This window comes from Planococcus sp. ISL-110, assembly GCF_018613575.1.
Classification (GTDB): domain Bacteria; phylum Bacillota; class Bacilli; order Bacillales_A; family Planococcaceae; genus Planococcus.
In genome coordinates this window covers 1-89,960 of sequence record NZ_JAGGPX010000037.1, presented here as the reverse complement: position 1 = coordinate 89,960, position 89,960 = coordinate 1, and the positions used below count along the sequence as shown (strand labels likewise).

Annotated in this window: 86 protein-coding genes, 2 pseudogenes and 2 riboswitches; of the genes and pseudogenes, 22 read left to right on the top strand and 66 right to left on the bottom strand. The window is 46.1% G+C overall.

The window, feature by feature from the left end; translation table 11 throughout:
- Window positions 1-587: 587 nt before the first annotated feature.
- Window positions 588-1,454 (bottom strand): nucleotidyltransferase-like protein, encoded by an 867-nt coding sequence (locus tag J7I83_RS17410; protein WP_215102838.1) that lies wholly within the window; start codon window positions 1,452-1,454, stop codon window positions 588-590.
- A 264-nt stretch (window positions 1,455-1,718) separates the two neighbouring features.
- Here J7I83_RS17410 and J7I83_RS17405 point away from each other — a divergent pair, with 264 nt between their 5' ends.
- Window positions 1,719-2,072: a YgzB family protein gene (locus tag J7I83_RS17405; RefSeq protein WP_215102836.1), complete on the top strand. Its 354-nt coding sequence runs from the start codon at window positions 1,719-1,721 to the stop codon at window positions 2,070-2,072.
- A 99-nt stretch (window positions 2,073-2,171) separates the two neighbouring features.
- Here the strand turns inward: J7I83_RS17405 and perR are convergent, their stop codons facing one another.
- From perR to bcp, 4 genes are all read right to left on the bottom strand, one after another.
- A complete protein-coding gene (gene perR, locus J7I83_RS17400; protein ID WP_215102833.1) occupies window positions 2,172-2,615 on the bottom strand; it encodes a peroxide-responsive transcriptional repressor PerR in 444 nt (147 codons plus the stop codon).
- Window positions 2,616-2,736: 121 nt separating this feature from the next.
- Complete coding sequence (locus J7I83_RS17395) at window positions 2,737-3,288, bottom strand: cob(I)yrinic acid a,c-diamide adenosyltransferase (protein ID WP_215102831.1); 552 nt, start codon at window positions 3,286-3,288, stop codon at window positions 2,737-2,739.
- A 2-nt stretch (window positions 3,289-3,290) separates the two neighbouring features.
- Window positions 3,291-4,232: a D-2-hydroxyacid dehydrogenase gene (locus J7I83_RS17390; RefSeq protein ID WP_215102829.1), complete on the bottom strand. Its 942-nt coding sequence runs from the start codon at window positions 4,230-4,232 to the stop codon at window positions 3,291-3,293.
- Window positions 4,233-4,246: 14 nt separating this feature from the next.
- Window positions 4,247-4,723, bottom strand: coding sequence for a thioredoxin-dependent thiol peroxidase (bcp, locus tag J7I83_RS17385; RefSeq protein WP_215102827.1), 477 nt, complete (start codon window positions 4,721-4,723; stop codon window positions 4,247-4,249).
- Window positions 4,724-4,847: 124 nt separating this feature from the next.
- On the opposite strand from bcp, the gene J7I83_RS17380 reads away from it, so the two are divergent.
- Window positions 4,848-6,134, top strand: a complete 1,287-nt coding sequence (locus J7I83_RS17380) for a glutamate-1-semialdehyde 2,1-aminomutase (protein WP_215102825.1) — start codon at window positions 4,848-4,850, stop codon at window positions 6,132-6,134.
- A gap of 40 nt (window positions 6,135-6,174) precedes the next feature.
- Entirely contained in the window at window positions 6,175-7,260 is a 1,086-nt protein-coding gene (locus J7I83_RS17375) for an FUSC family protein (protein WP_215102823.1), read from the top strand.
- Between the two features lie 34 nt (window positions 7,261-7,294).
- On the opposite strand, the gene nikC is transcribed toward J7I83_RS17375, so the two are convergent.
- From nikC to mutY, 9 genes are all read right to left on the bottom strand, one after another.
- Entirely contained in the window at window positions 7,295-8,146 is an 852-nt protein-coding gene (gene nikC / locus J7I83_RS17370) for a nickel transporter permease (RefSeq protein WP_215102848.1), read from the bottom strand.
- A gap of 53 nt (window positions 8,147-8,199) precedes the next feature.
- A complete protein-coding gene (locus tag J7I83_RS17365) occupies window positions 8,200-9,204 on the bottom strand; it encodes an ABC transporter permease (RefSeq protein WP_215102846.1) in 1,005 nt (334 codons plus the stop codon).
- Window positions 9,205-9,288: 84 nt separating this feature from the next.
- Window positions 9,289-10,905 carry an ABC transporter substrate-binding protein gene (locus tag J7I83_RS17360; protein WP_215102821.1) on the bottom strand — a complete coding sequence of 539 codons (1,617 nt, stop codon included), beginning with the start codon at window positions 10,903-10,905 and terminating at the stop codon, window positions 9,289-9,291.
- Window positions 10,906-10,934: 29 nt separating this feature from the next.
- Window positions 10,935-11,918, bottom strand: a complete 984-nt coding sequence (locus J7I83_RS17355) for an ABC transporter ATP-binding protein (protein WP_215102819.1) — start codon at window positions 11,916-11,918, stop codon at window positions 10,935-10,937.
- On the bottom strand, window positions 11,893-12,912 hold the full coding sequence (locus J7I83_RS17350) for an ABC transporter ATP-binding protein (protein WP_215102817.1): 1,020 nt from the start codon (window positions 12,910-12,912) through the stop codon (window positions 11,893-11,895). Before J7I83_RS17350 ends, J7I83_RS17355 begins: the two co-directional genes overlap by 26 nt.
- A 152-nt stretch (window positions 12,913-13,064) precedes the next feature.
- A complete protein-coding gene (locus tag J7I83_RS17345) occupies window positions 13,065-14,810 on the bottom strand; it encodes an ABC transporter ATP-binding protein (RefSeq protein WP_285228715.1) in 1,746 nt (581 codons plus the stop codon).
- A gap of 59 nt (window positions 14,811-14,869) precedes the next feature.
- Window positions 14,870-15,415 carry a nucleoside tri-diphosphate phosphatase gene (ntdP, locus tag J7I83_RS17340; protein WP_215102815.1) on the bottom strand — a complete coding sequence of 182 codons (546 nt, stop codon included), beginning with the start codon at window positions 15,413-15,415 and terminating at the stop codon, window positions 14,870-14,872.
- A 103-nt stretch (window positions 15,416-15,518) separates the two neighbouring features.
- Window positions 15,519-16,265 carry an enoyl-[acyl-carrier-protein] reductase FabL gene (gene fabL, locus J7I83_RS17335; protein WP_215102813.1) on the bottom strand — a complete coding sequence of 249 codons (747 nt, stop codon included), beginning with the start codon at window positions 16,263-16,265 and terminating at the stop codon, window positions 15,519-15,521.
- Between the two features lie 2 nt (window positions 16,266-16,267).
- Window positions 16,268-17,326 (bottom strand): A/G-specific adenine glycosylase, encoded by a 1,059-nt coding sequence (mutY, locus tag J7I83_RS17330; RefSeq protein ID WP_215102842.1) that lies wholly within the window; start codon window positions 17,324-17,326, stop codon window positions 16,268-16,270.
- A 207-nt stretch (window positions 17,327-17,533) separates the two neighbouring features.
- On the opposite strand from mutY, the gene J7I83_RS17325 reads away from it, so the two are divergent.
- Complete coding sequence (locus tag J7I83_RS17325) at window positions 17,534-18,514, top strand: metal-dependent hydrolase (RefSeq protein WP_215102811.1); 981 nt, start codon at window positions 17,534-17,536, stop codon at window positions 18,512-18,514.
- Window positions 18,515-18,709: 195 nt separating this feature from the next.
- Here the strand turns inward: J7I83_RS17325 and J7I83_RS17320 are convergent, their stop codons facing one another.
- Genes J7I83_RS17320 through recX form a run of 3 tightly spaced genes read right to left on the bottom strand, consistent with a single transcriptional unit; the run spans window position 18,710 to window position 20,097 of the window.
- A complete protein-coding gene (locus J7I83_RS17320) occupies window positions 18,710-18,961 on the bottom strand; it encodes a YfhJ family protein (RefSeq protein WP_142829804.1) in 252 nt (83 codons plus the stop codon).
- A gap of 4 nt (window positions 18,962-18,965) precedes the next feature.
- Window positions 18,966-19,298 carry a YfhH family protein gene (locus J7I83_RS17315; protein ID WP_215102809.1) on the bottom strand — a complete coding sequence of 111 codons (333 nt, stop codon included), beginning with the start codon at window positions 19,296-19,298 and terminating at the stop codon, window positions 18,966-18,968.
- Window positions 19,291-20,097: a recombination regulator RecX gene (recX, locus tag J7I83_RS17310; protein WP_215102807.1), complete on the bottom strand. Its 807-nt coding sequence runs from the start codon at window positions 20,095-20,097 to the stop codon at window positions 19,291-19,293. Before recX ends, J7I83_RS17315 begins: the two co-directional genes overlap by 8 nt.
- Before the next feature lie 240 nt (window positions 20,098-20,337).
- Between recX and J7I83_RS17305 the strand changes: the two genes are divergently transcribed.
- Both J7I83_RS17305 and rlmD (J7I83_RS17300) read left to right on the top strand, forming a co-directional pair.
- Window positions 20,338-21,237, top strand: a complete 900-nt coding sequence (locus J7I83_RS17305; protein WP_215102805.1) for a TIGR01777 family oxidoreductase — start codon at window positions 20,338-20,340, stop codon at window positions 21,235-21,237.
- 41 nt (window positions 21,238-21,278) lie between these two features.
- Window positions 21,279-22,643 (top strand): 23S rRNA (uracil(1939)-C(5))-methyltransferase RlmD, encoded by a 1,365-nt coding sequence (gene rlmD, locus J7I83_RS17300; RefSeq protein WP_215102803.1) that lies wholly within the window; start codon window positions 21,279-21,281, stop codon window positions 22,641-22,643.
- A 163-nt stretch (window positions 22,644-22,806) separates the two neighbouring features.
- On the opposite strand, the gene J7I83_RS17295 is transcribed toward rlmD (J7I83_RS17300), so the two are convergent.
- The gene (locus J7I83_RS17295) at window positions 22,807-23,985 is read right to left on the bottom strand and encodes an MFS transporter (protein ID WP_215102801.1); all 1,179 of its coding nucleotides are present in this window, start codon (window positions 23,983-23,985) and stop codon (window positions 22,807-22,809) included.
- Between the two features lie 78 nt (window positions 23,986-24,063).
- Between J7I83_RS17295 and J7I83_RS17290 the strand changes: the two genes are divergently transcribed.
- The 3 genes from J7I83_RS17290 (at window position 24,064) to J7I83_RS17280 (ending at window position 27,046) form a co-directional block, all read left to right on the top strand.
- Window positions 24,064-24,444 (top strand): OsmC family protein, encoded by a 381-nt coding sequence (locus tag J7I83_RS17290; RefSeq protein ID WP_215102799.1) that lies wholly within the window; start codon window positions 24,064-24,066, stop codon window positions 24,442-24,444.
- Between the two features lie 334 nt (window positions 24,445-24,778).
- Window positions 24,779-24,973 (top strand): SE1561 family protein, encoded by a 195-nt coding sequence (locus tag J7I83_RS17285; protein ID WP_215102797.1) that lies wholly within the window; start codon window positions 24,779-24,781, stop codon window positions 24,971-24,973.
- Window positions 24,974-25,177: 204 nt separating this feature from the next.
- Window positions 25,178-27,046, top strand: coding sequence for a heavy metal translocating P-type ATPase (locus J7I83_RS17280; protein WP_215102795.1), 1,869 nt, complete (start codon window positions 25,178-25,180; stop codon window positions 27,044-27,046).
- A 16-nt stretch (window positions 27,047-27,062) separates the two neighbouring features.
- Here J7I83_RS17280 and J7I83_RS17275 read toward each other — a convergent pair whose 3' ends face one another.
- Both J7I83_RS17275 and J7I83_RS17270 read right to left on the bottom strand, forming a co-directional pair.
- The gene (locus tag J7I83_RS17275; protein WP_353048305.1) at window positions 27,063-27,953 is read right to left on the bottom strand and encodes a YihY/virulence factor BrkB family protein; all 891 of its coding nucleotides are present in this window, start codon (window positions 27,951-27,953) and stop codon (window positions 27,063-27,065) included.
- A 34-nt stretch (window positions 27,954-27,987) separates the two neighbouring features.
- A complete protein-coding gene (locus J7I83_RS17270) occupies window positions 27,988-28,494 on the bottom strand; it encodes a YtxH domain-containing protein (RefSeq protein ID WP_215102791.1) in 507 nt (168 codons plus the stop codon).
- 188 nt (window positions 28,495-28,682) lie between these two features.
- Here J7I83_RS17270 and J7I83_RS17265 point away from each other — a divergent pair, with 188 nt between their 5' ends.
- Together J7I83_RS17265 and J7I83_RS17260 are read left to right on the top strand one after the other, a co-directional pair.
- Window positions 28,683-30,044, top strand: coding sequence for an alanine/glycine:cation symporter family protein (locus tag J7I83_RS17265; protein ID WP_215102789.1), 1,362 nt, complete (start codon window positions 28,683-28,685; stop codon window positions 30,042-30,044).
- A gap of 58 nt (window positions 30,045-30,102) precedes the next feature.
- On the top strand, window positions 30,103-30,324 hold the full coding sequence (locus J7I83_RS17260; RefSeq protein WP_215102787.1) for a DUF1128 domain-containing protein: 222 nt from the start codon (window positions 30,103-30,105) through the stop codon (window positions 30,322-30,324).
- A 531-nt stretch (window positions 30,325-30,855) separates the two neighbouring features.
- Here J7I83_RS17260 and J7I83_RS17255 read toward each other — a convergent pair.
- From J7I83_RS17255 to J7I83_RS17240, 4 genes are all read right to left on the bottom strand, one after another.
- Window positions 30,856-31,842 carry a class I SAM-dependent methyltransferase gene (locus J7I83_RS17255; protein ID WP_215102785.1) on the bottom strand — a complete coding sequence of 329 codons (987 nt, stop codon included), beginning with the start codon at window positions 31,840-31,842 and terminating at the stop codon, window positions 30,856-30,858.
- Window positions 31,839-33,146 (bottom strand): FAD-dependent oxidoreductase, encoded by a 1,308-nt coding sequence (locus tag J7I83_RS17250; protein WP_215102783.1) that lies wholly within the window; start codon window positions 33,144-33,146, stop codon window positions 31,839-31,841. The genes J7I83_RS17255 and J7I83_RS17250 overlap by 4 nt, the downstream gene beginning before the upstream one ends.
- Before the next feature lie 112 nt (window positions 33,147-33,258).
- On the bottom strand, window positions 33,259-34,170 hold the full coding sequence (locus J7I83_RS17245) for a pseudouridine-5'-phosphate glycosidase (protein WP_215102781.1): 912 nt from the start codon (window positions 34,168-34,170) through the stop codon (window positions 33,259-33,261).
- The gene (locus J7I83_RS17240) at window positions 34,167-35,261 is read right to left on the bottom strand and encodes a carbohydrate kinase (RefSeq protein ID WP_215102779.1); all 1,095 of its coding nucleotides are present in this window, start codon (window positions 35,259-35,261) and stop codon (window positions 34,167-34,169) included. Before J7I83_RS17240 ends, J7I83_RS17245 begins: the two co-directional genes overlap by 4 nt.
- 146 nt (window positions 35,262-35,407) lie before the next feature.
- Here J7I83_RS17240 and J7I83_RS17235 point away from each other — a divergent pair, with 146 nt between their 5' ends.
- The 4 genes from J7I83_RS17235 to J7I83_RS17220 all read left to right on the top strand — a co-directional run bounded on the left by J7I83_RS17235 (window position 35,408) and on the right by J7I83_RS17220 (window position 39,276).
- Window positions 35,408-36,640, top strand: a complete 1,233-nt coding sequence (locus tag J7I83_RS17235) for an aminopeptidase (RefSeq protein WP_215102778.1) — start codon at window positions 35,408-35,410, stop codon at window positions 36,638-36,640.
- An 85-nt stretch (window positions 36,641-36,725) separates the two neighbouring features.
- On the top strand, window positions 36,726-36,866 hold the full coding sequence (locus tag J7I83_RS17230; protein WP_215102776.1) for a hypothetical protein: 141 nt from the start codon (window positions 36,726-36,728) through the stop codon (window positions 36,864-36,866).
- A gap of 183 nt (window positions 36,867-37,049) precedes the next feature.
- Entirely contained in the window at window positions 37,050-38,057 is a 1,008-nt protein-coding gene (gene mreBH, locus J7I83_RS17225) for a rod-share determining protein MreBH (RefSeq protein ID WP_215102775.1), read from the top strand.
- Window positions 38,058-38,709: 652 nt separating this feature from the next.
- Window positions 38,710-39,276, top strand: coding sequence for a beta-class carbonic anhydrase (locus tag J7I83_RS17220; protein ID WP_215102772.1), 567 nt, complete (start codon window positions 38,710-38,712; stop codon window positions 39,274-39,276).
- A 7-nt stretch (window positions 39,277-39,283) separates the two neighbouring features.
- On the opposite strand, the gene J7I83_RS17215 is transcribed toward J7I83_RS17220, so the two are convergent.
- The 3 genes from J7I83_RS17215 to J7I83_RS17205 all read right to left on the bottom strand — a co-directional run bounded on the left by J7I83_RS17215 (window position 39,284) and on the right by J7I83_RS17205 (window position 42,203).
- Window positions 39,284-39,766 (bottom strand): DinB family protein, encoded by a 483-nt coding sequence (locus J7I83_RS17215; RefSeq protein ID WP_215102770.1) that lies wholly within the window; start codon window positions 39,764-39,766, stop codon window positions 39,284-39,286.
- A gap of 87 nt (window positions 39,767-39,853) precedes the next feature.
- A complete protein-coding gene (locus tag J7I83_RS17210; RefSeq protein WP_215102768.1) occupies window positions 39,854-40,402 on the bottom strand; it encodes a GNAT family N-acetyltransferase in 549 nt (182 codons plus the stop codon).
- Window position 40,403: 1 nt separating this feature from the next.
- Complete coding sequence (locus tag J7I83_RS17205) at window positions 40,404-42,203, bottom strand: M3 family oligoendopeptidase (RefSeq protein WP_215102766.1); 1,800 nt, start codon at window positions 42,201-42,203, stop codon at window positions 40,404-40,406.
- 194 nt (window positions 42,204-42,397) lie between these two features.
- Between J7I83_RS17205 and J7I83_RS17200 the strand changes: the two genes are divergently transcribed.
- Complete coding sequence (locus J7I83_RS17200) at window positions 42,398-43,132, top strand: TspO/MBR family protein (RefSeq protein WP_215102764.1); 735 nt, start codon at window positions 42,398-42,400, stop codon at window positions 43,130-43,132.
- A 113-nt stretch (window positions 43,133-43,245) separates the two neighbouring features.
- Here J7I83_RS17200 and map read toward each other — a convergent pair whose 3' ends face one another.
- Window positions 43,246-43,998 carry a type I methionyl aminopeptidase gene (gene map / locus J7I83_RS17195; RefSeq protein ID WP_215102762.1) on the bottom strand — a complete coding sequence of 251 codons (753 nt, stop codon included), beginning with the start codon at window positions 43,996-43,998 and terminating at the stop codon, window positions 43,246-43,248.
- A gap of 133 nt (window positions 43,999-44,131) precedes the next feature.
- Window positions 44,132-44,707: an energy-coupled thiamine transporter ThiT gene (gene thiT / locus J7I83_RS17190; RefSeq protein WP_215102760.1), complete on the bottom strand. Its 576-nt coding sequence runs from the start codon at window positions 44,705-44,707 to the stop codon at window positions 44,132-44,134.
- Between the two features lie 97 nt (window positions 44,708-44,804).
- Window positions 44,805-44,903, bottom strand: a riboswitch (TPP riboswitch).
- A 147-nt stretch (window positions 44,904-45,050) separates the two neighbouring features.
- On the opposite strand from thiT, the gene J7I83_RS17185 reads away from it, so the two are divergent.
- Window positions 45,051-46,124 (top strand): M20 family metallopeptidase, encoded by a 1,074-nt coding sequence (locus tag J7I83_RS17185; RefSeq protein WP_215102758.1) that lies wholly within the window; start codon window positions 45,051-45,053, stop codon window positions 46,122-46,124.
- Between the two features lie 65 nt (window positions 46,125-46,189).
- Window positions 46,190-46,336 carry a hypothetical protein gene (locus tag J7I83_RS17180; RefSeq protein WP_215102756.1) on the top strand — a complete coding sequence of 49 codons (147 nt, stop codon included), beginning with the start codon at window positions 46,190-46,192 and terminating at the stop codon, window positions 46,334-46,336.
- Window positions 46,337-46,509: 173 nt separating this feature from the next.
- On the opposite strand, the gene J7I83_RS17175 is transcribed toward J7I83_RS17180, so the two are convergent.
- The 4 genes and pseudogenes from J7I83_RS17175 to J7I83_RS17160 form a co-directional block, all read right to left on the bottom strand.
- Window positions 46,510-47,430 carry an SGNH/GDSL hydrolase family protein gene (locus J7I83_RS17175; RefSeq protein WP_353048304.1) on the bottom strand — a complete coding sequence of 307 codons (921 nt, stop codon included), beginning with the start codon at window positions 47,428-47,430 and terminating at the stop codon, window positions 46,510-46,512.
- A gap of 9 nt (window positions 47,431-47,439) precedes the next feature.
- Window positions 47,440-48,669: an aminopeptidase gene (locus J7I83_RS17170; protein ID WP_215102752.1), complete on the bottom strand. Its 1,230-nt coding sequence runs from the start codon at window positions 48,667-48,669 to the stop codon at window positions 47,440-47,442.
- Window positions 48,666-49,826, bottom strand: a complete 1,161-nt coding sequence (locus J7I83_RS17165; RefSeq protein ID WP_215102750.1) for a DEAD/DEAH box helicase — start codon at window positions 49,824-49,826, stop codon at window positions 48,666-48,668. Before J7I83_RS17165 ends, J7I83_RS17170 begins: the two co-directional genes overlap by 4 nt.
- A 106-nt stretch (window positions 49,827-49,932) precedes the next feature.
- Window positions 49,933-51,403: pseudogene (locus J7I83_RS17160) on the bottom strand (MDR family MFS transporter).
- Window positions 51,404-51,622: 219 nt separating this feature from the next.
- Here J7I83_RS17160 and J7I83_RS18170 point away from each other — a divergent pair.
- A pseudogene (locus J7I83_RS18170) lies at window positions 51,623-51,673 on the top strand (hypothetical protein); the annotation flags it as partial.
- A gap of 54 nt (window positions 51,674-51,727) precedes the next feature.
- Window positions 51,728-52,435: a TetR/AcrR family transcriptional regulator gene (locus J7I83_RS17155; protein WP_251047707.1), complete on the top strand. Its 708-nt coding sequence runs from the start codon at window positions 51,728-51,730 to the stop codon at window positions 52,433-52,435.
- A gap of 17 nt (window positions 52,436-52,452) precedes the next feature.
- Here J7I83_RS17155 and J7I83_RS17150 read toward each other — a convergent pair whose 3' ends face one another.
- The 6 genes from J7I83_RS17150 to J7I83_RS17130 all read right to left on the bottom strand — a co-directional run bounded on the left by J7I83_RS17150 (window position 52,453) and on the right by J7I83_RS17130 (window position 58,178).
- A complete protein-coding gene (locus tag J7I83_RS17150) occupies window positions 52,453-53,922 on the bottom strand; it encodes an amidase family protein (RefSeq protein WP_215102748.1) in 1,470 nt (489 codons plus the stop codon).
- Window positions 53,923-53,966: 44 nt separating this feature from the next.
- Window positions 53,967-54,125 (bottom strand): Fur-regulated basic protein FbpA, encoded by a 159-nt coding sequence (fbpA, locus tag J7I83_RS17145; RefSeq protein ID WP_215102746.1) that lies wholly within the window; start codon window positions 54,123-54,125, stop codon window positions 53,967-53,969.
- Between the two features lie 146 nt (window positions 54,126-54,271).
- Window positions 54,272-55,633: a 23S rRNA (uracil(1939)-C(5))-methyltransferase RlmD gene (gene rlmD / locus J7I83_RS17140; RefSeq protein ID WP_215102744.1), complete on the bottom strand. Its 1,362-nt coding sequence runs from the start codon at window positions 55,631-55,633 to the stop codon at window positions 54,272-54,274.
- 72 nt (window positions 55,634-55,705) lie between these two features.
- Window positions 55,706-55,816 (bottom strand): cytochrome bd oxidase small subunit CydS family protein, encoded by a 111-nt coding sequence (gene cydS / locus J7I83_RS18220; protein WP_483313468.1) that lies wholly within the window; start codon window positions 55,814-55,816, stop codon window positions 55,706-55,708.
- A 14-nt stretch (window positions 55,817-55,830) separates the two neighbouring features.
- Window positions 55,831-56,859 (bottom strand): cytochrome d ubiquinol oxidase subunit II, encoded by a 1,029-nt coding sequence (locus tag J7I83_RS17135; protein ID WP_215102742.1) that lies wholly within the window; start codon window positions 56,857-56,859, stop codon window positions 55,831-55,833.
- Window positions 56,856-58,178 (bottom strand): cytochrome ubiquinol oxidase subunit I, encoded by a 1,323-nt coding sequence (locus J7I83_RS17130; protein WP_215102840.1) that lies wholly within the window; start codon window positions 58,176-58,178, stop codon window positions 56,856-56,858. Before J7I83_RS17130 ends, J7I83_RS17135 begins: the two co-directional genes overlap by 4 nt.
- A gap of 228 nt (window positions 58,179-58,406) precedes the next feature.
- Between J7I83_RS17130 and J7I83_RS17125 the strand changes: the two genes are divergently transcribed.
- The gene (locus tag J7I83_RS17125) at window positions 58,407-58,835 is read left to right on the top strand and encodes an NUDIX hydrolase (RefSeq protein ID WP_215102740.1); all 429 of its coding nucleotides are present in this window, start codon (window positions 58,407-58,409) and stop codon (window positions 58,833-58,835) included.
- A 65-nt stretch (window positions 58,836-58,900) separates the two neighbouring features.
- Here the strand turns inward: J7I83_RS17125 and J7I83_RS17120 are convergent, their stop codons facing one another.
- The 27 genes from J7I83_RS17120 to J7I83_RS16990 all read right to left on the bottom strand — a co-directional run bounded on the left by J7I83_RS17120 (window position 58,901) and on the right by J7I83_RS16990 (window position 88,180).
- Window positions 58,901-59,815 carry a diacylglycerol kinase gene (locus J7I83_RS17120; protein WP_215102839.1) on the bottom strand — a complete coding sequence of 305 codons (915 nt, stop codon included), beginning with the start codon at window positions 59,813-59,815 and terminating at the stop codon, window positions 58,901-58,903.
- A gap of 109 nt (window positions 59,816-59,924) precedes the next feature.
- Window positions 59,925-60,485, bottom strand: a complete 561-nt coding sequence (locus J7I83_RS17115) for a thioredoxin family protein (protein ID WP_215102738.1) — start codon at window positions 60,483-60,485, stop codon at window positions 59,925-59,927.
- A gap of 456 nt (window positions 60,486-60,941) precedes the next feature.
- A complete protein-coding gene (gene gatB, locus J7I83_RS17110) occupies window positions 60,942-62,372 on the bottom strand; it encodes an Asp-tRNA(Asn)/Glu-tRNA(Gln) amidotransferase subunit GatB (RefSeq protein WP_215102736.1) in 1,431 nt (476 codons plus the stop codon).
- Entirely contained in the window at window positions 62,369-63,838 is a 1,470-nt protein-coding gene (gatA, locus tag J7I83_RS17105) for an Asp-tRNA(Asn)/Glu-tRNA(Gln) amidotransferase subunit GatA (protein ID WP_215102734.1), read from the bottom strand. Before gatA ends, gatB begins: the two co-directional genes overlap by 4 nt.
- A gap of 19 nt (window positions 63,839-63,857) precedes the next feature.
- Window positions 63,858-64,148 carry an Asp-tRNA(Asn)/Glu-tRNA(Gln) amidotransferase subunit GatC gene (gatC, locus tag J7I83_RS17100; RefSeq protein ID WP_215102732.1) on the bottom strand — a complete coding sequence of 97 codons (291 nt, stop codon included), beginning with the start codon at window positions 64,146-64,148 and terminating at the stop codon, window positions 63,858-63,860.
- Window positions 64,149-64,249: 101 nt separating this feature from the next.
- The gene (locus J7I83_RS17095; protein ID WP_215102730.1) at window positions 64,250-65,380 is read right to left on the bottom strand and encodes a CamS family sex pheromone protein; all 1,131 of its coding nucleotides are present in this window, start codon (window positions 65,378-65,380) and stop codon (window positions 64,250-64,252) included.
- Between the two features lie 12 nt (window positions 65,381-65,392).
- Window positions 65,393-67,399 carry an NAD-dependent DNA ligase LigA gene (gene ligA, locus J7I83_RS17090; RefSeq protein WP_215102728.1) on the bottom strand — a complete coding sequence of 669 codons (2,007 nt, stop codon included), beginning with the start codon at window positions 67,397-67,399 and terminating at the stop codon, window positions 65,393-65,395.
- 15 nt (window positions 67,400-67,414) lie between these two features.
- Window positions 67,415-69,628: a DNA helicase PcrA gene (pcrA, locus tag J7I83_RS17085; RefSeq protein ID WP_215102726.1), complete on the bottom strand. Its 2,214-nt coding sequence runs from the start codon at window positions 69,626-69,628 to the stop codon at window positions 67,415-67,417.
- A 40-nt stretch (window positions 69,629-69,668) separates the two neighbouring features.
- Entirely contained in the window at window positions 69,669-70,361 is a 693-nt protein-coding gene (gene pcrB, locus J7I83_RS17080; RefSeq protein ID WP_215102724.1) for a heptaprenylglyceryl phosphate synthase, read from the bottom strand.
- A 75-nt stretch (window positions 70,362-70,436) separates the two neighbouring features.
- Window positions 70,437-70,757, bottom strand: a complete 321-nt coding sequence (locus tag J7I83_RS17075) for a YerC/YecD family TrpR-related protein (RefSeq protein WP_215102722.1) — start codon at window positions 70,755-70,757, stop codon at window positions 70,437-70,439.
- A gap of 32 nt (window positions 70,758-70,789) precedes the next feature.
- Entirely contained in the window at window positions 70,790-71,809 is a 1,020-nt protein-coding gene (locus tag J7I83_RS17070; RefSeq protein WP_215102720.1) for a DUF3048 domain-containing protein, read from the bottom strand.
- Between the two features lie 6 nt (window positions 71,810-71,815).
- Window positions 71,816-73,546: an adenine deaminase C-terminal domain-containing protein gene (locus J7I83_RS17065; RefSeq protein ID WP_215102718.1), complete on the bottom strand. Its 1,731-nt coding sequence runs from the start codon at window positions 73,544-73,546 to the stop codon at window positions 71,816-71,818.
- A 143-nt stretch (window positions 73,547-73,689) separates the two neighbouring features.
- Window positions 73,690-74,280 (bottom strand): N-acetyltransferase, encoded by a 591-nt coding sequence (locus J7I83_RS17060; RefSeq protein ID WP_215102716.1) that lies wholly within the window; start codon window positions 74,278-74,280, stop codon window positions 73,690-73,692.
- Between the two features lie 194 nt (window positions 74,281-74,474).
- Entirely contained in the window at window positions 74,475-75,737 is a 1,263-nt protein-coding gene (gene purD / locus J7I83_RS17055) for a phosphoribosylamine--glycine ligase (RefSeq protein WP_215102714.1), read from the bottom strand.
- A 15-nt stretch (window positions 75,738-75,752) separates the two neighbouring features.
- Window positions 75,753-77,288 carry a bifunctional phosphoribosylaminoimidazolecarboxamide formyltransferase/IMP cyclohydrolase gene (purH, locus tag J7I83_RS17050; protein ID WP_215102712.1) on the bottom strand — a complete coding sequence of 512 codons (1,536 nt, stop codon included), beginning with the start codon at window positions 77,286-77,288 and terminating at the stop codon, window positions 75,753-75,755.
- Between the two features lie 33 nt (window positions 77,289-77,321).
- Entirely contained in the window at window positions 77,322-77,894 is a 573-nt protein-coding gene (gene purN / locus J7I83_RS17045; protein WP_215102710.1) for a phosphoribosylglycinamide formyltransferase, read from the bottom strand.
- A complete protein-coding gene (gene purM / locus J7I83_RS17040; RefSeq protein WP_215102708.1) occupies window positions 77,884-78,945 on the bottom strand; it encodes a phosphoribosylformylglycinamidine cyclo-ligase in 1,062 nt (353 codons plus the stop codon). Before purM ends, purN begins: the two co-directional genes overlap by 11 nt.
- 12 nt (window positions 78,946-78,957) lie before the next feature.
- A complete protein-coding gene (purF, locus tag J7I83_RS17035; protein WP_215102706.1) occupies window positions 78,958-80,379 on the bottom strand; it encodes an amidophosphoribosyltransferase in 1,422 nt (473 codons plus the stop codon).
- Window positions 80,355-82,580 (bottom strand): phosphoribosylformylglycinamidine synthase subunit PurL, encoded by a 2,226-nt coding sequence (gene purL, locus J7I83_RS17030; protein WP_215102704.1) that lies wholly within the window; start codon window positions 82,578-82,580, stop codon window positions 80,355-80,357. The genes purF and purL overlap by 25 nt, the downstream gene beginning before the upstream one ends.
- Window positions 82,564-83,247, bottom strand: a complete 684-nt coding sequence (gene purQ, locus J7I83_RS17025; protein ID WP_215102702.1) for a phosphoribosylformylglycinamidine synthase subunit PurQ — start codon at window positions 83,245-83,247, stop codon at window positions 82,564-82,566. Before purQ ends, purL begins: the two co-directional genes overlap by 17 nt.
- Window positions 83,244-83,498: a phosphoribosylformylglycinamidine synthase subunit PurS gene (gene purS, locus J7I83_RS17020; protein ID WP_215102700.1), complete on the bottom strand. Its 255-nt coding sequence runs from the start codon at window positions 83,496-83,498 to the stop codon at window positions 83,244-83,246. The genes purQ and purS overlap by 4 nt, the downstream gene beginning before the upstream one ends.
- Complete coding sequence (gene purC / locus J7I83_RS17015) at window positions 83,495-84,211, bottom strand: phosphoribosylaminoimidazolesuccinocarboxamide synthase (RefSeq protein ID WP_215102698.1); 717 nt, start codon at window positions 84,209-84,211, stop codon at window positions 83,495-83,497. Before purC ends, purS begins: the two co-directional genes overlap by 4 nt.
- A gap of 16 nt (window positions 84,212-84,227) precedes the next feature.
- Window positions 84,228-85,523, bottom strand: coding sequence for an adenylosuccinate lyase (gene purB, locus J7I83_RS17010; protein WP_215102696.1), 1,296 nt, complete (start codon window positions 85,521-85,523; stop codon window positions 84,228-84,230).
- Between the two features lie 16 nt (window positions 85,524-85,539).
- The gene (purK, locus tag J7I83_RS17005; RefSeq protein ID WP_215102694.1) at window positions 85,540-86,664 is read right to left on the bottom strand and encodes a 5-(carboxyamino)imidazole ribonucleotide synthase; all 1,125 of its coding nucleotides are present in this window, start codon (window positions 86,662-86,664) and stop codon (window positions 85,540-85,542) included.
- Window positions 86,661-87,149 (bottom strand): 5-(carboxyamino)imidazole ribonucleotide mutase, encoded by a 489-nt coding sequence (purE, locus tag J7I83_RS17000; protein ID WP_215102692.1) that lies wholly within the window; start codon window positions 87,147-87,149, stop codon window positions 86,661-86,663. The genes purK and purE overlap by 4 nt, the downstream gene beginning before the upstream one ends.
- 139 nt (window positions 87,150-87,288) lie before the next feature.
- A riboswitch (purine riboswitch) is annotated at window positions 87,289-87,388 on the bottom strand.
- 88 nt (window positions 87,389-87,476) lie between these two features.
- Window positions 87,477-87,662, bottom strand: coding sequence for an NETI motif-containing protein (locus J7I83_RS16995; RefSeq protein ID WP_215102690.1), 186 nt, complete (start codon window positions 87,660-87,662; stop codon window positions 87,477-87,479).
- Window positions 87,659-88,180: a DUF2179 domain-containing protein gene (locus tag J7I83_RS16990; protein ID WP_483313469.1), complete on the bottom strand. Its 522-nt coding sequence runs from the start codon at window positions 88,178-88,180 to the stop codon at window positions 87,659-87,661. The genes J7I83_RS16995 and J7I83_RS16990 overlap by 4 nt, the downstream gene beginning before the upstream one ends.
- Window positions 88,181-88,664: 484 nt before the next feature.
- Between J7I83_RS16990 and J7I83_RS16985 the strand changes: the two genes are divergently transcribed.
- Window positions 88,665-89,704, top strand: a protein-coding gene (locus J7I83_RS16985) for an IS630 family transposase (RefSeq protein ID WP_251047706.1) whose coding sequence is annotated in 2 segments (ribosomal slippage) — window positions 88,665-89,162 and window positions 89,165-89,704 — 1,038 coding nt in all. Because the reading frame shifts where the segments join, the coding sequence is not laid out codon by codon here.
- Window positions 89,705-89,960: the final 256 nt, after the last annotated feature.

Below are 89,960 nucleotides of genomic sequence, written 5' to 3'. Positions count from 1 at the left end.
AGTTTTCAAGGTTCAGTTTGTCCGTCCTGTAAAAGCAACTTCTCTAAGTTATCACCGTTAAGCGAAAGAGTCAAGCCTTTTTATTATTGCGAAAAACTTAATTTCCCTTAGCGACGTGTATTATCATAATACATTTCCTGTGGAATTGTCAATGATTAAAGCAAAAAAAGTTTCAAAAACGTATAAACTTTAATTATTAGGGCAATAAAACATTATTCTCTAGCTTCTTTCACCGTGATTTTCATAGAAAAAAAGCTATTGCCAAAGTCCGAAAAAACGGATTTCACCAACAGCTTTTCTTTTCCCTTCATATTTCTTTGTTGCTGAGCATCCAGGCAGCTTAGTCAAAATTCAAAAGTGGTGGCCGTTCCACCCGCTTTTAAACCTCCACATCGCAAAACAAAAAAACTCATTTCTATCCAGCTTGCATTGAAATGGTGCAGAAGCAGTATTTCGCGATGCTCGTTTTTGGGGCTTTTTAATATTCAAACCCTACCCTTATCATTAAGAAAGACCGACGCCGCTCTGGACTTCCTCAAGTATAGCCAGAACGAAAAGACAGCAGTCTTTCCCTTCAATGTTCCAAGTTAGTTTTTCACATAATAATAACGGTGGAAGATTCCTTCGCTTTTTGTCATAACACCGTTAATGAAAATAAGTTCCTTATCTATAAGATATTCAATGAAAACCTCTAGATCAGAGGAATAGTTTTTCAATTCTTCCTGTTCGTGCAATTCCTGGATTGTCCAGCTGCTCTGCTTTTCCATGACTTCCCTTATATGAAGAGCACCGTCCTGTGTCCGTGAATGGATGTAGAACTCACTTGCCAAGAATAACAGCTCCAGCCGCTTATCGATCGGTTCATCGCTCGATATCAATTCTTCGTACAGCTTATAGATTGCTGGCTCCATCTGTTTTACCTGTGACCAGACAGTCACTTCTGGAGGCAAACCGTTCTCGAGTACCGCCAATCGCGCCAAATGATGCAACGACTCTACCATATGATGGTAGGCATCCATATAATTCTTCTCTTCAAAAAACACTTTCCCTTCCATATAACGGCGAATCAGTTTGGCGAATTCCATACCCATCTTGATTTTCCGTCCATAGAAAGGATAGTCCTTCAACTCTGTTTTTAACTTCTCCATGAACTCGTTGCGATCATAAATGACACGGCCATAGAAAAGCCAGTCGACAATTTTACGATTTGTTCCAAGCAGCAGCCATTTATGTAATTGCCTTTCGGTAATGATGTGCATTGCAGCCTTTTTATCTAAATACGTGTAATGTTTAGTGAACACCGGTGTCTCATTTTCCTTGGTGATGATCAGCAGAATCGAATCAAAGGTATCCGTAATCTGACTGACCTTTTCTCTTTTCTCCACTAAGATTACCCCCAGCGTACTTTCCTGGCTGGCGCGCTCCTGATAAATCGGTCGTAGGATTTGTTCCATCAACTCTCACTCCTTGCTGTCTCTATCGCATTCCGTCATGAAACTGAACGGAGCGGCTAGTAATGAACTGCAGCGTAATTCCATTTTCCCTATAGTCTGTCGGACTTTGCCGTTCTCTTTTTATCAGACGATGAAACCAAACGCATTGGCTTCCGCTTTTCTTTATTTCGACATATTTATTGTCGATTCCTTCATTTGAAAACCGATATCACTTTTTAAGGGCATTTATGATATAGTATGATGGATGCAAGGAGGAAATAAACCATGAAACCTTATAAAAATAAAATTAATCGCATTCGGACGTTTGCGTTAGCGTTGATTTTCATCGGAATCGTCATTATGTACGTCGGTATTTATTTCAGAAATCATCCCGTTGTTATGGTGATTTTCATGCTGCTGGGTGTTATCGCGATTATCGGAAGTACGGCTGTCTATGGTTGGATTGGTTTGCTTTCTATGAAAACCGTACCAGTTGAATGTCCTAGTTGTGGAAAACACACAAAAATGCTGGGCCGTGTAGATATCTGTATGCATTGCAATGAGCCCTTGACGATGGATCGTTCTCTCGAAGGAAAAGAGTTTGACCAGGACTATAATAAGAAAAGCTCGCAACAATGAAAACATCCAGCGAATCAAAACTTCGCTGGATGTTTTTTCGTCTCCTAAAAAAGAAGCTTACCGCGATTGCGCAGTAAGCTTCTTTTGCTGACGAAAGATTTATTGGGCCTTTGCCGTTTTGCCTAAGCATCCCTGGCATGTTCCGTAAATTTCAAGGCGGTGATAATCCACTTGGAATCCAGTGACATGGGAAGCTAAATGCTCGACTTCATCAAGTCCCGGATAATGAAAATCGACTATTTTTCCGCAATCGTTGCAGATAATATGATAATGGTCATTTGTAACAAAATCGAAACGGCTTGAAGAATCTCCGTAAGTCAATTCTTTTACCAGCCCCGCTTTTCTAAACACCCGTAAATTATTATAAACAGTTGCAACACTCATATTAGGAAATGTTTTTTCGAGCGCGCGATAAATGTCATCCGCTGTTGGGTGCGTTGTTGAATGAATCATGTACTCCAATATCGCGTGGCGTTGGGGTGTGATTCTTACACCTGTTGACTTCAAAGCATCAAGCGCGTCTTTTAATTTCACTTCAGACATCGCCGTGCACCTCACTTCATAGATATTCTTACATTGTAATCGTTACAAACAGTGTACCTAATGGAAGTGGTGGATGTCAAGAAATCACTATACTGACGCCAGTTGCCACGCGAGTTCCGCCTTATTTTTCGTGCAGCCCTTTTTCTTTCCGTCCAAGCCGCTGGTTGACCAAACGCGCTGCGACAAATAAAAAGTCGGACAAGCGATTTAAATAGGCCAGAACATTCGGAGGGACGTCGGTTCCGATTGACAAAACCGTCCGTTCAGCTCTTCTGACGACAGTCCGGGCTACATGAAGAGCCGCTCCGGACGGATGTCCTCCTGGCAAAATGAAGTTGCTGAGCGGCGGAATTTCAGCATCATACTGATCAATCCACTGCTCCAGCTTAAAGACATCTTGTTCCTCCAATTTCCATTTAACTTCTTTTCCTTTCGGCGTAGCCAGTTCGGCACCAACATGGAATAAAGTCGTCTGGATTTCGTGGAACACCTCACAAAGCGCTTCTTTTTCTTCAAAAAACTCGGTATTCATGTGCCCAATTGCCAAGCCGATCAACGAATTCGCTTCGTCACACGTTCCATAGGCCTCAACCACTGCATCGTTTTTCGCGATCCGTGTTCCGTAAACCAATGAAGTGATGCCTTTATCGCCAGTTTTCGTATAAATCTTCATACTCAATACCCCTTTTCCATATTGACCAGATTTGCCGGGACGGTTTGGCCAGCAAGCCATTCTTTGAGATTTGGAATAAAGATATCCAAAGCACGCTCCACGTACTTGCCCGAGTGGCTGGAGACATGAGGTGACACGACAACATTGTCCATCGTCCAATAGGGATGATCCTGTGGAAGCGGCTCCTGTTCAAAAACGTCCAGAACAGCATAGGCAATCTCATCAGCCTGCAGCGCATCCAACAGAACCACATCCGTAACCAGGTCTCCCCTTCCAAAGTTCATGAAGATGGCCGTTTTTTTCATTGCTTTGAAATGTACTTCTTTCAACAGGTGTTTGGTTTCGTCGGTGCTCGGCAAAATCGAAAGGACATAATCCGCTTGTGGAAGTTTTTGAAGAATGTCTTCAAAAGAGACCATTTCATCCATATGCGGAGCCTGCGCTCCAGAGCGGTTGCAGCCGATAGTGTGGACACCGAATGCCTGCAGTAAGCGTCCGATTTCTGAACCAATGGCCCCCGGCCCCAGAATGAGTGCTGAAGAGCCATGCAATTCTGAAGAACGGACCTTTCTGTTCCATTCCTGGCTGCGCTGATTTTCATAAATGGCCGGAAGTGAGCGTTTTAATGACAATAGATGAGCCAAAGCAGATTCAGCCATCGGTATTTTATGGATGCCTTTGACATTGGATACGATTATGCCTCGTTCTGCAATTGGCTGGTGAGGAAGCTTTTCAATGCCGGCACTGGCCACCATGATCCATTGCACTTTTTCAGCGGTTGCAATATCCTCCGCTGTCAGGTCTTCCCCGTATGTGACGATGATGTCAGCAGAGGGCAAACGCGTCTTGTTTTTATAGAGGAAATGGAAATCGACTTGTGGAAACTCAGTTTCCAGCCTCTGCTGCTGATCTTCTTTTGGAATGAATGTAAACAGGATTTCCATGAATGTCTCCCTTCTTACTGATCGCTGAGTGTCTTTAAAGTTTCCAGGACGTCCTGGATATGATTCGGAACTTTCACTTTGTGCCATTCTTTTACGATCGTTCCAGTCGGGTCGATCAGATAAGTCGCACGTTCGATGCCCATGAATTTTTTGCCATACATATTCTTTTCTACCCAGACTCCGTATGCTTCTGAAACCTGATGGTCTTCGTCCACCAGCAACGAAAACGGCAAGCCGTGTTTTTCACTGAATTTATTGTGCTGATCTTCTGAATCAGCGCTGACGCCAAGAATTACTGCGTTGAGTGCAGAAAAATCCGCCTGGGCATCACGAAAATCACAGGCCTGTGTCGTACAGCCTGGTGTCATATCTTTTGGATAAAAATAAAGAACCACGTATTTACTACCGGAAAAATCCTTCAGGGAAACCGTTTCCCCCGCTTCGTTTTTCAATGAAAATTCAGGTGCTCGTGTACCTACCAATACCGCCATCTCCATCACTCCTTTTCTTATCTCTATCGTACCGAACACCGGCGCCAGTTTCAATTTCTTTGGCGTTTCGCAATGAGATTGTCTACAATAAGGAATAGATTAATCTTTAGGAGGCATTCATTCAATGAATCATTCAACATCAGAAAAGCTTCACGAAGAAGCATTAGAACATATCGTAGGCGGCGTCAACAGTCCATCCAGATCCTTTAAAGCGGTAGGCGGCGGGTCTCCCATTGCCATGGAACGTGGACAAGGCGCTTACTTCTGGGATGTTGACGGCAACAAATACATAGACTATCTGGCAGCTTACGGGCCCATCATCACCGGCCATGCGCATCCCCATATTACACAGGCAATTACACGCGCGGCGGAAACCGGCCTGCTCTATGGCACTCCAACCCGCCATGAGATCACTTTTGCTAAAATGCTGAAACAAGCGATGCCGAACATGGATAGAGTCCGTTTCGTCAACAGCGGTACAGAAGCGGTCATGACGACGATCCGCGTGGCGCGTGCTTACACGGGACGGACAAAAATCATGAAATTCGCCGGCTGCTATCACGGCCATTCCGACTTGGTCCTGGTTGCTGCCGGATCTGGCCCTGCCACACTTGGAACGCCCGATTCAGCCGGCGTGCCCAAATCAATCGCTGAAGAAGTGATCACCATCCCGTTCAATGACCCACAGGCTTTTTCAGAAGCTATGGACCGTTGGGGTGAAGAGATCGCCTGCTTGCTGGTCGAACCGATTGTCGGCAACTTCGGAATCGTCGAACCAAGAGAAGGCTACCTTGAAGAAGTTCATCGCATTGCTCATGAAAAAGGGGCTTTGATTGTCTATGACGAAGTGATTACGGCTTTCCGTTTCCATTACGGTGGTGCTCAGGATATGCTTGGTTTAGTGCCGGATTTGACAGCACTCGGGAAAATCATTGGCGGCGGTTTGCCGATTGGCGCTTATGGCGGAAAAAAAGAGATCATGGAAACCGTAGCTCCTCTCGGGCCCGCTTACCAAGCGGGTACTATGGCTGGAAACCCGGCCTCTATCCAAGCCGGTATTGCCTGTTTGGAAGTGCTCAGTGAAGATGGAATCTACGAAAAGCTGGATAAACTTGGTGCTCAGCTTGAAAAGGGCATTTTAGCCGCGGCAAAAGAATTTGGCGTGACCATTACCGTTAACCGGCTGAAAGGCGCACTGACCATCTACTTTACCGATGTAACAGTCGAAAACTACAAACAAGCAGAAGCGACTGACGGAGAAATCTTTGGCCGATTCTTTAAACTCATGCTGGAGCAAGGAATCAATTTAGCTCCATCAAAATATGAAGCCTGGTTTTTAACAACTGAACATACCGAAGAAGATGTAGAAGTTTCCATTCAAGCGGTCCGTGAAGCGTTTAAACAGTTATAATTAGTAAAAACCATATTTAGCGGAAGGAGTCCTTGAGTCAATGAGATTAGGTGCACGTATTTTAAAAACCGGCGTGGCCATTTCTATGGCCTTGTTTCTGGCCAACTTACTTGGATTGCCTTCCCCTGTATTTGCGGGAGTTGCGGCTATTTTCGCTATTCAACCCTCTATTTATCGATCATACCTAACCTTGCTTGATCAAATTTACGGCAACTTGATCGGTGCAGCCATTGCCATCATTTTCGTACTGATGCTCGGCAGCAATTATTTGACGATTGGTGCTGCCGCGATCTTAGCCATTGCGCTGATGCTGAAGCTGAAACTGGAAAATACCGTGCCGTTGACTTTAGTGACCATGATTATCATCATGGATTCCCATTCCGATAACTTTCTAACCTTTGCTTTCTTGAGAATTGGTACTGTCATGCTTGGTATTTTATCTGCCTTTGCTGTGAACATGATTTTTTTGCCACCGAAATACGAAACACGGCTTTTCACTTCAATCCATGAAGTCAGCGAAGAAGTGATTCGCTGGATCCGGGTCTCTATTCGCCATGCATCCGATCACGCGTCGGTTAAAGAAGACATCGATAAATTGACGGAAAAGCTGCTGAAAGTCGACCAGTGGTATTCGTTTTACAAAGAAGAACGCAGCTACACAAAAAAACACCAATATGCGAAGGCACGTAAATTGGTGCTTTACCGACAGATGATTGCCACCTCCAAGAAAAGCCTTGAAGTTTTAAGGCGCCTGAACCGTTTCGAAAACGAACTGATGGAGCTTCCTGAACACTTTCATATGATGGTCCAGGAAAGGCTGGAAAGTTTAGCCAGCTACCACGAGCAGCTTTATATGAAATACGTCGGCAAATTGCGGCCGGAACATAGTGAAGGTTCTGGGGCAGATGCCATTATGAAACGCAACGAAGTAATGACAATTTTTGTAAAAGAAATTAATTTAGCACATGAGGAAAATGAGGATGAGTTTTCGGTCTATCATTTGATGCATGTCTTATCGGCAATATTGGATTATGAAGAGCAGCTGGAACACTTGGACTTGCTGATCATCGCTTACTTGAACTATCATTCAGAAGAAGTCGACCAAGACCTTGAAAATGCCATATAAAAAAACGTGTGGGGCAATTGCCCCACACGTTTTTTTATGATTTCATTCGCGGATCCAAAGCATCACGCAAGCCGTCACCCATCAAGTTAAAGCCAAGGACCGTCAACATGATGGCAACCCCTGGAAAAATCATCGTCCAAGGTGCATTCGTCAAGTACGAGCGCGAATCTGCCAGCATCTTTCCCCATTCCGGTGACGGAGCCTGTGCCCCCAGCCCAAGAAATCCAAGAGCAGCCGCTTCGATGATGGCAGTCGCAATGGCAAGTGTCCCTTGTACAATCACCGGTGCCATCGAATTCGGCAGGATATGCGACACCAAAATTCGATTGTCCTTCATACCGATTGCTTTCGCGGACATGATATATTCGTCTTCTTTGATGCTCAAAACTTTGGAACGGATCAAGCGGCCGAAGTTTGGCACGTTGATGATCGCAATAGCGATCAATGCATTGCGCAGAGATGGCCCAAGAACCGATACGACCGCAATTGCCAATAAAATACTTGGAAATGCCAGCATGATATCGAAGATGCGGGAAATAATCGTATCTACCCAGCGTCCATAATAGCCGGCTAAAATCCCTAAAATACTCCCTACTACAACCGATCCAATGACCGCTAAAAAGCCGACCCATAACGAAATTCGGGCTCCGTACACAACCCGAGATAAGATATCTCGGCCAAAGTCATCTGTTCCCATCCAATGTGTGGAAGAAGGAGGCATAAGCCGTTGAGACAGGTTTTGTTCATTGATGCCTTGCGGCGTAAAAAGCGGACCAAAAATTGCGAGCAGAATAAAGAATATGACAATCCCCATTCCGACAACCGCTACTTTACTTTTGCGGAAACCGCGCCAAGCCTCTTTCCAGGGGCCTGCGACTTTCTGCATTTCCGCTTCGTCTTGTTTGATAACTGTTTCAGCCAATGTACGTCTCCTCCTTCCTAATCATATTTGATACGCGGATCGACCAAGCCGTACAGAAGATCCACAAACAGATTAATCATAACAAAAATAAACGCAACAATGAGAATTCCCGACTGAATGACTGGATAATCCCGGAAGCCAATCGCTTCATAAATATACCGTCCGATTCCCGGCCAGCCGAAAATAGTTTCCGTCAAAATAGCGCCGCCAAGCAGCAGCCCCATCTGAAGTCCAATAATCGTCAACACCGGAATAATGGCGTTTTTAAGCGCGTGTTTGTATACTACCCAAAACATCGACAAGCCTTTCGAGCGAGCTGTTCGGACATAATCCGAACGCATCACTTCCAACATGCTTGAACGCGTCATTCTGGCAATAATCGCCATCGGTATCGTCGCTAAAGCTGTCCCCGGCAATACAAGGTGTTTCAAAACAGTAGCCAGTTGATCAAAATCTCCAGCAATCAAGGTATCGATCACATAGAAACCGGTGATGACATCGACAGGATCACGGACATTTTCACGGCCCGTTGTCGGGAGGATTCCCAATTCGATCGAGAAAATCCATTGGTTCATTAATCCCAACCAGAAGATTGGCATAGATACACCGATCAATGCAATAATCATTGCCGTGTAATCAAACCATGAATTCTGAAACCAGGCTGAAATGATGCCAGCATTGATTCCGATGATGACTGCAATAATAATAGCGAATAAAGAAAGCTCGATTGTTGCAGCCAAGTATGGCCAAACTTCATCCACCACTGGAGTTCGCGTACGAAGTGACTCTCCCAGATCTCCTGTCACCAGCCCTTTTAAATAATCAAAGTACTGGATATACCAGGGATTATCCAACCCCAAATTTGTTCGCAATGCTTTTATCGCTTCTTCGGATGCTTGTTGACCAAGGATGACTTGTGCAGGATCACCAGGAATTGCGCGGATGATCATAAATACGATAAATGTCATACCGAGTAAAACCGGGATTAGCTGTAGAAGCCGCCTTCCGATATAGTGAAGCATCTTCTTCACCTCTCCATCTCTTGCAATATGTATAACAGGAAGAAAAAAGGGAGGAAATCATCCGACTTCCTCCCTGGGAATTGCCTACTCTAGATCTACTGAAGCCAATTTGTCAGAACCTGTTGGATGTGCTTTGAAATTGATTACGTTATTCCCACCAGCCAATAGCGGTGTAGAATGCGCAAGCGGAACCCAAGGAGCATCTTCATGTATGATTTCCTGAGCTTCCATATACAACTCATTTCTCAAATCTTCATCCACTTCTGATTGTGCCTGGATCAGGATATCGTGCAATTCCTGATTTTCATAATACGTGTAGTTGTTTGTGCCGACATTATCTTGGTCTAGCAACGCATAAAGGAAATTATCGGCATCGCCGTTATCGCCAGTCCATCCCAACAGGAATGCATCAGCTTCTCCGTTTGCAGCTTTTTCAAGGTAAGTCGCCCACTCGAATGACACGATTTCAGCAGTTACGCCGACATCAGCCAAGTTCTTTTGAATGGCTTCTGCCACTTTTTGGCCATCCGGCATATACGGGCGTGGAACCGGCATTGCATAAAGTTCCATTTCAAATCCGTCTTCAAGACCTGCTTCAGCCAATAATTCTTTTGCACGTTCAGGATTGTAATCATAACCTTCGATGCTATCGTTATATCCACTGATTACCGGCGGAATCGGATTTTTCGCCACTTCTGCACGGCCTTCGTAAAATGCATCTACAAGCGCCTGCTTGTCGATAGCATGGTTAATCGCCTGGCGTACTTTAGGATCGTCAAATGGCTCACGTGTAACGGTCATCCCAAGGTAGCCAACGTTCATCGATGGACGTTCAAACAACTGAAGATTCTCATCTCCTTCAATTGTCGAGGCATCAGAAGGTGTGATTCCGTCTGCCAAATCAATTTCTCCTGATAATAAAGCGTTTAAACGAGCTGAGTTATCTGGAATCGCGCGGAATACCACTTGATCCAATTTCGGTTCGCCTTCCACCCAATAATCATCGAACTTTTCGATTGTAATAGTATCGTTGCGTTTCCATTCAACAAATTCGAATGGGCCTGTTCCAACAGGATTGTCACCGAAAGTATCGCCTGCTGCTTCAAATGCAGTTGGCGAGGCAATCGCAAACGGGCTCATTGCCAGGTTTTTAAGGAATGGTGCCTGTGGGCGATTCAAAGTGAACGTAACTTCATAATCGCCTGTTGCTTCAACAGAGTCGATAACATGCCCTTCTTCATCACCATATCCACCGAACATGGAACCGTAATAAGGGAATTGCTCTCCGTCACCAGCTGCCCAACGCTCAAAGTTCTGGACTACTGCTTCTGCGTTGAAATCTGTGTCGTCATGGAACTTAACGCCTTCTTCCAATGTGAGGGTGTACGTCAATCCATCTTCAGAAGCTTCCCAATCTGAAGCTAGTCCAGGTTCAATTTCTGTATCCTGTTCACCAAAGTTCACTAGCGTATCAAAAATGTTTTTCGTTACTTTAAAAGATTCGCCATCTGTGACTGTAATCGGATCAAGAGAAACTGAATCGCCTCCGCGTCCAAAGATCAACACTTTGTCTTCTGTTGATTCGCCTTCGCTTCCACCTTCGCCTTCTTCTGATGCATTATCAGAACTACAGCCATAAAGCGCTGTCGATACTAATAAAAGCAGCAGGAATGCCCACGATAAGAATTTTTTCTTCCCCAAATTAACCCCTCCATTTTTTCTATTTATTATCATTGCGGCCTGGACTCTTCGTAAAGATGACAGGCAACAGAATGACCTTTCTCAACCTCCGCAAAAATCGGTACAACTTTGGAGCAAATGTCCATTTTAAATGGACAGCGCGTATGGAACCTGCAGCCACTTGGTGGATTTGCCGGACTTGGAACATCTCCGGTAATGGCAACTTCTTCCCGGACAAATTCCGGATCCGGCACCGGTACCGCAGCCAACAAGGCCTGCGTATATGGGTGCAGCGGTTTTTCATACAAATCTTCAGTATTGGCAAGTTCTGCCATTTTACCGAGATACATGACACCCACGCGGTCGCTGATGTGGCGAACCACCCCTAAATCATGGGCAATGAAAATATAAGTCAGCTTCAGCTCTTTTTGAAGATCCTGCATCAGGTTCAGTACCTGTGCCTGAATCGAGACATCAAGCGCTGAGACGGGTTCATCTGCAATAATCAATTTCGGATTCGTCATTAATGCGCGCGCAATACCGATACGTTGCCTTTGGCCGCCACTGAATTGGTGTGGATAGCGCTTCGCATGGTAACTGCTCAAGCCAACAATCTCCAAAAACTCATGCACTTTCTTTTTACGCTCTTTCGGATCGCCTATGTCATGGACATTAAGCGGTTCCATCAGAATTTTTTCGATTGTATGGCGCGGGTTCAATGAAGCATAAGGATCCTGGAAAACCATTTGTATATCACGCCGTGCTTTGCGCATATCGTTGTTCGACAAACTGGTCAATTCCTGGCCATCGAATGTCACGGTGCCTTCCGTCGGTTCCAGTAAGCGCATCAGCATGCGCCCAGTTGTGGATTTCCCGCAACCGGATTCACCGACGATCCCTAAGGTCTCGCCTTCCTGTACAGTGAAGGATACATCATCCACCGCTTTGACATGGTTGCTGACCCTCCCTAAAATACCGGACTTGATCGGGAAATATTTTTTCAGCCCTTCAACTTTTAACAACGGTTCTGTCATGAGACTGTACCTCCTTTGGATCGAATAGGAAACAGCGTGTCTGGTGATTTTCCGCCGTTTGGTACAGCTCCGGGTTTTCATCTATGCAGCGGTCGAAAGCAAATTCACAGCGTTCTGCGAACTTGCAGCCTGTTTTGATTGTGCCCGGCTTTGGAACATTCCCCGGAATAGAATACAGGCGCTCTTTCTTGAAGCGCATATCCGGAACCGACTCCAGTAAGCCTCTCGTGTAAGGATGCTGCGGATCATTGAAAATGATCTGGACCGGGCCTTCTTCGACCACTTTTCCCGCATACATGACGACTACCCGTTCACAGGTTTCAGCCACAACCCCTAAATCGTGGGTAATCAATAGCACAGCTGTATTCAATCGCTCATTCAGGTTTTTGATAAGTTTCAGAATTTGAGCCTGAATGGTTACGTCAAGTGCAGTCGTTGGTTCATCGGCAATCAATACTTTCGGATCGCATAATAATGCCATAGCAATCATGACGCGCTGGCGCATGCCGCCTGACAGCTGGTGAGGATATTCCTTCATCAAGCCCTCCGGACGTGGCAAGCCCACCAGTTTCATCATTTCAATCGCGCGTTCTTGGACCTGTTTTTTTGACCAATCCCGTTTATGGATCTTGATCGCTTCGCGAAGCTGGTCTCCGATTGTAAATAATGGATTCAGCGAAGTCATCGGTTCCTGGAAAATCATCGCAATGTCATTGCCCCTGATTCCCCTCATTTCTTTCTCGGAAAATTTCGTCAAATCTTTATCTTGAAATAAAATTTCGCCTCCGGTGATTTTTCCTGGAGGACTTGGAACCAAGCCCATTATGGACAGCGAGGTGACACTTTTTCCGCATCCGGATTCACCAACAATACCGAGCACTTCGCCTTCTCGTATGTGAAAATCTACATTATCTACCGCTGGTATCTCTCCATCATCTGTAAAAAAGGACGTTTTCAAACCTTTGACGTCTAAGATGGTTTTGCGTTCATTCATGATGCTCCCCCTTTTGCACAAAAATGATTCAGAACATTCTCCTTCTTCCAATTATACGTAACATTATTATTAATGCAATATCTCTTTTTGAATTTGCTGGAAGTTTCAAGCACAGAAAAAGAGCCTCCAAGTTTTGGAGGCTCTTCAAAAGATCAATTAAAATGCTGAACTTGAAACAGGTTGTAATAAACACCCTGCTTATTCATCAGTTCAGTGTGTGTCCCGCTTTCGGCAAGTTTACCGTGGTCAATCACGAGAATTTGGTCTGCATGGGTGATGGTTGAAAGACGGTGTGCAACGATTAAAGTCGTCCGGTCATGCGCCAGACGTTCTAATGAATCCTGGATCAGCGCTTCGCTTTCAAGATCAAGTGCAGAAGTGGCCTCATCCAGAATCAGAATCGGCGGATTTTTCAGGAACACACGTGCAATCGCTACACGCTGTTTCTGTCCACCGGATAATTTCACTCCGCGTTCCCCTACTTTCGTATCATAACCTTCCGGAAGCTGTGAAATGAATTCGTCAGCATTTGCAGCTTTAGCTGCAGCAATCACTTCTTCATCCGTTGCTCCCGGTTTCCCCATCAGAATGTTCGCTTTTACGGAATCGCTGAAAAGAATGGAGTCCTGCAAAACTAAACCGATCTGGTCGCGCAATGTATGGGTCGTCACATCTCTAAGGTCGTGATCATCCATATAAATGCCACCACTTGTCACATCGTAAAAACGGGGGATCAGGGAAATGATGGTCGATTTCCCGCCACCGCTCATTCCAACAAAAGCTACAGTCTCTCCCGGTTTTACAGTAAAGTTCAAATCCGACAACACTTCTGTTCCTCCATCATTATAGTGGAAGGAGACATCGCGGAACTCCAGTTTGCCGTCGACTACTTTCAAGTCGTGTGCTTTTTCCTTGTCTGTCACATCGTAGTCTTCATCGATCAATTCAAAAACACGATCCATGGAAGCCAGTGACTGCACCAAAGTCGTCGAAGAGTTGACTAAACGGCGCAGCGGATTGTACAAACGTTCGATATACGCAATGAATGCCACCATGGTACCAAGTGTCAAATCCCCTTGGATGACCTGGTAACCAGCATATCCGATGACCAATAACGGCGCGACATCCGTAATGGTATTCACGACAGCGAACGCTTTGGCATTCCATTTAGTATGGTCGATCGCCTTTTCCAGAAACTGATCGTTGGTATCGTTGAAAATTTTCTGCTCATGCTTTTCGAGTGCAAAACTTTTGATGATGCTCATTCCCTGCACACGCTCATGCAGATAGCTTTGGACATTAGCCAAAGCCTGAGAGCGTTCACGTGTCAGGTCGCGCAGCCGGCCAAAGAAATACTTGACGCTGAATGCGTAAAATGGAAACGCCAGCAATGCAACGATAGTCAAGGACACGTCCATCGTCAGCATGATAATGATTGCGATGAGGATCGTCGCCAGATCCAGCCAGACGTTCATCAAGCCGATCATAACAAAGTTTTTAGTCTGTTCAACGTCATTGATAATCCGCGAAATGATTTCACCGGCACGCGTGTTGGCGTAATAGCGCAAACTCAGACGCTGCAAATGACCGTAAAGAAAGCCACGGATATCATAAAGGATTTTATTGCTGACATACTGTGCATAATATTGGCGGTAATATTCAATCGGCGGCCGCAGCAGGAAAAAGACAATCGCGGTTCCACCAAGCCATAGATACAGCTGCTCCAACTTTTCTGCATTTGACAATGCATCCGCTCCGATAATATCATCGATGACGATTTTAATCAGCAACGGAATAAAAAGCGGAATCGCAAATTTGAATATCCCGATAAAGATCGTCAGCGCAATTTGCCAATAATACGGTTTGACAAATTGCATATAGCGTTTCATACTACTCAAAACTTTCACTCCATTCTATTCAAAACGAAAAACCTGTTGGCAGGCAACAGGTTTTCATCTTAATCACGAATCCGGTTCAGTCTATGAAATTCATAGCGATCCGTCCATACTTCGATAAAGTCCTGGGCAAATGGCCCTCTGCGCTGTTTGATCCAGCCAATCAGCTTCTCCACATTTCGGTGAAGAATCTGATCAATCACTTCAGGATAACCCATTTGCCGCTTATGGTCTTCATATTCGTCTTCATCCAACAGCGTGTATGACATGTCTGGAAACACTTTTACATCCAAGTCATAATCGATGTATTTCAACGAGCCATTATTATAAACGAATGGAGAACTGACATTGCAATAATAATAAACACCGTCGTCTCGGAGCATACAGATGATGTTGAACCAATGTTCTGCGTGAAAATAACAGATTGACGGTTCGCGCGTCAACCAGGTTCGGCCATCGGATTCTGTCACCAGCGTCCGTTCATTTGCACCAATTACAATATTATTCGTACCTTTCAGTACAGTTGTTTCCTGCCAGACACGGTGGATTCGGCCGTTGTGTTTATAACTGTGGATTTGGATTGTTTCACCCTCCGCAGGAATCGCCATGTACCATCCCACCTTCTTGTCTAAGCCTTAGTTTATCTGCTATTTCAGTATTATATCAATCAATTCTGAAAACATACAGCAATAAGGCGGAAGGACCAAAGGATTACATGACGACTGATCGGCCACCATCAACAATAATCGTCTGGCCGCGGATCATATCCGAGTCAGAAGAAATCAGGAACAATGCTGCTTTGACCATGTCCTCAATTTCAACCATTCGGCCTGCCGGCGTGTTGACACGGGCATCGTTCAATAAGTCTTCTCGGTTCGGAAAATGTTTTAATGCTTCCGTGTCAAGCGCTCCGCCGGATACCGTATTGACGGCAATTCCGAGTGGTGCCAGCTCAACTGCCAAATACCGCGTAATGGATTCCACCGCCGCTTTTGAAACTCCTATCGTCGTATAATTTTCCAAGTAACGAATCGAACCCAGTGAACTGATGCCGATAATTTTGCCGCCTTTGTCCATCAGTCTTGCCGCTTCCTGAGCCCCAAATAGCATCGCTTTTGCATTGATATTCATCGTCCAGTCCCAATGGGATTCTTCCAATTCCATGATTGGGCGCAAAACACCTGATGCAGCATTGGATACGAAAACATCCAGGCGTCCAAATTCTTCTCGAATGGTCTCGAACATGCCGCGAAGCTTCTCGACATCCCCTACATTGGCACGGACCAACAGGGCTCTTTGTCCTCTTGCTTCAACTTCCTTTACGGTATCAAGTGCAGCAGTTTTACTGCGCGCGTAATTGACGACGATATCGTATCCCTGTTCTGCGAGAGCGATTGCCATCGCTTTGCCCAGGCCTCTGCTGCTGCCTGTCACCAATGCCACTTTTTGTTCTGCCATAATCATACATCTCCTCTTTGCTGTAAAGCTGTTTTCATTTTTTGGACCGGTCCTGCAATAGGCAATAAATCCAGTTCTTCTGAAGTCACCCATTTCATATGGCCGGGTGCAACTATATTTTCACTGTCGGCGATAAAGCCATCCACGTTCCATGTTAAATGAGAAAAGACATGTTTGAAAGAAGTAATTTTCTCAGCTTTGTCTACACTGCCTTTCAAGCTTTCCGACAGCTGTTCTTCAATTTCGAGCGGCAGTACATCTGCTGCCGTTTCGAGCATCGGAAATTGCCACATATTCGCAAGCAGTCCAGTTGCCGGACGCTGTTCCAACAGCAGCCTATTGTTGTTGCGGATAGCCACCATTGCGTATTGCAATGACTTTGTTTTTTTCGCTTTTGTTTTGATCGGCAGTTCGTGCTGCTTTCCTTCGTGAAATGCGGCGCAATGCTCACGCACAGGGCACAACAGGCATTTCGGGGAAGTTGGGGTGCAGATCAAAGCACCCAATTCCATCAATCCTTGATTAAATGAAGAAGGATCTTCATGGCTGATGATTTCTGTGACTGCTTCTTCGAAGATTTTACGGGTTTTCGGCTTTGCAATATCTTCTTCAATCAGTAGGATACGGGACAATACACGCATGACGTTACCGTCTACTGCATGTTCTGGAACGCCGTAAGCTATGCTCAGTACTGCTCCAGCTGTATAAGGTCCGACCCCTTTTAAAGATGAAATCTCTTTGCGGTTATCAGGGACGATCCCACCATAATTTTCAGCCACTTCTTTGACCCCCGCCTGAAGATTGCGTGCCCGGGAGTAATAACCCAGTCCTTCCCACTGCTTCAATAGGATTTGTTCATCAGCTTCCGCCAAGTCCTTCAAAGTGGGAAATTTTTCGATAAAGCGTTTATAATAAGGAATAACCGTATCCACTCGGGTTTGCTGCAGCATGATTTCTGAAATCCAGATTTGATAAGGGTCTGCCGTACGCCTCCAAGGCAAATCTCTTTTCTCTGCTGCAAACCAGTTGATCAAGTCATCTTGAAATTGTGTTTTTTCTATTTTAATGGGGTTTTCCTCCGTTCAGCTTGATTATTCCAGTCGAATTTCGGGTATATACGAAAATGAGGAACAAGTTTATTTTAACAAAACTTTTCAGTTTTTTATAAAGAGAAACCTCAATCAGCGGAGCTCCCACTTGCAAAAGTGGGAGCTTGACCTGCCGTTAAAGCGGGATAAAATTAACTTCTTTAGAGAGGGGATGAGGCAATGGATACAGGTACTCATATTGTAATGGGCATTGCCCTGGGCGGCCTTGCAATGGCCGACCCGGCCGTCGCCAGCCACCCTGCCACCATGACTGCTGTTATTTCTGGCGTCATCATCGGTTCTTTGGCGCCAGATGTCGACACTGTTTTGAAGCTTCGCGACAACGCCGTTTATATCCGGCATCATCGGGGTGCTACCCATTCGATTCCCGCGGTGCTGCTATGGCCCCTGTTGATAGCAGGTGCATTATCTCTTATTTTTCCCGAAGCCAACCTGCTCCATTTATGGCTCTGGACTTTCCTGGCAGTTTTCTTTCATGTGTTTGTTGATATCTTTAATTCGTATGGGACTCAAGCGCTCAGGCCGATTTCCAATCGCTGGGTTGCACTTGGCGTCATTAATACGTTCGACCCCATCATTTTCGGGGCGCATGTGCTGGCGCTGACGATTTGGGCATTTGGTGCCAACCCCGTTTGGACCATAAGCATTCTGTATGTCACCATGTTTTTCTATTATATTGCAAGATTCGCCTTACAGGCAGCGATCAAGCAGGCTGTACGGAATACCATTCCTGGTGCTACTGAAGTTTTTGTAGCACCGACGATGCGCTTTTTCCACTGGCGTGTTGCTGCCAATACAGACCGTCACCACTACGTCGGCCGTGCTTATGGCCGGACCATCAACATCTATGATAAATTCATGAAAAAAGAGTTACCTGAAAACAAATTGATTCAAACAGCACTAAAGGACAAGAACATCGCTGCGTTCATTTCCTTCTCGCCATTATACCGTTGGGAAATCAACGAGTATGGAGAAGTCTATGAAGTACGGCTGATCGATTTGCGTTACCGAAGCAATGATTATTATCCCTTTGTGGCTGTAGCCCATTTAGACAAGGAATACAAAATCATCAATTCCTATACCGGCTGGATTTTCAGTGAAGACAAGTTAAGAAAAAAACTGGACTTCAGCCATAATTAGAAAACGCACACCCCAGGGTGCGCGTTTTCTTTTTTGAAGTTAAAGAAAGTGTAGGGTTTTAGTTCTGTATTTAGTGTCCAGACTGCAGCGCCCAGCTCTTTGGGTCATAAGTCATTCCAGCTGTGCGGCAAAGAGCGCCACTTCGCTGATCTGCTTTATGCCCGTCAGAGCTATACGGGCGCTTCCGCTTTTCTTTTAGTCCTTCAGTAAATGTGCGTATTTTGGATTGGTGCTGGCAAATTCGTGGATTTTATCGCCATAGCTGTCAATCCATTGGCGCATCACTTTCTCGACGACCGCTGTGCCCTGATAATCGTATCCTGCTTTCGCATAGGACGATTCAAAATCAGAAGCGAGCAATTCGATCCATATGCGTGCTTTTTCTTCCGTTAAATTCGGATTCTTTTCCAGTAACTCGATTGTCAGTTGTTCAATAATCTCTTTCATCCGTTTACTTCCCTTCCTTCAACGGGCGCAGCATGGAAATCGGCAGCGCCTCCGTATGTTTTTTTCCACCCATCCGGTATCCCCATGCAAACAGGCCTTTTAAGTAATCGATTTGAAAATAAACATTGGGGTCTCCCTCGATCCGGTACACTTCGCCTTTTTTAAAATCAGCAGGGTCAATTAGATAAGCTGCAGCCATCATGGCTTTTCGTTCCAGCACTGCAAACTCATTGACGATGCCCAATTGTTCAGCTTTTCTGGCTTTTTCTTTCAGACGCGCAATTTCTCCGCGAAGTTCATGTTCAGTCATATCACTGTAACGCTTTTCTTCAGTCATCTTCAAGCTCCTTTTTATCCAGGTATTCATTGATCACTTCACCAGGAAAACCTTTTTGGTATAGTCCTTGTTTAACTTTTGATTTCAAATCATAGCCTGTCAGCTTTGAACTGTGCTTACGCCACAATTTGTCTCCCTGTTCCGTGACAATCTCCAACCATTGATCGTCGTCTTTTTCAAGGTCCAGTTCTTCAATCGCCAGTTTGATCAGCGAATAATTATAGCCTTTTCTAAGTAAAGTATCGCTGATTTTCTGATGGATTTGGCTTGGTGTTTTCATCTTTTCTTTGATGGCAATTTTTTCTGCAAGGCCTTTGGCAATTTCCAATTGCTCTTCTTCGGAATAGGAATCCAGAACGTCTTTTTGCATCTGCTTGTCAATCCCTCTCTTTTGCATATCCTGCTGGATTGCACGCGGGCCTTTTTTGCCTGAGTTGATTTGTGTCCGCATCAGCGCCTCAGAAAATTGCTGGTCATCCAGAAAGTTATGGGTATACAATTTCTTGATGGCTTCATCTATTACGGCATCACCGTATTCTTTTTCTTTCAGCTTTTGGCGTACTTCCCCTTCACTTCTCATACGGAATCCAAGGTAAAATAAAGCTTTGTTATAAGCTTTTCGGACTTCATCTTCAAAATTGATTTCTTCGATGGTCCATTGGTCCAGCTCTTTCCCTTTTGTGAGCTGATGCCTGACAAGCACCGCTTCATCCACGCTAAAAGCATACTTATCTTCAAAGAAGATATTATACCTTTCAGGGTTTTTCTTTCCCTGTGTGATTTTTGAAATAATCGGCATTTACTGGCACCTCTCTTCTTCTCGTATTATACACCTTTAAAGCAAACAATGGCATAGCCTGACGCTTAAAAGGGTATGCTGTATATATATTTGCCTTTTACACACCGCCTTGAACCGTCTCTTCCCGAAAGAGTTGGTGCAGCGGGGCAAGAGCATTGCATGTTAAAGAGCTGATTGGCGGGAAATCGATAGTTAAAGTCCATTTGCTCAACTTACATAATAAAACTGGAGGCGTTGAAGATGAAAATAGCAATTACTGGCGGAACTGGATTTGTAGGCAGAGAATTGACCCGCTTGCTGCTGGATAGAGGCGATGAAGTCTATATTTTAACAAGGAATCCAAAAACCACTGCCGATAAAGTTACATATGTCAAATGGCTGACTAAAGATGCCACACCTGAAAGACAACTGGAAGGCGTAGATGCCTTTGTCAATTTAGCTGGTGCTTCCATAAACGATGGCCGCTGGAGCGAAGAACAGAAAAAACTGATTTACACAAGCCGTATGGGCGCCACCAACGAATTGCTGCGGATCATCCACAACCTGGAGCAGAAACCGAAAGTCCTTGTGAACGCCAGCGCCATCGGAATTTATCCGCCCTCTGAAACCGTTACGTATACAGAAGCTTCCGCCGATCGGGGCTCTGATTTTCTGGCACAAACTGTACGCGATTGGGAAATTTTAGCCGCCAGAGCGGAAGAAGAAGGCTTGCGGGTAGCGTTCGGCCGATTTGGCATCATTCTTGGAAAAGATGAAGGCGCTCTGCCGCTGATGGCATTGCCATACAAACTTTTTGCTGGCGGCACAGTCGGTTCCGGCAAACAATGGCTGTCATGGATCCATGTGAAAGACACGGCACGGGCTTTGATTTTTGCGATCGATAACAATCAGTTGAGTGGTGCATTTAATGTTGCAGCTCCACAGCCAAAGCAAATGAAGGATTTCGGCAAAGAAATTGCGCACGCGCTCGGCCGGCCCCACTGGATCCCGGTTCCTTCATTCGCATTGAAAACGGCACTCGGCGATAAAAGCCAGTTGGTTCTTGAGGGACAACGGGTCCTGCCCACGGTCCTTGAACAGCATGGTTTTCAATTCAAGTTTCCCAATTTGCGATCGGCACTGGCTGATATCTATAAATAGGGCTATAATGGGGGGATGATTAACTGAAGGACGTGATATCCATGAACGATAAACCCATTATTGAAGAAGGCCAAAAGTTTCCGATGACCATCAAACGGCTCGGTATCAACGGCGAAGGCATTGGCTATTTCAAACGCAATGTGGTATTTGTACCGGGAGCTTTACCTGGCGAGGAAATTACTGCGCAAGTGACGGTAGTCAAGCGCAATTTTGCAGAAGCCCGCATCGTCAAAATGCGTACCGCTTCTCCTCACCGCCAGACACCGCCCTGCCCGATCTACGAAGCATGCGGTGGCTGCCAATTGCAGCATATGACCTATGACCAGCAACTGGTTGAAAAACGGGATCTCATCATGCAGGCATTGGAACGGTACTTGAAAGGTACAAAAGTCCAAGTCGAGAAAACCATCGGTATGGAAGATCCATGGCATTACCGCAATAAAAGCCAATTCCAGACACGCCTGAAAGGCACGAAAGTCATCGCTGGCTTGTTCGCGGAAGGCTCCCATCAACTTTTGGATATTGAACAATGCATCGTGCAGCATCCGGATACCACAGTGATTACGAATGCGGTCAAACGTATTCTGGAAGAATTGAAAATGCCGATCTACGATGGCAAGACGATGAAGGGCATCATCCGTACCATCGTTGTCCGCACCGGCGTAAAGACCGGTGAAATTCAATTGGTTTTGGTGACAACGCGCTCAAAGATTCCGCAAAAAGAATTATTGCTTGAACGCCTGAAGAAAATTGACACCAACTTGGTATCCATCGTCCAGAATATCAACAAAGAAAAAACTTCCCTGATTTTTGGCGAAGAAACCGTTACCTTATTCGGTAAAGATACCATCCGTGAAGAGCTGGGTGAATTGGCATTCGATTTGTCGGCACGTGCCTTTTTCCAGCTCAACCCGACACAGACCGTTCATTTGTACAATGAAATCAAACGCGCCGCTGAGCTGACAGGCCAGGAAAAAGTCGTCGATGCCTATTGCGGCGTCGGTACCATCGGACTATGGCTGGCAGACAGTGCCAAGGAAATCCGGGGAATGGACGTTATCCATGAAAGTGTGGTCGATGCAAAAGCCAATGCCAAAAAACAGGGCTATGACGCGAAGTATGTGACTGGTACAGCTGAAAAATGGCTGGAGCTCTGGAGCAATGAAGGATTTGTTCCTGACGTGCTGACGGTTGATCCACCACGCACAGGCCTAGCTGATTCACTGTTGGAAACCATCTTGAAAGTAAAGCCGAAACGCTTTGTCTATACGTCTTGCAACCCTTCCACACTGGCAAAGGATTTGCAGCAATTGACCAAAATCTACCGGATCGAATATATCCAACCGGTCGATATGTTCCCGCAGACCGCGCAAGTGGAATCGGTAACGAAGTTAGTATTAAAATGAGAAAAGCGGAAGCGACCGTTTAGCGCTGGAAGCCTTACCGGTAATGGTGGGCTTTGCCATTGCTGGTAAGACTGAAGCGACTTGAGGTGCTGGAGTTTGGACACTAAAAAAAAGCTGGACCAGAGACTGCTAGTCTCTGGTCCAGCTTTTTTATCGGCTTGCTTTATACTGCATGTGCTTTTTTCACATTGCCTTTCAGCGCAATCAGCATCAAAATCAGCATTAAAATTCCGGAGATCAGCAGCAGGAAGCTGAGTCCCCCCGAGTATTCAATAAACAATCCACCCAGCGATGGTCCCGCCAGGCTTCCTATACTAAAGGCGATACCACACAACAAATTGCCCGTTGGCAATAAATCTTTCGGCATCAAATCCGCCATGTAAGAAATGCCCAGCGAAAACGTGGAACCGACAAACATGCCGGCCAGTGCAAAGAATCCTACGGTTAGCCAGGCATTTGATTCGTAAAAGCTCGCAATTGCAAATACAGCCGATCCACCTGCCAGAATCAGCAACAACACTTTCCTTCTGCCAATCCGATCACTTAAATTTCCGAGCGGCAGTTGTGTCGCAATCGCTCCTAGTGAAAAAGCAGCCAACATGATGGAGACCATTCCTACTTCCAGCGATTGCCGCAAGGCGTAAACTGGATAGATGGCATGGAGTGAGGCTTCCAGAAAGCCATAGCCCAACGGTGGCAGAAATGCGACCCAAGCAATGATCAGTGCAGCTTTAAAACGCCCCAACGTTCCTTTTGCAGTCATGGACGCTCCCGAAAATTCCGGAAAGTCGTTCTTCAACAGAAAGACCAATGACCAGGCCACCAGACACAGCAGCCCTGAGACGATAAACGGCAACGATTCAAATACTTCAACCAGCGGCACAAAAAGCGGGCCTGCTCCAAAACCGATGCTGAACGACATTCCATAAATAGCAATATTGCGCCCCAGCCGGTGCTGTGGCGACGTGCTGGTGATCCAGGTTTGCGTTGAAAAATGAAGGGCCTGATCGCCGATCCCGATTAAAATGCGGAGCACGAACCAGAACAAGACCGATTTCCACAACGGAAAAAGCAGAAGGGACAGGATAACCAATCCCCCTCCCACTAGAATTAAAGGCTTATAGCCGAACTTTCGCAGCTGGGGTTCCATGAATGGTGCGATCACTAACGTTCCCACATATAAACCGGTGGCGCTCAAACCATTCAACGTAGACGAAACGCCATCCTGCTCAAAAATAACCGCTATCAGCGGCAGCAGCATCCCTTGAGAAAAACCGGATATGGAGACAATGGCCACCAAAACCCAAAACCGGCCACGGTCACTTTTCAAAAAACTTTTCATGATGCCTCCCCGAACAAGCACGTTCTTTTGTATTTAATAAGAATTCAGATACAATTCTAACATAGGAGGCGTTAACAGATGAATTATTCAATGAACAAAGACGGCTTTACCGGGCATTTGCCTTTTGGTGAGCTCGAAATTTCGAGCAATGAAGAGTACGGCTTCCGTCCGTATCAATTACTGGTTTCATCACTGGCAGTGTGCAGCGGTGGAGTCATGAGAAAAGTGCTTGATAAAATGAGAATGCCTGCTGAAGATATTCAAATCGAGGTTAAAGAGATTGTGCGCAATGAAGAAGAAGCTGATCGGGTTGAAAAAGTTCATTTTCACTTTATCGTCACTGGGGAAATCAATGAAGAAAAAATGCCCCGCATCTTGGAATTGACCCGAAAAAACTGTTCGATGGTGCAGTCGGTCCAGGATTCTATTGAAATCATTGAAACCTTCGAAATCCGTTAATCATCATAAAAGGCTCATACCGTATCTGATGTCAGATTGCGGATGAGCCTTTTACATTTTATATACAGTTAAGTTATTTTTCATAGTCCCATTTCCGGCTAAGACACCGATGAAATGTGCGAACCCCCTCCTTTTGAATTTCCTGATGTTGTGGTTTGGTTTCGCTGATTCCCTTCGGCCTCCCTTCTCTTTTGATTAAGCTTAATTTAACACAAACTTTATATTAAGTAAATATTCAAAATAGACTAACTAGTAAAATAATTAGTTCTACCTATAGTTATTGAAATCGTCTCCATTATCCGTTACGATTAACATGCGAAATGAGGTGTACCAATTGGGAAAATCCATTACCAACAAAGAACAGCAGGTTTCTTATATGAAACAGCGCTTGAATATGTTTTTGGAAGTATTAGATGCTATTGAACCTGAAAACACAGAACTTGAAGATATTGATCGCTTAATCGCGATGGTTGATGACTTGGACGACAAGATGAAACAGTTCCAGGGCCGTCCAACTGAAGAAGAGTAAGCAAAAATCCGTTGCCGGTCCAGCAGCGGATTTTTCTTTTGTCCTTCAATATAGGATTTCCAGCTCTTTGATCTGAAGAAAGCATGGTAAAATACAGGATAAACAGACTCCTAACGTTTTGCTCCAGAAGTCAGGGCCTTTACAGAAAGCTTTATTCCGGATTTGTCCGGCTGAAACAAATTTCAGGGAGGACAGGTGGCATTTATGACATTTTTTAAAACACATATCGAATTGATTGCTTCGATTATTTCAGGGATTTTAATTGTCATCGCCTTCACGTTGGAAACCCAACAATATCTCACCTATTCGGTCATTACCTATTTGTTGGCATTTGGAATTGGCGGCTATGCCAAAGCCAAATACGGCATAATGAAAACACTTGAAGATGGGCAGCTGAACGTTGAAATCCTGATGATTTTAGCAGCGGTAGGCTCTTCCATCATTGGCTACTGGACAGAAGGGGCCATCCTAATTTTCATCTTCTCCTTAAGTGGAGCACTGGAAACTTATACGATGAACAAAAGCCGGAAAGAAATCACTTCCTTAATGGAAATGCAGCCCGAAGCCGCTTGGCTGATTAAAGAAGGGCAAACCGTGCGGGTCCCTCTCGAAGAACTGGCTACAGGCGACCTTATTGTGGTAAAGCCCGGCGAACGGATACCAGTGGATGGGGTTTTGTCCATTGGCCAAACCGCCGTAGACGAGTCCGCAATCAGCGGCGAAGCCCTTCCTGTTTCAAAATATGAAAAGGATGAAATGTATGCAGGAACGGTCAATCTGTCTGGCGCCATCACTATGGAAATGACCAAGCCCAGCTCTGAAACCATGTTCCAGAAAATTATCGATCTGGTTCAATCGGCACAAAGTGAGAAATCCCCTTCCCAGCAATTTATTGAACGCTTCGAAGGCCGCTACGTAAAAGTTGTACTCATCACTTTCGTGCTCATGTTGTTTGTGCCCCATTATCTTTTCGGTTGGGATTGGAATACGACATTTTATCGCGCCATGGTCCTGCTGGTCGTAGCTTCTCCTTGTGCTCTTGTCGCCTCTATCATGCCTGCCACACTTGCTGCCATTTCCAACGGAGCTAAAAGCGGCATTATTTTCAAGGGCGGCATGCATCTCGAGAATTTAAGTGTGGTTCAAGCCATTGCTTTTGATAAAACCGGCACATTGACACGCGGCCAGCCCGAAGTCACTGATTTTGTCATTCGAAAAGGAGCGGATCCTCAACTCGCGATGGCCAGAATCGCTGGAATCGAGTCTCAATCCAATCATCCGCTAGCCAAAGCCATCAATGATTTTATCGTGTCAAAAGGGATTGTTCCGTTGGCGAACCTTTCCATTGAAGATGTCCCGGGCAATGGCTTAAAAGCCACCATCGACCAGGAAGAATTCCTGGTCGGTAAACCTAAGTTTGTAGATGAACAACTGGCAGAGGCTTTTGAAAATGGACTATTGACGAAACTGGCCAACCAAGGAAAAACAGTCACGTTCGTTCGGGACAGTCAAGGAATCCTTGCCGCTATGGCATTGAAGGATACAGTCCGTGATATCACCAAATCGACAATTGAAGAATTACAAAAAGCAGGTATCTACTGCATCATGCTGACAGGTGATAACCGCAAAACGGCAGCTGTTATTGCCAAAGAAACAGGGGTCGATGATTACATCGCTGAATGCCTGCCCGCCGATAAAGTACAAGAGCTGAAAAAGCTGATGGAAAAGTATAAATATGTGGCAATGACGGGTGACGGCATAAATGATGCTCCTGCTCTGGCGACGGCGACAACAGGCATCGCTATGGGCGCTGGAACTGATATTGCTTTGGAGACTGCTGATGTTATCCTGATGAAAAACGACTTATCGCGCATTGCCTATTCGATCCGCCTTTCCCGCAAAATGCAGCGCGTCGTTAAACAAAATATCTTCTTTTCAGTTGCTGTCATCATTCTTTTGATCATTTCAAACTTTTTCCAAACCATCACGCTGCCAATTGGCGTAATCGGCCATGAAGGCAGCACAATTCTGGTCATTCTAAATGGCTTGCGCATGCTCAATCGCAATATATAGCAAAAGGCACCCTGAATTATTGATCATTCAGGATGCCTTTTTTTTTATTAAAATGCCGTCGTTCTTTCATTACTGCGTTGATTTGGCCGCCAATTATCAATACCATGGCTGAAATATAAAGCCACAGCATCAGGATGATAACTCCACCGATACTGCCATAGGTAGCTGAAAAGTTGCCGAAATTGCTGATGTAAATCGAAAACAAATAAGAAGTCAACAACCAGCCAATTGCCGCAAATGCGGCGCCTGCCAAAACACTCATAATGTTCATCTTTACATTAGGTGCCAACCAATAGATGATGGCACAAGCAATAAATGTAATAATCACCGGGATTGTGAAACGGATTGCATTCCATAGAGCCAGAAATCCTTCTTCCAAGCCCAAAAATGAAAATATCAATAATCCAAGCTGCTCACCAAAAACAGGCAATGCCAAGGCAACTATTAAAATAAATATCAATAAGATCGTCATAATAATCGACATTCCCCGTGCAATGAGAAGCGGACGATTTTCTGTTACGTTATAGGAAAGATTCAAAGACTTGATCAAAGCATCCATGCCAAGACTTGCCGACCAGACAGTTGCAAATATACCGAATGACAATAATCCGCTGTTTTGGTTCGTCAAAATTTCTTCGAGGGTGCTCTCGATCAATACATAAACCTCTCCTGGCACTACTTCTTCCATGAAGCTAAAAACCTCATCTTGCGATAAAGACATATATGGCAATAGGGTAACCAGGAAAATCAGCAAAGGAAAAATTGACAAGAGGAAAAAAAACGCCAACTGTGCTCCAAGTCCTGGCACGTCGACGCCTTTAATCCGCTTCAGCAATTCTTTTAGAAAACCTTTTCCCGTGGTCACATCATAAGTGACCGAATATACACGGACTTGGCCTTTGTCCACTTGCTGTCCTGCAGGTTTGCTGGGAGTAATCGGCTTATGACCGATTCCCAGAATTTGAGTTCGTGCCGGATTGATTGCTTTTCCCAGAATTATTATTTGATGTTGATGAATTATCGTTTGATTTTGAAGAAGAATTTTCATCATCCGTCAAAGAAGAAGTTGGAGATGGATTGTCTTCTTTAACAGCTGAAATTACATCGTCCTTCGTTTCAACAACTGCATTTTTCGTATCCATAAATGCCTCTTTTGTTTCCAACGCCATTTCCTTCACTTGCGGAGACATATCTTTCAACTCATTTACTTTGCTGCCTACATAAGAAGCATCTTCAGAAATGCGTGAATACAAATTTTGCGCTCTTTCAGCTTGGTGCTGGAAAGCCTGTACCAGTTCATCTTTATTTGAAGCATAATATTTAGCATTGTTAGTTGCTTTTTTTGATTTTTGTACAACATCATTTCTCGTGTTTTTGTCAAGTAGTGAGATAATAACCCCCACTGCTGCTCCTACTAATAAACCTGTCATCAATTTGTTTTGGCTCATCCTAAATTCCTCCCAATATAAAATATAATTTTCACATCTCTTAGGAATTTTCCCTAATCTTTGAAAATCTAAACACTTATGCATAAGTTATTTTTAAAAAATAACTTGACTATATTGAAAAAATTTCGGAATATTATGTTTATAGGAGGTTTTAAGAAAGAAAAGGATATTGAAAAGGGGGAAAAATAATGGAACAGATCCAAGAATTATTGGGCACTATCAGCGGTTATGTTTGGGGACCGCCTTTATTGATTTTATTAGTAGGAACTGGAATTTTCTTGACTGTCCGCCTCGGAGTTCTGCAAATCCGTCTTTTGCCTTATGCATTGAAATTGGTCTTCACCAAAAATACGGACACGACCTCCAAAGGGGACATCAGCCATTTCCAGGCACTGTCAACCGCGATGGCAGCGACTGTCGGTACCGGTAATATTGTCGGAGTCGCGACAGCAGTCATTCTCGGCGGACCGGGTGCTATCTTCTGGATGTGGTTTTCTGCATTTTTCGGTATGGCCACCAAATACGGTGAAGCTATTCTGGCAGTCAAATACCGTGTAGTTGATGCCAAAGGCCAAATGGCCGGTGGACCCATGTATTACCTTGAGCATGGATTAAAACAAAAATGGCTGGCAGTCCTATTTGCTATCTTCGGCGCCATTGCTGCTTTTGGAATCGGAAACGGTACACAATCAAACTCTGTTGCTTCTGTTGTTCGTGATACATTCAGTGTTCCAACATGGATTACAGGAATCATTCTAACTATTTTCACTGCTTTGGTGTTGCTAGGCGGCATTAAGAGTATCGGCCGCGTGACTTCATTCTTTGTTCCTTTTATGGCATTGTTCTATATAATTGCAGGAATAATTATTATGATTTTCAATATGGAACTGATTCCAGCTGCTTTTGGCACGATTTTCAGTGCAGCATTCACAGGTGAAGCTGCAGTCGGTGGTGCAATTGGTGCCGCCATTCGCTATGGTGTAGCTCGAGGCGTCTTCTCTAACGAAGCAGGACTTGGTTCTGCTCCAATTGCAGCTGCTGCTGCAATCACAGATCTTCCAGGACGCCAGGCACTAGTTTCCATGACACAGGTGTTTTTCGATACAATCATCATTTGTTCGATCACAGGGGTCACAATCGTTATGTCTGGTCTTTATACTGATGAATCACTCGAAGGGGCTGCATTGACGACGGCTGCCTTTGAACAGTTCTTAGGAGGTGCAGGCCCGATCATTGTAGCGGTTGGTTTGATATTCTTTGCTTCTTCCACTATTATCGGCTGGTCTTATTACGGGGAGAAATGCTTCCAGTATTTGTTCAAGAATCCGGCATTGCTGATCGTTTATCGCGTCGCTTTCGTGCTGATGGTTTTCGTCGGGGCAACAGTTTCACTAGATGTTATCTGGACATTCTCTGATGTCATGAACGGTTTGATGGCGTTTCCGAACTTGATTGGACTTCTTGGTTTGTCCGGTGTTATTGTCTATGAGACAAAACGCATCATCGCCAAGATCAAAGAAGAAAAAGAAGCGGAACGGGCTGGCAATTGACATTACATTTGAATAGTGAAATGATAAAGCATACCCACCTGAAAGGCAGGAACTTATCATGGACTTATCAAAACAATCTCCAGAAAACGTCAGTTATATGATTGAAGAAATAAAAACGAAATTGCGCATGGTCAATGTGGATGCAATGAAAGCTGAACATTTCAACGCTTCACAATACGAAGACTTGCATGAACTGTATGAAATGGTTTCAACCCGAGACAAATTCAGTACAAGTGAAATGCAGGCCATTGCAACAGAACTTGGTTCATTGCGCAAATAAGGCAAACTGAAATCCCCTGAAGGATAATACTCCTTCAGGGGATTTTTTTGAATCGAGTCGCTTCGGAAGCCAGGTTCTCGGGTCATAAGCCAACCCGGCTGGCCAGTTGCAAGTGCCTAACTCTTCTGGTCATAAACCATTTCAGCTGCGTGGCAAAGTGCGCCACACTTCTGATCTGTCTTATGCCTGTCAGAGCTGACCAGGCACTTTCACTTTTCTTTCTGTGCGACTTAAACACGCCGCTTCGCCAGTCTGTCTTATGCCTGTCGAACCTTAACGGCTTCCTCAGCTTTTCTCTGTCCAGCTTCGGAAGCCAGGTTCTCGGGTCATAAGCCAACCCGGCTGTGCCAGTTGCAAGTGCCTAGCTCTTCTGGTCATAAACCATTTCAGCTGCGTGGCAAAGTGCGCCACACTTCTGATCTGGCTTATGCCTGTCAGAGCTGACCAGGCACTTTCACTTTTCTTTCTGTGCGACTTAAAACACGCCGCTTCGCCAGTCTGTCTTATGCCTGTCGAACCTTAACGGCTTCCTCAGCTTTTCTTTTCATACTGTACAATGTACCAGCCGCCTTCTTTTATGACGGTTTGGATGCTTAGCAATTCGAGACCTGCATTTTCTCCCCACTCGGCCAATTCTTCACGGGTCGGCAGGCGGTAGAGGTTATCAAACGATGAGAAAAAGCTGTTGAAGACATTGGCGAATGGTGGACTGTCGCTGTCTCCAGCAATTGGTGTCACTACTGACAATATGCCTCCCTCTTTTACCCAGCTGGCCAGTTCGGTAAAGAGGTTCTGGCGTTTTTCGAGGTCGATATAGTGGATAACGTTGTTCATCATGACCATTCCTTGTGGTTCGGCAGGTTTGTATTGCCAAAGATTGGCATTTTCAATGGAAATGTTCTTATTTTCCTTTGTCAGGTTCTTCGCGACTTCCGTAACAGCGGAGCTGATCTCGATTCCGGTAAAATGTGTATTAGGAAAACGTTCAGCCAGTTTTTTGATATAGCCGCCTTCTCCACAGCCGATATCCAAAACAGTATCGACATCTTTTCCTTTCAGTCGTTTTGACATCTTCGGCAAAGCCAGCACTTCCAGCAAACGGCTTGATTCGGCAACGGTTGGTGCATGCTTTTCTTCATCGAAATGCAGACGTTCCTGTTTGCGCATCATCTCCGGATAATTCAGCAATGTCGGAATATGCAGCTCCATCATTTCCTTCAGCAGCACACCCGAGGAGTTATTTCCTTTTGGTTTCGGCAGTTTCCAAGCATTCCATGTTTTGTAACGATCTCTCCCTGCTTCTTTCAGATGGCCGATTGATACTCCAACGTTCACCCACTGGTTCAGCAGATCTTCGTCCAATTGCAGGGCATCTGCTACATCAAATTTGGTTACCGGACGTTCGAAGGCTTTAAATAAATCCAATTCGTAGCCTACGTATGCATGCCAGCTGTATAAAAAAGGTTCATTGCGTTTCATGTACATTCTTGCTTTAAACATCTTCATGACATCTATCATCTGAGTCCCTCCGCTTTCCATGGATAGTCTTCTTCCGGTGTATAATATTTCATTTCTTTCGTGTTATCCGTCAAATCTGTCATGCGGACAGGCATAATGCCTCCTTGGATAAAGCGGTCATGGAAGTTTTCTTTCCACATGCCAAGCCCCGAAACATTCAGCATCTGCTTAAAATGGAGAATTGGATCCTCTTCCATACGTTCAAATGTACGCTGGCGTATATAGCTCACCGGTTTGAATGGAAATGAATAGGCAAGTGCCGCTAAATGGCTCAGTTGGATAACATGGTCGGCACGTTTGTAGCGGACAGTTTCATACCATTGTAAATTGCTTTCATCCATTTTCCCATCCTCAAACATGTCGGCCGTCAATTCTCCTAGAATATCGGCATCCTGAATCGCCATATTCATGCCTTCCCCTGCCATGGGATGGACAGCGTGGCTGGCATCGCCAATAATGGCCTTGTTGCCACGTACGTAGGAATTAGCATGATACATGACAGGTATCATCAACTGGATTTTTTTCCAATCCGTCAATCGCTGTACGTAGCCGTCTACTACAGGTGCCAGATCGGTATAGAGTTTATGAAAATGGCTGATCGGCTTTTCTTTCAACTTTTTATAATCCCCTGGGGGAATCAAATAAACACTTCGAACCTGATCATCAGGCAACGGAAAAAGACCCAGGAAGCGATTGTATGTGGAAATGATTTTTCCATCCGTAAAACTTTCGGCACGCGGAAAAGTGACTGTCAGAAAATGGTGGTTATAAGTGGTTTGCTTAACTTCGATTTCCATCGCTTTGCGTGTAACTGAAGAGCGACCTTCGGCACCAAAGAAAAACTGCGCCTCCACCTCGAATTTCTCCGTACCTTTTTGAAGCAAAGCCGTTTTTTCTCCGTAGCCTTTGCAGGCAGTGCCTTTCATGTAATGAAAGTTTTCGTATTCACATGCTGCTTTTAAAATCACTGATTTCAGTTCTTCGTGGTGCATCATGTATGCTGCATTATACTTGCCAGGCAACACGGTATAATCCATGAACGCTTGATCTTTCACTTGCAGAGAGCTCGAAAGTTCAAGCATATCCAATATTTTAATTTCATTTGAACGATCACATATTTTTTTATATAATCCTAGACCATCAAATACCTGCATACTTTTCGGCTGAAGAAGTTCTCCTTTATAAGTGGGCGCCTTAACAGCCATCCGTTCGGCGAGAACCACATCGATTCCGCGCTGCACCAACTTCAATGCAAGCGTCAATCCACCGATTCCACCTCCGCCGATGAACACGTCAGTTTTCATCTACCTCATCCCCTTCTTCCTCCTTACCCTTACTTTAGGATAGAGAAAACCCATTAAACCTCTCCGCCAAAAAAAAGAACCCCACGGATGGAATTCTCTTCACAATTTATCCTTAAAGTTGGTTATATGCTGCAGCTAGCTCCGCTCCAACTTTCGCATTATGTTTGACCAGTTCGATATTGGCAACCAAACTCTTTCCTTCTGTCAATTCCTTGACTTTTCCTAGTAGAAAAGGCGTGACTTCTTTACCAGAAATACCGTTTTCAGTAGCTTCAGCCATCGCCTGGGCAATGATGCCGTTGATGAATGATTCTTCCAATGCATGTTCTGCAGGAATCGGGTTGGCGATGACTGCTCCGCCTTTAATTCCCAGATCCCATTTTGCTTTTAGTACCTGAGCCAACTGTGTCGCATCATCGCTGCGGAAAGTCAGGGAAAAGCCGCTTGAACGGGTATAGAATGCCGGCATCTCATCGGTTTGGAAGCCGATTACAGGAACGCCTTTTGTCTCCAGGTATTCCAATGTCAAGCCGATATCCAAAATTGATTTTGCACCTGCACATACGACTGCGACTCCTGTATTCGACAATTCTTCTAAATCTGCTGAGATATCCATCGTCGTTTCAGCGCCTCGGTGCACCCCACCAATACCTCCAGTAGCGAAAACCCGTATGCCCGCAAGTTCTGCACAGATCATCGTTGCTGCTACGGTTGTAGCCCCGATTTTTTTCGTAGCGACCAATTGGCCAATGTCTCTTCTTGATACTTTTGAAACGCCTGGGCTTTTGCCGAGCAACTCCAATTCATCCTCAGACAAACCGATCTTGATCTTGCCGTCCATTATCGCGATGGTTGCAGGAACTGCTCCGTTATCACGGATAATCTGCTCCACCATGCGTGCCGTTTCAACATTCTGCGGATAGGGCATACCGTGTGAGATAATGGTCGATTCAAGTGCCACGATTGGTTTTTTGCCCTCTATTGCCTGCTGTACTTCAGTTGAATATGAAATCATTGATGTCATTGTAATTCCTCCAATTCTTTTTGTAGTTGTGCAGCTGTCAATTCATGACGTACGGTCGCATTGCTTTCCAATGTTTTGGCCCCATTGACCATAGCAGCACGAATGGTGGACCCGAATTCCTGGCCATCAATCACACTGTGGACAATGGCACTGGAAAATGCGTCGCCTGCACCGGTTACATCAGCAACCTGTTCGACTTTAATGGACTGATAATGGTGGATGCCAGTAGAATTTCCGGCTATCGCTCCATCTTTTCCACCTGTAATAACCACTGCTTCAGCTCCCCGCTCCAAAAGCTGGACAACAGCCTGATGCCAATCATCCATCGAATCAATGGGCAGCTTCAGAAATTTGCCCGCTTCGTCACGGTTCAGGATCAGCCAGCTGATTCCTGTCAGATTATTGCTCAGACGTTCCATTTTGGGCGCAGACACCGGAATAACAGCCAACGGAATGTTATTGATTAAAGCCAGCTGCCGAACATACTCCACCGTTTCCAGCGGACAGTTTAAGTCGATTACGAGAAAAGCGGCTGACAATAAAACACTGTCATTTTTAGCGATGTATTCCGGTGTTAAGGAATCATAGATCTTCATGTCAGCCATGGCCAGCAGCATTTCGCCATCCGGCTCTAAAATCGCTGTATACGTCCCTGTCGAAAGCCCATCAAAGGCCTTTGTCAATTCAGTCGACATAAAAGAGCTCGAAGCAGCCTCTATTAAACTCCATTCCGGGTCATTGCCTACAATGGACAGGAGCTTGACGGATCGACCAAGCCGCCCCAGATTCTCTGCAACGTTTCTTGCCACACCGCCGACACTGCCGGAAACCGATGCAGGATTCGAGGTTCCCATCTGTGCAGGACGGTCCATCAGGAATTTTCTATCGACGTTGGCGCCGCCGATGCAAACCACTGTTTTTTCTTCAGGCAATACGTACGCACGTCCCAGAATCTTGCCTTGGCGCATCAAATTCGAGATCAAGTTGGCAAGCGAGGGCCTGGACATATTCAAGTGTTCCGCCATTTCCTGCTGGGATAAGTACGGGTTGCGGCGGATCATTTCCAGCACTTCCACTTCTTTCTGATTCATTTCAACACCTCCGTTCAAACATTTGTTTAAACAATAAACTTTTATAATGAAAAAGGCAAGAAAAATAATATTTCGAATATCGTTCAAATCATTGCAGGCTGTGACTGAAAATTGCTACTATAGAAAAGATGAGAGGAGAGATTTAGTTGACATCTTTTAATGAAAAATTAGCCCGCTATGCTGAATTGGCTGTAAAAGTGGGGGTAAATATCCAACCTGGACAGCAACTTTACATTGCTGCCGCCATCGAAGCTGCACCACTGGTTCGTTTGATTACACAAAAGGCTTACGAAACAGGGGCCAAGCAAGTTTACGTCGATTGGAATGATGATGCCGTTTCGCGTCTGCGCTTTGAATTGGCGCCGGAAGACTCGTTCACTGACTATCCTGCCTGGAAAGTACAGGAACGCGAGCAATTAGCCGAACAAGGCGCAGCTTTTATCAGCGTAGTTTCACAAAGCCCGGACCTATTGTCGGGAATCGACTCGAAACGCATTGCCGCTTTCCAAAAAGCAACTGGACAGGCGCTCAGCAAATATCGCCAATACGTCCAATCGGATAAAATCAGCTGGACGGTCATCGCAGCGCCTTCCCAAAAATGGGCAGCTAAAGTATTTCCGGATGTACCTGCAGACCAGCAAATCGACACATTATGGGATGCAATTTTCAAAGCAGTGCGTGCAGACCTTGACCAGCCGATTGAAGCATGGGCTGAGCATGACCGATTGCTGCATACAAAGGTCGATTATCTGAACGGCAAGAAATACGCAAAACTTCATTACACTTCACCAAAAACTGATTTGGAAGTCGCACTTCCTGATGGACATTTATGGTGTGGAGCTGGATCGATCAATGAAAAAGGGGATACTTTCATGGCAAATATGCCAACTGAAGAAGTGTTCACAGTCCCGCATAAAACAGGCGTAAACGGCTATGTGTCCAGTACGAAACCGTTGAGCTATGGCGGCAACATCATCGATGATTTCAAAGTGACATTCAAGGATGGCAGAATTGTTGATGTCACAGCTGCGCAAGGCGAAGACGTTCTGAAGCAATTGGTCGCGACCGATGAAGGTTCGCATTTTCTTGGTGAAGTGGCTTTAGTCCCTCATCAGTCACCGATTTCCGATTCGGATATTTTATTCTACAACACCTTATTCGACGAAAACGCTTCAAACCATTTTGCCATCGGAAGCGCTTACGCATTCTGTATTGAAGGCGGAAAGACGATGTCTCAGGAAGAACTTCTGAAAAATGGCTTAAACCAAAGCATCACACATGTTGATTTCATGGTCGGCTCTTCAGAAATGGATATTGACGGTATCTTGGAAGACGGCTCACGCGAAGCGATTTTCCGCGGTGGCAACTGGGCATTCTAAGTATCGATAATTCGACACTTATTTTTTCCGCTAAAGTCATGTATACTAAACATTGATAATTACAATTTAGAGAGGAGTTATCATTATGTTTTATGGCATTACTGTAACACTCGGCTTCATGGTCGTAATTTTCATATTTTTCTTTACGCTTCTTCACTTTGTTGGAAAAGAACTGAATTCGCACGATGCGGAGCATGTAGATCCGATTCCTGAAAAAAAATACTAAGTGATGAAAACCGGCTTCTTCATTAGAAGCCGGTTTTTACGTTCTCTGCTCCAGACGCCATGTAAAACCTGAATATTTTATCCATTTCTCTGTCCTTTAGGTCCCTTGGGCTCTTTCGCTCACTCTTGCATAATGGTAAAGTTCTTAATAATCAGCGTCTTTATTCATAGGAGGAATTCATGTATGTTTTCTGCAACAGATATCGGTATCGATTTAGGCACCGCGAATATATTGGTTTATACAAAAGCGAAAGGCATCATCATCAATGAACCTTCCGTGGTTGCATTGGATGCGAAAACCCGGGCTGTCTTGGCCATCGGCAATGAAGCAAAAGCAATGCTAGGCAAAGCTCCAGATTCCATTTTAGTCATCCGCCCCTTAAAAGACGGCGTCATTGCAGATTTCGATGTAACAAGGGACCTTTTGAAAATCATTATGCAAAGAGCGGCAAAGCAACTGGGAAGCGCTTTCCGGAAACCCAATGTCATGGTTTGTACACCTTCTGGTGCCACGACAGTCGAGCGCCGGGCCATTCACGATGCAGTAAAGCAAAGCGGCGCTAAGACCGTCCACTTGATCGAAGAAACCGTAGCGGCGGCTATAGGTGCAGATCTGCCCATCAGTGAACCGGTTGCGAGCGTTATCGTGGATATTGGCGGCGGCACTACAGAAGTCGGCATCATTTCCTTTGGTGGAGTGGTTTCTTCTAACACGGTCAAAATAGCAGGCGATCGCATGGATGAAGACATCATTCACTTCGTTCGCAAACATTATAATGTCCTGATCGGCGAACGCACTGCCGAAAACATCAAAAAGGAAATTGGCTACGCGCCCGTTCCCCATGAAGTTGTGAAGATGGAAATCCGCGGCCGTGACATCATGACCGGACTGCCGAAAACCATCTCTTTGAGTTCTTTTGAAACACAGGAAGCGCTGAAGGAATCGTTGTCCGCTATTCTGGAATGTATTCGCGCAACCTTGGAAAATTGCCCGGCTGAACTGTCGGGCGACATGGTCGATCAAGGAGTTGTCATTTCAGGAGGCGGCGCATTGCTGAAAGGCATGCAGGAATGGCTGTCGAAAGAAATTTCGGTCCCTGTCCATATCGCTCCGCAGCCTTTAGAGTCTGTTGCTATTGGAACAGGACTATCGCTTGGCATGATCAAACAGCTGGAGAAAATGTCGCGTTAAAACCGAAAAGCGCAAGAAGCCCTTTAGTACCGACAAGCACTGGAAGCCTTACATGTAATGGCGTTCGTTGCCATTACATGTAAGACTGAAGCGACTCGAGGGGCTGGCTGCTCGAGTCTGGACAAAGAAAAGTGTAAGCGCCCGTGTAGGTTCGATGGGCATAAGACGGTCTGGCGAAGCGGCGTTCTTTGCCGCACTGCCAGAGTGGCTTATGACCCTAGAATCTGGGCGCTGGAGTCTGGACAACAAAGATAGGCTGAACGCAAACCAAACGGGCTGTCCTAAGTTTTTGCTTTACCGGAAAGCCTGTTGTGATGGAAAGGTCTTTCAAGAACCAGCTTCTGCAAATGTACAGCGCTAGTCATAAAAGTTGATGCTATATTAGTTGAACTACTAATCTTTAACTGATAATATTTTGCAGCCGTCTTTGCCGTTGCGCTCATCTCTTCCAATGTGAGAACGGAACACATAAGCTCTCTTTTTGCTAAGTAACTAACTTAGCTCTGGCGCCGTATACAAAATGATCATTCTTAAATTCAACTGATATAAATGACCTTTTTCCTGTTTTTATTAAAAGTAACGATTTCAATTCGTCTTTTTCAGAAATTTGGATTAAACTGAAAAGGTACAAGTCGATAAAGGGGGGAATATAATGGCTTTATTAGATGAAATCCTAGAGTATAACGAAGATTTTGTGAAGGAAAAGCGTTATGAAGAGTTTATAACCACCAAGTTTCCTGATAAGAAAGTTGTCATTTTGACATGCATGGATACGCGCCTTTTTGAAATGCTGCCAAAAGCGATGAATTTTAAAAATGGCGATGTGAAAATCGTCAAAAGTGCCGGGGCTGTCATCAACCACCCGTTCGGTGGAATTATGCGCAGCCTGCTTGTAGCCGTGTACGAATTGAATGCAGATGAAATCTATATTATCGGACACCACGACTGTGGCATGTCTTCCATTAAACCCGAAGAAATGCTTGAGAAGATGAAAAAACGCGGCGTAGACGAAAAGACCATAGACATGATGGAGTATTCCGGAGTTGACTTGAAAGGCTGGCTCCGTGGATTTGATGATGTGACAGAAAGTGTCGCTTACAGTGTCAACATGGTCCGAAACCATCCTTTGCTGGACAGCACAGTTCCCGTCCATGGCCTGGTCATTGATCCAACCACAGGTAAACTGGATGTTGTCGTCAATGGAAACGAAAACCGCTGAGAAATTCTCAGCGGTTTTGTTTTTGGTAATAAATATAATCGAGCGTTGTTCCCTCTTTGCCGAACTGCCGAAGAAAAGAAGTGATCTGGCCTCTATGATAGCTGGCATGATTGACAACGGTAAACAGCATCTCTTCCCTTGTCGTGGAAAAATCATCTCCACGCATATTCTGGTAATCGAGCGTTTCCTGCCACTGCTGCTCTGATAAAGAAGCAAAAAACAATTCCATTTCCGCATGCAGCAGCATAAAGGCTTCAATTGCTTTTTCAGTGGTTTCCACATCAAAATGCTCGAATGCCGCCTTGGATACACCGGCCATCCGAAGCAGCCACAGTTTTTCCACTCCAATCACATGCTCCACTGTCGCTTGTATCGAAGCAAAAGAATTCACTCCTTCTTTCCGGTAAATGTCCTCGCCAAAAGTTTGAACGTGCTCCAAGCAAGCCAGTGTCGCCCATTTATGATAAGAGAACAGTTTTTCTTTATTCATCCATTAAGCACCTTCCTCCACTTTTATTCAAGATTCAAACCAGCGCTGCATCTCTTTCCACCATTTTTTATAGGTGGCCTTGCCCTTTCAAAACTCTTGCTCAACCATCGCATAATAATAATGGTCTTTCCATTCGCCATTTATATAAAGAAACTCCTTCAACAAACCTTCCTGACGAAAACCGGTCTTCTCCAATACCCGGATTGAGCCGACATTCTCCGGAGAAACATAGGCCTCGATCCGGTGAAGGCGAAGCTGTTCAAAACCGAAGACAGTCATCAACTTCACCGCTTCCGTCGCAATCCCCTTGCCGACATAAACTTCATCGATGGAATAGCCGACCAAAGCACTTAAAAAAGGCATACGTTTCACGCTGTAAACAGAAATGTGGCCAATCAGCTTATTGGTATCATGCTCATAAATCCCCACGCTATATTCCCGGTTTTCTCTCGCCTGGTAGATCGATTCCCGTATTTTTTCCCGCTGAACGGCTGCTGAAAAATAACTGTCCCGGTGACGCGGTTCATACACAGACCAATAATCCCGGTTTCGCAGCAGCAATTGCACCATCTCTTCTGCATCTTCCACTGTTAAACTGCGCAGGTAACAAGTCTGTCCCTCGAAAAGCAAGTTCATACTAGGCCTCAGTAGATGTCAGCGAAATGAATTCCTCGGCATCCTGGACACATAAAGCGATTCCTTTTTCCCAGAAAGCCTGTTGAGTGATATCCTCGCCCAAATGCTTCATGGCCAGGTCTTCTGCTGACATCACCGCTGTATCACGAAGCAAAGCCAAATATTTCTCTTCAAAGCCGCTCCCCACTTCTAAGGCTTTTGCATAAACACTCAACGAGAATAAATAGCCGAAGGTATAAGGGAAATTGTAAAATGGTACATAAGTAATATAGAAATGGAGCTTGGATGCCCAGAAATGCGGATGTGTTGATGCCAAACCACCGGAAAACCCTTCTGTTTGCGCCTGCTCCATCAATTCATTTAACCTGGCTGCAGGAACGACACCTTTTTTGCGCTCTTCATAGAAACGAGTTTCAAAAAGGAAACGCGAGTGGATATTCATGAAGAAGGCTACACTGCGCTGGACTTTGTCTTCCAGCAAAGCGATTTTCTCTTCCTTGGACTGCGCATTTTTCACCGCCGCATCTGCCACAATCATTTCAGCGAATGTAGATGCCGTTTCGGCAACATTCATCGCGTACGACCGGTTCAGAGCATGGACTGGTTGCAGCGCATAGGTATGAAACGCGTGCCCGAGTTCATGGGCCAATGTCGCTACGTTGGACATCGATCCACTGTAAGTCATGAAAATCCGTGATTCCTCACTTAACGGCAATCCGGTGCAAAATCCGCCCGGTCGTTTGTTCGGACGATCTTCTGCTTCAATCCAGCCTTTTTCGAATGCCTGCTGTGCAAATTGCTCCAGTTCAGGCCCGAACTTACCAAACTGCTTAAGGATAAACTCGGCCCCTTCCTGATAGGAAAACCGCTGTGTGCTTTCGGTCACTGGTGCATCAACATCGTACCAGTCCAGTCCATCTTTTCCGAGAAGTTTGCCTTTTTGGTTTAAATAGTTGACGAAAGGCTGCTTGTTATTGCTGATAGCTCCCCACATGGCATCGAGTGTTTCCTGTTTCATACGGTTGATGTGCAATGGCTCTTTGAGGGGATTGTCCCACCCACGCTTTTTATAGGTTTCCAGACGGAAGCCAGCGATGGAATTCAGCGTTTTTGCGAAAAATTCCTCTTTATCCGTCCAGGCCTCTTCCAGTTTTTCGTAGGCTTCCTGACGGACCGCAGCATCTTTGTGTGAGCTTAAGTTATTCGCCTGCCCCACTGATAACGATTTTGATTCACCATCCACAGTAACGGTCACGGAGATCTCTCCGACCAGCATGTCGTATAACTGGCTCCAGCCATGGTAACCGTCAACGCTTAAAGCTGTGATCACGCTTTCTTCTTTTTCAGACAGCATCATCTTTGCTTCGTCGCGCCATTCGTTCAAGATAAAGCTGAAGTCACGCAAAGAGTCATCAGTCAACAACTCTGTCCAAACGCCATCTTCCGTCTTCGACAAATCCTGTTGGATTTTCTGGAAAGAGTTTTGGAAACGCGCCGAGAGAGAAGATGCTTCGCTTTCCAGAACTCCTGCTTTTTTATCTTGCGTATTCTGAGCCATCAGACAGCCGATAAAGGCACCGGATTGGCTAAGATGCCGCATCACACCGCTCATCTGTTCAAGCAAGCTGGCTACTGTTCGGGCGTCCTCTTTTGCTGTCGGCACTTCAAACTTGCCTACCAGCTCTTCAAATTCAGAAAGCTTCGCTACTGCCTCATTCATATGTAGGCGCAATTCCTGCGATTCGCTGCCTCCTGGAAATAACGTATCTAAATCCCATGCTTCCGGAAATTTAACTGTCATGATTCTGCCCCCTGGTAAACTAAATTTTCTAAAAATACTTCTTTAGTATATCATTTTTCTTTCCTAAACCGGAACAATATTCCCCTTCGCCCAATAACACTTCACCTTATCGCCATTTTTAGGGAATTTTTTAAAAAAGGATATTTGGTGATTTAAACGGCTACCGTTATACTGAAAAGAAGGAGGGATTTCGCATGATTCGCATTTTGCTTATGACGATCGCTTTTATCGCTGTGATTGTCATGAATACTTTAGCAAACACCTTGCCGCTGAATGGCCAAACCACAGGCGACATTTCTAACCGGCTTTTGGTCTTGTTTACCCCGGCCGGTTATGTATTTTCGATTTGGTCCATCATCTACCTTTTGCTGGCTGTTTGGATCATCGCTTTCTGGGTGCGTTTAAGAAAGGGAGAAACCCCCTCAAGCAAGATTGCCTTATTCTTCATTTTAAGCTGCGTCTTTAATATCAGTTGGCTACTGCTATGGCATTATGAATTTTTTGCCTGGTCAATTGCTGCAATGCTTGGTTACCTGGTGGCGTTAATCGCCCTTTATCTGCAATACGGCAATTCGGAAAGAGCGTTCTCCGAACGGCTGCCGATTTCTGTGAACATGGGCTGGATCAGCGTGGCAACCATTGCCAACATCAGTTTTGTCTTAACCTACTATAATTGGAGCGGCTGGGGCCTCAGTGATCAGCTTTGGACCGTAATCATGCTGACAGTGGCAACTGCGCTGGCACTGCATATCCGTTTCCATCACTCCGATATTCCTTTTGCCCTGGTCTTTATCTGGGCATTCATCGGAATCGCCGTCAAGCACGGTACGGGTGAAATGCTGGTGACAACCGCCTCCCTGTTCTTAAGTGGCGTCATTTTAACCGGGATTTTATTAATCAAAAAAAGGACTGCACAGGCAGTTCATTAAAACTGTGGACAACCTCAATTCCAACGAGATTGTCCACAGTTTTTTTGCGGGAAATTATAAAAGGAGATCCGGACTAATCATCCGAATCCCCTTGAGGTCTGCTTGCGCAGTTTTTATTTATCCAATTTGGTCAACAGGATCGGTTCGCCTTTTGTGACAAGCACGGTATGCTCAATTTGCGCCACCAAAGACTGGTCCGGTGTAATGAATGTCCAGCCATCTCCTGATTCCACAATATGCTCAGCCTTTTGTGAGATAAACGGTTCTACTGCCAGCACCATGCCTTCTTTCAGGATGGTCGTTTCCCATGCATCATAATAATTTAAAATGTGCTGAGGAGCTTCGTGCAATGATTTTCCGATGCCATGCCCGGTCAAATTCTTGATGACGAACAGGCCCTGTTCTTTTGCTTCGCGTTCGACGGCCTTGCCGATTTGGTTAAGTTTTGCACCAGCTTTGACTTTTGTCATCGCACGATCAAACGCAGAAGCTGCCGCTGCACAGATTCTTTCCTTATCCGCATGCCCTTCCCCTACAACAAACGAAATTCCGGTGTCTGAGAAAAATCCTTGATACGAACCAGAGACATCAATATTGACAATATCCCCATCCTGTATCGTGCGGTCGCCCGGAATGCCATGCGCCACTTCTTCATTGACGCTGATGCATGTGAATCCCGGAAAATCGTATTCTGACTTGGGACCGGAAACGCCACCAAGTTCATGGAATAGTTTGCCGCCCAACTCGTCAATTTCCTTCGTAGTGACTCCAGCTTTAGTGGCCGCTTTCATCGCTTCCCGAATTTCAGCCACCATCTGGCCGGCTTTTTTTAACATTTCAATATCTTTTTCAGTAGTTGCTATCATCAATGACCCTTCTTTCAAGCTTTTCTATTCAAGAATTATACCACAAAATGATAACCTGGGCTCCTGGGCGGTTCCCGTTATTCTTGGACCCGGGCATAAAAAAGAAGACTGCCAAGGGACAGCCTTCGAGATTTCAAGCTTCTGCATCCACCAATTTCGGTGCTGCCACAAAAAGCGCAGTACAGACAAAAGCAGCCAACAGAAACACCGGAATCATGTAAGTGGCATTATAGACCATTGAATAGATGACCACATTGCCTTCAGCAAACATGCCGAAGAACAGGATTCCCGTAACAACATGAACGAGATAGCGGAGTGCAGAAGCAATCAGCACTCCCACCACTATAGCCGTGAGCATCTTGCCCGTTTGCTTGGCTTGTGCATGCTGCATATATTTTGTGCGCATGACGCCAGCCAGACCGACCACTCCATATGCCAAAAGATAATCCAGTATGACCTGCATGACGACGAATCCAAACGACAAAGGTGCCACGGATATAAATCCGGAAACGATCTGCAGCAGCCCCACCAGAATTCCGGTCAGGACGCCTGCACCGACTCCACGTCTGAAAGCGATCAATATAATCGGAATCATCACCAGGCTGACTGAACCGCCTTGAGGCATCCGGAACGAAATGAAATCCAGAACAAATCCAAGAGCCGCAAAAATGGCAATTTCCATCATTAACAATACTTTTTTATTTCTCATGACTTCCTCCTTAATGTGTTATGCACATCACCAGAAGGGCCGTGAATAAAACCATATTAAAAACGGCGTCAGGACAGAGCCTGGCGCCGTTGTAAGGGCCGGTTTCCATCCACATCCCTGCGCAAGTGTTAACTTACAGGTTCAAAGGGTAAGAACAATTTGTTCACTCTCAGCAAAAGCTCCCCTTGTGGTGTATACAGATATTTGACTTTCACCTGTATTGTACACAAGCCTTCCCTTTAATGCAAGGCTGTTTTAAGATAGGGCGATAGGGTAAAGAGTTGAATAGAAAAGATACATGAAAGGTGGTGGAGGCAGCCAGGGTTTTAGGGTTGCCAAAAAGATGATTGAACTGTTAAAGGACCTGATTAAAATTCAAAGCGATACAAAGGAAGGAGCCAACGAAGCTCTTCTTTTTTGTGCAGATTGGCTGAAGAAAAAAGGCGAAACTGTTACTGTCCACGATAATAAAGGATACCGGATGTTGACTGCCACCAAAGGGCAAGGCACAGAGACCATTATCTGGAATGGCCATGTAGACGTTGTTCCCGGCCATAAGGAACAATTCGCCCCAGTTGAAGAACAGGACCGCATCTATGGCCGCGGCTCTGCAGATATGAAAGCGGGTGTGGCAGCCATGATGCAGGCCTTTATTGAGCTCGACAGCTCCAGCTTGAATCGCATCGTCCAGCTGCACATTGTTACCGATGAAGAAATCGGCGGACGCAACACATCCAAATGGCTTGTCGAACAAGGCTTTCATGGAGACTTCGTCATTTGCGGCGAACCTACAGGACTAAAAGTTGGACTGCAATCCAAAGGCATATTGCGGATGGATATGACTTTCAAAGGCAAACCCGCACATGGCAGCCGGCCATGGGAAGGCATCAATGCCATTGAATCTGCGATGAAGTTCCATATGGCTATCGCTGATTTGCCTTTCCGGAAAGAATCAACGGAATATTACGAGCAGCCTTCTGTTAACCTGCCCATCATCAAAGCAGGAGACCGCTACAACGTTGTTCCTGAAATTTGTGAAATGTCATACGACATCCGCTTTATGCCGGGACAGGATAAAGATGAGATTGTCCGCCAGCTGGTGGACTTGGCAGATACGTTGAACGTCGATATGGATTACAAAGCTTCTGGTTCCACACCAGCCCTAACAACGACAAAAGAAAATCCGTATATCCAAAGCCTGCAGAAAGCGATCTTGGACACCACCAGGCAGGAACCTGTTTTATTCGGCCAGCACGGTGCTGCGGATACGCGCTATTACGCAGCGGTAACCGGTGGTGAAGGTGCCATTGAATTCGGACCAAGCGGCGATGATTGGCATGGCAACGCTGAATATGTGCTGATTTCGAGTGTCCATTCATACAAAGATATCCTGCTGGCCCATGCTCAATCGGAGTAAAAGGTTTGCATTACGCCAAATTCGGGAAAACAGTAAACATTAACCCCATGAATGGAGAGATATAAATGGCTATTGGAAGACTAGTGAAATCCGCAATTAAGTATGCACCGATTGCATACCCAATTATCCGCAAAGTATTGAATAAAAGAAAACAAGGCAAGGCTGGACAACAAGCTCCTAAACAATCTGATACGCGTGGAAAAAAACGCTAAAATAAAAAACGTTTCGGCATACATATGCCGGAACGTTTTTTGTCCATTAAGATATCAGCTTATGTTTCGCGGAGCGCTTTCACTTTTCTTCATTCTCCAGACTCTAGACTCCAGCACCCAGCTCTTTGGGTCATAAACCAGACCAGCAGAGCTACACAGGCGCTTCCGCTTTTCTAGATATAAGGCATTGCTTCACGCAATGCAAAATAACCGGTTGGGTTATCATCAGAAGGCCGCTGTGCTGTTTCTTCGGCCTCCTCACCTTCGGGATTCTCCTGCTCTTCCTGGTCCTGCGCTTCCATGATTTGTTCGAAAGACAAAGGATTCGGCAGCGGCATTTCAAGATCCTCTACCGTCCATGCATCCTGGTATTCACCAAAGAATTCATTTGCCATCGCCTGGTAACCGGCTGCATTCGGATGGACGTCAGCTGGATTCGGAACCTTATCCACAGCATTCGCGCCAAATGACTGGTCTACTGACACAAAAACGGCACCCGCCTTTTCAGCCGATAGCTGAAGAATTTCATTTAGCCGGTCAAGCTGTCTGGCCGTCCCGTTCTTTTGGGTGTCACGGACATGCGGATAAGCAAAATAATACCCCATCACGTAGACAGCTGCATCCGGAGATTGTTCAGTAAGTTCAGCCAGGATCAAATCCATATTGTTTCTTGCCTTATTGAGGGCAAAGTCCACCTGGACCTGCTGGAAAGCCAGAGACCCCTGTCCCGCATCTCCCTGTACCAAGCGCAGGAGGTCGTTCGCTCCTGCTGATACGGTAATGAGATTGGCCGATGACAGCAGCTCCTTCGCTTCGTCCGATTGAATGCTGTCTAATACATCCGTAGTGGTAAAGCCCGGAAATGCCAGGTTTTTCGAATAAAATGCCACGGTTTGATTACGCGACAGCTCCTGGGCAATCAAATCCGCATAACCGGTATCTATTTGGCTTTCAGGTGTCTGTCCCGCTGCCAAAGAATCACCAATCGCCATATAGACTGCTGAAATTTCGGACCCTGTCTGTGCCGAAGCCGTTCCGCTAAAGAGCAACAAGCTGGCCAGTGCTCCAATCCAATACTTCTTCAACTCAATCACCTCTTACTCTTAGAATGCCCAGTCTCCATTTCGGAAGATGGGCTCTTTTGAACCATCCGATGTGATGCCGTCAATATCCATCTTGTCACTGCCGATCATGAAATCTTCATGGACAATCGAGGTATTCAAACCGATAGCTGCCAATTGTTTGCGTTCCAAATCACGTGCCCCTTCATAGCAGGTCGGATAAGAATCACCGATTGCCAAATGATTCGAGGCATTTTCATCGAACAAGGTATTGTAGAACAAAATATTTGAATTGGAGATTGGTGAATGGTATGGCACCAATGCCACTTCTCCCAAATAAGCCGCTCCCTCGTCCGCATTGATCATTTCATTAAGGAGTTCTTGTCCTGTCTCTGCTTTTGCATCAACAACTTTTCCTTTTTCAAAAGTCAGCGTAAAGCCATCAATTACATTGCCTTGATAGACGAGAGGCTTTGTATTTCGGACCGTGCCATCGACTCCATGTTTTAACGGAACGGTATAGACTTCCTCGGTTGGCATATTGGCAATGAACGGATTACCTTGAGGCGTTTGTGACGCACCGGACATCCAAATATGCTTGTCTGGAAGTTCGATTGTCAGATCTGTTCCGGGTGCACTATATTGCAATTTCACATAGCGTCTATCGTTTAATTGAGAAGCGCGCTGTTCTAATAAAGCGATGTGATTTTTCCATGCTAGGACTGCATCCCCTTCACCGATGCGCACCGTTTTGAAAATGGCTTGCCATAGGGCATCCATCTGTGTTTCAGCCGGCAAGTCCGGAAATACTTTTTGTGCCCATTTTTGGGACGGAATGGCTACGATCGACCAGGCCACTTTGTCTGTACCGACCGCCTGGCGGTAACGCTCTAATGCTTTCCCCGCAGACTTTTGCGAGTCAGCAAGACGTTTTGCCGAAATGCCGGTCAATAAATCCGGATCTTCCGCGTCGATCCACAAGAAAGAACCGCCCGTATTGATCACTTTATCGCGCTGGACGACGGACCATTCCGGGTATTCCTTAAATGCGTCGTCCGGCGCCAGCTCAAAATGCGTCCGTGTCAGCACTGGGTCTTCGTAGTTGACCTGTACCTGTTTCGCACCTGCTTCATACGCTTTTCTGACAACAAGCCGTGTGAACTCAAGTGTATCGGTCGTAGTATTGATCACAACCAATTGCCCTTTTTGAACATTCAGCCCTACATAGACTGTCAAATCAGCATATTGTTCAAGCTTTTCCTGAAAATTCATCGTTTATTCCCCTTTGCCGCGATGGTTTTGCTGGAACCTTCAATCAATTTTCCTCCATGGATCACTTTTTGAACAGGCTTGGAAGGCAGTTCCTTAGTGAATTTTTTGTAATGGCGTTCATCGGAATATGCCAATAGAGTCAACACTTCGCCATCCGCTCCTGCTCTTCCCGTTCTTCCTGAACGGTGCAGATACTGCTCAACCGTCTGGGGAACATCAACATGGATGACATGCGTCACTTGATCGATATCCAACCCGCGGGCCGCCACTTCTGTCGCGATCAACACAGCTACTTCCCCTTTTCGGAAAGCATCCAATGCTTTTTTGCGTTCATCTTTTTTCATTTCTGAATGCAGGGTGACGATTTTCACATCACGGAATTTCAATTTATTTTCCTTCATCAGCAGTTGGTCCAAATTATTGACGAATGCCAAAGCCTTCATGCCTGGGATATGCGAAATGCTGCGCAGCAAATCGGTCTTGTCGCGCTCGTCCACTTTAATAAATGAATGTGTCACTTTCCCAAACATCGGCAGATCCTCTGCTGTTACCTGCAGACGTGTCGGGTGCTGCATCAATCGTTCCGCCACCAATTCTATTTCTTCGGTGATCGTTGCTGATACCAACACCAATTGGCGGTCGTGTTGGGTTTTTTCAATCAAGTCCTTCATGATGCCGCGATGCTCCCGCGCCATCAGCTGATCGCCTTCATCCAATACCAAGATCCGAATTTCGTGCATTTTCAGCTTTTTGGTTTTCACCAATTCATTCAGGCGTCCCGGCGTACCCACCACGATGGTCGGCTTTTTCTTAAGCTTCTCCAATTGGCGCTGCATGTTTGCTCCGCCGATCAATTGCGTGACCGTGACATCGGTTCCTTCTGTCCATTCACGCAATACGTTGACGATCTGCATTGACAATTCCTGCGACGGAGCCACGATCATTGCCTGGATCGCCTGTTTTTCCGGATTGATCCGTTCCAATATCGGCAGCACATATGCCAAAGTCTTGCCTGAACCTGTTGGTGATTCTGCAACGATATCATTGCCTGCCAACATTTCTGGAATCATCTGTTCCTGAATCGGCATTGCTGTTTCAAATCCAGCTTTTTTCCATTTTTCTTGCCATATCGGGCTTAATTCATTTATAAAAGTCATTTGCGATTCCACCTTCTTTTCATTGCTTTTAGTGTACCATATTTGCCGTACTGCCGCCTTTTTTGACATACGAAAAGCCAACCCGCATACGGGCTGGCCTCATGGATTATTCAGTTATTTCTTTTTGGCGGCAGACGATTTCCCTCTCCGTTTCAGTTACCGGCCGTACCGTTTTTTTAATAAAGAAAGCCAGAATCAACGCGACCAGCGCAATAAAAGTCGATACGAAAAAGGCGAAGTTGATGCCGTCCAGCATTGCTATGTTCATGATGCTTTCAGGAGCAGCCCCCTACCGCTGCAAGCTCTTGGGCTGTCGACTCTGTAGGCGTATTCATGATGGTAATCAGGAAAGCAGAGCCCACAAGCACCAGCCACTTGCTGCAATGTGTTGTTGATTGCCGTTCCGTGCGGATATTCTTTTATCGGCAAGGTATTCAAGCCATTGGTCATGACCGGCATCATCACCATCGAAATGCCGAACATCCGCAGCGTATACATCATCATGATACTGATGTAGCTGGAATCCAAGCTTAGCTGGCTAAACATGTAAGTTGTGATGACAACGATGGCTAAACCAGGAATGGCCAAAACTTTTGCCCCGAACCGGTCAAAAAGCTGGCCGGTAACGGAAGACATAAAACCCATGGCTAACGCGCCAGGCAGCATCAGCAAGCCTGAATCAATTGGCGAAATGCCTTTGATGGTCTGTACATAAATCGGCATCAGAATCATTGCCGAGAACATCGACATGGATAGCGCGATTGAAATCACAGATGACAAAGCGAACATCGGGTATTTATAAATTCGGATTTCCAAAAGCGGTTCATCCAATTTCAACTGGCGGAAACCGAAGAAAATGAGCGAGATGACGCCGATGGCAATGGTCACCACAACAACCGGATCGGTCCAGCCCAGCGTCCCGGCTGAACTGAATCCATATAAGACACCGCCGAAGCCTAGACTTGAAAGCGCCAGCGACGCTTTATCAAGCGATATTTCCCGGTTCTGGAAGGTCAGGTTTTTAAATTTGAAAATTCCCAAAGCAAGTGGAATTAAAGCTACCGGCAAAAAAATCCAGAAAAGCACACGCCATGAGTAATGCTCAACGACAAACCCGGAAAGTGTCGGCCCGATTGCAGGTGCAACAACCATGACCAAGCCGAACACGCCCATCGCAGATCCTCGTTTTTCAACCGGAAAAGCAGCCAGCATGACATTCATCAATTACGGCATCATCAATGCCGCACCGGCAGCTTGAATCATTCTTCCCACTAATAGGATGCTGAACACAGGCGCTACTGCCACCAATAAAGTTCCGAGGCAAACAGTGACATTGCTACGATAAAAATCGAACGGTTCGAATAGCGCTGAATGAAAAAAGCACTGGCCGGAATTAAAATCCCATTGACCAACATATACCCTGTGACGAGCCATTGCGCTGTAGAAGCGTCGATATTCAATTCCAGCATTATTTCAGGCAACGCAATATTTAATAAGGTCTGGTTAAAGATGGCTACGAATGCGCCGGTAAAGAGAATGGCAATGATGCCATAAGGTGTTTTTTTCTGTTCTTTCATACTAATACTTCCTCCGTAAATGGCATTCTTAATTCTTGTCTATTTCTCTATTGAATTATTCTATACTCACTGTATATTTTTTCAAGTTTTTTGTTGCGAACACCTTAAAACATTGATATGAAAGTTTTTTTCAAGTTATAACAAAAAATATACTAACGGTATAAAGGTGATGTAAATGAATCCTAAAAAAAAGCAGATCCTACAGCCTATGAGCTTTTCATCAACAAAGGCTATAACTCTTCCTCAATTCAGGGTAACCTGGATGACACCAGAGTATCAAAAGGAACTTTTTATAATTATTTCGGCTCCAAATCGGAATGCCTTATGGCAATTATGGAATCTATCGGCAGTGAAATTCGGCAGCGGAGGATGGCAGCAGCTGCTGGAATGTCTGCCAACGATCCGGAAATGTTAGCAGAACAATTGTATATCCGCATTAAGCTAAACCTTGAAAAAAACCTGTTTGCGCTCTATGAAAGCATTTACTATTCACAGGATCCCGAATTAAAATCTTTTTCTGTCAAACAGTACTCACTGGAAATTGAATGGATTTCTTCACGGATTGTGGATGTGTTCGGCAAGGAAGCAGCGCCCTATGCCTTGGAAAATGCGGCATTTGTCCATGGTTATGTCCAACAGCTGATCCATCTGTGGCGCCTTGTCTCTATCGAGAGTTTGCCCGCAGACAAGCTATCGTCTTTCGTCATCCGCCGCCTGCAGGCGACCATCACTCTTCAAATAGCGGCAAAAGACACATTTTTCGGCAACTTGAAGTTGCCGCTTGCTGCTTCAGCTGACGATATCAGCATGGAAGAGCTTTCTCCTCTGCTGGATCAGTATGCAAAGAAACTTAAAAGTCAGGAAAACATAAAACAGCTTGTACAGTTTCTTTCAGCAGAGCTGGCGACGGAGACGCCAAGAAAAGCATTGATTAGAAGTTTACTCATTACACTGGCGAATGATGACCGGATCGAATCCGAGTTGTCAATCATGATTGAACAGATATGGAAGCATTTAGCCGACATTGCATAAAAAAAGAGCGAAGCCAGTCAGTGGCTTCGCTCTTTTTCATGTGGTTTGCGCCGCGCTTTGGCGGCTTGTTCAAATGCAAAGGCATATTCAATTAAAACCGGCTCACTGAATGCCTGGCCGGCAAACGTAATGCCGAAGGGTTCTCCTGATTCACTATAGCCAAAAGGCACCGTAATCGAAGGAAAGCCAGCGGCCGCACCAATATTACAGCCGAAATCCTGCGGCAGCACTAGGGCATCCACACCGATATTCTCCAGCGCTCTCTTCATGCCATGCTCTGCTGCCAAAAAACGGTTGCGTTCCAACGCTTCTACGTACTCCCGTTCTGTCAGCATGCCTGTTATGTTATTCGCTTGTTCAAGCAGATTTTGGCCGAACTTCAGCATCTTATCCGCATGTTCATTATTGAATGCGATGACGTCATCCAAGGAGCGGATTGGCTGATTCGGGTTTGATTTTGCCAGATAGACATTAAGGTTCGCCTTGAACTCATGCAGAAGCACAGCAAATCCCAAATCCTCCTGATGGACGCCTAAATCGACGTCATCCATGATTTCCGCACCGCTATCACGCAGTGTACCCAGCGCTTTTTCGAAAAGAGCTGCCTGCTCATCCCTGATTTCTTTGAATAGCCCTCTGGCTACACCGAGTTTTACGCCTTGAAGGCCATCATTTTTTAAGTGCTTGTTCCAATCATAGTTTTCAAACAGGACTGCAAACGCGGTGCTCATATCTTCCGGATCGACACCGATGATGGCTTCAAAAAGCGCTACAGCATCGGCAACCGTCCGCGCTAAAGGCCCAGGGACATCCTGGGTATGTGATAACGGAATAATACCGGTCCGGCTGGCCAAGCCGACAGTCGGCTTAATGCCGACCAAGCTATTCTGTGCAGCTGGATTGATGATGGAACCGGATGTCTCTGTTCCGAAAGCGCCTGCCGCTAAATTCGAGGCTATGGCTGCAGCTGAGCCTGAGCTCGAGCCGCCCACATCAAATGCACCGTATGGATTTTTCACTTGTCCGCCTCTCGAGCTATAGCCATTGGGCATTTTATCCGACATGAAATTGGCCCATTCTGTGATATTAGTCTTGCCGAGAATCACTGCACCTGCCTGCCGCAGCTTTCCCACTATTTTGGCGTCACGCAGCGCATAATGGCCCTTCAGCGCCAAAGATCCGGCACTGGTATGCAGCTTGTCACCGGTATCCATATTGTCCTTGACGAGGATTGGAATGCCATGAAGCGCAGAACGCGGTCCTGTTTGGCCACGTTCAAAATCAAGCGCCTGTGCAGTCAACAGTGCATCCGGATTTATCTCAAGAACAGCCCGTGTGTTTTTATCCCGCAAGGAAATATTTTCTTTATACATCAGCACCAGTTCTTCGGAAGTCAGGTTTCCCTGCACCATCTCTTCCTGCATTTCACCAATCGTCAGTTCATCAAGCCGCTTCCGGCGGTATTCTTCCAATTTTTTATTATGCATGGATATCCCTCCCATTCAATAAAAGCCATTGAAAAAAGCCGAAATCAGCCGGCTTGGTTAGTTTCTGTATAAGTTTTCATTAACTCATAAAGTGAAGTCTCATATAGTTGTCGTCCATTGATCTTAAAGACATTTTGTTCGACCAATCCCTGAATGATATTTTCACGTTTATCAGTGAATTTTGACTCGGGTATCTGTTCCATTTTATCCGCTCTCTCCTTCTGGAAGTACTCCCCTGTGTTTACCCTTTTGCCTGTCCGTTTAAAACCTACACTTTATTAAAAGGGCATATGTTAACTGGCATAATAAAACAGCCCGATCAGCGAAAAACGCTGATCGGGCTGTTTTATTATGCCAGTTCCAGCCAAGCCACCGCTTCACAATGCGTGGACTGCGGAAACATATCGACAGGCTGTACTTCTTTCGTCCGGTAACCGCCATCTTCCAGTATGCGCAGGTCGCGCGCCAGTGTCGCAGGGTTGCAGGACACATAGACTACGCGCATCGGGCGCTGCTTGAGGATGGTCCGCAGCAATTGCTCGTCGCAGCCCTTACGCGGAGGATCAACGACCAACACATCTGCCTTTTTGCCTTCTTTGTACCAGCGCGGTATGACTTGTTCCGCCGGTCCTGCTTCGAACAGCGTATTAGTTAAGCCGTTCAGTTCCGCGTTTCGCTTCGCATCTTCTATGGCCTGTGGCACAATCTCGACACCCATGACGAACACTGCTCGCTGGGCGAGGAACAACGAAATAGTCCCAATGCCGCAATACGCGTCGATAACCGTTTCTTTTCCGGTCAATTGGGCATATTGGAGCGCCTGTCCATAGAGGACTTCTGTCTGTTCGGGATTAATCTGGTAAAAAGAACGTGCTGATATTTCAAAACGGACGTCCCCGATCTGGTCTTCTATCACGTCTTTGCCCCACAGCGTCAAGGTCTCATCGCCAAAAATAACATTGGTTTTTTCACTGTTAATGTTCTGGACAATCGACGTGACTTCCGGAACTGTCGCCTGAATCAATTCAATGGCGCGAGCCGCTTGAGCAAATTTCTTTTTCTTTGTTACCAGCACTACCATAATTTCTCCAGTAGCCCGGGCTTTCCGGACCACTACATGGCGCAGCATGCCGCGGTGTGTCGCTTCTTCGTATGGTTCGATTCCTATTTCAGCCAAGTTCTTTTTTAGAGCTGCCATGATGGCATCCGCTTCCGGCGTTTGGATGAGGCAGATGTCTGTGTCCGCAATATCATGCGAACGCGGCTGGTAAAATCCAGCCACAACTTTGCCGTCTTGCGTGCCGAACGGAATCTGGGATTTATTGCGGTAGCGCCATGGGTGTTCCATTCCTTTTACAGGGTGCACCGGCACGTCCGGCAATTTGCCGATTCGCGTGATGGCATCGCGCACCAATTTTTGTTTAAAGGTCATCTGTCCTTCGTAAGACAGGTGCTGTATTTGGCAGCCTCCGCATGTATCGAATACCGGACAAGGGGCCGTAACACGGAACGGTGAAGCCTGCTGTATTTCAATCAGCTTTGCAAAGCCATATGATTTTAAAGTCTTTAATACGTGGACCAAAACATCTTCTCCCGGCAACGCACCCGGTATGAATAGCGGATAGCCTTCCACTTTTGCTACGCCTGCACCGTCATGCGTCAAATCTTCTACGTGGACCGTTATCCGGTCATTTTTATTTACTGGTTTCAAAAATTTCACTCCATTTCACATCTACTAATCATACAACAAAAAAACGCGGCAGGCAAAAGCCTGCACGCGTTTCTAGTCCTGGTCTTTCGTTACGGGACCGTCTTTCAGGGAGAACCAGAACCCAAAAATGATGGCTCCTAACAAAACCAGAAATGGTGCATAAAATATCATGAAATCCTGCATGGATAATGCCTCCTCTATGCGTGGTAATCCGATTTGCCTTCGATGTAATCTTTATCGAACAGGAACAGACGGAACAATAAGTAAAGCGATGGCAGCAGCAGGAAAAGGCCTGCGATAAACGCGATGATCAACGCGATCGCCATGGCTTCATTCGTAAAGCTGTCGTAGATCGTCAAATACGGATACAGCAAATACGGGTAATGCGACGCACCGTATGCGAAGAACGCCGTGAAGAACTGCCCCATCAACAAAATGAAAGCCCAGCCATAATGGCGTTTTTTCCAGATCAGGTAAACCGTTCCAGCAAACAGCAGGAACGAAACAGCGAATACCCACCATAAATCGAGAATGCGCGCATAATGCTCAGGATTGTGTCCGCGCAGTTCGTAAATAATGCCGGTTGCCGTGACAATGGCTGGCCCCGCCCAGATCAGCGCATATTTGCGCATTAAATTGGTGGCCTTGGCGTCCCCTGCTTTAGCGGAATACCAGGTCAGGAACACAGCTGAAATGTAAAGAACTGCTGTTAAACTCAATACCACAATACTCCACATTAATGGGCTCGTGAACAATGCCCAGTAATCAAGATAAGGCTGGCCGTTATCCATTAGGATAAAACCGCCTTCGGACATGGCCAGCACCGGCGACAAGGCAGCCGGCAGCAAAAGACCCGACAATCCATACATATAGATATAGCCTCTATGATTGATTTTAGCCCCGTAAGTTGCAAACGCGTAATAGGAACCGCGAATCGCTAGCAGGATCAGTGCCAGACTGGCTGGAACTAACAGAGTTGTTCCGTAGTAAAAAGCGGTCTGCGGGAAAAATCCGATGATCCCGACAAAGAAGAACACAAAAAATACATTGGTGACTTCCCAGACCGGCGACAAGTAACGCTGGATAACTCCCGTCAGAATATGCTGCTTGCCGACAAAAGAGCTATAGGCATTAAAGAAGCCAGCACCGAAATCGATCGACGCTACGATGACATACAGAAACAGAAACAGCCAAAGAACCGAGATGCCGATAATTTCTAATGTCATTCTTCTTCACCACCCTTTCCATTTTCACGTGCTGCCAATTCTTTTTCAACCGGGTTTTGTCTGTACATCCGGGTTAGGACGACAGCTGTCCCGATGCCGAGAATAACATACAGGCCAGCGAACAGAACAATCATCAGATCCACATTGCCGCTGGTGGTCGCCCCCTCGCTTACCGTCATATAGCCTCTGAGAATCCAGGGCTGGCGTCCCACTTCTGTGAACCACCATCCTGCTTCAATGGCAATGAGCGCCAAAGGCCCTCCTGCCACTGTGAGCCAACGGAACCATCTTGTTTGGATAAACGACCAGTTGCGGAAAGCAGCAACAACATAAACAAAGGAAAAGAATGCCAGCCACATGCCGATGGTGACCATCGTATCAAAAAGATAATGGATCCACAGCGGAGGTCTTTCGTCCTCTGGAAATTCATTGAGCCCGGTAACTTCAGCAAACGGATCGCCATGCGCCAGGATACTCAGCGCATAAGGAATTTCGATAGCGTACTTCGCTTCTTCCCCGTCTAGAATTCCGAACAAAATCAGACTTGCATCTTCTTCGGTTTCAAAATGCCATTCAGCAGCTGCCAGTTTTTCCGGCTGGTACTCTGCCAAATATTTACCGGAGAAGTCTCCGATCAAGGCAGTGGCAATAGCAAACACCAGTCCCAGTTTCATGGTCAGGAACAAAGCTTTTTTATGATAGATATGTTTGGATCCACCCAGCATGCGCAGCGCTGCAATGGAGGCCAGCACAAATGCACTGGTCATGAATGCAGTGGCCATAACGTGCGCCACTTTTGTCGGTACTGCCGGACTGAACATGGCCAGCAGCGGATCGACATTGACCATTTCACCGTTCAGTATTTCAAAGCCCTGCGGTTGGTTCATGAAGGCGTTGACGATGGTAATGAAAACAGATGACGCGGCTGCACCGAGTGCAACCGGAATAAGCAACAGAAAATGTTTACGCTGATCTTCAAAGCGGTCCCATGTGTAGAGATAAATCCCCAGGAAGATGGCTTCAAAGAAAAACGCGAAAACTTCCATGAACAAAGGCAATGCGATGACATTACCTGCCAATTGCATGAAATTCGGCCACAGCAATGATAACTGCAAGCCGATTGCCGTACCGGTTACAACACCTACCGCAACCGTAATAACAAATCCTCTGGCCCAACGGCGAGCCAGCAAAATGTAATGATCGTCTTTTTTCTTAATACCCACCCACTGGGCAATCATAATCATGAGTGGGACACCTACGCCTATCGTTGCATAAAGAATATGGAATGATAAAGTCAATAACGTTAGAATGCGGCTCATAAAAGCCGGATCTTGAAATTCCAATCTACTCGTCTCCTTTTTTGAAAGCTGGTGATTCACTGTGACACTTGTTCTTATTGTACATCAAACCCACTTTCCAAAACGCTCACCAAGCCTTGTTTTTATGCCAAACTTTGAATAAGCTGTGACAAAGATTGAACAAAAAGAATTGAAATTTTTCTCAATTTTTAGTATTCTATATAGAATAAAGAAAAAGGGTGAGGCATCATGAGAACAAAGCGAAAAGTATTTGCGTATATTACAAGAGGTGAAAAGGAAAATCGTGAACTGCTTGTATTCGAGTACAAAGGCGAACCGGAAGTTGGCCTGCAAGTACCAGGTGGCACGATTGAAGACGACGAGCTGTTGATCGATGCCTTGTACAGAGAAGTAAAAGAAGAAACAGGATTGCCGCGTGAAGTTATCGATTTTGCCGGAAAAATCCACAAGTATACGTATTATCCTGAACATCAGGACAAAGCTTACGAACGGAATATCTTTCATTTTGAATATACAGGTGAACCGGTCGAACAGTTCGAACATATGATCAAAAGCTATGGTCGCGACAATGGCATGACCCTGTTGTTCCGATGGGAACCAATTAAAAATCTGCCCCAGCTGGCAGAAGAGCAAGACAAAGCAATTGAACTTCTATAAGCAACTGGCTCTGGCCTCTTAAAAATAAAAAGCTGGAAAACGGTATTACACCGTTTACCAGCTTTTTATTTGCGGTCTTTTTCGTTAAAAAAATCAATCGGTACATATATCTCAATATGGCCAGCCAGATTTTCGAAAACAGCCGGCAGCACGCCGCCATACTCCCCATCCAGATTCAGCAAGACCCGCTCTTTCGTCGTCACTGTAATTTTGCTTGCTTTTGCATAAATCACGTGCGGATCCGATAAATGCTCACCCCGTAAAGCTAAAGAGGCCACGCGGATAAACTCTGCCATATTGAGCTCTTTTAAAATCAACAAAGTGAATTTGCCATCATTGATGTTAGCATCCGGCGCCAGCTTTTCGAAACCGCCAACAGAGTTGGTCAATCCGATCAAAAACATCATCGCACTGTCATCGAAAACCTGGCCATCGTATTCAATCCGGACACGTGAAGACCGGATGGAAGGAATCATTTCAATGCCTTTTAAATAATAGGCCATTTGGCCAAGCACCGTTTTCAATTTACTCGGCACCTCGTAGGTCAACTCTGTAAGCCTGCCTCCGCCTGCAATATTAATGAAATAGCGGTCACCGTTCATCAGACCGATATCTACAGGGATGGAATCCCCTTTCAGAATAATGTCCACTGCCTTTGTAATATCGCGGGGAATATGGACAGCACGTGCAAAATCGTTGGTCGTCCCCATTGGAATAAGGCCGACTTTGGGACGGTTTTCAAATTTAGCGATTCCCGATACGACTTCATTCAAGGTACCGTCTCCCCCCACTGCAATCACCAAATCAAACTTTCGCTCAACAGCAAAAGTTGCTGCCCGGATGGCATCGCCTTCGCAGGTGGTCGCATGGCAGGAAGTTTCATAGCCGGCCTGTTCCATTTTTTCCAAGACCTCAGGTAAATGTTTCCGGAATAGCTCACGGCCGGAAGTTGGATTGTAAATAATGCGTGCACGTTTCATCAGATTCAGCCTTTCTGGACTTTCTGTAAAGATCAGAGGAACAAATTGCGGTTTCATCAAGCATTTCCCGGTACATTACCGCACTTTTCCTAATGAGAGATCATCATCCTTATTTTAACGCTTTTTCAAATGCTTGGCGCAAGTCTTCGTAAACAATTTGCCAAAAATCAGCCTTATAGACAAAACCATCCGAAATCTCACCAATGACTGTCTTCATGTGAAGCTCGTATTGCGGATCACCTATCTCAGGAAGCACCGATTTTTTCTCATCGACAAACGCCTGTACTTTAGGCGCTCTTGGCCCCCAGTCTCCAAGGACATTGCCTTCATCCGAAAGTAGGATGTATTTCGGAATGGAACGTCCGCCGTTCGTCAAGTAGCGGTCCATCAATTCCAGATTTTCATCCCGGTATATGCAACGGACCTCTAAATTGGCCGCATCGGTGATTTTCCGCAGGATGGCATTGTTCATCATGGCATCTCCGCACCAGTCCTCGGTGATTACTAAGATATGGGGCTTCTTATCTTTCAGCAAAGTCATGAATTCCGGATCTTCCGGAAGGTTGAACTTTTCATAGATACTATAGGATTTGTCCTGATTCGACTCCATTTGAGCCATATAGCTTTCCAAAGTGATACCGTTTTCAAAATACTGCTGCTCTGTCATCATAAAATCACGTCTCCTTTTTCCTGCTTTACCATTCAACCGATTATCTTCCACTCTCAAGGCAGAAGATTCGTTTGTTTAAAAATTCGTTCGGATCCACCTATAGCCAATGATTAATAGAACACATCCCATTGGCCAAAACTTGTCTTTATTACCAGTTTACTGTTCTGCAGCAAAGTCTTCAAGGCTGAGATACAGAAACCGCGATTTGCAGGAATATAGAAAACAAAAAAACCAACCATCGCTTTAAAGACGCTTCTAGTTCACGCTTAGTTCCCGTACCATAAACTCAGCTCAGCCTTCTAGCTTTTTTAAAAGAATCGATGCAGTATGGCATGCTTTCTAATCACAAATGTCCATGGACCAAGCGACGATTAACAACCACGCTCTTTTCTATAACTCACAAAAAAAAAGGATGGCCCATAATGGACCACCCTTATACCTCTCTTCAGCTTTTCTTTATCTTTTTGCAATTTCTACCAGAAGGATTTTATTGAGCAATGGCGGATTTGCCTGCCCTTTTGTCTGCTTCATGATCTGCCCGACAAGAAAACCGATTGCACGGTCCTTACCGTTTTTGAAGTCTTCGATCGATTGCGGGTTGCTGTCGAGTGCCGTTGTGACAAATTCACGCAATGTGTTTTCATCCGAAATCTGGACAAGCCCTTTTGCTTTGACGATATTGTTCGCGTCGCCGCCTTTTTCGATCAATTCTTTGAAAACTTTCTTGGCAATTTTAGATGAAATCGTCCCATCGGAAATCAGTTTGATCATGCCTGCCAAACCTTCAGGTGTCAATGCCGTATCTTCCAGCTCTTTTTGCTCAGCGTTGAGATATGCGGAAACTTCACCCATCAGCCAGTTGGAAGCCAATTTGGCGTCAGCACCAACAGCTACAGTCGCTTCGAAGAAATCAGAAATCGGTTTTGCCAGCGTCAAAACCATGGCGTCATATGAAGACATGCCAAGCTCCGAAACATAGCGGGCTTTCCGGGCATCCGGCAATTCCGGAATTTCAGCACGGACACGTTCTAACCAAGCATCGTCAATGACAATGTCGACAAGATCCGGTTCCGGGAAGTAGCGGTAATCGTCAGATCCTTCTTTAATGCGCATCAACAGGGTTTTCCCTGTCGATTCATCGTAACGGCGTGTTTCCTGTTCGATAATTCCACCTGCAAGCAAAACCTGCTCTTGGCGAATCTGTTCGTGCTCGATGCCTTTACGGACAAAGTTGAATGAATTCAAGTTCTTCAATTCCGTCTTCGTACCGAATTCATCCTGGCCAAATGGGCGAAGAGAGATGTTTGCGTCGCAGCGCAATGAACCTTCTTCCATCCGCACGTCCGAAACACCGGTGTACTGAATAATCGCTTTGATTTTTTCCAGAAAGGCATAAGCTTCATCAGCTGTGCGCATATCCGGTTCCGAAACGATTTCGATCAACGGTGTGCCCTGGCGATTAAAGTCGACCAGTGAATGGCCATTGCCGGTATGCGTCAGTTTTCCAGCATCTTCTTCCATATGGAGGCGTGTGATGCCAATGCGTTTCTTCTCGCCTTTTACTTCAATTTCAATCCAGCCGTGTTCGCCGATCGGCTGATCAAATTGTGAAATCTGATAGGCTTTCGGATTGTCCGGATAGAAATAGTTTTTGCGGTCAAATTTGGTGTGGCGGGTAATTTCGCAGTTTAATGCGAGTGCCGCTTTCATCGCCCAATCGACTGCACGCTTATTGACTACCGGCAAGACGCCCGGATAGCCAAGGTCGATGACGTTGGTATTGGTGTTTGGTTCAGCGCCAAAATGAGCAGGTGCTGGAGAAAACATTTTCGAATCCGTTTTTAATTCAACGTGGACTTCAAGCCCGATGATCGTTTCAAAATTCATTGTGCTGCTCCCTCCCAGGTTTGAGGAGTTTTTTTATGAAACTCGGTTGCTTGTTCAAAAACATCAGCAACGCGGTATACCGTTTCTTCGTCAAAATATTTTCCGATAATCTGCAGACCTAGCGGCAAGCCGTTGTCGAATCCACAAGGGATGGAAATTGCTGGTACACCCGCAAGGTTGACTGGAATCGTCAAAATGTCGTTAGCATACATCGTCAATGGATCATCGATGATCTCACCAATTTTAAATGCCGGTGTCGGCGTTGTCGGGCCGATGATGACATCGTATTTTTCAAACGCATCGTCAAAGTCTTTTTTGATCAGTGTGCGGACTTTTTGTGCTTTTTTGTAATAAGCCTCGTAATACCCTGAGCTTAATGCGTATGTGCCAAGCATGATGCGGCGCTTGACTTCATCGCCAAATCCTTCAGAACGGGTATTCATGTAAAATTCAAGAAGATTTCCGGCTTTCTCGGTGCGGTAACCATAACGGATTCCGTCAAAGCGGGAAAGATTGGAAGATGCTTCAGAAGAAGCCAATAAATAATATGTTGCCAAAGCATACTTCGAATGGGGAAGCGAAATTTCTTCACAGATTGCGCCACGCTCTTCAAGAACTTTCAAGGCGTCATGGACAGCTTGTTTAGCTGCTTCGCCAACGCCTTCAGCAAAATACTCTTTTGGAACACCGATGCGCAAGCCCGTAATGTCACCAGTCAAGGCAGCAGCGAAATCCGGAACTTCCACATTGGCAGAAGTTGAATCTTTATCGTCATATCCAGAAATGGCGTTCAACAGCAAAGCATTGTCTTTAACGGTTCTTGTGATTGGACCGATTTGATCCAATGAAGAAGCGTATGCAATCAGGCCAAAACGGGAAACCCGTCCGTAAGTCGGCTTCATGCCGACCACACCGCAGAAAGCTGCAGGCTGGCGGATCGATCCACCGGTATCCGAGCCCAAAGTGAAAGGCACTTCTCCTGCAGCAACCGCAGCAGCAGAGCCACCTGAAGAACCGCCCGGAACCGTTTCAAGATTCCAGGGATTTTTTGTTTTCTTGTAGTAAGAATTTTCGTTGGAAGAACCCATTGCGAATTCATCCATATTCATTTTCCCGATTGTCACCATTCCGGCTTCTCTTAATTTCTCGACCACAGTTGCATTGTAGATCGGGTTGAACCCTTCAAGAATGCGGCTCGAAGCTGTTGTTTCCAAGCCTTCCGTTACGATATTGTCCTTTACTCCGATCGGCAAACCAAATAACGGTCCACGGTCAGCAAACGGCACTCTGTCCATTTCTGCGGCTTGCTGCGTTGCACGTTCTTTGTTCAACGCGAGAAAAGCATCCACTTTCGGCTCGAGGGCCTCGATGCGGTCAAACGCTTTTTGGGTCATTTCAGCAATGGTCGTCTCTTTTGTATGTATCATTTCCTGCAATTGTGCAGCTGTTTTTTCCACCAATGACATCTATGGTTCCTCCTTCCGGCTATTCTAAGATTGTTGGGACTTTTACTTGTCCACCTTCGTGCTCTTTTACGTTTTTCAAAACCAATTCGCGGTCCAATCCAGGAATGGATTTGTCTTCGCGCAATACATTGACCATCTGCAAAACATGAGTGGTCGGCTCAACATTTTCTGTATCCAGTTCATTGAGCAATTCCATTGCGTTTGTAATTGCTTCCAATTGATCTGCAAAATGTTCTGCTTCTTCATCAGTAATTGCCAATCTCGCCAAATGAGCGACTTCGATTACTTCTTCTTTAGTCATTTTCGCCATTTTTCTACACCTCCGGATTCAGTAAACATACGCTATATCATAACATTTTTCTAAAAAAATGAATAGGGACAGCCGCATGGCCATCCCTGTTTTACCGCAATTTATTCATAAATGTGAACAAACGGTTCGGTATCTCCTGCTTTTCGCAATATCAACGCTTCAGGGCCGTTGGTCGAAGTCACGCTGACTTCCACTAATACATTTTCAGGGAAATGATCCATGACAAGCCCGGTCACGTATTGCGTGAATCCGATGACTTCAGCTGCGCCGTAGAACTGGATGGGAATTTCAATCTTCAGTTCCTTTAATTCGTTTTCCTGATAAAATCCGGTGCCGATGACACTGGTGAAATTGGAAAAATAAATTTCAACATCCTGTTTGAAATTGCGGAATGCGGTATCGATGTCCCGGTAGCCTTCATCTGCACCAGCAGTCGGAAACAACACGTAAGCCTCGTTTACTGCAGTCCAATTCGCTACAGCCTCTTGACCGCCTGGAGCTGCACCATACGAGAAGTAAGCGCCCGGTACCATCGCATTGTTGGGATTCTGTTTAAAGAGCCCCACTACGATCGGCACATCGGCCAAGCCCTCTTTCTCACGCAAGCGCTTGACGATTTCGTCGGCCATCCGTTTGCCTTCTTTTTCAATCTGCTCCCGCGGAATCTCTTCTTCATAGGAAACCCCATCTTCAGAACTGTAGTACACCGAATTCAGCGCCAAGCCGACTGAAATTCCGCCAAGCCGTATCGTATCTTCATCGGTCTTCACCAAATAATTCTGTTCAATGACGTGCGCCAGAATTTCAGCAGGAGGACGTTGACCCTCCTTTTTTTGCGCTGAAGTGCGTTCATCAGCCGCATTCAATCCCGCCGGATTATCTTTGCTGACCCGCTGCAGCCAGGAAGTCACATCCTCGTCAGTGATTTTTTGGCCTTCCTGGAAATAATAATCATCCGGTGAAAACTGCTTCTGTGACAACCGCAACAGGCCATTTTCGGTCTCGGTGATATCATAGCGGGAGTTTAGGCGATTGACGATTTTCCCTCTAGTGGCGCTTTCTTTATATGGCAAGAGTGTACGGTAAAACTGATCATCCAACTGCATGCTAGGAATTATTGCCGTCTCTACTTCTTCTTCTTCATTTATCACTTCCGTTTCTTCATCAGTCCCGGAAGGAACACATCCCGTTAACAGCAGCAAGCTGATTGGAATCCACCATATGCGTTTCATGTTAAAATCCCCTTATTTGTTCAATTCCTCAACGAGACGTTCTTCGTCCCATATGGCCACCTTCAGCTCAAGCGCCTTGTCGAGCTTGGAGCCTGCTTCTTCACCGGCAATCAACAGATCAGTTTTTTTGCTGACACTTCCGGAGAGTTTGCCGCCAAGTGCTTCAATCTGTGCACTGGCTTCCTGTCGGGTCAATTGCCCCAGCTTGCCGGTCAAAACAATTTTTTTACCTGCGAATGCGTTGGCTCCTGCCTCCACGCGGACCCGTACACCAGTATATGTTAAATTGACGCCAGCCTCGCGTAAACGTTCCAGCAATGCCCGAACTTCTTCAGTATCAAAATAAGCGACAATGGAATCAGCCATTTTTCCGCCGATTTCATGGATTTCAACCAGTTCTTCTTTAGATGCTTTCATCAGCTGCTCCATTGTACCAAAATGCTCGGACAAAATACGGGCACCTCTCTCACCTACATGGCGAATGCCAAGGCCGAACAGCAATTTCTCCATCGAGTTGCTTCTCGATGCATCAATTGCCGCTATCAGATTGGAAGCCGATTTGTCGCCCATTCGTTCCAACTCCAGCAACTGCTCTTTGGTCAGCTTATAAATATCGGAAATATCCCGGATCAGGCCTTCCCGGTATAATTGCTCAATTACTTTTTCTCCCAGCCCATCAATATTCATGGCGTTACGGGATACAAAATGAATCAGGCCTTCCGTAATTTGTGCTGGACATTGCGGATTGACGCAGCGAAGAGCAACTTCTCCTTCGATACGGACAAGCTCGCTGTCGCACGCCGGACAATTGGTCGGCATCTCAAATGGCAGCTCGTCCCCTGTCCGCTGCTCAACAATGACTGAAACCACTTCGGGAATGATGTCTCCCGCTTTTCGGATAATAACTTTGTCGCCGATCCGGATATCCTTTTCCTTGATCAAATCTTCGTTATGCAAAGAAGCCCGTTGGACGGTCGTACCTGCGACAGAAACCGGATCCAGTAAGGCGGTCGGAGTCACAACACCAGTCCGGCCGACACTCAATTCAATGTCACGTACCGTGGTCATTACTTCTTCGGCAGGGAATTTGTAGGCCGTGGCCCATTTCGGGCTTTTTGCTGTAAATCCAAGATCCTGCTGGTGAAGAAAACGATTGACTTTGATGACGATGCCATCGATTTCGTAGGATAGCTTGGTGCGGTTTTCTGTCCATTTCTCGATATAAGCCAGCACTTCTTCCACGCTTGTGCAAACCTTCCGTTCTTCGTTGGTCTTAAACCCGAGACCCGCCAAGTAACCGAGCGACTCATCGTGCTCAGACAAGCCGTAGGTCTCCCCGTCTCCACCAATTCCGTAGATGAAGACATCCAGATTCCGGCTCGCTGCAATTTTTGGATCCAACTGCCGCAGCGATCCGGCGGCGGCATTTCGCGGATTGGCGAACAACTCTTCCCCCCGCTCGCCACGCAACTCATTCAGGGCGTGGAAGGATCCTTTCGGCATAAAGACTTCGCCGCGCACTTCAAGCGTTACCGGCTGTTTTAATTTCAGTGGAATCGACTGGATGGTCCGCAGGTTGACGGTGATATCTTCGCCTATTCGGCCGTCTCCGCGCGTTGCACCTCTGACGAATTTGCCGTCTTCGTACATGAGCGACACGGCAAGTCCATCAATTTTCAACTCACAGACGTATTCGATCCCGTCGCCTGCACCACTGCGCACCCGTTTGTCGAAGTCACGCAGATCTTCTTCACCAAAGACGTTCGACAAGCTGAGCATTGGCCGTTCGTGCGTCACTTTGGCAACCGTGGAAATCGTTGTTCCACCGACACGTTGGGTCGGGGAATCCGGAAACACCAAATCGGGATAGAGTGTTTCCAAGTCGAGCAATTCATTTAGCAATTGATCGTATATAGCATCCGGAACAACCGGTTTATCCAATACATAATAAGCATGGCCATAGTTCCGAAGCAGTTCGTTCAATTCGTTTACGCGTTCTTCCGCTTTCATGCGATCCATAGTGTTTCCTCCCGATTATACTTTTTCAATCGGCGCAAATTTGGCCAATAGCCGCTTGATGCCGACAGGGCTTGGGAACGCAATATCGAGCTCGGTTTGTTCACCTTCGCCTTTGACGCTGACGACCGTTCCAGTGCCCCACTTTTTATGTGCTGCTCGATCACCGGTTTTCCAGCCGAGCTTTTCGCCGCCTGACTGATTGTAGCCGGGACGCGTGACAGCTGCACGTTTCGGTGCCTGTCTGTAACTCGTAGCTGCACCAGCACGGTGATGAGCCGTTGTCTGTTCAATCAAATCCTCTGAGATTTCAGAGATGAATCGGGACGGCATATTAAAATTGCTTTTCCCGAACAATGTACGGGAAGATGCATGCGTCAAATAAAGCCGTTTTTCAGCACGGGTAATCCCCACGTAAGCCAGGCGCCGCTCTTCTTCCAATTCTTCATCGTCATTATTCGACCGGGAATGCGGGAAGACGTTTTCTTCCAGCCCGATGATAAAGACCACAGGAAATTCCAGTCCTTTTGCTGCGTGCATCGTCATCAGGATAATCGGGCCATCCGCGTCTTCTTCATCATCCAAAGAATCAATATCCGAAATGAGCGCCAAATCCGTCAGGAAGGAAACCAGCGATTTGTCATCGCTTTGCTTTTCAAACGCTTTGGTCACGGATAGGAACTCTTCCAGGTTTTCAAGGCGGCTCTCGCCCTCGATTGTTTTATCGATTTGCAGCATCTGGCGGTAGCCTGATTTTTTCAGTACTTCCTCCACCAATTCCGTGACCGACAAATACTCCTGCATTTGCGTGAAGCTATCGATCATCGTCCGGAATTCAAGAGCAGTTTGTGCCGTTTTGGCTGTCAGCCCCATAAAGTCGGCTTCCTGCAAAGCATCCATGATGGTACGGTCCTGTTCAATTGCGAAACGCGCCATCTTCTCGAAAGAAGTCGCCCCGATGCCGCGCTTTGGTTCATTGATGACACGGGCCAATGACAAATCATCGTCATTATTGGCGATCAAGCGCAAATATGCCAACAAATCCTTGATCTCCTTGCGGTCATAGAACTTCGTTCCACCGACAATGGTATAGGACATATTCGATTTGACGAACATTTCCTCCATGATCCGGGATTGTGCATTGGTGCGGTAAAGAATGGCAAAATCTGAAGTTTTGTAATTCTCCTCTTCCATCAGCTTCTGAATAGTCTGAACAACGAATTGTGCTTCCTGGCGTTCATCCCCCGCTTTATGCAGGGTGATGGCCGGACCATCGTCATTGTCAGTCCGCAACTCCTTCGGATAACGGCTGGTGTTTTTCTGGATGACATCATTGGCTGCCTGCAGGATGCGTTTGGTCGAGCGGTAATTCTGCTCGAGCATGATCACTTTGGCATTCGGGTAATCTTTTTCAAATGACAGGATGTTAGTGATATCAGCTCCGCGCCAGCGATAAATCGACTGATCTGAATCCCCTACCACACAGATATTCTTAAACTTGCTGGCCAATTTCTGGACCAGTTGGTATTGGGCGTTGTTGGTGTCCTGATACTCATCCACATGAATGTAATGGAATTTATTCTGGTAATACTCCAACACTTCAGGAACCGTATTGAATAAATTCAGTGTCGTCATGATCAGATCGTCAAAATCTAGCGACTGGTTTTTCTTTAGCCGTTTTTCATAAGCAAAGTAGACATCAGAAATGGTCTTTTCATACGGGTTGAACTGATTCATATCCGCCGCAAACTGCGTTGCATCGATGCATTCATTTTTTGCCGAAGAAATGGCATTCAGCATGGTCCGCGGTTCATATTTTTTCGGATCCAGGTTCTGCTGCTTCAGGACATTCTTGATGACCGTCAATTGGTCGGTCGTATCCAGAATCGAAAAACTCTTCGACATGCCCAAACGGTCGATATCGCGCCGCAAAATCCGGACGCACATCGAGTGGAACGTGGAAGCCCACATACGCTGACCTGTTCCATGCCCCAATAATCCGTCGATCCGGTTGCGCATTTCGCGTGCCGCTTTATTGGTGAACGTAATCGCCAGGATATTGGACGGGTAAACCTGTTTTTCCAGCACCAAATAAGCGATCCGATGCGTCAGCACACGCGTTTTACCAGATCCCGCACCTGCCATGATCAATAAAGGGCCCTCAGTCGCCTGGACAGCTTCCGCTTGTTCCGGGTTCATTCCATTCAGTAAGTTCTTCGTTATCAATTCCATTGCGCACCACCTCGAACATTCGTTCTCATTATTATAACGCTCAGTCAGCCGTTTCCGCAACTGCCTCTACGGTTTCAATCGCTTTATCAATATTTTCATAAATAATATTGCCGACCACAATGGTATCTGCGACGTTCAATGCCGCGATTGCTTTGTCAGCTGAGTCGATGCCTCCACCGTAAAACAAGCGGGTTTCGGACAGGACCTCTTTTACTTTCCGGACCAGTTTCATGTCTCCATAAACACCACTGTACTCCATATAAAAAATCGGCAGCCGGAAAAAATGTTCAGCCAGACGGGCATAGGCCAAGACGTCATCCGCAGCCAACTCTGTTTTAGCTCCAGTTAACTTGGCCGCTTTGCAATCCCTATTCAAAATGCAATAGCCTTCCGGAATCAGTTCATTCCAGTCCAGGATCTCGCCATATTCGCGGATTGCTTCGTGATGAAGGCCTTTGATCCACCTGGGATCGTCGCTGTTGAGTACAGTCGGGATAAAATAATAGTCAAAGCCCGGTGCAACAGATTCGATGGTCGAGACTTCCATGACCAACGGGAGGGCATAGCCCTGCACACGCTCTGTTAAAAGAAGGACATTGTCGAGTGTGACATTATCACTGCCGCCAATCAAGATGGCATCAGTCCCGGATCTGCAAATTCGTTCCAAATGTCCATCCGTTATTTCTTTTGCCGAATCTAATTTAAAGACATGCCGCCATGTTTTGAAATCCATCTCGTTTCACCCAACTTTGCATCATTTATCATCAATTTATTATAACAAAAAAACCGAACAGAGTCGGTTCTCTGTTCAGTCTTTTGGCAGTTCGAAAGGTTTTTCGTTAGGATAAAGGCGCCCCAACATTTCATCATAGCCGTCATTGCCGTAGTTCAGGCAACGGCGGACACGGGAAATGGTCGCAGTGCTGGCACCTGTTTCATTTTTTATTTTTTCGTAGGTTTTTTTCATGCGAAGCATATGAGCCACTTCCAGCCGCTGTGACAGCGATTGAATTTCACTGATCGTGCATAAATCATCAAAAAACCGATAGGCTTCTTCCTTATCCTTCAAGGCCAAAACAGCTTCAATCAACTGATCTGTCTGATGACCTCTGATTTTATCAACTTGCATGCAGCTTCATCATCCTTTCATTGCTACAATCATCAAGGTGTATAGCTGACGGATTGTTCCATGCCTGGAGAATCCGGAACAACGTGAATCCAGGTTTTCCCCGGCACCAGTTGTACCACTTCGCCATCTGCTGTCGGCACAAGCATTCCGTCAAGCGAACTCCATTCTATTTCACGAACACCGCCGTTTTGGAAGAGCAGGGCATCTCCACCGCTCGACAAATCGATTGACTGCCGCCCTTCGGAATCCACAGTCTCATGTGACGCTTCAAAAACCAGAACATTGGATACTTCGGCTGTTTCCAGGGTCTCTTTATCGGTTGTCGGTACGCCGCCGACCGATCGGCTGTAAAGATGTAGTTGGCTGTCGTATGTAAAGTCACTGAAAAACAGCTCGTTTGTCCCGTACTCCACTCTCACCGAAAGAGCCTGTTCGTCAAGTTTAGCATTATCGGCCGCACCATAGAAATGATAAGGTGATTTTCCACTGTATTCTGCAGAAGCCTGCACATTTTCCATAGCTGTTTCGATATTTTTCATTGTGATATAGGAATTATGTGGAGCGACACGATCGGATGATCGCTGGAATAGGGTTCCGTCATGCTGGATGCCGTTGACATGATCAACGATTCCTGATTCCAGCATCGTGTAGGCATCCGGACTATAGCCGTGAGCCACAAAAAAAGCATCATAGGCAACAGCGAGCTCGACAAAATACTCCCTGGCACTGCGGATCGGCCCAAATGTATCCGGAAAGCTGCTTTGATAAAGCGCCACAAACCGCGTAATGTCGTATTCGGCAATCATTTCAAAGACGATGTCCGCTTCAGTAAGCCCGGTTTGCGGACGGGCATCCGGATGGTTATTGATGACTGCCATGACAGTTCGGCGATTTGCCGGAGGCACAGCCTCTTCACCTGTGAAAGGAGCGATTGTCAGGGCCTCCTCCACTGGCGGCTGTTCGGTAGGATCTTCCTTCATAATCAGCCAAAATCCTGCGACAAAAGCGGCAAGAACGATTACTATACCTATAATGAGCCCCAATTTTTTCATAAGCGCTTACCTCATGAACGCCGGGAACAGGATTTTTTTATTCATGACATCGTAGATGCCCTTTTGCGTAACCCGGACATACGGAAGATGGGTCGCCTGTAAAAACAGCAGTGTGTAAACCGCATCGCCATGCTTATAGCCGCGCTCTTTCAGTGCTTTCTTCAGTGCCTTTTCCTGTTCGATCAACTGTTCCATCGGCAGATCCGACATCACACCTCCATAAGGAAGCGGCAGGGATTGGACGATCTCACCGTTTTCGGCCAGGATGATCCCGCCTTTCAGACGCTTCAGCTCATCGAAAGCTATCCACATATCCCGACGGCTTTTGCCGATCAGAATAATATCGCCTGTATTGGTATACGAAGAGGCGAATCCATCCAATCCAGGTGCAAAGCCTTTAATCAGTGTATTGACGCGCCATTTGCCTTTTTTATCAATCAGCATCAAAAAGCTTTCATCGTGTAGTTTCGATAAGTCGGAGTCATGGGTATCGACACTGACTGTATAAGGCTTCGTAATAACATCATTGATCATTTCAATGCCGAAAGGCATCGAAAACTGAAAATCATCATCTGTCAGTTCATAATCGATGTCAAGGTCCGGCATGATCGACCAATCGATATTCGGCAATGCCTGAACTTTTTTACCGTCTTTCTTCAGCCAGACCCCTTTTGAAATAACTCCTGACGGCACCGGGTTTTCCAGCGTATCAAGAATGTTCAAGTTGGCGTAGCGACCCGTCGCAATCAGGCCATGCAGGCTGGTTACATTATAGTAACGGGCAACGTTATAAGATGCCATCATATAAGCATCGATCGGCGGCACACCCGCTTCAAGCGCAATTTTAATGCACAGGTCCATAACACCGTCCAAATGGAAGGCTGGTGTTGAGCCATCTGTTGTCATCATCAGCTTGTCGAAGACATTCAAATCCCGTTCAACGATCCCTTTCAACATGTCCGGAAGATCCGGGCGAATGGAAGAATGCCGCAACGTCACACCATAGCCGTGAAGCAGGCGCATTTCCACTTCATCCACCGTCATCGCCTCGTGGTCGCCATCGGCTCCAAGCAATCGCATGCGGGCCAATGTCTTTTCCGAGGCCCCCGGGAAATGACCTTCAATTTTCTTCAAGCCCATTTTGGCTTTCTGAATCCAATACAGCATCTGGTCATCGCCAGCCATCAGTTTTGGCCAGCCCGTCAATTCCCCACCCAATAATACGTCCTGGCGATCCAGCCATTCCCCAACGGATGTGGAAGTGAATAACTTATCTTCATCATTCAATTCCGTCTGCGAGTCAAAACGGGTCCACCAATAGAAATTGAACGGCAACTCTGCCAATTGATCCAATAATGAAAACGCTTTCTCATTTTCAAGAGCTAAAAAGAAGGTCAAGTTGTCGGATAGGAACATCGTCGTTCCACCTTGAGCCGCATAATCTGCAAAGCTTTGAGGGTTATATAATTGAGAAGGATGAACATGCGGCTCTATATATCCTGGAACAATAAATTTATCTGTCATGTCTGCTACTTCGGTAGAAGCATCAATTTTCGGCATCTCTTTTCCAGCATAGACGATGCGGTCATTTGATATCCAGATATTCCCTGTTACCCATTTTTTAAAGATTCCGTGCAGATAGGTCGCATTTATCAAAACGAGATCCGGCGCAACTTCCTTTGTGACGATCTTTAACTGATTTCGAATCTCTGTGTTTTTCCATAGAGGATTTACCATTTTCCGGCACCTTCTTTCTGCTATTTCAATACTTAATATCGTAGCATAATTATACAATGAAATACAGTTATTCCCTTAAAAACCGAGAAGATTCCGATTAAGTGAGGACACAAAAAATCCACGCATTCCGCGTGGATTTCGGATCAATTATTGATTGGATCACTGAAAGGTTTTAAGACATCTTTTTTCTCTTCCTCCTGGAAGGTCAGCACGTCAGCAACGGAATCATACGATTCGCCGTAAAACTGTTCGTCTTTGTAGGTATGGATATCCTCGTACATTTTCTGCATTCCTTCAAAAATCTGCTCTTCTGTTTCTCCGCTTGGAGTCCAGTACAGGATTTCCATTGAGTTCTCTTCACCGGTCGCTAATGAACGGCGGCAATATCCAATAGACGAAGCATGTTCGAATCCTTCACGCGCATAAAAGCTCAGGCGTTTTTCCGTGTCCGTATCTTCGTAATTGACCGGCTCGACTTCAAGGATGATTGGTTTGTTCTTGTCCTTCAGCATCTGAAGCGTCTTTTTGCCAAGACCCATGCCGCGTGATTCCTTCGATACAAACAAGTAATCGACAAAGCTGAAGTTCGGGAACTCTGCATACATCAAGACATGATAAGGACCCTCATCTTTGTAGTAGACGCTGCCTTTTTCTTTTAGCAATGCATCCATGTGCTCTTTTGATTTCATTTCTTCGACTGGAAAATACTGATTTAATTTTTCATACCAATTCATAATTTGACTCCCTTCGATTTTAAATGCCCTGCTGATTTTGGTTCTGAGGTCGTAATGGGTTTGCCATTCTGGAGTTTAAATAGAGGTAACCGTGGGCTGTTGAAAATCCTCAACTTTAGCTTTTATTGCCTACAGGGCAGGCAATAAAAAAAATGACACAGCATCTTGTCGAATTTGTGTCATCTACAATTATATCATATGTGATTTTTTTTTGCACGCCATCCGATGTCTGAGCGATAGAAAAAGCCATTCCAACGCAGGCTGTCCAGCTGTTCATAAACCTTCTCCTGAGCGCTTTGGATAGACGGTCCGCTTGCTGAAACGAGCAGCACACGCCCTCCGTTGCCTGCATAACTGCCGTTAGACAACTTTGTTCCGGCATGGGTCACTTCAACTCCGGTAAGCTTTGTCAAGTCAGGCAATAGAGCACCTTTTCGGGCTGTCTCCGGATAACCATCCGCCGCAATGACCACGCCAAGAACCGCTTGATCATCCCAGCTCAATTCAGCAGGCTGCCCTTTTAGAACCGCATCGATAAAGCGGCCAAAATCGGATTTCATGCGCGGCAGGACCACCTGTGTTTCAGGATCTCCAAAACGCGCGTTGAATTCGATCACTTTCGGGCCTTTTTCCGTTAAAATGACGCCAGTATAGAGAATGCCATTAAAGGGCGTCCCTTCCGATGCCATCGCTTCCACAGCCGGTTCCACGATTTCCGCAAAAGTCTCATCGACGATAGCCTGCGATATTTGCGGTACCGGCGAGTAGGCGCCCATGCCACCGGTATTCGGACCACGGTCGCCGTCAAAAGCACGCTTATGGTCCTGCGAAATAACCATCGGATAAATCTGCCCATCATAGACAAAAGACATGAACGAAAACTCTTCTCCGTCCAAAAATTCCTCAATGACCACTTTGGAGCCCGATTCACCGAACTTCTGCCCTTCCAGCATATCGTTGACGGCAGAAATGGCTTCCCCTTCCGTCAATGCCACAACGACACCTTTACCGGCAGCGAGGCCATCCGCTTTGATGACAATCGGTGCGCCGTGCTTCCGGATAAAAGCAATCGCCGGGGCAACTTCTGTAAAGGTTTCGTAGCCCGCAGTCGGGATCTTGTATTTTTCCATCAATTCTTTGGCAAAAGCTTTGCTGCCCTCAATTTGGGCCGCCGCTTTGGACGGTCCAAAAATACGCAGCCCCTTGCCTTCGAAAAAGTCGACGATGCCTTCAGACAACGGCTGTTCAGGACCCACAAAACTGAAATCCACTCCCTGCTGCTGGGCAAATTCCGCCAGTCCGGCAAAATCCATTTCATCGATTGCGGCTATTTCAGCATCCTCACGCATCCCGTCATTTCCGGGTGCTGCAAAAACTTTCGTGACGGACGCAGATTTTGAGAACTGCCGCACGATGGCATGTTCCCGTCCGCCTCTACCAATGACCAATACCTTCATTTTGCTTCACCTCGATTAATGTTTGAAATGACGGACACCTGTAAAGACCATGGCAATTCCGTATTCGTTCGCTTTATCGATTGATTCCTGATCTTTCTTGGAACCACCCGGCTGAATGATGGCTTTGATGCCTGCCTTCGCGGCAACTTCCACCGTATCACTCATCGGGAAAAATGCGTCTGATGCCATAATGGCACCTTTTGCTCCTTCGCCTGCCTGCTCCAAAGCAATTTTGGCAGATCCCACGCGGTTCATCTGGCCTGCGCCGATGCCCAAAGTCATTTCAGAGTTGCATACGACAATGGCATTCGATTTAACATGCTTCACGACACTCCAGCCAAGCTTTAATGCATCAAGTTCTGCTGCTGTCGGCTGGCGCTCAGTTGCGATTTGGATGTCAGCATCCTCATAGCCGTAAACATCCGGCTGCTGAATCAACAGACCGCCTTCAACGGTAACGGTATTCCATTTGTCTTTGTTTTTGCTGTCGAATGGAATTACCAAAAGACGGATATTCTTTTTCTGTGTCAACAATTCAATTGCTTCATCTGAAAACGCTGGAGCAATGATGATTTCCAGGAAGATTGTCGTCAATTGCTTGGCAGTTTCGGCATCAACTTCACGGTTCAATGCGACAATTCCACCAAAAATGGAAATAGGGTCGGCTTCATAGGCTTTTCCGAAAGCATCGGCAATCGTTTCACCTGTACCGACGCCACATGGGTTCATGTGTTTAACGGCGACTGCTGCCGGCATTTTGAATTCTTTTATGATTTGAAGAGCAGCATTGGCATCCTGGATATTATTATAGGATAATTCCTTGCCGTGCAATTGGTTTGCGTTGGCAATGGAAAACTCAGATCCAAGCGGGCTGCGGTAAAATGCGGCTTTTTGATGAGGGTTTTCCCCGTAACGAAGGGTTTGGGACAATTCATAGGTAAGCGTCAATTGGTCCGGATATTCTTCGCCCGTCAAGTCAGTCAAGTAGTTGGAGATATAGGAATCATAAGCAGCAGTATGCCGGAAAACTTTCGCAGCCAGACGGCGTCTTGTTTCAGGCAAAGTAGCCTCTCCATTATGTAGTTCAGTCAATACCGCAGGATAGTCTGCTGCATCAACGATTACTGTAACATAGGCATGATTTTTTGCAGCAGAACGCAGCATCGTCGGACCACCGATATCGATGTTTTCGATGGCATCATCCACTGTCACATCCGGTTTGGCGATCGTTTCACGAAACGGATATAAATTGACGCAGACGATACTAATCGGTGAAATGCCGTTTTCAGCCATTTGGCTTTGGTGTTCCGCATCATCATGTTTAGCCAATAATCCACCGTGTACAAGAGGGTGTAAGGTTTTTACACGGCCGCCCAGAATTTCAGGGAACTTGGTGATTTCATCTACAGCTGTAATAGAAACGCCGTTTTCTTCAAGAAATTTCTTGGTGCCGCCTGTTGATAGGAGTTCGTAGCCCATCTTTTCCAGTTCCCGTGCAAATTCCAATATTCCTGATTTATCCGATACGCTGAGTAATGCTCTTTTTTTCACAAATAGTCCTCCTAAAGATTAAGACCGGCAGTCTTACCGGTCGAATAATTGCTGCAAAGTTGCAGGATATAATTCATGTTCAATCTGATGGATCTGTTGCTCGACTTCTTCGCGGCAACGCCCCGCAACCGGAAACGACTGCTGTGTAATGATGCTGCCTGTATCCATGCCAGCGTCCACATAATGCACCGTTACCCCAGCTTCCTGTGCACCTGCCGCCAGTGTCTGGCCGATGGCATCTTTGCCTGGAAAAGCAGGCAGGACCGATGGATGAATATTAACGATGCGATTTTCATAAGCATCCAGCAGAACCGGACCGATCAAGCGCATATAGCCTGCCAGAACGATCCACTCTACTCCAAGCCCCTGCAGTTTTTCTTTGAGCATCTTCTCGTAAAGCAGCTTGGATTCAAATTCGGAAGGCACAAAAGCACAAGATTCCACTCCCGCCTTGCGGGCACGCTCCACAACAAAGGCCTGTGGCTTGTCCGTTACAGCAATCACCAGTTCAGCCTTCAGTCTGCCGCCGACAATGGCATCGGCAATAGCCTGGAAATTAGAGCCATTGCCTGACGCAAAAACAGCGATTTTCGGTTTATTGTTCATCCAACGTGCCGTCCTGTTCGCCTTGGAATTGAACGCCTTCCGTGCTGGAGACGCGGCCGATTTGGAAAGCCTGTTCGCCGTTTGCTTGCGCCGTTTTCAGGACCTGCTCAGCATCTTCAGGAGCGACAGCCAATACAAAGCCAATGCCCATATTAAAAACAGAATACAGGTCGCGGTCCGCAAGTTCGCCTTTTTCCTTCAATAACGTGAAAATATCAAGCACCGGCCAGCTGCCGATGGTGATTTTCGCGCCTAAGCCTTCCGGCATCATCCGCGGAATGTTTTCAATAAAGCCGCCGCCAGTCACATGTGCCATGCCATGAATAACCGTTTCATTGCCGATGGCCGCGACTGCTTTGGCGTATATTTTGGTCGGCGTCAAAAGAACATCGCCAATCGGGCCAAGAGCTTCATAGCCTTCGACTTTTTGTTCGAGCGTCAAGTTGTTTTGGTCAAAGATGATGTGGCGCACCAATGAATAGCCATTCGAATGGATACCGCTGGAGGCAAGGCCGATCAGGACATCGCCCGCTGTAATTTTTTCTCCAGTGACGATTTTGGATTTCTCCGCAGCGCCTACTGCAAAACCGGCGATATCGTATTCGTCTTCTTCATAGAGTCCCGGCATTTCCGCCGTTTCCCCACCAATCAATGCAGCTCCAGCCTGAACACAGCCGTCTGCTACCCCTTTGACAATCGCTTCAATCTTTTCAGGAACCGCTTTGCCGACTGCGATATAGTCAAGGAAAAACAAAGGCTCCGCACCTTGCGCGACAATGTCATTGATGCACATCGCAACGCAATCGATGCCAATCGTATCGTGGCGGTCTGCCATGAACGCCAGTTTCAATTTCGTGCCCACGCCATCCGTTCCGGAAACAAGAACCGGTTCTTTCAAATTCAGCTCGGATAAATCGAACATGCCACCGAAGCCGCCGAACGCACCCAGCATTCCTTTGCGCGCTGTTCGTTCCACATGGGATTTCATACGGTTGACCGCTTCGTAGCCAGCTTCGATATTGACGCCTGCTTTTTCATATGCTTTTGACACAACGGTTCCCCCTTATTTCACTTTTTCTTTTTCGTGCGGCAACACTGTATCCGGATAAATATTGGTCGGGTATTCGCCTGTAAAACAAGCCAGGCAATGGCCGCATTTCGATCCGGGATCTGTCCGTCCGATATTTTGGACCATGCCGTCCACTGACAGGAATGTCAGTGAATCCGCGCCAATAATTTCACGCATTTCTTCCACTGTATTGTTGGCGGCGATCAATTCGCCCGGAGTGCTGATATCAATGCCGTAAAAGCAAGGATTCTTAATGGGCGGAGAACTGATGACGACATGCACTTCCGTTGCCCCCGCTTCTTTCAGCAAGCTGACGATGCGCCGTGAAGTCGTGCCGCGGACAATCGAATCATCCACCATGATGACACGCTTTCCTTTTACCACCTGGCGGACTGGCGACAGTTTCATCTTGACGCCCTGTTCGCGCAGATCCTGTGAAGGCTGGATAAACGTACGTCCCACATAACGGTTTTTGATCATTCCCAATTCGTACGGGATGCCGCTTTGTTCTGAGTAGCCGATTGCCGCTGAAATACTGGAATCCGGAACACCCGTTACCACATCCGCCTCAATCTGGACTTCTTTCGCCAATTGGACTCCGAGGCGTTTTCTCGCAGTATGGACATTGATGCCGTCAATATCCGAATCCGGACGGGAGAAATACACATATTCCATCGTACAGATCGCCCGCTCTTCCGGGTAAGCAAAACGCTCTGCGCGCATACCATCTTTTGTGACAATCAAAAATTCACCCGGTTCAACCGAACGGACAAATTCTGCTCCGACAATATCAAATGCACACGTTTCCGATGCCGTCACCCAGGCATCTCCAAGTCTTCCAAGAGATAGCGGGCGCAAGCCATTCGGATCCAAAGCGATATACATCGCTTCTTCTGTCAGGATTACACAAGCAAACGCACCTTTCAATAAAGACAAAGCGTTTTTTGCTTTTTCTTCAAACGTCGCATAACCGCTTCTTTTGATCAGATGAGCCAGTACTTCTGTATCAGAAGTTGTTTGAAAAATGCTTCCTTGGCGTTCCAGATGGCCTTTTAGCTGTGTGGCATTAACCAGGTTGCCGTTATGGGAAATTGCCAAGCTGCCGGTAGTCGAATTAAAGAGCAGGGGCTGGACATTTTCAATGCCACTGCCCCCCGCTGTTGCATAGCGCACATGGCCGATAGCCCCATGCCCTGCAATATTTTCTATTTTTTCAGGCGTGAAGACATCACTGACCATGCCCTCGCCTTTCAATGGGCGAAGTGCTTCCCCGTCTGTCGACACAATTCCAGCGCCTTCCTGGCCTCGGTGCTGCAACGCGTGCAGCCCGTAATAGGTCAATTGGGTCGCGTTTGGATGGCCCCATATTCCAAAGACACCACATTCTTCATTTAAGCTTCTGATTTCAGCAAGCATGGGATAGCTCCTTTCCAAGCTGAGCGAAGCGTTGCGACTGAATCGTTGACCCAAGCCGTACCGTCTTCACCGTTGATCACTAAGTTGTCTCCCGTGACTTGGCCGATTTTCTTGGCATCTGATACGATCTTTTCGAATTGTGCTGCTTTTTCCGGGCTGACTGTCACTACAAAGCGTGACTGCGATTCGCTGAAAAGAGCCGTTGTCGCCGATCCGGACAACGTGACGTCCATTCCCAATCCTTGGCCGAAAGTTTTTTCAGCTAATGCGACGGCAACGCCGCCTTCTGCAACGTCATGCGCCGAAGCGATAAGCCCTTGCTGAATAGCTGAAAGAATTTCTTTTTGGCGTTTTGCTTCCACTGTCAAGTCGATGGCTGGCGCTTTGCCGAAAATACGCCCTTCCACCATCTTCTGCAGTTCACTGCCGCCAAACTCCGTAAAGCTTTCCCCAATCAAATACACCAGGTCGCCTTGTTTTTTGGCGTCTTGCGTCGTGACGTGTGAAAGGTCTTCCACAAGACCGACCATACCGATTGTCGGTGTCGGATAAATAGCGGTGCCATTGGTTTCATTGTATAACGAGACGTTTCCGCCGATAACTGGAGAATCCAGGATTGTACAGGCTTCAGACATGCCGTCTGCCGCTTTTTCAAGCTGCCAGAAGATTTCCGGTTTTTCCGGGTTGCCGAAGTTTAGGCAATCGGTGATGGCAAGAGGTTTTGCACCGGAAACGACCACATTTCGTGCCGCTTCCGCCACTGCGATTTTGCCCCCGGTTTCCGGATCCAGGTAAATATAACGCGAGTTACAATCCGTCGTCATGGCAAGCCCTTTATTGGTGCCACGGACACGGACAATTGCTGCATCCGACCCCGGACTGACCACAGTGCTCGTGCGCACCTGATGATCGTATTGATCATAGACCCATTCTTTCGAAGCGATCGTCGGTTGTTTCAATAACGCCGTCAAGGTTTCATTGTAATCTGAGACTTTCGGTTCTGCATTGTCCAGCTGTTGGAACTCTGTAAAGTATGCAGGAACTGCTGATGGCTTATGGTAAACTGGCGCATCTTCTGCAAGCGCGTCAACCGGCACTTCTGCAACGATTTCCCCTTTATGCTTCAAACGAAGCGTCGAGTCATCGGTCACGGTGCCGACAGTGACAGCATCCAGTCCGTATTTCTCGAACAACTCAACGATTTCAGGCTCGCGTCCTGCTGCAACGACAATAAGCATGCGCTCCTGTGATTCAGAAAGCATCATTTCGTAAGCCGTCATGCCGGTTTCACGCTGCGGAATATGATCGAGGTCCATCTCGATGCCTGATCCCGCTTTTGAAGCCATTTCAGCTGAAGATGAAGTCAATCCGGCCGCACCCATGTCCTGAATACCGATTAACGCATCCGATTTGATCAATTCCAGGCAGGCTTCCAGTAACAGCTTCTCCATAAATGGATCGCCGACCTGAACAGCCGGACGATTTTTATCAGAGCCGTCTGTCAATTCCTCAGAAGCGAAAGTGGCACCGTGGATACCATCGCGCCCTGTTTTAGCGCCGACGTACATCACCGGGTTGCCCGTGCCTTTGGCGATGCCTTTTTGGATATCTTCGTGATTGATCAATCCGACGCACATGGCATTGACCAGTGGATTGCCATCATAGCATTCGTCAAACTGAATTTCTCCCCCAACTGTCGGGATGCCGATGCAGTTTCCATAGCCCGCAATACCGGCAACCACTTCTTCAAACAGGTATTTCACCCGCGGAGTGGTCAATTCACCGAAACGAAGCGAATTTAGCAACGCAATCGGACGAGCGCCCATCGAGAACACGTCGCGGATAATTCCGCCTACGCCGGTAGCAGCGCCCTGATAAGGTTCGATGGCTGAAGGGTGGTTATGAGATTCCATCTTGAAAACGACCGCTTGCCCGTCGCCGATGTCAACGATTCCAGCGCCTTCACCCGGCCCCTGCAGAACACGTTCTCCTTTGGTCGGGAATTTTGCCAGGACCGGTTTTGAATTTTTATAAGAACAATGTTCAGACCACATTACCGAAAACAAACCGGTTTCCGTGTAATTGGGTGTTCTTCCTAAAATCTCTTCGACCATTGCGAATTCTGCATCCGATAAGCCCATTTGCTGATAAATTTTCTGTTCTTTTATCTGAGCAGCATTTGGTTCAAGCATGACTGACATGTGCTTCCCTCCACTGTTTTACGATTGATCTGAATAAAGCTAATCCATCCTTGCCGCCGATCAAGTCGGACACTGCACGTTCCGGATGCGGCATCATGCCGAGCACATTTCCGCGTTCGTTGATGATGCCTGCGATATTATTTCGGCTGCCATTAAAATCATCTGCATACGTAAAGACGATTTGATTGTTTTCCTTGAGGTGAGTATATGTCGCATCGTCGCAGAAATAATTGCCTTCTCCGTGAGCGATTGGAATTTGGATTTCCTGGCCTTGTTCGTATTCGTTGGTAAACAAGGTATTATTGTTCTCGACTTTCAATCCAACGGTACGGCACATGAACTTCAGGTTCTTGTTGCGCAAAAGAACGCCTGGCAACAACCCTGCTTCCGTTAAGATCTGGAAACCGTTACAGATTCCAAGAACCGGTTTTCCTGCTTCTGCTGCTTTTCTCACTTCGTCCATGACACCGGAAAACTGGGCAATCGCGCCGCAGCGCAGGTAATCACCGTATGAAAATCCGCCTGGCAGCAAAATGCCGTCATAGCTGCTCAAATCTTTTGAGTCATGCCATACGTATTCCGCTTCTTCACCTAGTTCGTCTTTGACCGCATGGTACATATCCAAGTCACAATTTGAGCCGGGGAAAACAATCACTGCGAATTTCATTGCGAGACAACCTCCTCAATTTCATAACGGTAATCTTCAATTACGGTGTTGGCTAACAGACGATGACACAACTCGTTGACTAGAGCATCCACATCCCGTTCGCTGTCTCCAATGACCAATTCCAGGTATTTGCCGATCCGTACGTCTTCCACTTCATCATAGCCCATTTTATGAAGAGAGCCCATAACTGCAGAACCTTGCGGGTCTAATACACTTTCGCGCAATGTTACGTATACTTTTACTTTTTTCATGAGTGTTGTCCTCCTAGACGAGTTAAAATGAGTTCGTACGCTTCTGTCAAATTCCCTAGATTGCGGCGAAATACGTCTTTATCGAGCTTTTGCTTGGTTTCCATGTCCCAAAGCCGGCAGGTGTCCGGCGAAATTTCATCGGCCAATAGGATATTGCCATCCGTGTCGCGGCCAAATTCGATTTTGAAATCGACCAGATCAACACCGATTTCCTTGAAAAAGCCAATCAGGACCTCATTGATTTCACGTGCTTTGTGCTTGAGCTCTGCCACTTCTTCTGCAGTTGCCAGCTTCAGCATATCGACGTGCTCATCCGTGATCAATGGATCGCCCAATTCATCATCTTTCAAATAAAACTCAACTACCGGGCGGCTGATGGCCATACCTTCTTCAATCCCGAGGCGTTTGGCCATGCTGCCGGCTGTGATGTTGCGGACCACCACTTCCAATGGAATGATGCTGACGCGCTGCACCAATTGTTCATGGTCAGACAATTGCTTGACAAAATGAGAAGCAATGCCCGCTTCCTGCAATTTCTCGAAAATCAGTGACGTGATTTTATTGTTCAAAATGCCTTTGCCGGTGATTTCCTCTTTCTTCTCACCGTTGAAAGCCGTTGCTGAATCTTTATATTCCACCCACAAAATTCCCTCTTCGTCCGTTGCATATAAGCGTTTTGCTTTTCCTTCGTACAATAACTGACCTTTTTCCATTTTTAAAAGCCCCCGTTTAATTTAGTCCAAGTCGGTCGAAAATCATGTTCACTTGCTGCAGGTGATGATTATAATCAAAGCAGTCATCCAAATCTTCTTTGGATAGTTTAGATGTGATGGTGTCATTCGCTTCCACGATTTTGCGGAAATGCGTCTGGTTTTCCCACGCTTCCATCGCACATGGTTGAACCGTGTCATAAGCGGCTTCACGAGCCATTCCCTTATCGATCAAGGCCAATAGCACACGCTGCGAATAAATCAGGCCAAGCGTTGAATCCATATTGCGTTTCATATTTTCAGGAAACACTGTCAAGTTTTTGACGATATTGCCAAAACGGTTGAGCATATAATTCAGTGCAATCGTCGCATCCGGCAAAATCACCCGTTCAGCAGATGAATGCGAAATATCGCGTTCGTGCCAAAGTGCAACATTTTCGTAAGCTGTCAGCATATAGCCACGGATCAGACGGGCAAGCCCTGTCATATTTTCAGAACCGATCGGGTTGCGTTTATGCGGCATTGCAGAAGAGCCTTTTTGGCCTTTTGCAAAGAATTCCTCTACTTCACGCGTTTCTGATTTTTGCAGTCCGCGGATTTCCGTAGCGAATTTTTCGATAGATGAACCGATCAATGCAAGAACGCTCAAATATTGTGCATGGCGGTCGCGCTGCAAAGTTTGTGTCGAAATCGGTGATGCTGCAAGCCCCAACTCTTTGCAGACATAAGCTTCAACAAACGGATCGATATTGGCATAAGTTCCAACTGCACCAGACATTTTGCCTGTTTCAATTGAAGCAGCAGCTGCTTCAAAACGTTCCAGGTTGCGTTTCATTTCTTCGTGCCATAGAGCCAGCTTCAAACCGAAAGTAGTCGGTTCTGCATGAACACCGTGCGTCCGGCCCATCATGACCGTCATCTTGTGCTCTTTGGCTTTATTCGCAAGAATTTCGATGAAGTTCGTCAAATCTTTACGGATAATGACGTTTGCCTGCTTCAGCAAGTACGAAAGGGCTGTATCTACAACATCTGTTGAAGTTAAACCGTAATGAACCCATTTGCGTTCTTCGCCAAGTGTTTCAGATACCGCTCTTGTGAAAGCTACCACATCGTGGCGGGTTTCTTCTTCAATTTCCAAAATGCGGTCTACTGAAAAAGAAGCATCCTTGCGGATTTTTGCCACGTCTTCTTTTGGAATATCACCGATTTCAGCCCAAGCTTCACATGCCAGAATTTCAACTTCCAGCCATGCATTGTATTTGTTTTCATCTGTCCAAATTGCGCCCATTTCAGGCCGTGTATAGCGTGCGATCATTTGTAAGTTCCTCCAATTATTCCGGCCAGATGCCGGATGCGTCTATTTCACTTAAAGTTGCCTCTAAGTCTTCCGTTAATATCGTAACATGTCCCATCTTCCGTTTCTGCTTCGCTTCATCTTTTCCGTACAAATGAATCGACCAATTCGGAAATTGTGCGATTTTCGAAGTGAGTGGCGCGACATGTTCCCCTAGTACATTGACCATTACCGCGTCTGACCACAACTTCGGCTGTCTTAGCGGCCAGCCGCATACGGCACGGACATGCTGATGAAACTGCGAGATGTTCGTAGCTTCTATCGAGTAATGCCCTGAATTATGCGGGCGCGGGGCCAGCTCATTGACAATGATGCTGCCATTTTCCAAAACAAACATTTCAACCGCCAACGTTCCGATCATGTTCAGATGTGCTGCGATTTTTTCAGCAGCCTGCTGTGCTTGAACGACCGTCTCTTTATCGATTCGTGCCGGTACAATCGTTTGATGCAGAATATGTTCTTTATGAATATTTTCACCGATCGGCAAAATAGCTGTTTCACCGTGCACATTGCGCTGAATGATCACCGAAATCTCTTTCGTGAAGTCAACAAAGGCTTCCGCGACACATTCGCCATTTTCAAACAACATTTCCGCCAAGTGCAGTTCATCAATAGAAGAAACCGTTTGCTGCCCTTTGCCGTCGTAACCGCCACGTGCAGTTTTCACAACGAAAGGAAGGGGCAGCTCGCTGCTTTTTTCTGATAGTTCCTCGAATGTGGAAGCTGTAATATAGTCTGCAACAACTACTCCAGCCCCAGAAATAGACTGCTTCTCAAAAATCCGGTTCTGCGTCACTCGAATCAATTCCGCGCCTTGTGGCACATAAGCGATTTCTGCTAGTTTTTTCAATCCTTCAACATCGATATTTTCAAACTCATAAGTGATGACATCACTCACCTCAGCCAATTCTTCCAGTGCATGCTGGTCATCAAAAGGAGCGATAATTTGAATATCGGCTACTTGGCCTGTTGGCGAATCCATTCCCGGATCGAGAACCGCAATTTTAAACCCTGCTTCTTTTGCTGCAAGGGCCATCATGCGCCCTAATTGTCCACCGCCGATAATCCCGATTGTTTGGCCCGGCAAAATGGTTTTGGTCATATCAAGTCACCTGAACTTTCTATAACGGCAGCCGCTGTCCGGTCCCGTCTATTCTGTAAGGCCTGTGCTACTGCTTCGTCGACCGTCCCCAGTATTTGAGCGGCCAGCAAGCCGGCATTCACAGCGCCCGCTTTGCCGATGGCCACAGTCGCTACTGGAACTCCGCCTGGCATCTGAACGATTGATAACAAGGAATCCAAACCATTTAACGCTTTGGACTGAACAGGTACACCGATAACCGGCAATGTAGTCTTTGCTGCCACCATACCCGGTAAATGTGCAGCACCACCTGCTCCTGCAACGATGACTCGAAGTCCGCGTTCACGCGCCTGTTCGGCATAGCTGAACATCAAATCCGGTGTCCGGTGTGCTGAAACCACTTTCTTTTCATAGGTTAATCCCAATTCATCCAATACGTCACACGCATGCTTCATTGTTTCCCAATCACTCGTACTTCCCATAATGATGCCAATTCGCGGATTCATCGATTACACTCTCCTTTAAAAAATAAAAAGCCCTTAAGTAAACTGCTCACATAACGTGAAAAGCAGTTTACTTAAGGACTGTACATGAAACGAATTTATGGATGAGGGCATAGAAATGCCGATCCTTCGTTTTACGATCCATTAAGTTGCTTTCCCGCATAGTCCGGACATTACGGTGTCCTGGTAGAGACGCAGAAGCCAATTCTTCTGCATATATGGGGTATCCTTATTTATCATAACAAGCTGACCAAAGTACGTCAATGATAAAGTCGAACGATAGGTTATTTAATTATTTAATCGTTCGGATTTAAAAGGGATAATTTGTTATTACTCAAGTTTACTCCCTTTAAATTTAACAATTTGCCTTAACGGTACTGGCTGTCCATTTATCTCTTCGAATAAAGGCTCTTCTTTTCGCCCAACAGCCGAATAACCTTGTGCTTTCATTCGATCCAAGCATTGTGAAATGGATTCATGTTCTTCGACTTCAAACCATATCGTATTTTTACTCATTTATATAAATTGCCCCTTTTCACTGTTTTCACCCAAAATCCGCCATGAATCGTTTTAGCCTCATACGCAATGATAAAGGCCTTCGGATCAATTTCCTGAATGGCTTTGTACAATTTCAGTTCCATTTTTCGCGGAGTCAAAATCTGCATCGATTGCCGGCCGCCGTCACGGCCATTGGCATTCCAATCCGTGACGCCATAGCCTTTTTCCCGGAGTTGCTTAGGCAGATACTCCCCAGCTTCACTCGTGATGACATTTACTGTAATATAGCCTAAAGCCATTTTCTCTTCAATTTTAGATCCAATAATGACACCAGATCCGTATCCCAAAGCGTAGGCAATCAGGTTTTGGATTTGATCAAGATTTTCAAGAACCAATCCAAGTCCTACTATATAGATGACAACTTCCACCATACTGACAGCAGCAGCTAAATAGCGATAGCCTTTTAAGGTCATGATCATCCGTACGGTGAAAAAAGTTACGTAAACAATATTGATCGAGAAAATGATCAATACCATAAGCCACGGATTTACATCCAATCTCTACACCCTCTCAATCTTACATTTCCCTATAAGAATTAGTTTTTATATTAGGGGAAAAGCCCAAAGAATGCAAGAGTGAAAATGCGTGCAAAGTCTTGCTGTATATAGGAAGTTAGCAGATTCCTCAGACTTTCGTACTGATTCATGGAGTGGCGAGCAGAGACATGAATATTCCACCTGAATTTCACGACTGGTAATGTATCCAAATTTTGGATCATGGCTTTTTCTCTTTTGCTGAATATGATATTTTCGAGTCTGCAAGCAGCCAACCGTTTGCCCCATAGAATCTTGCGTTCGTGTTACTCTTTTCTCATCACTTTAATGGGCTCGTGAAAAAAGAGGTCCCTGACGCACTTCTACCGACAAATGTATATTAGCTATATAAGTTCAACTTAGTTTTTTAAAAAACGATCCTTTCGGGTAAACAGAAAGGATCGTTTACCCGAAAGGAACGAGTGCGATGAACGATGATCAAGTTATCCGTGAATTGGAGGAAGCGAGAAAAACGGCTCAGGACCGTCGTTCTTTTGAGCGATACCAGGCACTTTTTCTCTGGAAAAAAGGCTATTCTGAAACAGAGATTGCCGAAATTATTGGCCGTTGTTCGCTTACGGTCTTGAACTACGTCGATGCCTACCAAAAAAGCGGGATTGCCGGGCTTCGTCGCGGGGTTTCAACCGGAAAACCGCTAAAGTTATCTGCTATTCAACGACAGGTTTTGCAAGAAATTATCGCGTACAAGACCCCGGCAGATGTCGGATTTCCGGCCCGGTCAAACTGGACGCTCAGCTTGGTGGTCCAGTTTATCGAACGGGAATGGGGCAAGTCTTACACACCAAAAGGAGCGTCCAAGCTCCTTCATTCTCTTGGGCTTAGCTATACGCGGCCAACTTATACACTTGAGAAAGCCGATCCGGTTAAACAAGCGCTTTTCGTGAAGGAAACCTTCCCTGCGTTAAAAAAAAGCTGATGGACGGTGACATCGATCATTTGTTATTTGAAGATGAATCGATGATCCGGGACTACCAGGCCATTGGCCGAACTTGGTTTCTAAAAGGAAAGCAACGCCTCATTCCGACCTACGGAAAGCATAAAGGGGTAAAACTGATCGGCATCCTCAATTATGAAACGGGTGCCATTCTTTGTACGGAAGAAGAAAAATACGATGCCCAGACCTTTTTAAATTTCCTGACCCAGCTCCTGAAAGCCTACCCAGCAGGCAAAATCGTGATGGTGCTGGATAATTCACGAATCCATCACGCGAATCTGATTCAGCCATTCCTCCAAGAAAACCGGGATCGGTTGGAACTGGTATTCTTGTCGCCTTATAGTCCGCAGCTGAACTTAATGGAAGGCGTATGGAAATGGCTAAAAGAAACAGTCATTAACAATGTTTTTTTCGGCAGCGTTCAAAAAATCATTCTGGCAGTTCGTGCGTTTCTCGAAGATATCCGGAACCGCCGCGAAGAAGCCATTAACCGTTTATGCGTAAGATTATAAAATCATTAGTTCAACTTATATAGTGAATCTTTTCGATCCGGCTTGTGGTCGATTGAACTTTGGCTAGTAGAGATTTTTACATAGTGGCATATTTCCTGGCATGAAGTTACAGGCAAGCTAGTTCTGTCATAGAAAAGAAATTTTCATTTTCTTTTCCTGTTTCTTATTTTGATCTGCTGTTAAGGTTTGCAAAGACGATTTAATGTTTGCCACCTTCTTTTTTCCACAAAAAAACAAGCCGTTACCGGAATCGGTA

What these genes read in the sequence shown, in the direction of transcription:
- J7I83_RS17390 (WP_215102829.1), bottom strand. Translation starts at nt 4,232, where the DNA reads ATGGAAATCCTGTTTACATTCATTCCAAAAGAAGATCAGCAGCAGAGG.
- fabL (WP_215102813.1), bottom strand. Translation starts at nt 16,265, where the DNA reads ATGGCAGAACAAAAAGTGGCATTGGTGACAGGCAGCAGCAGAGGCCTG.
- purS (WP_215102700.1), bottom strand. Translation starts at nt 83,498, where the DNA reads ATGAAAAAAGTAAAAGTATACGTAACATTGCGCGAAAGTGTATTAGAC.
- J7I83_RS17295 (WP_215102801.1), bottom strand. Translation starts at nt 23,985, where the DNA reads ATGAAAAGTTTTTTGAAAAGTGACCGTGGCCGGTTTTGGGTTTTGGTG.
- J7I83_RS17395 (WP_215102831.1), bottom strand. Translation starts at nt 3,288, where the DNA reads ATGAAGATTTATACGAAAACTGGCGATAAAGGCATCACTTCATTGGTT.
- J7I83_RS17305 (WP_215102805.1), top strand. Translation starts at nt 20,338, where the DNA reads ATGAAAATAGCAATTACTGGCGGAACTGGATTTGTAGGCAGAGAATTG.
- J7I83_RS17165 (WP_215102750.1), bottom strand. Translation starts at nt 49,826, where the DNA reads ATGACTTTTATAAATGAATTAAGCCCGATATGGCAAGAAAAATGGAAA.
- J7I83_RS17205 (WP_215102766.1), bottom strand. Translation starts at nt 42,203, where the DNA reads ATGACAGTTAAATTTCCGGAAGCATGGGATTTAGATACGTTATTTCCA.
- J7I83_RS16990 (WP_483313469.1), bottom strand. Translation starts at nt 88,180, where the DNA reads ATGGTATTGATCATTTTCTCGATCAATATTGTTTACGTAACTTTTTTC.
- J7I83_RS17130 (WP_215102840.1), bottom strand. Translation starts at nt 58,178, where the DNA reads ATGAGCCGCATTCTAACGTTATTGACTTTATCATTCCATATTCTTTAT.
- recX (WP_215102807.1), bottom strand. Translation starts at nt 20,097, where the DNA reads ATGCCGATTATTTCAAAAATCACACAGGGAAAGAAAAACCCTGAAAGG.
- purD (WP_215102714.1), bottom strand. Translation starts at nt 75,737, where the DNA reads ATGAAGGTATTGGTCATTGGTAGAGGCGGACGGGAACATGCCATCGTG.
- J7I83_RS17070 (WP_215102720.1), bottom strand. Translation starts at nt 71,809, where the DNA reads ATGAAAAAATTGGGGCTCATTATAGGTATAGTAATCGTTCTTGCCGCT.
- J7I83_RS17355 (WP_215102819.1), bottom strand. Translation starts at nt 11,918, where the DNA reads ATGACAGAACCGTTGTTAAAAGTTGAAGGGCTGAAAAAATATTTCCCG.
- J7I83_RS17075 (WP_215102722.1), bottom strand. Translation starts at nt 70,757, where the DNA reads ATGCAAGTTGATAAAATCAGAGGTCATCAGACAGATCAGTTGATTGAA.
- thiT (WP_215102760.1), bottom strand. Translation starts at nt 44,707, where the DNA reads ATGAGAAATAAAAAAGTATTGTTAATGATGGAAATTGCCATTTTTGCG.
- J7I83_RS17065 (WP_215102718.1), bottom strand. Translation starts at nt 73,546, where the DNA reads ATGGTAAATCCTCTATGGAAAAACACAGAGATTCGAAATCAGTTAAAG.
- J7I83_RS17380 (WP_215102825.1), top strand. Translation starts at nt 4,848, where the DNA reads ATGAATCATTCAACATCAGAAAAGCTTCACGAAGAAGCATTAGAACAT.
- J7I83_RS17270 (WP_215102791.1), bottom strand. Translation starts at nt 28,494, where the DNA reads ATGAGCCAAAACAAATTGATGACAGGTTTATTAGTAGGAGCAGCAGTG.
- purQ (WP_215102702.1), bottom strand. Translation starts at nt 83,247, where the DNA reads ATGAAATTCGCAGTGATTGTTTTCCCCGGCTCAAATTGTGACTTGGAT.
- J7I83_RS17220 (WP_215102772.1), top strand. Translation starts at nt 38,710, where the DNA reads ATGGCTTTATTAGATGAAATCCTAGAGTATAACGAAGATTTTGTGAAG.
- J7I83_RS17265 (WP_215102789.1), top strand. Translation starts at nt 28,683, where the DNA reads ATGGAACAGATCCAAGAATTATTGGGCACTATCAGCGGTTATGTTTGG.
- J7I83_RS17405 (WP_215102836.1), top strand. Translation starts at nt 1,719, where the DNA reads ATGAAACCTTATAAAAATAAAATTAATCGCATTCGGACGTTTGCGTTA.
- J7I83_RS17245 (WP_215102781.1), bottom strand. Translation starts at nt 34,170, where the DNA reads ATGACATCAATGATTTCATATTCAACTGAAGTACAGCAGGCAATAGAG.
- J7I83_RS16995 (WP_215102690.1), bottom strand. Translation starts at nt 87,662, where the DNA reads ATGAGTAAAAATACGATATGGTTTGAAGTCGAAGAACATGAATCCATT.
- purC (WP_215102698.1), bottom strand. Translation starts at nt 84,211, where the DNA reads ATGGAAAAAGGTCAGTTATTGTACGAAGGAAAAGCAAAACGCTTATAT.
- J7I83_RS17255 (WP_215102785.1), bottom strand. Translation starts at nt 31,842, where the DNA reads ATGATAGATGTCATGAAGATGTTTAAAGCAAGAATGTACATGAAACGC.
- J7I83_RS17200 (WP_215102764.1), top strand. Translation starts at nt 42,398, where the DNA reads ATGATTCGCATTTTGCTTATGACGATCGCTTTTATCGCTGTGATTGTC.
- gatB (WP_215102736.1), bottom strand. Translation starts at nt 62,372, where the DNA reads ATGAATTTTGAAACGATCATCGGGCTTGAAGTCCACGTTGAATTAAAA.
- J7I83_RS17280 (WP_215102795.1), top strand. Translation starts at nt 25,178, where the DNA reads ATGACATTTTTTAAAACACATATCGAATTGATTGCTTCGATTATTTCA.
- J7I83_RS17095 (WP_215102730.1), bottom strand. Translation starts at nt 65,380, where the DNA reads ATGAAACGCATATGGTGGATTCCAATCAGCTTGCTGCTGTTAACGGGA.
- J7I83_RS17260 (WP_215102787.1), top strand. Translation starts at nt 30,103, where the DNA reads ATGGACTTATCAAAACAATCTCCAGAAAACGTCAGTTATATGATTGAA.
- J7I83_RS17210 (WP_215102768.1), bottom strand. Translation starts at nt 40,402, where the DNA reads ATGAACTTGCTTTTCGAGGGACAGACTTGTTACCTGCGCAGTTTAACA.
- J7I83_RS17350 (WP_215102817.1), bottom strand. Translation starts at nt 12,912, where the DNA reads ATGAATGAACGCAAAACCATCTTAGACGTCAAAGGTTTGAAAACGTCC.
- J7I83_RS17290 (WP_215102799.1), top strand. Translation starts at nt 24,064, where the DNA reads ATGAATTATTCAATGAACAAAGACGGCTTTACCGGGCATTTGCCTTTT.
- purF (WP_215102706.1), bottom strand. Translation starts at nt 80,379, where the DNA reads ATGCTTGCTGAAATCAGAAGCTTAAATGAAGAATGTGGTGTCTTTGGA.
- J7I83_RS17315 (WP_215102809.1), bottom strand. Translation starts at nt 19,298, where the DNA reads ATGACTGAAGAAAAGCGTTACAGTGATATGACTGAACATGAACTTCGC.
- J7I83_RS17325 (WP_215102811.1), top strand. Translation starts at nt 17,534, where the DNA reads ATGGATACAGGTACTCATATTGTAATGGGCATTGCCCTGGGCGGCCTT.
- bcp (WP_215102827.1), bottom strand. Translation starts at nt 4,723, where the DNA reads ATGGCGGTATTGGTAGGTACACGAGCACCTGAATTTTCATTGAAAAAC.
- fbpA (WP_215102746.1), bottom strand. Translation starts at nt 54,125, where the DNA reads ATGGAACAGATACCCGAGTCAAAATTCACTGATAAACGTGAAAATATC.
- purB (WP_215102696.1), bottom strand. Translation starts at nt 85,523, where the DNA reads ATGATCGCACGCTATACACGGCCTGAAATGGGCGCAATTTGGACAGAT.
- purE (WP_215102692.1), bottom strand. Translation starts at nt 87,149, where the DNA reads ATGAATCCGCGAATTGGCATCATTATGGGAAGTACGAGTGATTGGGAA.
- J7I83_RS17115 (WP_215102738.1), bottom strand. Translation starts at nt 60,485, where the DNA reads ATGATGACAGAGCAGCAGTATTTTGAAAACGGTATCACTTTGGAAAGC.
- J7I83_RS17135 (WP_215102742.1), bottom strand. Translation starts at nt 56,859, where the DNA reads ATGACATTAGAAATTATCGGCATCTCGGTTCTTTGGCTGTTTCTGTTT.
- pcrA (WP_215102726.1), bottom strand. Translation starts at nt 69,628, where the DNA reads ATGGAATTGATAACGAAGAACTTACTGAATGGAATGAACCCGGAACAA.
- pcrB (WP_215102724.1), bottom strand. Translation starts at nt 70,361, where the DNA reads ATGGATTTCAAAACATGGCGGCATGTCTTTAAATTAGATTCGGCAAAA.
- ligA (WP_215102728.1), bottom strand. Translation starts at nt 67,399, where the DNA reads ATGGATCGCATGAAAGCGGAAGAACGCGTAAACGAATTGAACGAACTG.
- rlmD (WP_215102803.1), top strand. Translation starts at nt 21,279, where the DNA reads ATGAACGATAAACCCATTATTGAAGAAGGCCAAAAGTTTCCGATGACC.
- J7I83_RS17365 (WP_215102846.1), bottom strand. Translation starts at nt 9,204, where the DNA reads ATGCTTCACTATATCGGAAGGCGGCTTCTACAGCTAATCCCGGTTTTA.
- nikC (WP_215102848.1), bottom strand. Translation starts at nt 8,146, where the DNA reads ATGCAGAAAGTCGCAGGCCCCTGGAAAGAGGCTTGGCGCGGTTTCCGC.
- perR (WP_215102833.1), bottom strand. Translation starts at nt 2,615, where the DNA reads ATGTCTGAAGTGAAATTAAAAGACGCGCTTGATGCTTTGAAGTCAACA.
- J7I83_RS17215 (WP_215102770.1), bottom strand. Translation starts at nt 39,766, where the DNA reads ATGAATAAAGAAAAACTGTTCTCTTATCATAAATGGGCGACACTGGCT.
- J7I83_RS17185 (WP_215102758.1), top strand. Translation starts at nt 45,051, where the DNA reads ATGATTGAACTGTTAAAGGACCTGATTAAAATTCAAAGCGATACAAAG.
- J7I83_RS17125 (WP_215102740.1), top strand. Translation starts at nt 58,407, where the DNA reads ATGAGAACAAAGCGAAAAGTATTTGCGTATATTACAAGAGGTGAAAAG.
- J7I83_RS17155 (WP_251047707.1), top strand. Translation starts at nt 51,728, where the DNA reads ATGGCAATTATGGAATCTATCGGCAGTGAAATTCGGCAGCGGAGGATG.
- J7I83_RS17250 (WP_215102783.1), bottom strand. Translation starts at nt 33,146, where the DNA reads ATGAAAACTGACGTGTTCATCGGCGGAGGTGGAATCGGTGGATTGACG.
- J7I83_RS17410 (WP_215102838.1), bottom strand. Translation starts at nt 1,454, where the DNA reads ATGGAACAAATCCTACGACCGATTTATCAGGAGCGCGCCAGCCAGGAA.
- purK (WP_215102694.1), bottom strand. Translation starts at nt 86,664, where the DNA reads ATGACCAAAACCATTTTGCCGGGCCAAACAATCGGGATTATCGGCGGT.
- cydS (WP_483313468.1), bottom strand. Translation starts at nt 55,816, where the DNA reads ATGCAGGATTTCATGATATTTTATGCACCATTTCTGGTTTTGTTAGGA.
- gatC (WP_215102732.1), bottom strand. Translation starts at nt 64,148, where the DNA reads ATGGCGAAAATGACTAAAGAAGAAGTAATCGAAGTCGCTCATTTGGCG.
- purL (WP_215102704.1), bottom strand. Translation starts at nt 82,580, where the DNA reads ATGTCAGTCATGCTTGAACCAAATGCTGCTCAGATAAAAGAACAGAAA.
- J7I83_RS17150 (WP_215102748.1), bottom strand. Translation starts at nt 53,922, where the DNA reads ATGCATAATAAAAAATTGGAAGAATACCGCCGGAAGCGGCTTGATGAA.
- J7I83_RS17375 (WP_215102823.1), top strand. Translation starts at nt 6,175, where the DNA reads ATGAGATTAGGTGCACGTATTTTAAAAACCGGCGTGGCCATTTCTATG.
- J7I83_RS17120 (WP_215102839.1), bottom strand. Translation starts at nt 59,815, where the DNA reads ATGAAACGTGCACGCATTATTTACAATCCAACTTCCGGCCGTGAGCTA.
- gatA (WP_215102734.1), bottom strand. Translation starts at nt 63,838, where the DNA reads ATGTCATTGGTGGAAAAAACAGCTGCACAATTGCAGGAAATGATACAT.
- map (WP_215102762.1), bottom strand. Translation starts at nt 43,998, where the DNA reads ATGATAGCAACTACTGAAAAAGATATTGAAATGTTAAAAAAAGCCGGC.
- J7I83_RS17240 (WP_215102779.1), bottom strand. Translation starts at nt 35,261, where the DNA reads ATGAATCAGAAAGAAGTGGAAGTGCTGGAAATGATCCGCCGCAACCCG.
- J7I83_RS17180 (WP_215102756.1), top strand. Translation starts at nt 46,190, where the DNA reads ATGGCTATTGGAAGACTAGTGAAATCCGCAATTAAGTATGCACCGATT.
- J7I83_RS17230 (WP_215102776.1), top strand. Translation starts at nt 36,726, where the DNA reads ATGTTTTATGGCATTACTGTAACACTCGGCTTCATGGTCGTAATTTTC.
- J7I83_RS17320 (WP_142829804.1), bottom strand. Translation starts at nt 18,961, where the DNA reads ATGAAAGAGATTATTGAACAACTGACAATCGAGTTACTGGAAAAGAAT.
- mreBH (WP_215102775.1), top strand. Translation starts at nt 37,050, where the DNA reads ATGTTTTCTGCAACAGATATCGGTATCGATTTAGGCACCGCGAATATA.
- J7I83_RS17170 (WP_215102752.1), bottom strand. Translation starts at nt 48,669, where the DNA reads ATGAATTTTCAGGAAAAGCTTGAACAATATGCTGATTTGACAGTCTAT.
- J7I83_RS17060 (WP_215102716.1), bottom strand. Translation starts at nt 74,280, where the DNA reads ATGAATTGGTATGAAAAATTAAATCAGTATTTTCCAGTCGAAGAAATG.
- purN (WP_215102710.1), bottom strand. Translation starts at nt 77,894, where the DNA reads ATGAACAATAAACCGAAAATCGCTGTTTTTGCGTCAGGCAATGGCTCT.
- ntdP (WP_215102815.1), bottom strand. Translation starts at nt 15,415, where the DNA reads ATGGCGATTCCTGCGGAGGGTGAAACAATCCAAATCCACAGTTATAAA.